General features: G+C 63.0%; 111 protein-coding genes and 3 tRNA genes (2 of these 114 running past the window's edge). 59 read left to right on the top strand and 55 right to left on the bottom strand.

All coding sequences use genetic code 11. The features are described 5' to 3' along the window. Together VB618_RS02455 and VB618_RS02450 are read right to left on the bottom strand one after the other, a co-directional pair. Positions 1 to 1,207 carry the 5' portion of a cadherin domain-containing protein gene (locus tag VB618_RS02455; protein ID WP_329794907.1) on the bottom strand. Its footprint begins 881 nt before the window's first position, so only the first 1,207 of its 2,088 coding nucleotides appear in the window; it begins with the start codon at positions 1,205 to 1,207; its stop codon lies beyond the left edge, outside the window. A gap of 181 nt (positions 1,208 to 1,388) precedes the next feature. Further along, positions 1,389 to 3,197, bottom strand: a complete 1,809-nt coding sequence (locus VB618_RS02450) for an ABC-F family ATP-binding cassette domain-containing protein (RefSeq protein ID WP_329794906.1) — start codon at positions 3,195 to 3,197, stop codon at positions 1,389 to 1,391. Positions 3,198 to 3,309: 112 nt separating this feature from the next. Here VB618_RS02450 and VB618_RS02445 point away from each other — a divergent pair, with 112 nt between their 5' ends. Beyond that, positions 3,310 to 5,373 carry a sensor histidine kinase gene (locus tag VB618_RS02445; protein ID WP_329794905.1) on the top strand — a complete coding sequence of 688 codons (2,064 nt, stop codon included), beginning with the start codon at positions 3,310 to 3,312 and terminating at the stop codon, positions 5,371 to 5,373. Here VB618_RS02445 and VB618_RS02440 read toward each other — a convergent pair. After that, the gene (locus VB618_RS02440) at positions 5,357 to 6,784 is read right to left on the bottom strand and encodes a coniferyl aldehyde dehydrogenase (protein ID WP_329794904.1); all 1,428 of its coding nucleotides are present in this window, start codon (positions 6,782 to 6,784) and stop codon (positions 5,357 to 5,359) included. The genes VB618_RS02445 and VB618_RS02440 overlap by 17 nt on opposite strands. Positions 6,785 to 6,923: 139 nt before the next feature. Between VB618_RS02440 and VB618_RS02435 the strand changes: the two genes are divergently transcribed. The 4 genes from VB618_RS02435 (at position 6,924) to VB618_RS02420 (ending at position 11,397) form a co-directional block, all read left to right on the top strand. After that, entirely contained in the window at positions 6,924 to 8,534 is a 1,611-nt protein-coding gene (locus VB618_RS02435) for an ABC transporter ATP-binding protein (RefSeq protein WP_329794903.1), read from the top strand. A gap of 13 nt (positions 8,535 to 8,547) precedes the next feature. Beyond that, on the top strand, positions 8,548 to 10,020 hold the full coding sequence (locus tag VB618_RS02430) for an aldehyde dehydrogenase family protein (RefSeq protein ID WP_442931616.1): 1,473 nt from the start codon (positions 8,548 to 8,550) through the stop codon (positions 10,018 to 10,020). A 29-nt stretch (positions 10,021 to 10,049) separates the two neighbouring features. Beyond that, a complete protein-coding gene (locus VB618_RS02425; protein WP_329794902.1) occupies positions 10,050 to 10,799 on the top strand; it encodes an SDR family oxidoreductase in 750 nt (249 codons plus the stop codon). A gap of 70 nt (positions 10,800 to 10,869) precedes the next feature. After that, entirely contained in the window at positions 10,870 to 11,397 is a 528-nt protein-coding gene (locus VB618_RS02420) for an ankyrin repeat domain-containing protein (protein WP_329794901.1), read from the top strand. Between the two features lie 20 nt (positions 11,398 to 11,417). Here VB618_RS02420 and VB618_RS02415 read toward each other — a convergent pair whose 3' ends face one another. Further along, positions 11,418 to 11,705, bottom strand: coding sequence for a DUF2218 domain-containing protein (locus VB618_RS02415; protein WP_329794900.1), 288 nt, complete (start codon positions 11,703 to 11,705; stop codon positions 11,418 to 11,420). A gap of 194 nt (positions 11,706 to 11,899) precedes the next feature. Between VB618_RS02415 and VB618_RS02410 the strand changes: the two genes are divergently transcribed. From VB618_RS02410 to VB618_RS02395, 4 genes are all read left to right on the top strand, one after another. Continuing rightward, positions 11,900 to 13,381, top strand: a complete 1,482-nt coding sequence (locus VB618_RS02410; protein ID WP_329794899.1) for an ABC transporter substrate-binding protein — start codon at positions 11,900 to 11,902, stop codon at positions 13,379 to 13,381. 19 nt (positions 13,382 to 13,400) lie between these two features. Next, on the top strand, positions 13,401 to 13,811 hold the full coding sequence (locus VB618_RS02405) for an endonuclease domain-containing protein (protein WP_329794898.1): 411 nt from the start codon (positions 13,401 to 13,403) through the stop codon (positions 13,809 to 13,811). Positions 13,812 to 13,961: 150 nt separating this feature from the next. Then, entirely contained in the window at positions 13,962 to 14,909 is a 948-nt protein-coding gene (locus VB618_RS02400; RefSeq protein WP_329794897.1) for an ABC transporter permease, read from the top strand. Beyond that, positions 14,906 to 15,748 carry an ABC transporter permease gene (locus VB618_RS02395; RefSeq protein WP_329794896.1) on the top strand — a complete coding sequence of 281 codons (843 nt, stop codon included), beginning with the start codon at positions 14,906 to 14,908 and terminating at the stop codon, positions 15,746 to 15,748. Before VB618_RS02400 ends, VB618_RS02395 begins: the two co-directional genes overlap by 4 nt. 136 nt (positions 15,749 to 15,884) lie before the next feature. Here the strand turns inward: VB618_RS02395 and VB618_RS02390 are convergent, their stop codons facing one another. Together VB618_RS02390 and VB618_RS02385 are read right to left on the bottom strand one after the other, a co-directional pair. Continuing rightward, positions 15,885 to 16,883 carry an LLM class flavin-dependent oxidoreductase gene (locus VB618_RS02390; RefSeq protein ID WP_329794895.1) on the bottom strand — a complete coding sequence of 333 codons (999 nt, stop codon included), beginning with the start codon at positions 16,881 to 16,883 and terminating at the stop codon, positions 15,885 to 15,887. 166 nt (positions 16,884 to 17,049) lie between these two features. Then, positions 17,050 to 18,138 (bottom strand): TRAP transporter substrate-binding protein, encoded by a 1,089-nt coding sequence (locus tag VB618_RS02385; RefSeq protein WP_329794894.1) that lies wholly within the window; start codon positions 18,136 to 18,138, stop codon positions 17,050 to 17,052. 556 nt (positions 18,139 to 18,694) lie between these two features. Between VB618_RS02385 and VB618_RS02380 the strand changes: the two genes are divergently transcribed. Then, positions 18,695 to 19,420 carry a hypothetical protein gene (locus tag VB618_RS02380; protein ID WP_329794893.1) on the top strand — a complete coding sequence of 242 codons (726 nt, stop codon included), beginning with the start codon at positions 18,695 to 18,697 and terminating at the stop codon, positions 19,418 to 19,420. Positions 19,421 to 19,434: 14 nt separating this feature from the next. Here the strand turns inward: VB618_RS02380 and VB618_RS02375 are convergent, their stop codons facing one another. Continuing rightward, the gene (locus VB618_RS02375; RefSeq protein ID WP_329794892.1) at positions 19,435 to 20,448 is read right to left on the bottom strand and encodes a S66 family peptidase; all 1,014 of its coding nucleotides are present in this window, start codon (positions 20,446 to 20,448) and stop codon (positions 19,435 to 19,437) included. A gap of 415 nt (positions 20,449 to 20,863) precedes the next feature. Here VB618_RS02375 and VB618_RS02370 point away from each other — a divergent pair, with 415 nt between their 5' ends. Then, complete coding sequence (locus VB618_RS02370) at positions 20,864 to 21,076, top strand: alkylphosphonate utilization protein (RefSeq protein ID WP_329794891.1); 213 nt, start codon at positions 20,864 to 20,866, stop codon at positions 21,074 to 21,076. Between the two features lie 22 nt (positions 21,077 to 21,098). On the opposite strand, the gene VB618_RS02365 is transcribed toward VB618_RS02370, so the two are convergent. From VB618_RS02365 to VB618_RS02350, 4 genes are all read right to left on the bottom strand, one after another. After that, a complete protein-coding gene (locus VB618_RS02365; protein WP_329794890.1) occupies positions 21,099 to 21,317 on the bottom strand; it encodes a SlyX family protein in 219 nt (72 codons plus the stop codon). Then, positions 21,310 to 22,056, bottom strand: coding sequence for an oxygen-dependent tRNA uridine(34) hydroxylase TrhO (trhO, locus tag VB618_RS02360; RefSeq protein WP_329794889.1), 747 nt, complete (start codon positions 22,054 to 22,056; stop codon positions 21,310 to 21,312). The genes VB618_RS02365 and trhO overlap by 8 nt, the downstream gene beginning before the upstream one ends. A gap of 184 nt (positions 22,057 to 22,240) precedes the next feature. Then, complete coding sequence (locus tag VB618_RS02355; RefSeq protein ID WP_329794888.1) at positions 22,241 to 23,704, bottom strand: amidase; 1,464 nt, start codon at positions 23,702 to 23,704, stop codon at positions 22,241 to 22,243. Positions 23,705 to 23,991: 287 nt separating this feature from the next. Further along, the gene (locus tag VB618_RS02350) at positions 23,992 to 24,225 is read right to left on the bottom strand and encodes a hypothetical protein (RefSeq protein WP_329794887.1); all 234 of its coding nucleotides are present in this window, start codon (positions 24,223 to 24,225) and stop codon (positions 23,992 to 23,994) included. Between the two features lie 51 nt (positions 24,226 to 24,276). Here VB618_RS02350 and VB618_RS02345 point away from each other — a divergent pair, with 51 nt between their 5' ends. The 3 genes from VB618_RS02345 to VB618_RS02335 all read left to right on the top strand — a co-directional run bounded on the left by VB618_RS02345 (position 24,277) and on the right by VB618_RS02335 (position 25,822). Continuing rightward, positions 24,277 to 24,789, top strand: coding sequence for a Crp/Fnr family transcriptional regulator (locus VB618_RS02345; RefSeq protein WP_329794886.1), 513 nt, complete (start codon positions 24,277 to 24,279; stop codon positions 24,787 to 24,789). A 153-nt stretch (positions 24,790 to 24,942) separates the two neighbouring features. Then, the gene (locus VB618_RS02340; protein WP_329794885.1) at positions 24,943 to 25,227 is read left to right on the top strand and encodes a hypothetical protein; all 285 of its coding nucleotides are present in this window, start codon (positions 24,943 to 24,945) and stop codon (positions 25,225 to 25,227) included. A gap of 163 nt (positions 25,228 to 25,390) precedes the next feature. Next, on the top strand, positions 25,391 to 25,822 hold the full coding sequence (locus VB618_RS02335) for a hypothetical protein (protein ID WP_329794884.1): 432 nt from the start codon (positions 25,391 to 25,393) through the stop codon (positions 25,820 to 25,822). A 58-nt stretch (positions 25,823 to 25,880) separates the two neighbouring features. On the opposite strand, the gene VB618_RS02330 is transcribed toward VB618_RS02335, so the two are convergent. After that, entirely contained in the window at positions 25,881 to 26,999 is a 1,119-nt protein-coding gene (locus VB618_RS02330; RefSeq protein WP_329794883.1) for a branched-chain amino acid ABC transporter substrate-binding protein, read from the bottom strand. A 31-nt stretch (positions 27,000 to 27,030) separates the two neighbouring features. Beyond that, entirely contained in the window at positions 27,031 to 28,185 is a 1,155-nt protein-coding gene (solA, locus tag VB618_RS02325) for an N-methyl-L-tryptophan oxidase (RefSeq protein ID WP_329794882.1), read from the bottom strand. A 199-nt stretch (positions 28,186 to 28,384) separates the two neighbouring features. On the opposite strand from solA, the gene VB618_RS02320 reads away from it, so the two are divergent. The 7 genes from VB618_RS02320 to VB618_RS02290 all read left to right on the top strand — a co-directional run bounded on the left by VB618_RS02320 (position 28,385) and on the right by VB618_RS02290 (position 31,207). After that, a complete protein-coding gene (locus tag VB618_RS02320; protein WP_329794881.1) occupies positions 28,385 to 28,888 on the top strand; it encodes a YidB family protein in 504 nt (167 codons plus the stop codon). A gap of 275 nt (positions 28,889 to 29,163) precedes the next feature. Continuing rightward, positions 29,164 to 29,397, top strand: a complete 234-nt coding sequence (locus tag VB618_RS02315; protein ID WP_329794880.1) for a hypothetical protein — start codon at positions 29,164 to 29,166, stop codon at positions 29,395 to 29,397. A 163-nt stretch (positions 29,398 to 29,560) separates the two neighbouring features. Continuing rightward, complete coding sequence (locus VB618_RS02310) at positions 29,561 to 29,824, top strand: hypothetical protein (protein ID WP_329794879.1); 264 nt, start codon at positions 29,561 to 29,563, stop codon at positions 29,822 to 29,824. Between the two features lie 109 nt (positions 29,825 to 29,933). After that, positions 29,934 to 30,024 (top strand) — tRNA-Ser (locus tag VB618_RS02305). Between the two features lie 327 nt (positions 30,025 to 30,351). Then, positions 30,352 to 30,627 carry a hypothetical protein gene (locus VB618_RS02300; protein ID WP_329794878.1) on the top strand — a complete coding sequence of 92 codons (276 nt, stop codon included), beginning with the start codon at positions 30,352 to 30,354 and terminating at the stop codon, positions 30,625 to 30,627. After that, positions 30,624 to 30,956, top strand: a complete 333-nt coding sequence (locus VB618_RS02295; protein ID WP_329794877.1) for a hypothetical protein — start codon at positions 30,624 to 30,626, stop codon at positions 30,954 to 30,956. Before VB618_RS02300 ends, VB618_RS02295 begins: the two co-directional genes overlap by 4 nt. A gap of 29 nt (positions 30,957 to 30,985) precedes the next feature. Next, positions 30,986 to 31,207 carry a hypothetical protein gene (locus VB618_RS02290; RefSeq protein ID WP_329794876.1) on the top strand — a complete coding sequence of 74 codons (222 nt, stop codon included), beginning with the start codon at positions 30,986 to 30,988 and terminating at the stop codon, positions 31,205 to 31,207. Here the strand turns inward: VB618_RS02290 and VB618_RS02285 are convergent. Beyond that, a complete protein-coding gene (locus VB618_RS02285) occupies positions 31,192 to 31,809 on the bottom strand; it encodes a DUF2971 domain-containing protein (protein WP_329794875.1) in 618 nt (205 codons plus the stop codon). The two genes, VB618_RS02290 and VB618_RS02285, sit on opposite strands and share 16 nt — an antisense overlap. Positions 31,810 to 32,151: 342 nt before the next feature. After that, the gene (locus VB618_RS02280) at positions 32,152 to 32,571 is read right to left on the bottom strand and encodes a hypothetical protein (RefSeq protein WP_329794874.1); all 420 of its coding nucleotides are present in this window, start codon (positions 32,569 to 32,571) and stop codon (positions 32,152 to 32,154) included. Between the two features lie 137 nt (positions 32,572 to 32,708). On the opposite strand from VB618_RS02280, the gene VB618_RS02275 reads away from it, so the two are divergent. Further along, a complete protein-coding gene (locus VB618_RS02275) occupies positions 32,709 to 33,062 on the top strand; it encodes a RidA family protein (RefSeq protein ID WP_329794873.1) in 354 nt (117 codons plus the stop codon). Between the two features lie 13 nt (positions 33,063 to 33,075). Here the strand turns inward: VB618_RS02275 and VB618_RS02270 are convergent, their stop codons facing one another. The 3 genes from VB618_RS02270 to VB618_RS02260 form a co-directional block, all read right to left on the bottom strand. Beyond that, on the bottom strand, positions 33,076 to 33,873 hold the full coding sequence (locus VB618_RS02270) for a glycosyltransferase family 2 protein (RefSeq protein WP_329794872.1): 798 nt from the start codon (positions 33,871 to 33,873) through the stop codon (positions 33,076 to 33,078). A gap of 78 nt (positions 33,874 to 33,951) precedes the next feature. Then, positions 33,952 to 34,566, bottom strand: coding sequence for a glutathione transferase GstA (gene gstA, locus VB618_RS02265; RefSeq protein ID WP_329794871.1), 615 nt, complete (start codon positions 34,564 to 34,566; stop codon positions 33,952 to 33,954). Between the two features lie 141 nt (positions 34,567 to 34,707). Beyond that, positions 34,708 to 35,517, bottom strand: coding sequence for an endonuclease/exonuclease/phosphatase family protein (locus VB618_RS02260; protein WP_329794870.1), 810 nt, complete (start codon positions 35,515 to 35,517; stop codon positions 34,708 to 34,710). A 231-nt stretch (positions 35,518 to 35,748) separates the two neighbouring features. Here VB618_RS02260 and VB618_RS02255 point away from each other — a divergent pair, with 231 nt between their 5' ends. Together VB618_RS02255 and cueR are read left to right on the top strand one after the other, a co-directional pair. Continuing rightward, positions 35,749 to 38,274 (top strand): heavy metal translocating P-type ATPase, encoded by a 2,526-nt coding sequence (locus VB618_RS02255; protein WP_329794868.1) that lies wholly within the window; start codon positions 35,749 to 35,751, stop codon positions 38,272 to 38,274. Continuing rightward, a complete protein-coding gene (gene cueR, locus VB618_RS02250) occupies positions 38,271 to 38,726 on the top strand; it encodes a Cu(I)-responsive transcriptional regulator (RefSeq protein ID WP_329794867.1) in 456 nt (151 codons plus the stop codon). The genes VB618_RS02255 and cueR overlap by 4 nt, the downstream gene beginning before the upstream one ends. A gap of 23 nt (positions 38,727 to 38,749) precedes the next feature. On the opposite strand, the gene VB618_RS02245 is transcribed toward cueR, so the two are convergent. Beyond that, positions 38,750 to 39,328, bottom strand: a complete 579-nt coding sequence (locus tag VB618_RS02245) for a tyrosine phosphatase family protein (protein WP_329794866.1) — start codon at positions 39,326 to 39,328, stop codon at positions 38,750 to 38,752. Positions 39,329 to 39,586: 258 nt separating this feature from the next. Here VB618_RS02245 and VB618_RS02240 point away from each other — a divergent pair, with 258 nt between their 5' ends. The 4 genes from VB618_RS02240 (at position 39,587) to VB618_RS02225 (ending at position 41,972) form a co-directional block, all read left to right on the top strand. Further along, a complete protein-coding gene (locus VB618_RS02240) occupies positions 39,587 to 40,318 on the top strand; it encodes a L,D-transpeptidase (protein ID WP_329794865.1) in 732 nt (243 codons plus the stop codon). Positions 40,319 to 40,427: 109 nt separating this feature from the next. After that, a complete protein-coding gene (locus VB618_RS02235; protein ID WP_329794864.1) occupies positions 40,428 to 40,631 on the top strand; it encodes a YgaP family membrane protein in 204 nt (67 codons plus the stop codon). Positions 40,632 to 40,698: 67 nt separating this feature from the next. Continuing rightward, positions 40,699 to 41,082, top strand: a complete 384-nt coding sequence (locus VB618_RS02230; RefSeq protein ID WP_329794863.1) for a DUF1622 domain-containing protein — start codon at positions 40,699 to 40,701, stop codon at positions 41,080 to 41,082. A gap of 197 nt (positions 41,083 to 41,279) precedes the next feature. Continuing rightward, positions 41,280 to 41,972 carry an EAL domain-containing protein gene (locus tag VB618_RS02225; protein WP_329794862.1) on the top strand — a complete coding sequence of 231 codons (693 nt, stop codon included), beginning with the start codon at positions 41,280 to 41,282 and terminating at the stop codon, positions 41,970 to 41,972. Between the two features lie 63 nt (positions 41,973 to 42,035). Here VB618_RS02225 and tyrS read toward each other — a convergent pair whose 3' ends face one another. The 5 genes from tyrS to galE form a co-directional block, all read right to left on the bottom strand. Beyond that, the gene (tyrS, locus tag VB618_RS02220; RefSeq protein WP_329794860.1) at positions 42,036 to 43,289 is read right to left on the bottom strand and encodes a tyrosine--tRNA ligase; all 1,254 of its coding nucleotides are present in this window, start codon (positions 43,287 to 43,289) and stop codon (positions 42,036 to 42,038) included. Positions 43,290 to 43,494: 205 nt separating this feature from the next. Beyond that, the gene (locus VB618_RS02215; RefSeq protein ID WP_329794859.1) at positions 43,495 to 44,469 is read right to left on the bottom strand and encodes a phosphoribosylaminoimidazolesuccinocarboxamide synthase; all 975 of its coding nucleotides are present in this window, start codon (positions 44,467 to 44,469) and stop codon (positions 43,495 to 43,497) included. 120 nt (positions 44,470 to 44,589) lie between these two features. Then, positions 44,590 to 45,588, bottom strand: coding sequence for a LolA family protein (locus VB618_RS02210; protein WP_329794858.1), 999 nt, complete (start codon positions 45,586 to 45,588; stop codon positions 44,590 to 44,592). Between the two features lie 224 nt (positions 45,589 to 45,812). Beyond that, positions 45,813 to 46,349: a DoxX family protein gene (locus tag VB618_RS02205; protein WP_329794857.1), complete on the bottom strand. Its 537-nt coding sequence runs from the start codon at positions 46,347 to 46,349 to the stop codon at positions 45,813 to 45,815. Positions 46,350 to 46,454: 105 nt separating this feature from the next. After that, positions 46,455 to 47,447, bottom strand: coding sequence for a UDP-glucose 4-epimerase GalE (galE, locus tag VB618_RS02200; RefSeq protein WP_329794856.1), 993 nt, complete (start codon positions 47,445 to 47,447; stop codon positions 46,455 to 46,457). A gap of 121 nt (positions 47,448 to 47,568) precedes the next feature. On the opposite strand from galE, the gene VB618_RS02195 reads away from it, so the two are divergent. The 4 genes from VB618_RS02195 to VB618_RS02180 all read left to right on the top strand — a co-directional run bounded on the left by VB618_RS02195 (position 47,569) and on the right by VB618_RS02180 (position 54,162). Next, entirely contained in the window at positions 47,569 to 47,880 is a 312-nt protein-coding gene (locus VB618_RS02195; protein ID WP_329794855.1) for a hypothetical protein, read from the top strand. 457 nt (positions 47,881 to 48,337) lie between these two features. Further along, positions 48,338 to 51,412 (top strand): right-handed parallel beta-helix repeat-containing protein, encoded by a 3,075-nt coding sequence (locus tag VB618_RS02190; protein WP_329794854.1) that lies wholly within the window; start codon positions 48,338 to 48,340, stop codon positions 51,410 to 51,412. Positions 51,413 to 51,628: 216 nt separating this feature from the next. Further along, a complete protein-coding gene (locus VB618_RS02185; protein WP_329794853.1) occupies positions 51,629 to 53,005 on the top strand; it encodes a cystathionine beta-synthase in 1,377 nt (458 codons plus the stop codon). Beyond that, positions 53,002 to 54,162 (top strand): cystathionine gamma-synthase, encoded by a 1,161-nt coding sequence (locus VB618_RS02180; protein WP_329794852.1) that lies wholly within the window; start codon positions 53,002 to 53,004, stop codon positions 54,160 to 54,162. The genes VB618_RS02185 and VB618_RS02180 overlap by 4 nt, the downstream gene beginning before the upstream one ends. Positions 54,163 to 54,165: 3 nt before the next feature. Here VB618_RS02180 and hutC read toward each other — a convergent pair whose 3' ends face one another. Further along, positions 54,166 to 54,870, bottom strand: coding sequence for a histidine utilization repressor (gene hutC, locus VB618_RS02175; RefSeq protein ID WP_329794851.1), 705 nt, complete (start codon positions 54,868 to 54,870; stop codon positions 54,166 to 54,168). Positions 54,871 to 54,887: 17 nt separating this feature from the next. Then, the gene (locus VB618_RS02170; protein ID WP_329794850.1) at positions 54,888 to 56,246 is read right to left on the bottom strand and encodes a formimidoylglutamate deiminase; all 1,359 of its coding nucleotides are present in this window, start codon (positions 56,244 to 56,246) and stop codon (positions 54,888 to 54,890) included. A 155-nt stretch (positions 56,247 to 56,401) separates the two neighbouring features. On the opposite strand from VB618_RS02170, the gene hutI reads away from it, so the two are divergent. The 9 genes from hutI to VB618_RS02125 all read left to right on the top strand — a co-directional run bounded on the left by hutI (position 56,402) and on the right by VB618_RS02125 (position 66,229). After that, positions 56,402 to 57,604, top strand: coding sequence for an imidazolonepropionase (gene hutI / locus VB618_RS02165; protein WP_329794849.1), 1,203 nt, complete (start codon positions 56,402 to 56,404; stop codon positions 57,602 to 57,604). Positions 57,605 to 57,615: 11 nt separating this feature from the next. After that, complete coding sequence (gene hutH, locus VB618_RS02160; protein ID WP_329795110.1) at positions 57,616 to 59,148, top strand: histidine ammonia-lyase; 1,533 nt, start codon at positions 57,616 to 57,618, stop codon at positions 59,146 to 59,148. Then, positions 59,148 to 59,981, top strand: a complete 834-nt coding sequence (gene hutG / locus VB618_RS02155; protein ID WP_329794848.1) for an N-formylglutamate deformylase — start codon at positions 59,148 to 59,150, stop codon at positions 59,979 to 59,981. The genes hutH and hutG overlap by 1 nt, the downstream gene beginning before the upstream one ends. Before the next feature lie 15 nt (positions 59,982 to 59,996). Beyond that, positions 59,997 to 61,661, top strand: a complete 1,665-nt coding sequence (gene hutU, locus VB618_RS02150; protein ID WP_329794847.1) for a urocanate hydratase — start codon at positions 59,997 to 59,999, stop codon at positions 61,659 to 61,661. After that, positions 61,661 to 62,242 (top strand): HutD/Ves family protein, encoded by a 582-nt coding sequence (locus VB618_RS02145; RefSeq protein ID WP_329794846.1) that lies wholly within the window; start codon positions 61,661 to 61,663, stop codon positions 62,240 to 62,242. Before hutU ends, VB618_RS02145 begins: the two co-directional genes overlap by 1 nt. A 177-nt stretch (positions 62,243 to 62,419) precedes the next feature. After that, positions 62,420 to 63,361 carry an ABC transporter substrate-binding protein gene (locus VB618_RS02140; protein ID WP_329794845.1) on the top strand — a complete coding sequence of 314 codons (942 nt, stop codon included), beginning with the start codon at positions 62,420 to 62,422 and terminating at the stop codon, positions 63,359 to 63,361. Positions 63,362 to 63,465: 104 nt separating this feature from the next. Then, on the top strand, positions 63,466 to 64,242 hold the full coding sequence (locus VB618_RS02135) for an ABC transporter permease (RefSeq protein ID WP_329794844.1): 777 nt from the start codon (positions 63,466 to 63,468) through the stop codon (positions 64,240 to 64,242). After that, positions 64,239 to 65,030: an ABC transporter ATP-binding protein gene (locus tag VB618_RS02130; RefSeq protein WP_329794843.1), complete on the top strand. Its 792-nt coding sequence runs from the start codon at positions 64,239 to 64,241 to the stop codon at positions 65,028 to 65,030. The genes VB618_RS02135 and VB618_RS02130 overlap by 4 nt, the downstream gene beginning before the upstream one ends. Positions 65,031 to 65,131: 101 nt before the next feature. Beyond that, entirely contained in the window at positions 65,132 to 66,229 is a 1,098-nt protein-coding gene (locus VB618_RS02125; RefSeq protein ID WP_329794842.1) for a hypothetical protein, read from the top strand. A 59-nt stretch (positions 66,230 to 66,288) separates the two neighbouring features. Here the strand turns inward: VB618_RS02125 and VB618_RS02120 are convergent, their stop codons facing one another. Beyond that, positions 66,289 to 66,708 (bottom strand): hypothetical protein, encoded by a 420-nt coding sequence (locus tag VB618_RS02120; protein WP_329794841.1) that lies wholly within the window; start codon positions 66,706 to 66,708, stop codon positions 66,289 to 66,291. Positions 66,709 to 66,929: 221 nt separating this feature from the next. Between VB618_RS02120 and VB618_RS02115 the strand changes: the two genes are divergently transcribed. Then, a complete protein-coding gene (locus VB618_RS02115) occupies positions 66,930 to 67,085 on the top strand; it encodes a hypothetical protein (RefSeq protein WP_329794839.1) in 156 nt (51 codons plus the stop codon). 102 nt (positions 67,086 to 67,187) lie between these two features. Here VB618_RS02115 and VB618_RS02110 read toward each other — a convergent pair. The 7 genes from VB618_RS02110 to VB618_RS02080 form a co-directional block, all read right to left on the bottom strand. Next, positions 67,188 to 67,263: transfer RNA gene (locus VB618_RS02110), tRNA-Phe, on the bottom strand. A gap of 102 nt (positions 67,264 to 67,365) precedes the next feature. After that, positions 67,366 to 67,569 (bottom strand): DNA gyrase inhibitor YacG, encoded by a 204-nt coding sequence (gene yacG / locus VB618_RS02105; RefSeq protein ID WP_329794838.1) that lies wholly within the window; start codon positions 67,567 to 67,569, stop codon positions 67,366 to 67,368. 84 nt (positions 67,570 to 67,653) lie between these two features. Further along, on the bottom strand, positions 67,654 to 68,304 hold the full coding sequence (locus VB618_RS02100; RefSeq protein WP_329794836.1) for a Maf-like protein: 651 nt from the start codon (positions 68,302 to 68,304) through the stop codon (positions 67,654 to 67,656). 75 nt (positions 68,305 to 68,379) lie between these two features. Continuing rightward, positions 68,380 to 69,228, bottom strand: a complete 849-nt coding sequence (gene pssA, locus VB618_RS02095; RefSeq protein WP_329794835.1) for a CDP-diacylglycerol--serine O-phosphatidyltransferase — start codon at positions 69,226 to 69,228, stop codon at positions 68,380 to 68,382. 110 nt (positions 69,229 to 69,338) lie between these two features. Continuing rightward, a complete protein-coding gene (locus VB618_RS02090; RefSeq protein WP_329794834.1) occupies positions 69,339 to 70,040 on the bottom strand; it encodes a phosphatidylserine decarboxylase in 702 nt (233 codons plus the stop codon). Between the two features lie 166 nt (positions 70,041 to 70,206). Further along, positions 70,207 to 72,120 carry an ABCB family ABC transporter ATP-binding protein/permease gene (locus VB618_RS02085; protein ID WP_329794833.1) on the bottom strand — a complete coding sequence of 638 codons (1,914 nt, stop codon included), beginning with the start codon at positions 72,118 to 72,120 and terminating at the stop codon, positions 70,207 to 70,209. Between the two features lie 113 nt (positions 72,121 to 72,233). Next, complete coding sequence (locus tag VB618_RS02080) at positions 72,234 to 73,550, bottom strand: LysM peptidoglycan-binding domain-containing protein (RefSeq protein WP_329794832.1); 1,317 nt, start codon at positions 73,548 to 73,550, stop codon at positions 72,234 to 72,236. Between the two features lie 129 nt (positions 73,551 to 73,679). Between VB618_RS02080 and VB618_RS02075 the strand changes: the two genes are divergently transcribed. After that, positions 73,680 to 74,288 (top strand): TIGR00730 family Rossman fold protein, encoded by a 609-nt coding sequence (locus VB618_RS02075; protein ID WP_329794831.1) that lies wholly within the window; start codon positions 73,680 to 73,682, stop codon positions 74,286 to 74,288. Here VB618_RS02075 and VB618_RS02070 read toward each other — a convergent pair. The 4 genes from VB618_RS02070 to cysS all read right to left on the bottom strand — a co-directional run bounded on the left by VB618_RS02070 (position 74,285) and on the right by cysS (position 78,957). After that, complete coding sequence (locus VB618_RS02070) at positions 74,285 to 75,052, bottom strand: hypothetical protein (RefSeq protein WP_329794830.1); 768 nt, start codon at positions 75,050 to 75,052, stop codon at positions 74,285 to 74,287. The genes VB618_RS02075 and VB618_RS02070 overlap by 4 nt on opposite strands. Positions 75,053 to 75,240: 188 nt before the next feature. Continuing rightward, on the bottom strand, positions 75,241 to 76,836 hold the full coding sequence (gene cimA, locus VB618_RS02065) for a citramalate synthase (protein ID WP_329794829.1): 1,596 nt from the start codon (positions 76,834 to 76,836) through the stop codon (positions 75,241 to 75,243). Then, on the bottom strand, positions 76,833 to 77,342 hold the full coding sequence (locus VB618_RS02060) for a GNAT family N-acetyltransferase (protein ID WP_329795109.1): 510 nt from the start codon (positions 77,340 to 77,342) through the stop codon (positions 76,833 to 76,835). The genes cimA and VB618_RS02060 overlap by 4 nt, the downstream gene beginning before the upstream one ends. Before the next feature lie 145 nt (positions 77,343 to 77,487). Beyond that, the gene (gene cysS / locus VB618_RS02055; RefSeq protein ID WP_329794828.1) at positions 77,488 to 78,957 is read right to left on the bottom strand and encodes a cysteine--tRNA ligase; all 1,470 of its coding nucleotides are present in this window, start codon (positions 78,955 to 78,957) and stop codon (positions 77,488 to 77,490) included. A 293-nt stretch (positions 78,958 to 79,250) separates the two neighbouring features. Between cysS and VB618_RS02050 the strand changes: the two genes are divergently transcribed. Then, positions 79,251 to 79,574 carry a hypothetical protein gene (locus VB618_RS02050; RefSeq protein WP_329794827.1) on the top strand — a complete coding sequence of 108 codons (324 nt, stop codon included), beginning with the start codon at positions 79,251 to 79,253 and terminating at the stop codon, positions 79,572 to 79,574. Positions 79,575 to 79,580: 6 nt separating this feature from the next. On the opposite strand, the gene VB618_RS02045 is transcribed toward VB618_RS02050, so the two are convergent. Beyond that, positions 79,581 to 80,477 carry a LysR family transcriptional regulator ArgP gene (locus tag VB618_RS02045; protein WP_329794826.1) on the bottom strand — a complete coding sequence of 299 codons (897 nt, stop codon included), beginning with the start codon at positions 80,475 to 80,477 and terminating at the stop codon, positions 79,581 to 79,583. 94 nt (positions 80,478 to 80,571) lie between these two features. Between VB618_RS02045 and VB618_RS02040 the strand changes: the two genes are divergently transcribed. Then, positions 80,572 to 81,183: a LysE/ArgO family amino acid transporter gene (locus VB618_RS02040; protein ID WP_329794825.1), complete on the top strand. Its 612-nt coding sequence runs from the start codon at positions 80,572 to 80,574 to the stop codon at positions 81,181 to 81,183. Between the two features lie 5 nt (positions 81,184 to 81,188). Here the strand turns inward: VB618_RS02040 and VB618_RS02035 are convergent, their stop codons facing one another. Together VB618_RS02035 and VB618_RS02030 are read right to left on the bottom strand one after the other, a co-directional pair. Then, positions 81,189 to 81,695 carry a CreA family protein gene (locus VB618_RS02035; protein ID WP_329794824.1) on the bottom strand — a complete coding sequence of 169 codons (507 nt, stop codon included), beginning with the start codon at positions 81,693 to 81,695 and terminating at the stop codon, positions 81,189 to 81,191. Positions 81,696 to 81,757: 62 nt separating this feature from the next. Further along, positions 81,758 to 82,141, bottom strand: coding sequence for a VOC family protein (locus tag VB618_RS02030; RefSeq protein ID WP_329794823.1), 384 nt, complete (start codon positions 82,139 to 82,141; stop codon positions 81,758 to 81,760). Positions 82,142 to 82,295: 154 nt separating this feature from the next. On the opposite strand from VB618_RS02030, the gene VB618_RS02025 reads away from it, so the two are divergent. The 3 genes from VB618_RS02025 (at position 82,296) to VB618_RS02015 (ending at position 85,307) form a co-directional block, all read left to right on the top strand. Then, the gene (locus tag VB618_RS02025) at positions 82,296 to 83,417 is read left to right on the top strand and encodes a DUF2865 domain-containing protein (RefSeq protein WP_329794822.1); all 1,122 of its coding nucleotides are present in this window, start codon (positions 82,296 to 82,298) and stop codon (positions 83,415 to 83,417) included. Positions 83,418 to 83,577: 160 nt separating this feature from the next. Next, entirely contained in the window at positions 83,578 to 84,549 is a 972-nt protein-coding gene (locus VB618_RS02020; protein ID WP_329794821.1) for an ABC transporter ATP-binding protein, read from the top strand. Continuing rightward, the gene (locus tag VB618_RS02015) at positions 84,546 to 85,307 is read left to right on the top strand and encodes an ABC transporter permease (RefSeq protein ID WP_329794820.1); all 762 of its coding nucleotides are present in this window, start codon (positions 84,546 to 84,548) and stop codon (positions 85,305 to 85,307) included. Before VB618_RS02020 ends, VB618_RS02015 begins: the two co-directional genes overlap by 4 nt. Before the next feature lie 148 nt (positions 85,308 to 85,455). Here VB618_RS02015 and gltX read toward each other — a convergent pair whose 3' ends face one another. The 4 genes from gltX to gor all read right to left on the bottom strand — a co-directional run bounded on the left by gltX (position 85,456) and on the right by gor (position 92,016). Continuing rightward, positions 85,456 to 86,796, bottom strand: coding sequence for a glutamate--tRNA ligase (gene gltX / locus VB618_RS02010; RefSeq protein ID WP_329794819.1), 1,341 nt, complete (start codon positions 86,794 to 86,796; stop codon positions 85,456 to 85,458). 197 nt (positions 86,797 to 86,993) lie between these two features. Beyond that, positions 86,994 to 88,727: an NAD+ synthase gene (locus VB618_RS02005; RefSeq protein ID WP_329794818.1), complete on the bottom strand. Its 1,734-nt coding sequence runs from the start codon at positions 88,725 to 88,727 to the stop codon at positions 86,994 to 86,996. A gap of 388 nt (positions 88,728 to 89,115) precedes the next feature. Beyond that, positions 89,116 to 90,501 carry a class II 3-deoxy-7-phosphoheptulonate synthase gene (locus tag VB618_RS02000; RefSeq protein WP_329794817.1) on the bottom strand — a complete coding sequence of 462 codons (1,386 nt, stop codon included), beginning with the start codon at positions 90,499 to 90,501 and terminating at the stop codon, positions 89,116 to 89,118. Between the two features lie 129 nt (positions 90,502 to 90,630). Beyond that, positions 90,631 to 92,016 carry a glutathione-disulfide reductase gene (gene gor / locus VB618_RS01995; protein ID WP_329794816.1) on the bottom strand — a complete coding sequence of 462 codons (1,386 nt, stop codon included), beginning with the start codon at positions 92,014 to 92,016 and terminating at the stop codon, positions 90,631 to 90,633. Between the two features lie 229 nt (positions 92,017 to 92,245). Between gor and VB618_RS01990 the strand changes: the two genes are divergently transcribed. The 6 genes from VB618_RS01990 to VB618_RS01965 all read left to right on the top strand — a co-directional run bounded on the left by VB618_RS01990 (position 92,246) and on the right by VB618_RS01965 (position 97,536). Continuing rightward, entirely contained in the window at positions 92,246 to 93,217 is a 972-nt protein-coding gene (locus VB618_RS01990; protein WP_329794815.1) for a Bug family tripartite tricarboxylate transporter substrate binding protein, read from the top strand. Positions 93,218 to 93,288: 71 nt separating this feature from the next. Then, positions 93,289 to 93,762 carry a tripartite tricarboxylate transporter TctB family protein gene (locus VB618_RS01985; protein ID WP_329794814.1) on the top strand — a complete coding sequence of 158 codons (474 nt, stop codon included), beginning with the start codon at positions 93,289 to 93,291 and terminating at the stop codon, positions 93,760 to 93,762. A gap of 7 nt (positions 93,763 to 93,769) precedes the next feature. Then, entirely contained in the window at positions 93,770 to 95,269 is a 1,500-nt protein-coding gene (locus tag VB618_RS01980; RefSeq protein WP_329794813.1) for a tripartite tricarboxylate transporter permease, read from the top strand. Positions 95,270 to 95,446: 177 nt separating this feature from the next. Continuing rightward, positions 95,447 to 95,767 carry an ArsR/SmtB family transcription factor gene (locus VB618_RS01975; RefSeq protein WP_329794812.1) on the top strand — a complete coding sequence of 107 codons (321 nt, stop codon included), beginning with the start codon at positions 95,447 to 95,449 and terminating at the stop codon, positions 95,765 to 95,767. A gap of 52 nt (positions 95,768 to 95,819) precedes the next feature. Beyond that, a complete protein-coding gene (locus VB618_RS01970; protein WP_329794811.1) occupies positions 95,820 to 96,074 on the top strand; it encodes a DUF1127 domain-containing protein in 255 nt (84 codons plus the stop codon). Between the two features lie 22 nt (positions 96,075 to 96,096). Continuing rightward, positions 96,097 to 97,536 carry an FAD-dependent oxidoreductase gene (locus VB618_RS01965; RefSeq protein ID WP_329794810.1) on the top strand — a complete coding sequence of 480 codons (1,440 nt, stop codon included), beginning with the start codon at positions 96,097 to 96,099 and terminating at the stop codon, positions 97,534 to 97,536. Here the strand turns inward: VB618_RS01965 and VB618_RS01960 are convergent, their stop codons facing one another. The 3 genes from VB618_RS01960 to VB618_RS01950 all read right to left on the bottom strand — a co-directional run bounded on the left by VB618_RS01960 (position 97,537) and on the right by VB618_RS01950 (position 99,344). Then, positions 97,537 to 98,037, bottom strand: a complete 501-nt coding sequence (locus tag VB618_RS01960) for a DUF2059 domain-containing protein (protein ID WP_329794809.1) — start codon at positions 98,035 to 98,037, stop codon at positions 97,537 to 97,539. A gap of 29 nt (positions 98,038 to 98,066) precedes the next feature. After that, entirely contained in the window at positions 98,067 to 98,762 is a 696-nt protein-coding gene (gene rpiA / locus VB618_RS01955) for a ribose-5-phosphate isomerase RpiA (RefSeq protein ID WP_329794808.1), read from the bottom strand. A 126-nt stretch (positions 98,763 to 98,888) separates the two neighbouring features. Further along, the gene (locus VB618_RS01950) at positions 98,889 to 99,344 is read right to left on the bottom strand and encodes a hypothetical protein (protein WP_329794807.1); all 456 of its coding nucleotides are present in this window, start codon (positions 99,342 to 99,344) and stop codon (positions 98,889 to 98,891) included. Positions 99,345 to 99,434: 90 nt separating this feature from the next. On the opposite strand from VB618_RS01950, the gene VB618_RS01945 reads away from it, so the two are divergent. Further along, positions 99,435 to 100,136, top strand: a complete 702-nt coding sequence (locus VB618_RS01945) for an HAD family hydrolase (RefSeq protein WP_329794806.1) — start codon at positions 99,435 to 99,437, stop codon at positions 100,134 to 100,136. Positions 100,137 to 100,205: 69 nt separating this feature from the next. Here the strand turns inward: VB618_RS01945 and VB618_RS01940 are convergent. After that, positions 100,206 to 100,280: transfer RNA gene (locus VB618_RS01940), tRNA-Val, on the bottom strand. A 245-nt stretch (positions 100,281 to 100,525) separates the two neighbouring features. Here VB618_RS01940 and VB618_RS01935 point away from each other — a divergent pair. After that, the gene (locus VB618_RS01935; RefSeq protein ID WP_329794805.1) at positions 100,526 to 101,110 is read left to right on the top strand and encodes a L,D-transpeptidase; all 585 of its coding nucleotides are present in this window, start codon (positions 100,526 to 100,528) and stop codon (positions 101,108 to 101,110) included. Positions 101,111 to 101,327: 217 nt separating this feature from the next. On the opposite strand, the gene VB618_RS01930 is transcribed toward VB618_RS01935, so the two are convergent. Continuing rightward, the gene (locus tag VB618_RS01930; RefSeq protein ID WP_329794804.1) at positions 101,328 to 101,696 is read right to left on the bottom strand and encodes a DUF971 domain-containing protein; all 369 of its coding nucleotides are present in this window, start codon (positions 101,694 to 101,696) and stop codon (positions 101,328 to 101,330) included. An 89-nt stretch (positions 101,697 to 101,785) separates the two neighbouring features. Here VB618_RS01930 and moaA point away from each other — a divergent pair, with 89 nt between their 5' ends. From moaA to VB618_RS01915, 3 genes are all read left to right on the top strand, one after another. Continuing rightward, positions 101,786 to 102,823 (top strand): GTP 3',8-cyclase MoaA, encoded by a 1,038-nt coding sequence (gene moaA, locus VB618_RS01925; RefSeq protein WP_329794803.1) that lies wholly within the window; start codon positions 101,786 to 101,788, stop codon positions 102,821 to 102,823. 109 nt (positions 102,824 to 102,932) lie between these two features. Then, entirely contained in the window at positions 102,933 to 103,724 is a 792-nt protein-coding gene (locus VB618_RS01920; RefSeq protein ID WP_329794802.1) for a transporter substrate-binding domain-containing protein, read from the top strand. 60 nt (positions 103,725 to 103,784) lie between these two features. Then, positions 103,785 to 104,651, top strand: coding sequence for an NAD(P)-dependent oxidoreductase (locus VB618_RS01915; RefSeq protein WP_329794801.1), 867 nt, complete (start codon positions 103,785 to 103,787; stop codon positions 104,649 to 104,651). Positions 104,652 to 104,715: 64 nt separating this feature from the next. Here VB618_RS01915 and VB618_RS01910 read toward each other — a convergent pair whose 3' ends face one another. The 5 genes from VB618_RS01910 to VB618_RS01890 form a co-directional block, all read right to left on the bottom strand. Then, positions 104,716 to 107,163 carry a caspase family protein gene (locus tag VB618_RS01910; protein WP_329794800.1) on the bottom strand — a complete coding sequence of 816 codons (2,448 nt, stop codon included), beginning with the start codon at positions 107,161 to 107,163 and terminating at the stop codon, positions 104,716 to 104,718. 102 nt (positions 107,164 to 107,265) lie between these two features. Next, entirely contained in the window at positions 107,266 to 107,472 is a 207-nt protein-coding gene (locus VB618_RS01905) for a hypothetical protein (protein WP_329794799.1), read from the bottom strand. 10 nt (positions 107,473 to 107,482) lie between these two features. Beyond that, positions 107,483 to 108,274, bottom strand: a complete 792-nt coding sequence (locus VB618_RS01900) for an enoyl-CoA hydratase-related protein (RefSeq protein WP_329794798.1) — start codon at positions 108,272 to 108,274, stop codon at positions 107,483 to 107,485. 99 nt (positions 108,275 to 108,373) lie between these two features. Then, positions 108,374 to 108,595, bottom strand: a complete 222-nt coding sequence (locus VB618_RS01895; protein ID WP_329794797.1) for a hypothetical protein — start codon at positions 108,593 to 108,595, stop codon at positions 108,374 to 108,376. A gap of 463 nt (positions 108,596 to 109,058) precedes the next feature. Beyond that, a protein-coding gene (locus VB618_RS01890; protein ID WP_329794796.1) for a uracil-DNA glycosylase family protein crosses the window boundary here: on the bottom strand, positions 109,059 to 109,270 show its 3' end. Its footprint extends 412 nt past the window's final position; the window shows 212 of its 624 coding nt (coding positions 413-624); its start codon lies beyond the right edge, outside the window; the stop codon is at positions 109,059 to 109,061.

Below are 109,270 nucleotides of genomic sequence, written 5' to 3'. Positions count from 1 at the left end.
CGACACCGGCACCGCCGTCCAGGGTGTCGTCGCCGCCACCGCCCTGCAGGATATCGTTGCCGCCGGAGCCGGAGAGGAGATTGGCCGCCCCGTCACCCGTGAAGACATCATCGCCCGCTCCGCCGACAAGGGTCTCGATACCGGAGAGCCGATCGAATCCATAGCCCGTGTTCTGGGAACCCGTGAGCCGCAGGTCGACTGTCGCGCCTGCTGCGCCGAAAAAGAGCGCCGTGTCATTGCCTGAGCCTCCCCTGAGGATGTCATGCCCAAGCCCTCCATCAAGAGTATCGTTGCCCAAGCCCGCGGAGAGATCATTATCTTCCGCGTTGCCGGTCAGCCGATCATTCCCGCTGGCAGTGCCAAGGTTCTCGACATTTCGAAGTGTCAGGCCACCGACACCCGTGTCCTGCCAAAGCGTGAGCCTTAGATCGATGCTGACATCCATTGCGCCGTCAAAGAGGACAAGAGAATCAATTCCCTCTCCCCCATCGACAAAATCCTCAAGTCGGTCGCCATCTTGGATAAGCTCGAAGGTTTCTCGTCCGATGCCGCCATAGGCGATGTTCTGGCCGGTCCCAAGGGAGATGCTTCCGAATTCGGAGAATCCTTCCTGGCCATAATAGCGATCATTGCCTGCGCCCAAGACAATTTTGCCGCGGATCAAGCCTGCATTGGAGACGATGTCGTTTCCGAGACCTCCAACGATTGCCGAGTGATTGCCACTGGGCCCTGCAATGATACTGCCGGTGTTAACTAGATTAGAGGTGCCGCCAGTGGACGCCAGTGTCACGGCCGCGATGGGAATATCAACCGCCCCTGCCGGGACGGAAATGGTTCCGGCATTGACAAGATCGAGCCCAAGCCCTTCCAGCCTCACGCCGCCAATGTAGCCCGTGATCGTGCCCTCATTCCGGAGGCTGATATCGAATGCAGCGTTCGAGCCGATCAGCACCCCAAACCTGCCTCCCGTGACGTTGCCGGACCGACCCACGAACGCCCTGCTCTCGGTCCCTTCAAGGCGGATGCCATCCGTGTCGGCAGCGACACCACCGAACACGGTGGCGCTTGCGCCCAAGCCTGTGCTGACAATCCCGCTGCCCCCTGCCGTGGCGACCGTGATGGCTCCACCTGTCAACACAGTGAGAGAGTCATTCTCCCCCAAAATTTCGCCATCCGTGTCGATGCCCGTGACAAACCTGTGAGCCATGATGCCTTCTCCCGATTCTACGCGATGGGAGTTGACTAAAGGGAAATGAATTTTGCCGCCCCCTCCATACAGAGAGGGCAGGCACTCGGTCACAAAACTCTGCGCTCAATTGCTAAGCAGAAGAATGTCATCTGCAGCTTGCCGAAGATGATACAGTTCGAAGGCGTGAGCCCTCAATGCGTCAGCCTTCTAACTCTTCCCGCAGCATTTCCAGTTCCAACCAGCGCTCCTCAGCGGCGTGCAACTCCGTCTGAAGCTGCGTGAGCGCATCCATGGCTTTCTGGAAGCGGGTGGGATCGCGGGCATAGAGATCCGCGTCGGCCAGGATCTCCTGCACCTTGGCGATCTTGGCCTCGGTCTCGCTCATGCGCTTCGGCAACGTCTTGAGATCGTGCTGCTCGTTGAAGGAGAGCTTGCGCTTGTTCTGTGCGGGAGCCGCAGCGGCGGGCTTGTCGGCGTTCTTGGGCTTGGCTTCCTTCTCGACGACGCGCGCCTGAACGCCGCGGCCCCGCTGGGCCACCATGTCGGTGTAGCCGCCGGCATATTCGAGCCAGCGCCCCTCGCCTTCCGACACGAGAACAGAACTCACCGTACGGTCGAGGAAGTCACGGTCGTGGCTCACCAGGATCACGGTGCCGGAATAGTCCTGGATCATCTCTTCGAGGAGATCGAGGGTCTCGAGATCGAGGTCGTTGGTGGGCTCGTCGAGCACCAGGAGGTTGGAAGGCTGCGCCAGGGCGCGGGCCAGCATCAGGCGGTTGCGCTCGCCGCCCGAGAGCACGCCCACAGGCGTGCGGGCCTGCTCGGGCGCGAACAGGAAGTCCTTCATGTAGCCGATCACATGCTTGGTCTGGCCGCCGATGGTGACGGTGTCGCCGCGCCCGCCGGTGAGCGTCTCTGCTACGGTTGCATCCGGGTCGAGACTCGCGCGGCGCTGGTCGAGGGTGACCATCTGCAGGTTGGAGCCCATGCGCACCCGGCCCTCATCCGGCGTGAGGACACCGGTGAGCATGTTGATCAGGGTGGTCTTGCCGGCGCCATTCGGCCCGATGATGCCGAGCCGGTCTCCGCGCAGAACCCTTAAGGACAGGTTGGACACGATGGGCCGGTCGTAAGATTTCGAGATGCCTTCCGCCTCGACCACGAGGGTGCCGGACTGCTCGGCCTCGGCGAGGCTCATGTTCACCGTGCCGACGGCGCGGTTGCGCTCGCGGAATTGCTGGCGCATGGCGTGGAGGTTGCCGAGCCGGCGCACGTTGCGCTTGCGCCGGGCGGTCACGCCGTAGCGCAGCCAGTCGGCCTCGGCCACGAGCTTGCGCCCCAGCTTGTGATGCTCGGCCTCTTCCTGCTCCAGCACCTGATCGCGCCATTCCTCGAAATGGGCAAAGCCCCGCTCCATGCGCCGGGTGCGGCCGCGATCGAGCCAGACGGTCGCCTCGGAGAGACTCTCGAGGAAGCGCCGGTCGTGGCTGATGAGCACCATGGCGGAGCGCAGGCTCTTCAGTTCGCCTTCCAGCCATTCGATGACAGGCAGGTCCAGGTGATTGGTCGGCTCGTCGAGGAGCAGGATATCGGGCTCGGGCGCCAGCACATGGGCGAGCGCCGCGCGGCGGGCCTCGCCGCCGGACAGATCTGTGGTCCTCTCCTGGCCGGTCAGCCCCAGCTGCTCCAGCAGATAGCGCGCCCGATAAGGCTCATCGCCCGGCCCGAGACCCGCCTCCACATAGGCGAGCGTGGTGGGATAGGCGGTGAGGTCCGGCTCTTGGGCCAGATAGCGCACGGTCGCCCCCGGCTGGACGAACCGTTTGCCGCGATCGGCCTCGATCTGCCCCGCGGCGATCTTGAGCAGGGTGGATTTGCCCGAGCCGTTGCGGCCCACGAGACAGGCCCGTTCGCCCGGGGAAACGGAGAGTTCCGCACTCTCGATCAAAGGCGTGCCGCCGAAGGTGAGAGCGATATCTTGAAGAGACAGAAGAGGAGGAAGTGCCATTCCCGGTCACCTGACACCTCTTGGTCGCAGATGCAAGACGCGTCAGTTCTGTTACGGGGTGGACGGTCTCCCATCTTTGTGCTCCCCTGCTGAGGATAAGCTGAGCGTTTGAATGACACTGACGAAGCGTCTGCTCCTTTTGGCGTTGATCTCGGTTCTGCCGGCGATCGTCATCTGGACGTATACCGAGGTGTCCCTTCGCCGCGCCCGGGAAGCGGAGGTGAACGACCTCGCCATCCGGCAGGCTCAGCTGGTGGGCGCGGAAATCGAGCGGATCTTCGACGGTGTCCAGGGCCTTCTGCTCGCCATCGATGAGACCCGATCCATCCGCGGCTTCGACACGGAAATCTGCAGCCCCTATTTGAAGGCCGTTCAGGAGAAGGTGCCCTACATCCTGTCCATCGTCGCCATGGACATCAGCGGGCACATCCGCTGTCGACCGGCGGGCACCATCGACACCAGCTACTATTATGCGGACAGGCCATACTTCCATAACGCCTTGGGTCAGAAGGGATTTGTAGTCGGCGAGTATACTCCGGCCTTCGAGGAAGGCGGATTGGGGCAGCATCCGGTTCTGCCCCTCGCCCTGCCGATCTGGAACGACAGGGGCGATGTGGTCGGCGTGCTGGCCGCGGCCCTCGACCTGCGATGGCTCAGTCAGAAGCTGAAGGAGCGCACCGTGCCGGAGAACGGCTCGGTCACCGTCGCCGACAGGAATGGCATCGTTCTTGTGCAGGAGCCCCAGTCCGAGCGGTTCCTGGGCAGGCTGCTGCCGCAGGAGTTTTTGATCCAGGCGAGGGCCGGAGAAGCCAGAACCGCTCAAAGCACACTTCCCGATGGAATGAGGCGCGTCCTCGCACACGTGCCGCTGCAACTCCCGCCGAGGGACATCTACGTCAATGTCGGATTGTCGACAAAAGCCGCCTTCGACGGCATCAATCAGGCTGCCCGACGAGGCTTCATGCTGATCACGGCGGCGCTCATTATGGCGCTGTCCCTGTCGGCCCTGCTCAGCCGCGCCTTCATCACCAAGCCCTTCGAGACGGTGACCGGCGGAATCCAGGCCTGGCGGCGAGGCGATTACGGAGCGCGGATCCAGCTGCCGCGTAAATCCGGCGAGTTCAGCATCCTGGCCAAGGCCTTCAACGACCTCATGGATGATGTGGCCGAGCGTCAGCAGGCCCTCCAGGTGAGCGAGGAACGGGCTCGTCTGGCCCTGGAAGCCGGCCATATGGGGACCTGGTGGTACGATCCCGAGAAGAATGCCGGCGGCTGGTCCCCTCAGGCGGCTTCCATGATCGGGCTTCCCGAGACCATGTCGTCGATGAACCCAGAGGACTGGCTCGACATCCTTCATCCCGAGGATTTGGACCGCGCGATCGAGAAATGGCGAACGGCAGTCAAGAACCGAGGCGACTACGAGGACGAGTACCGCATCCGGAAGTCCAACGGGGATATCCGCTGGATCAACTCCAAGGGCCGCGTCTTCCTCGACACCCGGAAGAACCCCGTCTACTTCGTGGGCATCCTGTATGACATCACGGAGCAGAAGCATGCGGAGGAGCAGCAGCGCTTCTTCCTGAACGAGCTGAACCACCGGGTGAAGAACACGCTGGCGACGGTGCAGTCCATCGCCTCGCAGACCCTGAGGACGACGGAATCGTCGGCCCAGTTCAAGGAGGCTTTCGAGGGCCGCCTGCTGGCGCTGTCGAAGACACACAACCTGCTGACGCGGCAATCCTGGCGCGAGGCCGAGCTGCGCGATGTGGCGGAGCAGGAACTGGCCCCTTATCGCAAGGCCGGCGACGAGCGGGTCGTGCTGGAAGGCCCGGACGTGAAGCTTCCGGCGCGCTATGCCATCAATCTCGGACTCGTCCTGCATGAGCTGGTGACGAACGCCGCCAAGTACGGGGCGCTCTCGACCAGCGCAGGTCATCTCGAAGTGGCCTGGTCAGTCATGGAGAGCGAAGATCGCTCGAAACAGCTTCGCATTCGTTGGATCGAAAGTGGTGGACCGCCCGTCGCGCCGCCCAAGCGTCAGGGCTTCGGTTCGCGCCTCATTCGCCGCAGCATCGAGGGCGAGCTGGGAGGCAACATGGCGCTGAACTTTGCCGAGAGCGGTGTGGCCTACGACATTTCCGTGCCATTGGCCCAGCCGACTAGCGCAGCAGCATAGACAACAGGCGGTTCATGCGGCTGCCATAGGGCGCTTTCGTCATGCCGGCACCATTGAAGCGCGCCTGCCGAAACACCGAGCGGGCATGGCTGAAGGTGCGGAAGCCTGCCTCACCGTGATAGGCACCCATACCGCTCGGTCCCACGCCGCCGAAGGGCAGCTCTTCCTGCACGCAATGCAGCAGCGTGTCGTTGATCGCAACGCCGCCGGAACGAGTGCCTGCGAGGACGCGCTCAGTGAGCGCCTTGTCGTGGCTGAACAGATAGAGCGCCAGTGGATGCGGACGTGCGTTGATGAAGCGGCAAGCGCTCTCGACATTGTCGTAGGAAATAACAGGGAGGATGGGGCCGAAGATCTCCTCCTGCATCACCTGAGCATGGTCAGACACATCGGTCAGCACGACAGGTGCGAGCTTGCGATGCGCCGCATTCAGCGTCTCGCCGCCCGGATTGATGTCGTGTACGTGTGCGCCGCGTTCTTGTGCGTCGGCGATCAGGTGGCGAAGGCGCGCATGATGCCGCTCGCTGATGATCGCCGTGTAGTCGGGATTGGCAGCAAGGGTTGGATACAGTTCTGAGACTGCATCTCTATAGGCTGTGACGAATGCTTCCTGCTTATCACTCGGCACCAGCACGTAGTCGGGCGCGATGCAGGTCTGGCCTGAATTGAACAGCTTGCCGACGGCGATCCGCTCCGCCGCCTTCTCGACGGGGTAATCCGAGGCGATCAGCGCAGGCGATTTTCCGCCAAGCTCCAGCGTCACCGGCACGAGATTGCCGGCCGCCGCCTGCATGACCTGGCGCCCGACCTGCGTTGAGCCGGTGAAGAGCAGGTGATCGAAAGGAAGATGCGTAAACGCCTTCGCAATGTCTGGCCCGCCCTGCACCACGGCCACTTCCGCCGGATCGAAGACCTCAGCGATCACGTCCTCCATCAGCCCGGAGGTGCGTGGCGTCATCTCGGAGGGCTTGATCATCACTCGGTTGCCCGCCGCCAGCGCTCCCGCGAGAGGCGAGAGCGCAAGCTGAACCGGATAATTCCACGGGCTGACGATGCCCACGACACCGAGCGGCTGGTAGAGGATACGCCCGGAGCCGGGCTGGAACATCCACTGGATCGGGCGACGCCGCGGCTTCATCCATCGGCGGAAGTTTTTGCGCGCATGGCGCAGGCTCGCGATCACCGGATAAAGATCGGCGAGCTTCGTCTCGTGCGGCGAGCGATGCCCGAAATCGGCCGCGATGGCCTTGGTGAAGCCGTCCGCATGGCGCAGGAGCGCCTCGGCAAGCGCGCCGAGAACCTCGTCGCGCCGTTCAGGCGACAAAGCCCCCTGCTCCATCCAGGCACGTTTCTGGGCGTCGAAACTGGCCTGCAGCCGGTCTTTCACCGGATTGGGAACGGCATCGTGCACGTGTCGAGGGCTCCTCTGGGTCCTGGCTATGATATGGCTAAGCGAACATCATTCTCAACACGGCATCGGCCGGAATGGATTGACGGGGCGTAAGAGATCGCAAGGATAACCCTTTGATCCGTCCCGCAGGAGAACGACAGTGAACAGCCCCGCCCCCGTGCTGTCGATCGAGAATCTCTCCATCGGCCTGCCGGCCCTGGCCGATCGCCAGCACGCGATCAGGAACCTGTCGCTCTCCATCAATCCGGGAGAGACCCTGTGCGTGGTGGGCGAATCCGGCTCCGGCAAGTCCATGACCGCCATGGCGACCATAGGCCTGCTGCCGGGAGGCGTCGAGGTTCTGTCGGGCAGGATCAGGCTGGGAGGTCGCGATCTCTTAGGCCTCGACGAGGCCGGCTGGTGCGATGTTCGCGGCCGCGAGGTCGGAACGGTGTTTCAAGAGCCCATGACATCCCTGAACCCGGTGATGCGGGTGGCGGACCAGATTTCCGAGACTTTCCGGGCCCATGGGCTGCACACGCCTGCCGAGCGGGACAGGCGTGTGCTCGACCTCCTGACGGAGGTGCACCTGCCCCACCCGGAGCTGATCGCCAAAGCCTATCCGCACGAACTCTCCGGCGGCCAGCGCCAGCGCGTGATGATTGCCATGGCGCTGGCGCTCGAGCCGAAGCTCCTCATCGCCGACGAGCCGACTACTGCTCTCGACGTGACGACGCAGGCCCAGGTTCTGAAGCTCATCGACAACCTGCGCCGCAAGATGGGCACGGCGGTGCTGTTCATCACCCACGATTTCGGCGTGGTGGCCGAGATCGCCGACCGGGTTGCGGTGCTGCAGCACGGCGAACTCGTCGAGGAAGGAACGGTCGAAGAGGTGCTCACCCGCCCGCAGCACGCCTACACCAAGCGGCTCCTAGCCGCCGTTCCCTCGCTTAAGCCTCCGGCTCCCAAGGCGCTGACAGGCGAGCCCATCGCCATCAAGGTCCATGACCTTACGAAGACCTATGGCGGCCGTGGCTTCTTCCGCAAAGGCCGCGAGGTGCATGCGGCCGACGCGGTGAGCTTCGACATCCGCCGAGGCGAGACGCTCGGACTCGTGGGCGAATCTGGCTCCGGCAAGTCCACCGTGGGGCGCTGCGTGCTGCGGCTGATCGAACCCGACGGCGGCGCCATCACCATCGGAGATATCCCGTTCGGCACCCTGTCCCAGCGCGATCTGCGGCCCCACCGGCGAAAGATCCAGATGGTGTTTCAGGACCCCTTCGCATCTCTCAACCCGCGCCGCACCGTCGGGCGCATCATCGCCGAGGGCCCGGTCACGCAAGGAACGGATCCGGCCAAGGCTCTCGACGATGCGCGCATCCTGCTGGAGAAGGTGGGACTTCCGGCCCAAGCCATCGAGCGCTACCCGCACGAGTTCTCCGGCGGCCAGCGCCAGCGCATCGGCATCGCCCGTGCGCTCGCCATGAGGCCGGATGTGCTGGTGGCGGACGAGGCCGTCTCGGCTCTCGACGTGTCCGTTCAGGCCGAGATCCTGAAGCTCTTGAAAGGCCTTCAGGAGGAGTTCGGCCTTGCCATTCTGTTCATCACCCACGACTTACGAGTTGCCGCCCAGATCTGCGACCGCGTGGCTGTCATGCAAAAAGGTCGGATTGTGGAAATGGCCGAAACCGCGCAACTCTTCGCGCATCCGCGGGATGCCTATACCCGCCAGCTCCTGGCCGCCGTGCCGGGCATGCACACGATGATTTAGGGAGACGACACCCGTGAACGATCAGGTCAGCGCGTCGGTCGCGCCCAACATGGTGTTCCAGAATTTCATCGGCGGGCGCGACCGCCCTGCCTCCGACGGCATGACACTGGACGTGTTCTCGCCCGTCGACGGCACGCTCTTCGCCCGCATCGCCTCCGGAACGCCTCAGGACATCAATGATGCCGTGAGGGCTGCCCGTGAAGCGCTCAACGGCGCCTGGGGCAAGCTGACAGCGACCGAGCGCGGCCGTCTGCTCGTGAAATTGGCTACGGTTGTCGAAGCCCATGCTGATGAGCTTGCGCTTCTGGAGAGCCGCGACAACGGCAAGCCGCTGCGCCAGTCGCGTGCCGATGCCATTGCGCTCGCCCGCTATTTCGAATTCTACGGAAGCGCCGCCGACAAGCTGCATGGGGATGTGATCCCCTATCTCAACACCCATTTCATCGGCGTTGAGCGCGTGCCGCACGGAGTCACCGGGCATATCGTGCCCTGGAACTACCCGATGCAGATTTTTGGGCGCTCGGTGGGCGCGGCGCTCGCCGCTGGCAACGCCACCGTGGTGAAGCCCGCGGAGGATGCCTCGCTGACGATCCTGCGCGTATCGGCGCTCGCGCGCGAGGTTGGGTTCCCGGATGGAGCACTCAACGTGGTGACGGGCCTCGGCCGCACGGCAGGCGCGGCCCTCGCGGGCCATCCCGGCATCGATTTTTTGTCCTTCACCGGCAGCCCTGAGACCGGCACGGCCGTTCAGGTTGCGGCAGCGCAGAACCATGTGGGCGTGACCCTCGAACTCGGCGGCAAGTCGGCCCAGGTGGTGTTCGACGACGCGGATCTTGAGCGAGCTCTGCCCACCCTCGTCAACGCCATCATCCAGAACGGCGGCCAGACCTGCTCGGCCGGCAGCCGCCTGCTGATCCAGCGCGGCATCTTCCAGGATGTGGTCGATGCCATTTCCGAGCGCTTCCGCACCTTGCGCGCCGGGCATCCCGAGAGCGAGCCCGATCTCGGCCCCATGATCAACCAAGCGCAGCAGCGCCGCGTCCTCGGCTATCTCGAGCGCGGCCGTAACGAGGGGCTGACCATCGTGGGCGAAGGCGTGGTGGCGCTCGATGCGCCTCCCGGAGGCTATTACGTGGCGCCCGCCTTCCTCGCCCCCGTTCCGCACGAGAGTATCCTGACCCAGGAAGAGGTCTTCGGCCCGGTCCTGGTGGCGACGCCCTTCGAGGACGAGGCGGAGGCGATCCGGCTCGCCAACGGCACGCAATACGGGCTTGCAGCGGGCATCTGGAGCCGGGATGGAATGCGCTCCACCCGCGTCGGCCGCGCCATGCGCGCCGGCCAAGTGTTCGTGAACTGCTACGGGGCCGGCGGCGGCATCGAGCTGCCCTTCGGCGGCTTCGGCCGCTCGGGCCATGGGCGCGAGAAGGGTTTCGAGGGTCTGATCGAGTTCACCACGACCCGAACGCTCGTCATCGCGCACGGATAATTCAACACGTCTCAATCAGGGGAAGAAACATGAATCGCCTCGAAGGCAAGGTGGCGCTGGTCACGGGCGCCGGCTCCGGCTTCGGCTTAGGTATCGCCGAGACATTCGCCCGTGAGGGCGCCAAGGTTGCCATCATCGACATCAACGAGGCGGCGGCCAAGAGCGCCGCGGAGAAGATCGGTTCTTCCGCCATCGGATTGGCCGCGGATGTGTCGAAGGCCGCAGATGTGAATGCGGCGGTCGAGAAAACCGTCTCCGCCTTCGGCAAGCTCGACATTGTGGTCAACAATGCGGGCATCAGCCACCGCAACCGGCCGATGCTGGAAGTCGATGAGGAGGACTTCGACCGGGTTTTCGCGGTGAACGTGAAGTCGATCTACCTCTTCGCCAAGGCGGCCGTTCCGCTGATGCAGAATCAGGGCAGCGGCGTAATCATCAATGTGGGCTCCACGGCTGGCCTGCGTCCGCGTCCCGGTCTCACTTGGTACAACAGCACCAAGGGCGCCGTGCACACCATGACCAAGTCCATGGCCGTGGAACTCGCCCCCAGCCGGATCCGCGTCTGCGCCTTGGCCCCCGTGGCCGGCGAGACGCCGCTGCTTGCCACCTTCATGGGCGAGGATACGCCCCAGAAGCGCGAGCAATTCGTCAACTCAATCCCGCTCGGTCGCTTCTCCACCCCGCAGGATATCGCCAACGCCGCCCTCTACCTCGCCTCCGACGAGGCCAGCATGATCACCGGCGTGGTGCTGGAGGTCGACGGGGGACGGTGCATCTAGGCGGAATCCCTGCTACTCTATCACAGGAGTTCGGGGCCTCGACGGCGACCCGCAAATGAGGGGTTGCCTAATGAACCTGGAACTGTCGCTGGCATTCCATAAGGCCATTGAGGCCGGGGATCTCAAGGCCATCAAGACCGTCCTCGGCGACACTCCCACTTTCCCGAACGGGCCGCTGCCCTGCGACATCTTCATTCACGAGGAGTATTGCCTCGACTATGCGATCTATCACGGCATCATCTCTCTGGTGAAGGAGCTTCTGGAACTCGGCGCTGATCCGAATTACCCATCCAGCGATGGCTTTCCGTCGCTGTTCGCCGCCATGGGATCAGGCAAGGAAGACCGGCATGAACGCTTGAAGCTGCTGCTGGACCATGGGGCGGACATCCAGCAGCGCGGCGTCAACGACTACACGCCCCTGCACCAGGCGGCCTGCATGGACGATGCGGTGGCCATCGAGATCCTGCTGCAGCGTGGCGCCGATCCGAATGCCCGAACCAGAATAGATCATTGCGCAACGCCGCTTGAGGAGGCGGAATACTTCGGCCATCGTCAGGGTGCCGAAGCGCTGCGAAAGCTCGTGGGCCTTGGGTCGTAAGAGCCTCGTTCAGGCTGAAACTACTGCTTCTGCCACTCGAACGGAAGCGGCGCCTCCTTGAAGGCAAATCTGTCGAGGTGAGAGGCGACGACACCCTTCATCCGCTGCAGCGTCTCGTCGTCCTCTGCCTCCACCTTCACTGTGAGGGCTTCGAAATCCGCCGTCATGGTGGCAACGGCAGTCGGGAAGCGGACAATGCCCTCGTTCTCCGACAGCTGGACATCCAGCTTGTGGCTCCAGTGCTTGCAGAGCTGCTGGAGGTATTTGGCGCCGTTCGCGGTCGGCACTCGGGCCGTCTCAAGAGCCATCTCGAAGCCTTTCATTGCCGCCAAAGCCGTTCAGAGGAGCTGGCCCGCGGGTTATTCGACAAAGCTGCTTAGGCTTCTGCCCGGCTGAAGTTAAGTGAAGAATCCGTAATGACGCTCTTCCATCCGGCGCCATCCTGCGTAAGCTGGCGTCACCGCGACCTGTCGCAGCCCACACCGGATGGAGTTCAAGCCTGATGACGAAGCGCCTCCTGACTGCCGCCCTCCTCCTCTCCGTCAGCGCTCTTCCGGCCTTTGCCGCCAAAAATTCCCTTGTGGTGGGCATGCCCATCGAGCCGCCGGGCCTCGATCCGACTGTCGCCGCACCCGTCGCCATCCGCGAGGTCACCTGGGTCAACCTCTACGAGGGCCTCGTGCGGATCGACCGGACCGGCAAGGTTCAGCCGCTCCTGGCGAAAAGCTGGGAGGTTTCGCCCGACGGACTGACCTACACCTTCCGCCTGCAGGAGGGCGTGAAGTTCCATGACGGCTCCACCTTCGACTCGGCGGATGTGAAATTCGCCTTCGACCGTGCCCGCGATCCGAAGTCGACGAACGCACAGAAGCAGATCTTCGCGCCGATCACCTCCATCGAGACGCCCGATCCGGCCACCGTGGTGATCAAGCTGAAGGAGACTTCTGGCAACTTCCTCTACTATCTCGGCTGGGGCGATGCGGTGATCGTGGCTCCGGAAACTGCCGCCAGCAATGCGGCCAACCCCGTCGGCACCGGGCCGTTCAAGTTCAAGTCCTGGACCCGCGGCGACCGGGTGGAGCTGACGAAGAATCCCGATTACTGGCAGAAGGACAAGGTGAAGCTGGAGAGCGTCACCTTCCGCTTCATCAGCGATGCGCAGGCTCAGGTCGCGGCGCTCAAGGCCGGTGACGTGGATGCCTTCCCGAATCTCGGCGCGCCGGAGCTCTTCGCCGAGTTCCAGAAGGATAACCGCTTCAAGGCGGTGGCCGGCAATACGGAAGGCGAGACGGTCGCCGGCCTCAACAGCGCCAAGAAGCCCTTCGACGACGTGCGCGTGCGCCGCGCGCTCATGCATGCAGTCGACCGCAAGGCGCTGATCGAGGGTGCCTATTCCGGCTTCGGCCAGCCCATCGGCAGCTTCTTCTCCCCGAACAATCCAGCCTTCGTGGATACCACGAACGTCATTCCTTACGACGTCGAGAAGGCGAAGGCGCTGCTGAAGGAAGCAGGTCACGGCAATGGCCTGTCGATCACCATCAAGTCGCCCCAGATGGCCTATGCCAGCCGCTCGGCCGAGCTGCTCTCGGCCATGATGGCGGAGGTGGGCGTCGAGCTGAAGATCATCCCGACCGAGTTCCCGGCCAAGTGGATCGAGGAGGTGTTCAAGAACAAGGATTACGACGTCACCATCGTGTCCCACACGGAGCCGCTCGACATCGAGATCTTCGCTCGCGACAGCTACTACTTCAATTACAAGAACGACAAGTTCAAGGCTCTGGTGGCGGAAGCCGCCAAGACCACGGACGAGAAGGCGCGTTTCGCGAAATATGCGGAAGCGCAGAAGATCCTCGCCGAGGACGTGCCCGCCCTCTTCCTGTTCCAGCTGCCGAAGCTCGGCGTGTGGAACGCGAAGGTGCAGGGTCTGTGGGAGAATTCGCCGATTCCGTCCAACGACGTCACGGAAGTCTCCTGGAGCGAGTGAGACAGGTGCAGTCAGGATCATGACGAACGCTTGGATCACGGATATTTCGAACAGACCTTCAGTGAGGCAACGGAACCGCGCGCGGTCGTTACGCCGAAACCTCACTGAATCTGAGAGAAAACTCTGGTGGCACTTGCGATACCGACTCCTTATGGAGCGGGGGCACTTCCGCCGTCAGGTTCCGATTGGTCCTTATATGACAGACTTCTGTTGTCTGGCATCCAAGTTGATCATCGAGGTCGATGGAAATCAGCATGGCTACGACGTCAATGCTGCTCACGATGAGCACAGGACGAGCTATCTTGAGAACCACGGATTTCGGGTAATCCGTTTCACAAACAGAGAAGTGATGACCGCTATCGAGGGTGTTCTGGAGACGATTCTGGCCGCGTTGAACGCAGGCTCCCTCCCCCTTGCGGGGAGGGATTAAGGGTGGGGGTCGGAAAGTCAGAACATCATTCTCGGTTTAGAGAGTACAAAGACGACACAGCACCACTTTCGGTGTGGGGCTCACCCGGTCAAACTACCCCCACCCCTACCCCTCCCCGCAAGGGGGAGGGAAACAGGGGGATGTAAACTCATGCTGCGTCTCGTCATCACCCGTCTGGTCTCACTGGCCGTGACACTCCTGTTCGTGTCGCTGGCGATCTTTCTGATCCTGGAAGTGCTGCCCGGCGATCCGGCCGCCATCATGCTGGGCACGGCGGCGCGGGAGGATACCCTTGCCGCATTGCGGCAGGAGCTCGGGCTCGATCAGCCGGCGCTCCTGCGCTACCTGCAATGGGTCGGCGGGATCCTTCAGGGCGATCTTGGCACGTCGATCACCTACAAGATGCCGGTCTCCACGCTGGTCGCCGAGCGCATGAACGTGACGCTGCCGTTGAGTCTTCTCGCCATCCTGATCTCGACTGCGCTCGCCCTGCCGCTTGGTGTCGCGGCCGCAGCCCGGCGCGACGGACCGGTGGATCGCGCTGTCCTCGTCTTTAGCCAGCTCGGCGTCGCGGTGCCGAATTTCTGGATCGGCCTCCTGTTCATCCTGTTCTTTTCCACGTGGCTCGGATGGTTTCCGGCCGGCGGCTTTCCCGGCTGGGCTGCTGGCATCGGCCCTGCCCTGCAGGCCCTGCTTCTGCCGGCCGTGGCCCTCGCCCTGCCTCAGGCCGCCGTGCTGACCCGCGTCACGCGCTCGGCCACGTTGGAAGTCATCGGCGCCGATTTCGTGCGCACCGCCCGCGCCAAGGGCGTGGACAGAGGCGCAACGCTGCGCCGCCATGTGGTGCCGAACGCACTCATCCCAGTGACCACGATCTTAGGCCTGCAGCTCTCGTTCTTCTTCGGCGGCGCGATCCTTGTGGAGAACGTATTCAACCTGCCGGGCCTCGGGCGGCTTGCCTATCAGGCACTCAACCAACGCGACCTCGTGGTGATCAAGGACATCGTGCTGATCTTCTCCGGCCTCGTGATCGTGGTGAATTTCTTGGTCGACATCGGCTACGCGATCCTCGATCCGCGCCTGAGGAGCCGGGCATGACGAAGCGCCCGCGCATTCCGCTGAATTCCGCTCTCGTGGTCGGCGGCATTCTGACAGTGCTGCTCATCGCAACCGCCCTCCTGTCGCTCGTCTGGACCCCGGAGGTGCCGACCCGCGTGCGCATTGCCCTGCGCCTGAAAGGCCCCGGAGAGGTCGGCCTTCTCGGAACGGATCATTTCGGCCGGGATGTTACCTCGCTTCTCATGGTCGGAGCTTGGAACTCCCTTGCCATCGCATGGCCTGCGGTCCTTTTAGGCGCAGCCATCGGCACAGCCATCGGCTGCGCGGCTGCAGCCTGGAAGGGCATCGCCGACGAGATCGCCATGCGCGTGTCGGACGTGGTGTTCGCCTTCCCGGCGGTGCTCTCCGCCATCATGCTCGGCGCGCTCTTAGGGTCGGGGCCGCTCGCGGCCATCCTGGCGATCGCCGTGTTCAACATTCCCGTCTTCGCCCGCGTCACGCGCGGCGTCGCGCTTCAGGTCTGGACCCTCGACTACATCGCGGCCGCGCGCGCCATCGGCAAGCATCCGCTGCGCATCACATGGGAAGATGTGATGCCCAATATCGCCGGCGCACTGATCGTGCAGGTGACGATCCAGCTCGCGCTCGCGATCCTTACCGAGGCGGGCTTGAGCTATCTGGGCTTGGGCGTGCGTCCGCCGAACCCGAGCTGGGGGCGAATGCTGAGCGATGCGCAAACCTATCTCTCGCAGGCGCCTCACCTCGCCATCGCGCCGGGCATCGCCATTGCGCTCTCGGTGCTCGGCCTAAACCTTCTCGGCGATGGGTTGCGTGATGCGCTCGATCCGACATTGAAGGGACGTGGCGCGACGGCTTAAGGAGCGACATTTCTTCCGTACCCCCTTCGTCATCACCGGCCTTGTGCCGGTGATCTCGATTGGAGAGGTGCCGAGCCTCACAGAATCGAGATGGCCGGGACAAGCCCGGCCATGACGGGGAGGTTCGCGGAATAATTTAAGCCGCCTTGCTCATTTCCTTCTGCAGGTCAGCGAGGATCTCGTATGAACGCAACCGCTTGCCGTGATCGTAAATCGCCGAGGCGACAATGAGTTCGTCGGCTCCGGTCCCGGCAATAAAGCCCTCCAGCCCCTCCCGCACGGTTTTGGCCGAACCAACGAAGGAGCAGGAGAGCATGTTCATGGCCTGCGCCTTTTCGTGGGGCGCCCAATAGCTCTCGATGTTGTCGATAGGCGGCTGGAGCTTGCCGCGCGTGCCGCGAAACAGGTTTGTGAAGGATTGCTGCGCGGAGGTGAAGAGATGCTGCGCTTCCTCGTCCGTCTCGGCAGCGATCACGTTGACGCCGACCATGGCATAGGGCCGGTCGAGCTGGGCGGAGGGCTGGAAGCGCTCGCGGTAGACCTGCAGCGCCTGCATCAGGGTGCCCGGGGCGAAATGCGACGCAAAGGCGTAAGGCAGCCCCAGCATGGCAGCCAATTGCGCGCCGAAGAGACTTGAGCCGAGAATCCAGATCGGCACGTTGGAGTCGGTCCCCGGCACGGCCTGGATCGCCTGATCCGGCTGGAGGGGGCCAAGGAGCGCCTGCAACTCCAGCACGTCCTGCGGGAAGGTGTCGGCAGCACTGGGATCGCGGCGCAGGGCCCGCAGGGTCCGCTGATCCGTGCCCGGCGCCCGGCCGACGCCGAGGTCGATGCGGCCCGGATAGAGGGCATCGAGGGTGCCGAACTGCTCGGCGATCACCAACGGTGAATGGTTTGGCAGCATGATGCCACCCGCGCCCACGCGGATCGTCTTCGTGCCGCCGGCCACATGGCCGATCGCTACGCTCGTTGCAGCGCTGGCGATGCCCACCATGTTGTGGTGCTCGGCGAGCCAGAAGCGGTTGTAGCCCCACTTCTCCGCATGCTGCGCCAGATCGCGGGAATTGCGCAGGGCATCCGACGGCGTGAAGCCTTCGGGAATATGTGCGAGATCGAGGATGGAAAAGGGAGGCATGGACGATCTTTCTGGCACGGTTCAAGGCCGAACGAGGATTGCCATGAGATCATCATTCCAGGCGTCCGATGCAACCCATGAAGCCCCTCGCCCGGGACACACCAGCCCTGCAAACAAAAACCCGGCGATTGGGACGCCGGGTTTCAGATGACTTGGTGGCCAAGATTTAGCCACGGGTGCGGGCGCGGATCATGTAGGTGTCGAAGGCGTATTCGGCCACTTGGAACCAGAGGTATTCCTCGTTGCGGAAGGCGCGGAGCGAGTCGATCAGCTTCTTGAAATCCGCATTCTGGGCGGAGATCTCCGCATAGACTTCGTTGGTCGCCTTGTAGGCGGCGTCCAGGATCTCAGCGGAGAACGGACGCAATTGCGCACCGGCGCCGACAAGGCTGCGGAGAGCGGCCGGGTTCTTGGCGTCGTACTTGGCGAGCATGTCCTGGTTCGCCGCCATGGCGGCGGATTCCACGATGGCCTTGTAGTGCTTCGGCAGGGTTTCCCACTTCTCCTTGTTGAAGAGGAAATGGAGCGTCAGACCGCCTTCCCAGAAGCCCGGGTAGTAGTAGTACGGCGCCACTTTCTGGAAGCCGAGCTTCTCGTCGTCGTAGGGACCGATCCACTCGGCGGCATCGATGGTGCCGCGCTCAAGCGACGGATAGATGTCGCCGCCCGCCACCTGCTGCGGAATCACACCGAGCTTTGCCATCACCTGCCCGGCGATGCCCGCGATGCGCATCTTGAGGCCCTGGAGGTCCGCGACGGTCTTGATCTCCTTGCGGAACCAGCCGCCCATCTGGGTGCCGGTGTTGCCGCCCGGAAGCGCATGGAGGTTGTGCTTGGCCATGAACTCGTTCACGAGGCCGATGCCGCCGCCGTGATACTGCCAGGCATTGAGCTGGCGGGCATTGAGTGTGAACGGCACCGCCGCGGCAGCCGCGAAGGTCGGGTCCTTGCCGACATAGTAATAGGCCGCCGTGTGGGCCATCTCGACCGTGCCGGAGCTGACTGCATCGGCGGCCTGGAAAGTACCGACGATTTCACCCGCCGAGAACGGCTGGATCTGGAACTTACCCTCGGTCGCCTCGGACACGTACTTCGCCAGGAAATCGGCCCCGCCGTAAATCGTGTCGAGCGACTTCGGGAAGCCCGAGGTCAGACGCCAGCGTATCTCCGGGTTGGACTGGGCGATGGCCGGCTTGGCGATGGCGCCGGCAGCGAGGCCTGCTCCGGCCGTTGCGAGAAAGTGGCGGCGTTTCATGATTGCCTACTCCTGTTCAAGGGCATGTCGCGCTGTGAGGGAGGCCCGGTACAAGGGATGGGTGACCTTAAGTAAATCTAGACGAAAGACGAAGGTCGCATCCCTCTATCCTTGGCAACCGGATCCCCCCTTTCCCTGTTCCTCAGGCCACCCACACGTCAAATCATTGATATGCCAAAGGTGTGGCTCACGCAGGGTGAGCGAGGCTCTGTCGATACATCCACCGCAACAGGGTGAGGGGCATGATGTCAGCGCAGCCCGGCCCTACTAAGCTTGCATGGGAAACCAGGAAAACGTTGAATTTATGCCGATTGTCGCCTTTCCAGGGCTAAAAATACAATGATATAAAGTATATGACTTTTATCATTTCAGTGATATAGAGTTCTCATTAGTAATTGACGTGAATCTTGTAGCATTTATTTGAAAAAATCTCATCTTCGCGAAGTCATACCTCTTACGAGTCAGTTAAGTTACTTAACATCGCCACAGATTTGCCATGGTGTACAAATGAGTTCTACCTGAGCAAGGGGAAGAGCCGACGTGCTCTTATAAGCCGATGAAGAAAACGCTTATTTTGCTTGGAGCCTTCATTGTCACGCATGGGATGATGTTCAGCGGGGCCGAAGCCAGGTTGGTCCGGTATGAGATCAACGGGAAGCAGTATTCATACAGCACCAACAACCGCGCCCAGACAGCAGAAGCCCGGAAGCGGATCGCGGCTGCGAAGATGGCCGAGGCCGCAAAGGCAAAGGCCGAGGCGGAGAAAACCCAGAGCCCTCTCACGGCGGCTTTAGGCTCAGCAACGCAGAAGGAAGCCGTAGAGGCAGAGCAGCGGCTTCAGCAGATCCTGTCCGGGTCGGCGGAGTACATGGCGGCCTCCCAACCCATCGGCAATCTCGGCAAGAAGCCTCAGAACAAGCAATCGCGCCCGGCATCCGCCGCCAAGACTCCGGAAAAAGCCATCGTTGCGGTCCGCGCGCCGACTTCGATGACATCCCCCATTATTGCAGGGCCGATCGACCCACAGCGCCGGACGAAGGTGAAGTCGGTTTCCTTCGATATCGAGACCGGGATCAAGACTACGTTCATGCTCGACGGTACGATCGAGGAGGAGCCGTTCGACAGCAGCGCTCTGTCCTTCCTCGCTCCCGAACCGGAGAAGATGAACTCTCTGACGGCTTTCGTGAACCAGTTGCGCAAGATCGCACCTGAGGAAGCGACCGGCTCGATCAGAACCAGCGTGGCCGAACCGGAAGACGTCGCTCTGGTCCGCCATCGGTAAACTTCCGGAACCGCTCAGCCGTGGATATCTGTAACACCGGGTTCTAGGATCGCGAGCCGGGCCAGGCTGCAATCGATCTCAGCCATTGCGCCATAGGGTAATGTGGCAATCGGATCGGTATGGCCGAAATCGCATTCGGCCAAGACCGGCAGGGATTCCAGGCCCGCCTCTGCGAGAGCGCGGATGACGGCTGCCTCCTGGGCCGACCTATATGCTTCGTCCGTCTGCCCGCCCGGCCGCCCAAGAACGATGCCGGACAGGCGGGACAGGATGCCCTGAGCCGCAAAGTTGCGCAGCCAGCGCACGACTTGAGTAGCCGGTGGCGCTTCCTCGGAGGTCTCATAGAAGAGAATGGCCTCATCCCAATATTCTACCGGCGGCCACCACTCGGAGCCTTTGAGCATCTCCAGAACCTCGGCACAGCCGCCGATGAGATGGCCCCGTACCGTGCCGCTTCCCTGTAGGGCTCGCGGACCGGTCGACGGCGTCAGCTTCCGACGCTGGTTCTGGTTGTCCGGATCCTTCCAGGGCAGGTGTTCGACGGTCCACCCCTGCCTGTTCGGTTCGATCTCGCCGATGGGGGACGTTTCGAAGACAGCCTTGCGCAGAGCGTTCTCGGCATAAGCATGCATGCCGCCATTCTCGGCAAAGCCCGCCATGATCGTGGGGCCGTAGAAGGAGCAGAGTCCTGCCTTGAGGCAACCGAAATGCAAAACAGTTGGGTCCGAGTACCCGAGAAACACTTTCGGATTGCGCGCGATCACGTCGAGATCGATATGCGGGATCAGGCGTACAGCATCGTCACCGCCGATGCTCGCGATGACGCCGCGGATCGAAGGATCCGCGAAGGCTGCATGGATGTCCTCCGCCCGCGCCTGGGGGTTCCTGTCGAGCCAGTCGGCCTCGCGCAGGGTGTGAGGCATCTCGACGGGCACGAGCCCGAAGGTGTCCGCCAGATAGCGTTTGCCGGCCTCGTAACGATGAGGGAAAACCGCCGAACCGCCCCAGCTCGTCGACACGATGGCCACGCGATCTCCCGGCCGAAGGGCCTGAGGTTTGACAAGAGATCTCTGCCACCAGCGATCCGCCATGATGTCCTCTGCGAAGTGCGCGCTCTTTTTGGCAGATCGTGCGCATAAAGAAAACGGCGCCGCTTGCACGGCGCCGTCCTGAGGTTTGGATGAAGGCTGAAGACTTAGAAGTCCCGGTCTCGGCCACCTTGCCGACAATAACGGAGCCGTCCTCGCCCGCGTTGATGGCGATCTGGCGGGCTGGAGCCTGAAGGGCGCAGCGAACGATTTCGACGCCGGTCTTCTGGTCGTCGTTGACAGGCTTCACGCCATTGAGTGCGAGCAGGGCCTTCTCAAGGCGGGTTGGACAAGCGGCGCTCCGGGCGGCTATGCCCTCTCCGGCAGAGTGCAAGAGGCATCAAAGGAGCGCACAATGGTTGTGAGGGACAGCAACGGGGCCATCCTCAGCGAAGGGGACACTGTTCAGGTCATCAAGGATCTCAAGGTGAAGGGCTCCTCCACGACCCTGAAACGGGGCACCGTGTTCAAGAACATCCACCTGACGGACGATGAAGGCGAGATCGAATGCCGGTCAGCCCAGATCAAAGGCTTGGTGCTCAAGACCGAGTTCGTGAAGAAGGTTTGACGCGATTGCCTGTCGCGCGGGCTCAATAATGCGGCGGCGGGGGCTCTGGCCCGCGGGGAGCGGAGCTGTCCTCGGCCTCCTGGACCCGGTCCAGCACCTCGGCGAACTGGCGCCTGAGGACATCGATCTGCTTCCACTGGGCGATGACGGTCTGGTTCAGGTCCTCGATCACCTGATCCTGGTAGGCGACGCGCACCTCCAGTGCTTCGATGCGGGCATTGACGGCATCAGGATCACTCATCGCTTAGTTCTCCTGCCTCCACAAGCCCATGGCCCAGAGCGACGCGCTCATCGAACACGAAACACTCGCCCTTCCACCGGCTCTCGGCCTCAGGCACATCCTCCAGATATTTGAGGATGCCGCCCTTCAGGTGGAAGACCTCCTCGAACCCCTGGTTCAGCATGTAGGCGCTGGCCTTCTCGCAGCGGATGCCGCCCGTGCAGAACATGGCGACCTTGCGGTGCTGCTTGGGATCGAGCTCGTTTTCCACGAAGTCCTTGAACTCGCTGAAGCGCTTGATCCGGGGATCGACCGCGCCTTCGAAGGTGCCGATCTCGACCTCGAAGTCGTTGCGGGTGTCGAGGAGCACGATGCCGGGCTCCTCCAGGAGCCGGTTCCACTCGGCCGGTGACACGTAGGTGCCGACCCGGCGCAGAGGATCGGTCTGCGGGTCGCCGAGGGTCACGATCTCTTTCTTGAGCCGAACCTTCATGCGCTTGAAGGGCATCTCGGCGGCTGAGGAGAATTTTAGCTCCAGATTATCGAGGCGACCCCGGAACAGCGGCCCCTCCCGCAACTCGACGATCAGGGCATCGATGCCCTCCTCCGTGCCGGCCACGGTGCCGTTGATGCCTTCATGGGCGAGCAGGAGCGTGCCTCTGATCCCAAGATCGAGGCAGAGCTTATGAAGCGGCTCCTTGATCTCGCGGAAATCCGGCAGCGGAACGAACTGATAGAGAGCGGCAACCTTGTACGTCATGGCGGCTGTTTATCAGGAGCAATGCAAAGGGAAAACCCGCCCGCTTCGTTCTCAGTGTCGCCCTACAACCCGTCATGGCCGGGCTTGTCCCGGCCATCCACGTCTTTGCGACATTGCGGCTCCCAAGACGTGGATCCCTGGAACAAGTCCGGGGATGACGGAGAGGATGTCGATCCCGGCCGCTCTAAACCTTCGGCCAAGGCCGCTTGTCCGGGCACATCTCCTCCCAAGCCTGCGAGAGCCGCAGCACGCCGAGATCGTCGAAGCGGCGGCCGATGATCTGGAGGCCGATGGGCAGGCCCGCTTTCGTGAAGCCTGCATTCACGGACGACGCCGGCTGGTCCGACATGTTGAAGGCGACCGTGTAGCCGATATGCTCGAAGGGCTCCTCCGGGTTGTGGATCGGCGACGCGAGTTCCGCCGGATAGGCGACACAGGGCGCCACGGGGGAGATCACGAAGTCGAACGGGTGCGTGGCGGCGACCGCCGCGTGGCGCATCACCATCATCTGGTTCATGCCACTATAAACCTCAGCGCCTGTCAGGCTCTTACCTCCCTCGGCCCATTGCAGGATGTAGGGCAGAATCCTGCCGCGCTCCTCGTCGCTCAGGGGCGCCATGTCCGTCCAGGCGCGCTGACGCCAGAAATCGTCGAGCCCGTCGAGCATCTCGCGGGTGATGAAGGCAGGTACCTCCTCGATGACGGCGCCAGCATCCGCTAGGAGCTTCGCGGCCCGCTCGACCGTGGCGCGGATATCCGGATCGAGCGGCATGCCGATGCCGGCCTGCATCATGATGCCGATCTTTAGACCCTTGATGTCGATGTTCAGATCGAGCCACGGCAGATCCTGATACGGCAGGCTCATGGCATCGCGCATGTCGGGACGGGTGAGGCTCGTCATCATGAGGGCGGCGTCCCGCACCGATCGCGTCATCGGGCCTGCCACGCGGCCGTAATAGGTCGGGTCGATGGGGATGCGGCCGAAGCTCGGCTTGAGCCCGAAGACACCGCACCAGGCGGCCGGCAGGCGAATCGAGCCGCCGATATCGGTGCCGATGTGAAACGGCCCATAGCCCGCAGCCGCCGCAGCGCCTGCCCCTGCCGAGCTGCCGCCGGGGTTCTTGGATAGGTCCCATGGATTGCGCGTGAGCGGATGAAAGCTGGACAGGCCAGAGGAGAGCATGCCGTAGTCCGGCATGGTGGTCTTGGCCAGAATGACGACGCCATCCTCGCGCAGCCGCGCAGCCGATGGCGCATCGTCAGCGGCAGGCACAAGCGGGCGAGCGGCAGTGCCGAGCGGCACCGGCGTTCCCTTGGTGGCGATGTTCTCCTTGATCGTCGCCGGAATCCCATCGAGCGCCCTCGCCTCGCCACGCATCCAGCGTTGCTCCGACTCCTTTGCGGCGTTCAGAGCGGCCTCAGGGTCAAAGGCGTAGAGAGCCTGAAGCTGCGGCTCGCAGGCCTCGATGCGGGCAATGACGGCCTTCGTCACATCGACAGGCGATGTAGTCCTGCGGGAATAGGCTTCCAGAAGTTGGGAGCCCGACCAATCGGCGAGGTCTGCGGATGAATTCCGAGTTGATTGGTGTGCCGACGATTGCGTGCTCAATGCGAAACTCTCCCGCTCGCGGATTCGACCGGCAGACATGCTGAAGCGATCCTTGCGACCGGTAAACCCGTTTTACCGTATCGCTATGCATAGCCCCATGTAGCCGCTGCAGAGCATGCCGGCAGGGATTGCCCCGAACCGCCCCTCACTACTCTTTAGAGGTATCCAGTTCGGCGCAACGGCACAAAGCTGGGCCGTTGCTGTTTGTCTGTTGAGGAGTTTCCATGTCCATAGCCAAGGTAACGTTTGCGAGAGGTGAGAAGATAACAGGCTCAATCGGCTGTTTATAACCGGGAGGGGCAATTACTCAGCCAACGGTTGTGTTATTATAATCCTGCAGAAATGCTCGACTTCCTATTTTGGAAATCAGCACAACACGGTGACACCTTGCCATGAAGAATGGCTCCAAGGCTGCCCTTCACCGCAGAAACCGGCTCCTCGCCGCTATGGAGCCAGAAGATTTTTCTTGGCTTGAGCCTCACCTTGAAATCGTAGATCTGCCGCGGGGCAAGGTTCTCTTTGAAACCGGAGAGCCAATCAGGCACACCTACTTCCCCCATGACGCCATCGTCTCTCTGGTGACGGTGCTCCGGAGCGGCGGATCCGTCGAAATGGCCGTCTTCGGCCGGGAGGGCGCCCTCGGATTTGTCAGCGCACTCATCGCGCGCCAGTCGTTCGGACGCTACATCACCCAAGTCCCGGGAACGGCCTCACGCGTTTCCTTGGAACGGTTGAATGAGGGTGTGGCAGAGCGGACGAAACTGCGGCACGCCATGTTCCGCTTCACTGAGGCATTTCTGGCCCAGACGCTGCAGACCGTAGCCTGTAATGCGGTTCACAGCGTGGAAGCCCGATGCTGCCGCTCCATCCTGACCACCCGTGATCGGACAGATCGGGACGACGTTCCTTTGACCCATGAGGCGCTGGCCGAGATGTTGGGTGTTCAGCGCTCCACAGTCAGCAGCGTTACGAGCGCTCTCCAGAAGGCCGGACTGATCAACCAGGGCAGAGGCACAATTCGAATCACAAATCGAGAAGGGCTCGAGGCGACTGCCTGCGAATGCTACCGCGCGATCTGCGACAGCTTCAAAAGGCTCCTGCCGGGTGCGCTCAGATGCGACTGACGAGATCCGATTGGTCTGTCATGTGCGTATGGGCACACAAGTTTTCAAATGAAAACGATTTCTTTGGTTTTTGTGTCGACTACCCAACAGACGAGGTAACTCTGGCTTAGTACTTTGAGCCTCTATTAACGCAAAGTTAATACGAGGAAGACAATGGATGATACTAAGTTTCATAAAGATGATTTCAATAATGGGGCCCACCATCTAAGAATCTACTCACCCGCCTTTCAACCTCTGCTGCAATCTCTTCTAGCGACCCTGGCAGATCTCGATTTCGACTACGAGAAGGAGCGCGAGAAACTGAGCAATACGGCACCCGACGCCAGTATCAAGATCCGTGCTCTCGAGAAGCTCAAGAACCGGCATCGCGAGCGCCGTGACCCCTACATTCAGCAACTCGCCGTCTTGCAGAAGCGCATGATGGAACTGAGTGCCTGATCTATTCAATCCAACTTGAATCTGTTCGGTGCACATGGATGCCAAGCGCCGGACTTCAATAACAAAGAACTCTCCTGGGGGCTAACGCACTCGATGAACAGGTCACACGAGTGCCGTCACAAGACCTGAGCACATCACACATGCTCACGCGGGATTGTTGCCAATGACAGAGGAAGAGATTGAGGTCGTTGCAGAAGAACTGGCCAAAATCGGGGGCGTGACCTGGTATCCCGGCCGGGAAAGGGGAACCCTGATGAGGGTGGTCTGCGATCGCTATCGTGACCGCGCCCGGGTCGCCATCGAGGCTCTGGAACGCCACCGGGCTGCCCAGCAGGGGAGCCTGTCTCAGGACAACGAGAAGCCTGCAGCGCTCTCGACGATCAGCGCTCCGGCCTCCCTTGCCAATGACGACATCAGACCGGGAGCGACCGTGATCTACCGTCCCCCTGGAGACCGCAGGGCCTATCCATGCCGCGTGGTCGAGATCAAGGGCAACCGCGCCTATCTTGCCCCTATTCTCAGGGCCTGCACGGACTGGGTCTCCATCGAACACCTCATGCCATCCAGGGCGGATGAAGCGGTAGCACGCGACTGAACGGCAAAGGGGGCGGCTCTTTTCGGAGCCGCCCTTTGCCGATTGACCAAGCAGGCACCTACTGAGGCAGCTTGCTGTAGGTTCCGCCCTTCCAGACGTTGATGTCGTATTTTGGGTCCTTGATGTCGCCCTTCTGATCGAAGGCCACAGGGCCGATCACCGTATCGACGGTCGTACTGCGCAGGGCCTTGGCCACAGCCTTCGGGTCCGCGCTGCCGGCCTTTTTGATTCCCTCAGTGATCGCCTGGACGGTCGCGTAGGAAAACAGGGTGAAGCCCTCGGGCTCGAAGCCGATCTGCTTGAACTGGGACAGCGCTTCCTTGGCCGTCTCGCTACCGCGGGCATCGGGCGGGAAAGTGAACAGGGTTCCCTCAGCCGCAGGCCCCGCCACGGATGCGAATTCCGGAGTCGCGAGACTGTCGCCCATCATGAGCTGGAACTTGTAATTCTGGTCGGCGGCCTGGCGCATGATGAGGCCAGCCTCGGTGTGGTAGCCTCCGAAATAGAGGAACTCGACACCCTGGCTCTTGAGACGGTTGACCACCGCCGTGTAGTCCTTCTCGCCGGCATTGATGCCTTCATACAGGACCTCCTTGATGCCAGCGCCGGTCAGCGAGGCCCTCACCACATCCGCGAGCCCTTTGCCGTATGCGCTCTTGTCGTGAAGGATCGCGATCTTCTTCGTTCCATAGTTCTGCTTGATCCACGGCCCGATGAAGCGGCCCTGTGCGTCGTCGCGCCCGTAGAGGCGCATGATCGTCGTCCAGCCCTGCTCCGCTGCCTTGTCGGTCATGGCCGGATTGCTGGAAGCCGGGCTCATCATCAGCACATCGGCTTCGGCATAGACCTCGGAGGCAGGGATCGAGGAACCGGAGCAGGCATGGCCGTCGACGAACTTGACCCCGTCGGAGATGATGCGGTTGGCAATGGCGACCGCCTGCTTGGGATCGCAGGCATCGTCATGGACGACGATCCTGATCGTGTTGCCGTTGACCCCGCCATTCTTGTTGATGGCCTGCGCGGCCAACTCGGCCCCGTTCTTGAGCTGCTCGCCGATGCTGGCCACCGGTCCCGTCATTGGACCCGCGACCGCGATGGTGATCTCTGCAGCCCGCGCGAAGCCGGCGCTGACCAGCAGGGCCAGAGCAGACAGCTGATAGGCGTATCCTCTCTTCATGGTCGTGCCTCCTTGTTTTAGGCGTTATGTTTTATGCACTGACGGCTGATGTCGATCGTGCCTCGAACCGGCGGATCTGGAAGCGGGAGATGTCGCTCGCCGATGTCTTCCCCTGGGCGAGATCGGCCAGTACCTCGCCGATCACGCTGGCGAACTTGAAGCCATGCCCTGAGCACGGCGACGCCAGGACGATCCGCGGATCGACAGGAGAGAGATCGATCACGAAATCTTCGTCCGGCGTGCGGGTGTACATGCAGGCGCGCATCTGCCGGAGGGGGCCGTTCGCGCCCGGCATCGCCAGCTCAAGCATCCGCCGGATCTGCGCCTCGTCGGCAGGGCCGCCATCCTGGGCAAGGTCCCCTGCCGCCGGCAGAACCGCTCCCTCCCGATGAGAGGCTGTCTTGACGCCGGTGCCGGCGAAATTCGGAAAGCCGTAGCAGGCGTCGTCCTCGGATTCGAGCAGGAAGACCGGGCAGCGATCCGGCGTGAAGAGCGAGGGCTCGAGCGGCGAGAACCAGCCGAGCACCTGACGCGTGATCTTGAGATGCGGCTTCAATTCGGGGGCGAAATCGCCGATCCACGCGCCGGTCGCGACGATCACAGATCCGGCTTCGATCACTTCGGCATCCGTTCGCACCCGGATCGCTGCGCCGAAGGGCTCGATGCCCAGAGCACGCGTGTTCAAGCGCGTTTCCGCGCCATGATGCTCCGCCTGCTGCAGGAAGGACCGGATCGCCAATTCCGGCCGCAGGAACCCGCCCTCGGGTTGGAACAGGCCAGTCCAGTTTGACGGCACCTTGAAGCCGGGGAACCGCCGGGTGATATCGGCTGCGCTCAGCACCTCATGGCTCAAGTCGTGCTGCCTGGCAGCATCGAGGGAGCCGCTCACGATCGGAGATCCCGGATAGCCCGCTTCGAGAACACCCGTCACCGTCAGGATCGTCTCACCGGAAAGATCCTCCAGCTCGCGCCACTTCTCCAGGGCCTGGCGCACCAGAGGCACGTAGGACGGATGCTCAAAGTAGGACAGGCGAATGATTCTGCTCTCGCCGTGCGACGACCCTTTGTCATGGCCCGGCTCGAACTGCTCGATGCCGACGACACGCTGCCCCTGGCGAGACAGGTTGAACAGGGCGGCGCTCCCCATGGCACCAAGTCCAATCACCGCCACATCGAACGTCTTCATCGATTTCCCTTCACCGTCCGCCGCGCAGGGCTGCCGATGCTACAGACTTAGATATCGTCAGGTAACGTAAAGCCTTCTGCACCCCTGCCAACCCGTATTCACTCTCGCACAGCATGTTCCGCAGGAAAAAGCAGCCCGGAGGGAGGGAACTCTTTCGGTGCGCCTGCGATTCCCCGTCCATCGAATGAGGAGGAACGACATGAGCCGCGGCTTTCCATCCATGACAGCACTTCTGGGCCTTCTGGCCGTTGCCGGTTTCCAGAACCGGGACAAACTCGCCGAGATGCTCGGCGGCGCCTCAGGCAACCGGACCGGTTTGCCGGGGGGAGCCGGCCAGCAGCCGGGCGGAATGGGAGGCCTGGGCGGGCTTTTGGGCGGTGGAGGCCTGGGCGGGCTCCTGGGCGGCCTAGGCGGCAATGCGAGCCCCGGCGGCCTGGTGAGCGGTGGCCTGGGTGAATTGATCAACAGCTTCCGCCAGAACGGCCATGGAGACACGGTCGATTCCTGGGTGGGCACCGGCCCCAACAAGGAGGTTGCACCGGACGAGTTGGAGCGCGCCATCGATCCCGACGTGCTCGCGACGCTCACGCAGCAGACCGGTCTTTCCCGCGAAGAGCTTCTGTCCCGTCTATCGAGGGAGCTTCCGAAGGCGGTGGATCAATACACCCCCAACGGACGCGTTCCGAGCGATCAGGAACTCTAGTCGACCTGCAGCAAAGATTTCCTTGTATTAAGGCCATGCGCTCCCGGTTCAACTCGGGGGCGCAGCAACGCGTGGTGGGATGTAAACGCACTTTTGCCCCGTCACTGAAAGCTGCGTTGGCAGCGAAAAGATTATCCCTCTTGAGGTGCGGCCGCTGGAACTTGCGAAACTCTATCCTTTTGTCCCGGCCGCTACCTCCATCGTTTCCTTCTCCATGATCGGCAATAGGGTAGGCTTTCCCAACTTCGTCACAGGACGAAGCCAGGGAGAATCGAATGCATACGGATCGGTTTGTCGTCTTTAAGTTTCAGGGCGAGTGGCTGGTCACTTACGCAGACCGAGAGCAGACGGCGTTTGCAACACGCCAGGACGCGGAGCGCTCCGCGTTCGATGCCGCCGATATTCTCGCCTCCAGTGGCCATGCTGTTTCCGTGCTCATCATTCCGGACGAGGCCGAAGAGGCCACCTTCCCGCCAGACAGGCGCGAACAAAGGACAAGTCTGAACTGACCCGAAGCATTCTACACCGGCCCGGGCATCGACCCTGGGGATAAGAGGGCCTCTAAGGCTCCTGCTTTCCCGCTGGAGACAGCCTGCGGCAAGCTTGGGCATTCAGTTGCCACAATTGGATGTCCAATAGCCAGGATTGTACCAATTATTATTGGAGAGGATTGTGATCGCAACCTACGATCTCGACGAGATGGTTGATCTCCTTGCCTTCAATCGCCCGCTTGAAGGTCCTGCTGGCCAGACCATGGCGCGCAAGGTCGCGACACTGCCTCTTCGGGAAGCGGTTGCCCTGGTTGTGGAGGATTGGGCTGATGACAAGTTCCGGCAACTGAGTGCCGTCATCGTCAGGCCTTCAGGACCGGCTATCCGAGGCTTTGAAGAGATCAGGGATCTCCATGCAAAAGCGGAGGCCGCTCCAGCCTCCTGACCGGCCAGCCTCAACCCCGCCGCCGGCGAATTTGGACCTTGACGAAAGGACCCTGTTCGCGTCTATTGCGCCACCTGCGAAGCAGGATCCCGATCCTGCCTTTTCGCCTGGAGACGTGGCCGAGCGGCTGAAGGCACTCGTTTGCTAAATGAGCATACCCCAAAAGGGTATCGAGGGTTCGAATCCCTCCGTCTCCGCCACTAAGGCATTGAAATCATTGAGCTTTATTTTTCTCAGGGATAATATCGGGGATAATTGCCCTGTTAATCCCGGGGATAGGATTGTGGTAACTGCGGGGATGCCCCGGTTCGTAAGTCCTTGTGCTGGTTGGGAAATCTGACCAGCAGGGGATCATTGTCGTGTGCACCCTAGCTTGCTCGGCGCATGACTCAACCAAGCCCAACCCTCAGTACGAGCTAGACGTCTCGCGCAATCGGCAGCGTGTTCTCGATAGAAATAATCAATCACGCGACCTGCTCGGCAGCGGTACAATTCTCTCCGTCAACAACACCAAACAAAGGAGAGGTATGAAAACGATCAAGAGTGGCGGGCCGGCGTTCCCGGTAAGGACTGAGTCGGGTGTGCAGGGCCGCGCCAGCGGCGAGCAGCCCCAGCAGTTTCCCGGCATGACCCTGCGCGACTACTTCGCGGCACAGGTTATGCCACCCATGATCATGGATGGCGCCGCACTCGATGCGATCCGCTCGATCTCGAAGAGAACTGGGATAGATCCCTTCGCTGCATCAGCGGAGGCGGCTTACGCCTATGCCGACGCCATGCTCGCTGCTCGGGAGGCCGCATGAGCGCCGACCGCGAACTGCTGGAACTGGCGGCGAATGCGGCCGGCATTGAAATCTTCGGATGGGATGCAGAAGGTAACGCCTGCATTGATCCTGTCGAGTACCTGCCTTGGAACCCGCTGAAGCACTACAGTGAGGCAATCAGGCTTTCGAAAATTCTGAACCTTCCGGTTAGCTCGAGCGCCCTTCTGAACGGCGACGGAACTGCCATCAGTGGCTATGTCGATGCCCACTTCGCCCGCGTGAGCTACGCTGGCAATGTGAAGGCCAGGCATGACGCCGCCTGCCACGCCATAGTGCGCGCCGCTGCTGAGATCGGGCGCGCGATGTGATACAGTCCTGGTCAGAAACAGGGGCTGAAATGGACGAAATTCTGCGGGTTAGCACGGACGATATTCTTTACCGCTTGCGCCAGGAGGAGAGCACGCAGGCCGACGAGATCCTGCGCTGGCGCCGTAACGCCTGCGGCGGGAGCATCCAGGGGGCCGATCACTACCACCGTCTGGCGAGCGATGCCGCGTTCGAGATCGCCCGGCTTCGGCTGAAGCTGAAGGAAGCCGGCATCGATTACCAGAGTGACTGATTCAGCTGCGGGACCACCGTGTAGGACTTGAATGCCAAGCGCGCCTTGCAGAGTGATACTTGGCTCGCCAAGTCTCCGAGCGCATCCTTCAGCTCGTCCCTGGTGAGCGTTGAACGGTGCCCGACGATGATCTCCTTCAAGGAGATCTCGTCGGAGAAGTCCGTGAAGTGGTGGCCGTCCTTATCCGGCTCCTCACGCCTTAGATCGACATAGACGCGCTCTTCTTTCTCATATTGCCAGTGAATGTACTTGGTCGAGATGATCTGCTTGAAGTGCTCCCAACGATCATTCCCCGCCTCTTGAAGCAATGCCTCGCTCGGTTCGGTCAACGTCTCGCTATAGATGACCGTATCTAGCTGCTCGCGGGGGATGTCGAATCCGAGGCAGATCCCCCGATGCCGGTCAGCGTAGTGCGCCCACTGGACAGGGTCATTCCAATCCCGGCTGAAGCACAGGATGCCGATGGACTCGTGTAGCCAGTCCTTCACCGCTCTGAATGCTCTGCGCACACCTCTATCAGCGGTTGCGACTTCGAACTCGAAAGGGTCGTTCAGATCGTGGACACGAGCGACTTTAAGGTGCCGCTTCTTGATGTCATCCAAGCCCCATTTTCGATCTATGAAGTGATAGACTCGCAACCCGACCTCCCCCGTTTTGAACCACCCTACCATGCTTGGAAAGAGGCGCGAACGGGGTCCGCTCCGTGGGGTAATTCCAGGGATAATTGAAGTGTATCGGAGGGTAGCCCCGGGTAAGGGTTCATTGAATTCATTATGTATTTTGGCCCTGCGTTACCCTCCAAATACCCTAGAAAGTGTACGGAGGGGGTTCGAATCCCTCCGTCTCCGCCACCCTTTCTCAGCTCTCGACTATTCTGCTGAACAAGGCTTTTGGCTAAGCCTGAAGGTCGTACCTTCTTTAAGAACGGGAATGACAGGGCGCGTTCAGCCCTTCGCGCTCACGACGCCGGTTGCCACACCCGGACAGGCCAGGACGAACTCCGAATGCAGGCGGGTGTGCTCGATTCCGCTCACGACCGTGCAGCCCTTCAGGTGCGGTCTCGTCGCGATGTATTCGACCGCAGCCTCCTCATGCCTGACGCCGGTCGCTGACGCTGGCACGATCCCGCGGCGCTGCTCGCACATGGTCTGCACCGCCTCGGAAATAGCGTAGGCAGCCACTAAAATCGTCGGCTCGCCGGGTCGCTGGAAAACCTGGTACCCGCCACCACATCGCGTTTCGACCTGAGATGCCGGTGTCGCCACATAGTACGAGAGCGATCCGGGAGCCGTGCTCTGGGCACAACCCGAGATGGATGCGGCCAGGGCCGCAGCGAGAACCAAGGGCAGAGTCCGGGTGAGCATCGATTCCTCGGAATGGGAGCAGTTCAGCCCTCCTAGCAGCAATTGCCGCGCTTGTCTTGAGGCGCCCTCCACTCCCCGGAACTGGAGGCTTGTGCTAATCCGGCGTGCGAGATCCAATCTATGAGCAGGATAAAGTCATGACGGACATTCGGCGCATCGGCGTGGCCGCGCGATACAGCGATCTCGTGATCCTCGGCGACACGGCCTATTTCTCGGGCTATGTGCCCGAGACGACGCTCGGCGGGTCCGTCGCGGAGCAGACTCGGGACATTCTCGGGCAGATCGAGCAGTCCCTGACCGAGATCGGCAGCGACAAGTCGAGGCTGCTGCAGGCCACCATCTGGCTCGCCGATATAGGCTTTTGCGATGAGATGAATGCCGTGTGGGATGCCTGGGTTGTTCCGGGGCAGGCACCAGTGCGGGTCTGCGTGGAATCCAGGCTGGCGGATCCCGACTACAAGCTCGAAATCCAGGTCACCGCAGCCCTTTGAGGCCGCAAAACGTTCAAGCCCGCTCGGCCCCTGAATTGGCCTTGGCCAGCGCATTCATGCGCTTGCGCTCGTAGTGCTTCGCCAGACGCAGGTGGCGCCAGGTGGCGTAGTTCATGGCGATCAGGAACCCGTAGGTGCCGCGCAGAACATGCAGCCGTCCGAAATAGGCTTTCAGGAAGGCGGCAGGGAACTCGAAATAGACCCGCCATGTCGGGATCGAGACGCCCCTCACCTCAAGGTCGACGGCCTGCTGATCGGTATAGCTGTTGAGCTTGGCCAGCTGATCGCCCAGGGACCGCACGGATCGGTGGTGCACGAGGCCCTTCAGCTTGCCGGTCTTCGTGCCCGGATTCAGCTCGACCCGGTCGTGAACGAGCGAGGAGGAATAACGGCCGGCATCGCGGCGGTAGAGCCGAACGGGCGAAACCTGGTACGCCACGGGATGCGGAGCTGCCTCGCCCGGAAAGGTCTCGGCGATGCTGATGCCATAGGCCTGGCAGGGAGGCTCCCCATGGGCGAACAGGGCGCGGATCTCGGCCAGAAGTTCCGGGGAGACCACCTCGTCCGCATCGAGGTTCAGGAGCCATTCGTGGCGGCACTGATCCTCGGCGAAGCGCTTCTGAAGTCCATAACCCGGCCACGGATTATGGATGACCCGGGCGCCTTGCTCCTCGGCCACCGCCTGCGTTCCATCGGTCGAGCCTGAATCCACGACAACCAAATCGTCCGTCAGGCCGCGGATGGCGCGGATGGTCGCGCCGATCCGGTCGGCCTCATTCTTGGCGATGATGAAGACGGAAACAGGAACCATGGCAACGGGTGCCTAGCTGCCCTGTTGGTTTGTGGCAAGGGCTTTGAATCATCAGCCGGAATAGGCCAGCCGGATTGTTCAGAGCTGTGTCGCCAATCCCTCAGCCTCCAGGGCGCACTTCACCATCGGACGGGCGGAAACCCGTGTCATGTAGGCCGTGACGGCCGGATGAGCCGAGAGGTCGATCCGGTGAAAACGGCTCCAGCTGAGCACGGTGAAACAATAAGCATCGGCAACGGTGAAATGCTCACCGGCCAAATAGGAGCGCCCTCGCAGGCGCTCGTCGAGATAGGCAAAACGACGCTGGAGATGACTCACGGCCAGCTGCCGCGCTTTCGGCGGCATCGGGGCGGTCCAGAGCGGATCGAAACCCTTGTGAAGCTCCGCGCCCGTGAAGTCGAGCCATTCCTTGACCTGGTAGCGCTCCAGGGATCCCAGCTTCGGCAGGAGACGGGCAGCAGGCGCCTGATCCGCCAGATACTCGAGGATCACCGGCACCTCGGCCAGAATGTCGCCGCTATGAAGAGCGAGCGCCGGAACGTAGCCCTTAGGATTGATCCTGATGAAATCCCGCCCGGAAGCCGTTGTCTGAGTTTTCAGGTCGACCTTGTCGTACTCGATCTGCAGGCCGGCCTCACAGGCAATGATCCGTGGGGCGAGGGAGCAGGCTCCGGGCGTGTAGTACAGCTTCATCGTGACCCTTCTTCCCGCGCCCCACCGGGAAATTAAAATTATAACGTTACACGATGGCTAATTGATACGTCACACAGTGGCACTTTCAAGGCGGATTAGACTATGTGATACATTATTTCACAGGCAATTGTGAAAATAAGTTCAGAGCAGTTCTCCGGCACGTGCATGATCGGAAGCAGCGACCTTGGAGTGCCTGCGAACACGCAGCTGCGCCAGCAAGGGGAAGTGGTCGGATGCGACCCGGGTCAGGAGGGTGCGCACAGGCCCGGCATCGACCACCTCGATCGACTTCGTGACGAAGACGTGATCGAGGCGCAGCACCGGTGCGCGGGTATGGAAGGTCGGCTGCGGTTCGCCGAAAGAGTTCGAAAGCTGGGCATCCCGCAGCCTGTCGGCGATCATCCGGTAGGAACGTGAAAGGGGCGGCGCGTTGAAATCGCCCAGCAGCACCGCCGGCTCGGCGCAATCGGGATGGCCGATCCAATCCGGTCCGACGAGAGCCGCAGCCTGCGTCCGTCTCTCGCCGGAGCGGAGGGAGAGGTGGGCATTGACCACGTGGATCGTCTGCCCGTCGATCTCGATCGCCACCCAGAGCGCACTGCGCTTCTCGAAGGACGGACGCGTCGACTGGGTCGGCAGCCGTCCGGCCTTGACGATCCGCGAGGAATGGCGCGTCAGAACCGCGATGCCGTACTGTTCTCCCAGGATACGGATCGTGGGTTGGAAATGCAGGTCCATGCCGAGGATCGAGGCCACGGTTGCGGCCTGATCCACCTCCCCTGCCCGCACGCGCCCGACGCGAACCTCCTGCAGGGCCACGATATCCGGCTGGCAGGATCCGATCACCTCCGCGATCCGCGTCGGGGAAATCTGCCTGTCCGTGCCGAGCCAGCGATGGACGTTGTAGGTGAGAATTCGAAGGGTTTGCCCCGGGTTTTCGGTGTGCTTCAAAGGTTCGTACCGGCTCAATTATCGTTACAGGTAAAGGCACCGCCCCGCCCGGCACAAGCCGGGAAGCCCAAATGCGCGGCGTATGTGGCAAACGTGTCGGATCAATGACTCTGCTTCGAGACCGGTTCCAGGGCTTGGCAGTATCGTGAAACCCCTTTTTCCAGGGCGCTTGACCTTCCCATCATTGGAAGGACTAGACCTGCTCCCCATATCAGGATCAGGAGATTCCTCATGGCCACCGGCAAGCTTGCCCCTACTGACGTGATCGACATTCCCATCAAGGGCATGACCTGCGCTTCCTGCGTGAACCGGGTCGAGAAGGCGATCCGGTCGGTCGAAGGCGTGAGAGCCGCCAACGTCAACTTGGCGACGGAGCGGGCGCATGTGGAATTTGCGCCAGTGGGAGCCAACCCCGCTGCGGTCGCCGAGGCTATCCGGTCCGTAGGCTATGAACCCTCCGACAGCACGGTGGAGCTGAAGATCCACGGCATGACCTGCGCCTCCTGTGTCGGCCGTGTAGAGAAGGCGCTCAACCGCGTGTCCGGCGTGCTGGAGGCCAGCGTCAATCTCGCTACCGAGCGCGCCTCCATCCGCTATCTGGGCGGAGCGGACATGGTGGCCCGCCTGATCGGCGCCGTCGAGCAGACCGGCTACGAGGCCGAGGCGCCGCGGCAGGGCAGCGAGCAGTCCGACCGGGAGCGGATCGCCCGGGAGGCGGAGATTTCCGGCCTCCAGCGTTCCCTTACCCTTGCCGCCCTCCTGACCCTGCCGGTCTTCGTGCTCGAAATGGGCTCCCACTTCATCCCGGCCGTCCACGACTGGGTGATGGAGACCCTGGGGCATCGCACGAGCTGGTATCTGCAATTCGCGCTCACCACCCTGGTCCTGTTCGGACCGGGCCTGCGCTTCTTCCGCAAGGGCGTGCCGGCCCTGCTCCGCTGGTCGCCGGACATGAACTCCCTCGTGGTGCTCGGCACCAGCGCAGCCTATGCCTATTCGGTGGTGGCCACCTTCCTGCCCGACCTTCTGCCTGCCGGCATGGCCAACGTCTACTATGAAGCCGCAGCCGTGATCGTGACCCTGATCCTGCTCGGGCGCTATCTCGAGGCCAAGGCAAAGGGGCGCACCTCAGAGGCGATCAAGCACCTTATGGGCCTTCAGGCCAAGACCGCCCGCGTGCTGCGCGACGGCCAGGCCCTGGAGATCCCGCTCGATCAGGTGCTCGCCGGCGACGTGGTGCAGGTTCGCCCGGGCGAGAAGATCCCGGTCGATGGCGAGGTCGTGGAAGGCTCCTCCTTCGTGGATGAATCCATGATCACGGGCGAGCCTGTGCCGGTACAGAAGGCTCAAGGCGCCGAGGTTGTGGGCGGGACCATCAACAAGACCGGCAGCTTCACCTTCCGGGCCACCCGCATCGGGGCCAACACGGTGCTGGCCCAGATCATCCGCATGGTCGAGCAGGCGCAAGGCTCCAAGCTGCCGATCCAGGCGCTGGTCGACCGGGTGACGGCCTGGTTCGTGCCGGCCGTGATGGCGGCGGCCGCCCTCACCTTCCTGGTCTGGCTCGTCCTCGGCCCGGAACCGGCGCTCACTTTCGCGCTGGTCAACGCGGTGGCCGTGCTGATCATCGCCTGCCCCTGCGCCATGGGTCTAGCCACGCCCACCTCGATCATGGTCGGCACGGGCCGGGCCGCGGAGCTCGGCGTGCTCTTCCGCCAGGGCGAGGCCCTGCAGAGCCTGAAGGAGGTCGGCGTCGTCGCCCTCGACAAGACCGGCACCCTGACGCAAGGGCGCCCCGAGCTGACCGACTTCGTGACAGTTCCCGACGTATCCGAGGCCGAAGCTCTCAGGCTCATTGCTGCCGTGGAAGGCCGCTCGGAGCACCCGATCGCTCAGGCCATCGTCGAGGCTGCCGAGAAGCGTAATCTTGCCTTGCCCTCGACCGACAGCTTCGAGGCCGTGCCCGGCTTCGGCGTCTCGGCCATCGTGGAAGGCCGGAAGGTCCATGTGGGCGCGGACCGCTTCATGATGAAGCTCGGGCTCCCCATTGCCGACTTCGCCGACACGGCCGCCCGCCTCGGAGCCGAGGGCAAGAGCCCGCTCTATGCAGCCGTCGACGGCAGGCTTGCCGCCATCATCGCGGTCGCCGACCCGATCAAGCCGTCGACGCCTGAGGCCATCGCGGCGCTGCATGCCCTCGGGCTCAAAGTCGCGATGATCACGGGAGACAACCGCAGGACGGCAGAGGCCATAGCCCGGCGCATCGGCATCGACGAAGTGGTGGCGGAGGTGCTGCCCGACGGCAAGGTCGAGGTGGTGAAGCGGCTGCGCGCAGCTCATGGCCAGATCGCCTTCGTTGGCGACGGCATCAACGATGCGCCGGCGCTCGCCGAGGCCGATATCGGCATCGCTATCGGCACCGGCACGGATATTGCCATCGAAAGCGCCGACGTGGTGCTCATGTCCGGCGACGTACGCGGCGTGGTGAACGCCATCGCCTTGTCCAAGGCAACGATCCGCAACATCGGGCAGAACCTGTTCTGGGCCTTCGCCTACAACGTGCTGCTGATCCCGGTCGCGGCGGGCGTGCTGTATCCGTTCAACGGCATCCTGCTCTCGCCGATCTTTGCGGCGGGCGCCATGGCGCTCTCCAGCGTCTTCGTTCTCGGCAATGCCCTGCGGCTGCGCGGCTTCAAGGCTCCCGTCCCATCCGTGCAGGGCAACGCCCCTGCCGCTCACGCTGAAGGTGTCGCATGAATATCGGACAGGCCGCACACGCCTCCGGCGTCTCCGCCAAGATGATCCGCTACTACGAATCCATTGGGCTGATCCCGAAGACCATACGGACCGAAGCCGGCTACCGGGTCTATTCGGATCATGACGTGCACACCCTGCGCTTTATCCGCCGGGCCCGCGATCTCGGCTTCTCAGTCGAGCAGATCGCCGATCTCGTGTCGCTCTGGCAGGATCGTGAGCGTGCGAGCAAGGACGTGAAGGCCATCGCGCTGGAGCATGTGACCGTGCTCGAGCGCAAGATCCGCGAGTTGCAGGAGATGGCCTCGACTCTGACGCATCTCGCCACGAACTGTCACGGCGACACGCGCCCGCATTGTCCGATCCTGGAGGAACTGGCCAACGACGAGGCCGGACAGGTTCATGTCAAGCCCGATGCAAAATTCGGCGTGCTGGGCAAGGCTCCCGCGCGATAGGCCTGATGCGGATGGCGGCCCTGTCAGGCCGCCATCTCCACCTCGCGGGCGCGGCCGAGATCGCGCATGAGCTGCTCATAGCGCGGCATGCGCCGGATCTGGCGTCCGTAATGGCGGCGCAGGGCATCCATGAGTCGTCCGTTGCGCGACAGAAGCCCGTCGGCAAACTCGATCATCAGGGAGTTCGGCCACGCCTGGGGACGGATCTCGGCTAACCGCTCGAAGAGTTTTTCCTCGCTCTCGTCCGGATGCGTCTGGGCCAGCAGGGTCAGCATTGCGGCCGTCGAGCGGGACACGCCCATATGGCAATGTACGAGCAGATGTCCTTCCGCTCCTTCACCGCGTTTCTCGGCAACCTCGTCGCCGAAGCGCAGCACCGCCTCCACATGCGCCGGTTCCGGCAGGATCATCCCCGGAATGGGATTGATGATGTCATGGAAGCGCAGGATCGTCCGGTGATGGGGATCATAAGCCTCGAACGCCTCGGGATCCGGGTGGTCAGGATCGAGGATCGACAACACATGAGTCACGGACCGCTCGCGCTGGTCCGGAAGTTCCGAGATGCCGCAGATCGTGAGCATCTGGATGGAATGGGGCTGCATCGAAGCACTCGCTCTACGGCTGAAGCCGGACAAAAACCTTACCGGATCTTTTCGGGAGGTTAACTCATAGCGGTCGAATTGGATCATCGCGTTCAAAAGACTGTGTCTTGCAAACCACAGGCGCCTTCTGCCACATTCCCGCCACCGAAGATTCACCTTCTCGACACTCCTGGGACTATGTCTCTTGAGGAGTAGCGCCGCCGCCCGCAAGGACCGGCGGATGAAGCCAATAACCAGAAACTGCAGGTTCCCCCACTGATGTTTGCTGCACTGGCCCCGAGCCGATCCCTGTTGCGCAGAGCCGTTCGCTCACTTGTCCTGCTTCTTCCCATAGCCCTGGCGGCGTGCGTCTCCACCCAGTCTCCCCCGCAGCAGGCCGTGCGCCGCATCGACCCCGCCTATGCGGCCATGTATGGGCCACGGCTCGACGAGCCGCATCCGCTCCCAGCGACGGATATTTCAGAAGTCGACCCCCGCTTCCTGCGCCGTGAGGTTGCCTACTACGGCCGCGAGGAACCGGGCACCATCGTGGTCGATACGCAATCCCGTTATCTCTACCTCGTGCGTGAGGGCGGCCGCGCAATCCGCTATGGCATCGGCGTCGGCAAGGAAGGCCTCGCCTGGAGCGGCCGCGCCCGCGTGGGCCGCAAGGCTGCCTGGCCGCGCTGGACCCCAACCGCCTCGATGATCAAGCGCGAGCCGGAACGCAACGCCCGCTGGGCTGGCGGCATGGAAGGCGGATTGAGCAACCCGCTCGGGGCACGCGCGCTCTACCTCTACGATGACGGCCGCGATACCTTGTATCGCATCCACGGCACGACCGAGCCATGGTCCATCGGTCAGTCCGTATCGAGCGGCTGCATCCGCCTGTTCAACCAGGACATCATCGACCTTCACAGCCGCGTGCCAGTCGGCTCGCCCGTGGTCGTGCTGCAGGGCCAACGTCTCTTCGAAGTCGAGGACGAGTTGCGGGTGTCGTCAATCGACTGACCATATATCTGTATCCATACCCGGAAGGGCCGGCAGTGACCGGCCCTTTTTCTTTGGCGCCCTGTCAGGCTTGAGGTAAGGTCATCCCGTCTCTGCTGGAGGCATGGTCATGACAGTCGAACGCGCGATCCTTCTGACCGTCGGCGGGCTCATCATTCTCAGCGTCCTGCTCGCCGTTTATGTCAATATCAACTGGCTCTGGCTCACCGGGATCCTCGGCGCCCATCTGGTGCAGGCTTCCTTCACGGGCATGTGCCCAGTGGTGATGATGTTCAAGCGCATGGGGCTTCCGAGCAAACCCGGCTTTACCTGAGCCCCGACCCCTGGAGGCTTCCGCCTGCTGTCCTATGACTCTGTAGGACAGAGGCACAGGAGCTTCCATGGACGAATGGTTTTCCCCGGCGCTGAAGCTGATGACGCGCGCCATCGAGATCGGCGGGATCGCCATCATCGTCCTTGGGCTTCTCGGCGCCAGCATCGCCGTCCTCTGGCAGGTGCTGCGAGGAACCTCGGGGGCCGAAGCCTTCAGTCTCTACCGCTCCAACCTGGGACGCGCCATCCTGCTCGGCCTCGAGTTTCTGGTGGCGGCCGACATCATCAATACCGTCGCCATCGATCCGACGCTCCAGAGTCTCCTCATCCTCGGCGGCATCGTGCTGATCCGGACCTTCCTGAGCTTCTCCCTCGAAGTCGAAATCGAAGGGCGCTGGCCCTGGGACAGGCACAAAGCCGAGGATGAGCGCTCCTCAAGCCGCGTGGCTTAACGCAGGAACGCAGGCCTTGCAGATCGTTGCAATGAGACGATGGCTCTTCACACTAGTGACGTTAGGTCAATCGCAAGAAATAGCGTCCATAACAGATCGTGCAATTCTTCAACAACCGCACGGAAGCGCCTGTGAGAGATACGACGTCAGGATGTCAGGGATGCCGGAGCGGCGAACCGCTCCCATTCGATTTCACAATGGCCTTCCACCCGATCATCGATGTTGCGCGAGGAATTGTCTGGGGCTACGAGGCGCTCGTGCGCGGCACCAGGGGCGAACCTGCGGGAGCGATCCTGAGTCAAGTTGATGAGGTGCGGCAGTACAAGTTCGACCAAGCCTGCCGGGTGAAGGCCATCGAACTGGCAGGACGCCTCTTTCCGGCAACAGAGGACACCAGGCTCTCCATCAACTTCATGCCGAACGCCGTCTATGAGCCGGCCGCCTGCATCAGGACGTCCCTCGAAACCGCACGGCGCGTCGGCTTCGACATGAAGCGCATCATGTTCGAGTTCACTGAGAACGAGCGCATGGCGGATACGAAGCACGTCGCCAGGATCATTGCGGAATATCGGCGCCTCGGCTTCATCACGGCCATCGATGATTTCGGCGCAGGCCATGCGGGCTTAAATCTTCTCGCCAACTTCCAGACCGACCTCATCAAGATCGACATGGAGCTGATCCGCGGGATCCAGGACTCCGCGGCCCGTCAGGCCATCATTGCCGGCATCCTCGTGATGGCCCGCGCCCTCGACATCACGATCATCGCCGAAGGCATCGAAACCGAGGCGGAGCTTGCGACCTTGAAAAGCGCTGGCATCAACCTGTTCCAGGGCTTCCTGTTTGCCCGTCCTGCTATCGAGAGCCTGCCGCCGGTTTCGTTTAGCGCCTGATCGCAAGTGATGAACGACCCGGTGAGACGCGCATCGATAGATCCGCTCCTCACCGGCTGAGTTTCAATCGTTCACATGCACCAGAACGTGCCGCTTCTTGCCGACGGTCAGTTTCAAGGCTCCCTCACTAAGATCGGCTGCGGTGACATGGGTTTCCGCGTCCTGCACGAGCGCACCGTTGAGCCTAGCCCCGTTGTTGAGCACGAGACGGCGGGCCTCTCCCTTGGAAGCGGACAGACCCGCACGAACGAGAAGCTGCGCGACGGTCACGCCGGAGTCGAGCTCGCTTCGTGAGAGACCGACGCTCGGAAGCCCGGCTGCATGCTCCCCCTCCTCGAAGGTTCTGCGCGCAGTCTCCGCAGCGTCTCGCGCCGCATCTTCGCCGTGGGCGAGCTTCGTCGCTTCCATGGCGAGGATTTGCTTCGCCTCGTTGATCTCCGCGCCTTTGAGCTGCCCGAGCCTCATCACCTCATCGAGCGGCAGCTCCGTGAAGAGGCGCAGGAAGCGCGCAACGTCATCGTCCTCCGTATTGCGCCAGAACTGCCAGAACTCGTAGGGGCTCAGACGCTCGGCATTAAGCCACATCGCACCGCTTGCCGTCTTACCCATCTTCGACCCAGCGGAGGTGGTAATAAGCGGCGTCGTCAGGCCGAAGAGCTGGCGCTGGTCGATGCGGCGGGCGAGCTCGATGCCATTGACGATGTTGCCCCACTGATCCGATCCGCCCATCTGCAGCACGCAGGCCTGATGGCGCGACAGCTCCAGGAAATCGAAAGCCTGGAGCACCATGTAGTTGAACTCGAGGAGCGTGAGCGGCTGCTCGCGCTCCAACCGCTGGCGCACGCTGTCGAAGCTCAGCATCCGGTTGATCGTAAAATGGGTGCCGAAGTCGCGCAGGAACGGCAGGTAGCGCAGCGGGTCGAGCCAGTCGGCATTGTCCACCATCACCGCGTCGGTCGGCCCGTCGCCGAAAGTGAGGTAACGGGAAAAGACCTGCTTCAGGCCGGCGGCGTTCCTAGCGATCTGCTCGCCGTCGAGCAGCGGCCGGCTCGCATCACGAAAGCTCGGATCGCCGATCTGCGAAGTGCCGCCGCCGATGAGGACGACCGGCTTGTGGCCGCACTTCTGCAGCCAGCGCAGGGTCATGATCTGCACGAGGCTTCCTACATGCAGGCTGTTCGCCGTTGCGTCGAAGCCGATATAGGCCGCGACCGGCCCGGCCGAGAGCCGCTCGTCGAGCGCTGCCAGATCGGTGCATTGATGAATGAAGCCGCGTTCGTTAAGCGTCTTCAGGAATTCGGATTTCGGGGTGTTCATCTGTGTCTCCTTGGATTGAGCGGGAGCCGCTACCCGGAGACCTGATCACCAAATGAAGATGCCGCCGGAGAGCGGCGGCATCGAACGTCTGGTCGCAACCGAACGGAGCCGCCCTATGGGGACAGCGTATAATAGTTCACGAAAGAGGTGCGACCGGTGATCATGGGCGCAAGCTACGGTCAGGAGACCAGATCGTCAACCGGTTTCAGAAGTACGCTTTTAGATTTCCGCGCACCCGCTCCAGCACCGGCACATTCGGATCGGGCAGAGCGAAACTCTGCCCGGTGATGCGCTCGAAGGCGTCGATATAGACCCGCGAGGTCTCCAGGACCACGTCCTGCGGAATCTCGGGGATCTCGTCCTTGTAGGGATCGCAGCGTGCAACGACCCAAGTGCGGACGAAATCCTTGTCGAAGCTCTCGGGCCGCTCACCTGCCTCGAAACGCTGCTGGTAGCTTTCCAGGAACCAGTAGCGGCTGCTGTCCGGGGTGTGGATCTCGTCGGCGATCATGATCGTGCCGTTCTCGTCGATGCCGAACTCGTATTTCGTGTCGACGAGGATGAGGCCGCACTCGCGGGCCATCTCTCGGCCCTTAGCGAAGAGCGCGAGGGCATAGCCGGAGACCATACGCCACTGCTCCTCGCTCAGCAGACCCTGCCCGACGATCTCGGCGGGCGTCAGCGGTTCGTCGTGGCCGCCGTGGAAGGCCTTGCTCGTCGGCGTGATGATGGTCTGCGGCAGCTTCTCGTTGTCGCGCATCCCTTCGGGCAGCCGCATGCCGTACATCTCGCGCTGGCCCGCCTTGTAGAGGGAGAGGATCGAGGTGCCCGTGGTTCCGGCGAGATAATCGCGCACCACGATCTCCACGGGCAGGATGGTGAGTTTACGTCCGATCAGCACGTTCGGATCCGGGTATTCGATCACGTGGTTGGGGCAGATGTCGGCGGTCTGCTCGAACCAGAACTTCGCCGTCTGAGTCAGCACCTGGCCTTTGAGCGGAATGGCTGCGAGGTTGCGGTCGAACGCGCTCAGGCGGTCGGATGCGATGATGATCCGGCGCCCGTCGGGCAGGTCGTAATTGTCGCGCACCTTGCCGCGGTAGTGGTTCGGCAGCTCCGGGATGGTGGCGTCCTCAAGGACGTAGCCGGCATAGGCTCCTAGGGCTGCTTTATCGACCATGCTCACCTGCCAAGGATTTTCATCGCCGCCCAGCGGTGGCGGCAGGCGGAGTTCTAGCCGGAAATCGCGCCCGTGCTAGGTCCTGTCGGACAAAAACCTGCCCTGTCCACCAGAACAGGCTTACTGCCCCGCCCGGGCGTCCCTGCGATAGGTCGCATTGAGGCCGGACAAGGTCACCGTGGTCTCGTAGCCCTGGGCGTCGATGATGGTCCACGCTTTAAGCGCATTGGCCCGGGTGTCGAAGCGAAGGGTGATCTTGGATGTGCCGCCGAGGGTCGCGCTGTCGTCGAAGCGCACTGTCACCACGCCGTCGCGGCCCACCTGCACGTCGCGAACCTTGGTGTCCCGCGACAGGTCGATATTGTCCTGCACGAGGAACTTCAGGGGCGTCTGGCCGACCGGATAGACATCGTTGGTGCCGAGCTTCTTGTCGCGGATCGCCACGTTTCGCCCATCCGAGATAACCTCGAGGGTGCTCGGCGGGGCATAGGCAAAATGGAACTGGCCCGGACGCCGCATGGAGAGGTTGCCCTCCGCCTGCTGACCGTTGGGGTTCTTCTGCACGAAGTAGGCCGACAGCTGGTCGATGCTGTTGAAATAGGCATTCACCCGGTCGAGAGCCTCCTCGGGGGATTTCGGTCCGGGCGGTGAGGTGGGCGTCGGGGCCGAAGCGGGTGCCGCTACGGCCGTCGCGGCGGGCACAGCCTGGACCGGCGTCGAGCGCGCGGGCTTGGGCGGCTCGGCAACCTTGACCGGAGGCGGTGCCTCAACGGGCTTGGGCGGTTCTGCCGTCTGGACGGGCGCAGCGGGAGCCGGCTTCTGCGGCTCGGGCACTGGCGGCTGGGGGGCTGGTTTTTCGATGACAGCGGCAGCAGGAGCCTGGGGCTTCGGCTCCGGCTTCGCAACCGTCTGAGGAGCAGGCTGCGGCTTGGGCTTCGGCTGGGCTGCCCTTTGCGGCGCGGGGGCTGCCGGCTTCGGAGCGGCTGCCCTCGGCTGCGGGCGCGGCTGAGCCTGCGGGCGCGCAGCCGCCGGAGCAGCCGGTTCGGCCTGCGGCGCAGCCTGAGGGGCGCTCGCCGGAGGTGCGGGCTTCTTGAAGACGCCGTCCAGGAAACGGGTCAATGGGTCGGAGGGCTGCTGTGCAGCGGCCGGGGAGACGCATGCCAGGGCAAGAACAAGACCGAGAATGCAACGCGAGGACGAATGGAGCATGACGCCACTGCTAATCTGGAAAAGCATGGGGGTCCGTGCGCAAAAGCACGGCCTTACAAGGGTTTATGGCCGGTATAAGAGGCTGAATGAAGGCAGGAACCCTGACGGGGAAAGCGATTCGTGTCCAGGGCGCGTCAAGCCGCATCCGCCAGTTCATCGTCATCCATGACCTGACGAGCCGGTGCTGGCCGGGGCTTCGGCGTGCGTGGGCGGGAGGGCTGCCGCTTCTTGGCCTTGGCCGGCTTGGATGAGCTGCCGATACCCTTCCACCAAGCTTGCCAGCTCCAGGCGCCGGGGCCTGTGAGGATGTAGAAAAGAAGCCCTGCGAGAACGCCGAGGTGAGACAGGAATACAGCCTGCTCGGCCTGCCGGGTCAGGCCGCCATAATCCCAGAAGCGATGCAGGGTCCCGGTTGTCACCACCAGGGCGGCGATCAGGACGGAAGCGCTCAGACGAGGTGCCAAGCCCAGAGCCAGGGCGAGAGGCCCGAAGATTTCCGCCACGACGACGACGGTCGCCACCACATCCCCATAGGGCATGCCCTTCATGGTCAGGGTCGCGGCGAAGCCGGAGATATTGGCCGCGCGGCCGATGGCTGCTGGCAGGAAGCAGCCAGCCAGCAGAAGGCGGTTCAGCAGCAGAACCCCGTTGATTCCTGCACCCCTGCCCATGCCCCTGCCCTCCGCCTTTGCCAGCCGGGAATCGGCTGGCGCTGGGACAGCATTTGACGGAAAGGTTCTTAACCTGTTCTTAGCGCACCGAGCGTTTCCGGGTCCCTACAGCTTGAGGTTTCGTTCCCGAAGCATGCTCTCCCATCGCAGGGAATGATCCACGATGCTGGCGAGGTCATCGTGGCGCGGCTGCCATCCCAGCTGGGAGCGGATGCGGGCAGAATCCGCCACGATGGTCACCGGATCGCCGACGCGGCGGGGGCCAAAGCGTGCGTCGACGGGCTTCCCGGAGACCTTGCGCACCGTCTCGATGACCTCCGACACGGAATAGCCGTGCCCGTAGCCGCAATTCACCACGAGGCTCTCGCCTCCCTGGTCGAGATGGTTCAGGGCGAGCATGTGAGCCGCGATGAGATCGGTCACGTGAATGTAATCACGAATGCAGGTTCCATCCGGCGTCGGATAATCGGCGCCGAAGACCTCCATGTGGGAGCGCATGCCAAGCGCCGTCTGGATCGCCACCTTGATGAGATGCGTGGCATTGGCGGTCGACTGGCCGTGGCGCATGGCGGGATCGGCTCCCGCCACATTGAAGTAGCGCAGGATCACGTAGCGCATGTCGTGGGCTACTGCTACATCGCGCAACATCACCTCGGTCAGCTGTTTGGAGCTGCCGTAGGGAGAGAGGGGCGCTAACGGCGCGTCCTCCCCGAGCGGCTTGTCGGAAGCATTGCCGTAGACGGCTGCGGTCGATGAGAAGACGAACTTCTTGACGCCAGCCGCCACTGCGGCAGCCATGAGGGAGCGGCTCTTGACGGTGTTGTTGAGGTAATAGCCGAGCGGATCGCTTACAGATTCAGGCACGACCAGCTTGGCGGCAAAATGCGCGATGGCATCCACTTGGTAGGTCTGCAGGGTGCGTAGAACGAGCTCGAAATCGCCGACATCGCCCACCACGAGAGGCACGCCCTCCGGCACCGACCACCGGAAGCCGGTCGACAGGTTGTCAAACACGATGGGCTTGTGGCCAGCATCGAGCAGGGCCAAAACCATATGACCGCCGATATATCCAGCCCCGCCGGTGACGAGAACGTTCATGAGGTCTCCTGGAGATGTGCGTTCAACATTTTGTCATGGTGGCTCTATTGCAGCTGGATTTCCAGATCAACCCGAGGCCGCTAAGCGTTAGAATAGCCTCTCAGACATGGACGGATGCAGAATGGACGATCGGAAGGAATATTGGTGGGTTTTCCACGAGGCCGCGATTCAGCCGGCGGAAGTCGGCTTTGTGGGTGGCATTCCTGTGAGCTTTCGGTTCATTGGAACGGCCGGCAGCATTCCCGCCGCATCGGCCGAACTAATCGAGCGCCTGCCCTCACCTCCCTTGCCGGTCATGAACACCTATACCAAGCCGTCCCCGCAGCCACAGGCACAGCCTCAGCGCCGCGGGTCCTGGCTCTGGTTTATCGGGATTCTGCTTTTGATTCTTGTCGCCCAATGCTCAGGGCAGCTGTTCGATATTCTCAAGTGAAGCGGAGCCTATGCTCAAGCTTGAACGTATGTTCCAAGGATCTTCGGGCAAGGCCGCAACCCATTCGGGTTAGACGGATACTTCAACAGCATTAGCCTTCGATGCAGCAGCGAACGCGTTAACCCGGAATTGCACCAGCAATACAAAATTGCTCCATTTCGATTTTGAGAATTTACCTATTTAATCTTGAGCAATACGGCAGTTGCTGCAGAGGAAACAGCTCTATGCTCATGACTTCAAACGAGGCGGGACCGGCTCCGCCCTGAGGATCGAACGGATCGCCGCCCACACGGCAGCGGTACTTCCTCAGACTGACGCCAATGCGGCTGCGAACGACGCCGCAACGATAACGGCGAAACACGACAACTGGCAGTCACTTCAGGCGCTGGACGACGTTCCGGCGATGATGAAGCGCGCCAACATGTTCCTCGATCCATTCAGCAAAGGATATCGAATAATGGCATTTATCACCGTCCTAGGCCCATCGAGCAATCCCAATGAAGAACAGGCCGCAGCGGAGAACGTCGCGAGGATCAAAGACGCCATTGCAAAAGCGAATGCCGAGTACTTGAAGAATCCGTCGCTCGGCCAAGTGGAGGTTCAACTCGGCGCAGGAACCTGGGTCGTCACAGGAGACAAGGCTGATCCCTCGACTGGTGCTATTGAACTCCTGTCCGGCGTCAAGCTGACCGGATCAGGTGACCGTGACACGGTGATCAAGCTCGAAAACGGCTTCGATGCCAAGATCAACGGCATTGTCCGCACGGACATCGCGACTGTAGAGAACGTCACCATCAGCAATCTCGTCATTGACGGCAACCGCGCGAATAACATCGGGGAACAAGCCGGGTTCATATGCGGCGTGAAGGCAGACAGCACTGGCCGCACGCAGACCAATATCACCCTCGACAACGTGGAGGTGATGAACTGCACGGGATATGGGATCAATCCGCACGAGATCACATATAATTTCAAAGTTACAAACTCTGAAGCTCACAACAACGGAAAAGACGGCTTCGTGGCGGACGGGGTCGTGGGCGGCGTTTACGCGAACAACGAATCCTACAACAATGGTCGCCATGGCTTCAACATTCAGAATGCCTCAAGCAATATTGTTCTTGAGAACAACACTGCCTACGGCAATGGCTGGGGCTCGACCGGCGGCGCAGGCATAGTCATTCAACGCGGCGACATCCAGCGCGGCAATGAGGCGGAGATTGCCCATGTCACAAACGTTCAGATCATCGGGGGTGAGTACTATGGCAACACCCGTGAAGGAATTCTCATCAAACTTTCTGACAATGTGACGGTCAGCGGAGCCAATGTTCACGACAATATGCGCTATGGCCTGCGCATTGAGGGCTCTGATAACACAATCGTCAAGGATAGCTTTATCTCGCGCAACTCGCAGGAACTCACAGGCAAGTATGATGAGGTCCAGATCGACGTACGGAACGATTACCCGGACGGCAACCCTGATAATAACCCCTCAACCAACCCGATTAAGTCTTACTACTCAAACGGCACGCAGATTCTGAACAACGTCGTCAACCCGGAGAATGCGCGCTACGCAATCCGTGAGGAGCCGGCAAACACTGCCGGAGGCTCCACAGGAACAGTGGTTGCAGGGAACGCAACCGGCGGCATAGCAACCGATGGTAATGATACTCTCGGAGGCTCTGCTGGCGTCGATACGATGGCCGGCGGCAAGGGTGACGACACCTACATTGTCAACAAGGACGGTGACACTGTCATTGAGAACGCCAATGAAGGCAATGATCACGTTTTCTCCTCGGCCAAACATACCCTTGGGGCCAATGTCGAGAATCTGACATTGACCGGATCTGCCAACATCAACGGCTATGGCAACGGGCTTGATAACGTCCTGATCGGCAACGCTGGTGCCAATAATCTCGAAAGCCATGGTGGTGCAGATACGCTCTATGGCGGCGGCGGAGTTGACACCCTGCAGGGTGGCGATGGCAACGACGTCTATGTCATCGACGATGCGGCTGATCTGATCGTCGAGAAGGACAATCTCGGCGCGGGCGGCTACGACCACGTCTTCTCCAGCGTCAGTTACACCCTCTCAACTCAAGTCGAAGAGATCACGCTGACTGGAACAGCCAACCTGACGGCGGTCGGAAATACCGGCACCAATACGTTGAACGGCAATGCCGGACACAACGTCCTGAACGGCGGCGGCGGAGCCGACAGAATGAAGGGTGGGTTGGGGAACGACATATACTATGTCGATCATACGCAAGACGTCGTAATGGAAGGGGCTGGAGAAGGGATCGACACCATCGTCAGCTCCATCTCTGTCTCCGCTGCCAGCCCCCTGGCGGCAAACGTGGAGAACCTCTACCTGATCGATCCGGCCAACCCTGGTGACCCGCTGACCAAGTGGGCAGAAGTCGGCGCTGGAAATCAGCTCAACAATCTCATTGTCGGCAACAGCACAGACAACAAGCTGTACGGCTATGGTGGTAGCGACACCCTGATAGGCGGCGCTGGCAACGACACGTTGGACGGCGGCGAAGGAAATGATCTGGTTCAGCTCTCTGGCAACCGTGCGAACTACACGATTACCGGGACCGGCGCGAATAGGACCATAGCCGGCGGCACCGAGGGTACGGACACCCTGCTGAACATTGATGTTCTTCAGTTCAAAGATGGACAGCTTGTCGGAGATACTTGGGTTCCGAGCCCGATCCCCCTCCCGCCCCCTCCGGTCAACACGGGCAATCAGGTCGTCGCCCGCACCGGCGGCTCCCGGTCAGAGACCCTCAACGGCAGGGACAACATCGACGATATCATCAAGGGTCAGGGCGGGAACGACACGGTCAGAGGCCGCGGAGGCAACGACAGCCTCAATGGCGGCTCCGGCAACGACAAGGTCTACGGCGACGGAGGTGACGACCGTGTCAACGGCGACAGCGGCAATGACTATGTCCATGGCGGCTCCGGCAATGACTATGCCAATGGCGGCTCCGGCAATGACAAGGTGTATGGCAGCACAGGCAACGACCGGGTGTACGGCAGTTCCGGACACGACACCGTCGATGGCGGCTCGGGCAATGACTGGGTTTACGGCGACAGCGGCAATGATCGGGTCTATGGCGGCTCCGGCGATGACGTGGTCAATGGCGGCTCGGGCAACGACCGGCTCTACGGCGGTGCCGGCAGTGATGCTTTCCTGTTCAACTCGAGGCTCGGGACTGCCACTTCAGACCGCAAGGTGAGCTTCGACACGATCGTCGACTTCAAGGTCAGGGACGACAGCTTCCTGCTCGACAATGCCGTGTTCAAGAAGCTCGGCAGCGGAACGGCGGCGAACCCGACGGAGCTGGATGCGGAGTTCTTCGTCACCGGCAGCAGGGCCCGGGAGCGGGACGACTACCTGATCTACAACAAGAAGACAGGCGTGCTCAGCTACGATGCGGACGGCTCCGGCTCGAAGCAGGCGGTGGAGTTCGCCCAACTGTCGAAGAACCTCTCCCTGACCTACAAGGACTTCTTCATCATCTGACGACATCTCATCCGAGGAGCCCCGGCCGAAAGGTCCGGGGCTTTTTTGCTCCGCCTGCTAAACGCCACTCGCTGCACTCCCCTTGGACCCAGTCCTGTGGATCGCAGTTGATTGATCGGAAGGCAGGTGACAATTTACGGTGACATCTATAAGGATTGGAGAGTTTCACATCGAAAAATAACAAATAGTATATTTTACATCTGAAAGACGCTTAATATGGTTGCCCATGGAGCACTGGATCTCATCGGCCGGACCCCTCTCGTTGAGGTGACGAGCCTCGACACGGGTCCCTGCAAGCTCTTCCTGAAACTGGAGAGCGCCAACCCCAGCGGCTCCATCAAGGATCGGCCGGCGCGCGCCATGATCGAAGCGGCCGAAGCCGATGGCCGCCTGAAGCCCGGGGGCACCATCATCGAGGCCACGGCCGGCAACACCGGCGTCGGCTTGGCGCTGGTCGGTGCCAGCAAGGGCTACCGCACCCTCCTTGTGGTGCCGGACAAGATGTCCCGGGAGAAGGTCCTGCATGCCAAGGCCCTTGGGGCCGAAGTGGTCATCACCCGCTCTGACGTCGGCAAGGGCCACCCGGATTATTATCAAGACCTCGCCCAGGCGATCGCCGTTAAGACGCCTGGAGCCGTCTACATCAACCAGTTCGAGAACCCGGCCAATCCGGCCTCCCACGAGGCGAGCACCGGCCCCGAGATCCTTGAAGGCATGGACGGCGATGTGGATGCCGTCGTGGTCGGTGTCGGCTCCGGCGGCACCCTCACCGGCGTCGGGCGGTTCCTGAAGCAGGCCTCGCCCAAGACCGCCATGGTGTTGGCCGATCCGGCAGGCTCGATCCTCGCGCCGCTGGTCCAGACCGGACAGATGACCGAAGCTGGCTCATGGGCCGTCGAGGGCATCGGCGAGGATTTCGTGCCGCCGAACTGCGACCTCTCCCTGGTGAAAAAGGCTTATTCCATCTCCGACAAGGAGAGCTTCTCGGCCGCCCGCGAGTTGCTGCGCAAGGAAGGCATCCTGGCCGGATCCTCCTCCGGCACGCTGCTCGCCGCGGCGCTCCGCTATTGCCGCGAGCAGACGGAGCCGAAGCGCGTCGTCACCCTGGTCTGCGACACGGGCGCCAAATACCTGTCGAAGGTGTTCAACGATGCCTTCATCGCCCAGGAAGGCTGGCTCGACCGAAAGGTGACCGGCACCGCACGCGACGTGGTGATCAACCCGTTTGGTGAAGGCGCGACCATCTTCGTCTCGCCCAGCGAGACCCTGCGCTCCGCTTTCGCCCGCATGCGCTCTTCCGACGTCTCGCAGCTGCCGGTGATCGAGGACGGCCGAGTGGTCGGGCTCATCGACGAGAGTGACATTCTCGATGCACTCGTCGCCAACGAGGGCGCTCCCCAGAGCGTTTTCGACAAGCCGGTGCGCGACGTAATGGTCACGCGCCTTCAGACGATTTCCGCCGATGCTCCGGTCAAGGAGCTTCTGCCTCTCTTCGCCGGCGGCCTCGTGCCGGTGATCATGGAGGGCGACGCCTTCGTGGGCCTCGCCACCCGCATCGACCTCATCAATTTCTTTCGGATCCAGGCATCATGACCGCCCGCAACCAGCTCGATTTCGCCACCCGCTGCATTCATGCGGGCCAGTCGCCGGATCCCACCACGGGTGCGGTGATGATGCCGATCTACGCCACCTCGACCTTCGCGCAGGAGAGCCCGGGCGTTCATAAGGGCTTCGAGTATGCCCGCTCGCAGAACCCGACCCGCATGGCCTTCGAACGATGCATCGCGGATCTGGAGGGCGGCTCGGCGGCCTTCGCGTTCTCCTCCGGTCTTGCCGCGAGCGCGACGGTGCTCGACATGCTGGAACACGGCTCACATATCGTCGCCTCGGACGACCTCTATGGCGGTACGCGCCGTCTGTTCGAGCGCGTGCGCCGGAAGTCGGCCGGGCTCGATATCACGTATGTCGATCTCGGCGATGCTGAAGCGGTGAAGGCGGCGCTTCGCCCCAACACCAAGCTGGTCTGGGTCGAGACGCCGACGAACCCGCTCCTCAAGCTCGCCGACCTCGAAGCCATTGCGGCCGCAGCGCGCGGGCATGGCACGTGGCTCGTCGCGGACAACACTTTTGCCAGTCCTTACGTGCAGCGTCCGCTCGAGTTCGGCTTCGACATCGTGGTGCATTCCACCACGAAATACCTCAACGGTCATTCCGACATGGTGGGCGGCGTGGTGATCGTAGGCCAGAACCAGGAGATCCGCGAGAAGATCGCTTTTCTGCAGAACGCCGTCGGTTCCGTATCCGGTCCCTTCGACAGCTTCCTGGCCCTGCGCGGCCTGAAGACCCTGTCGCTGCGCATGGAGCGGCACTGCACCTCGGCTCTCAAGATCGCCCAGTTTCTGGCATCTCACTCAGGCATCGACAGCGTGATCTATCCGGGTCTCGCCTCTCATCCGCAGCATGAGCTCGCCAAGCGCCAGATGCGCGGCTTCGGCGGCATCATCACGGCCCGGATCAAAGGCGGGCTCGACGGCGCGACGCGCTTCCTGGAGCGTTGCCAGCTCTTCACGCTGGCGGAGAGCCTCGGCGGCGTAGAAAGCCTGATCGAACACCCGGCGATCATGACCCATGCCTCCGTGCCGCCGGAAGTGCGAGCGGAACTCGGCATCGACGACGGCCTCGTGCGACTGTCGGTCGGCATCGAGGATGCGGACGACCTGATCCAGGATCTGCGTTCCGCGCTGTCGTAACACTCAGGCTGTGGGCGAGAAGCGCCCGACGAGCTGATGCCGGTCGCCCGGATAGGTGATGCGTGCTTCGGTCACGAAGGCTCCCGCCTGCCAGGTCCGCCGCTCCAGTATGAGACAGGCTGTTCCGGATTGGATCTTAAGCCGCTTGGCCATTGCACTGTCCGCGTTGATGGCGCGAACGATGTGCTCTGCATCCGTCCATGGCACGCGGCGCAGCAACCAGGTGCCCGGCGGATCGTCCTTGAACGCTTCCTTGTCGGCCTCCGGCACAGTGGCCAGATTGATCAGGCGCTGCTCAAAAGCGAGCGGCACGTCATCCATCACATGGAGAGTCGACAGGCAAAGCATTTGCGTACCCGCCGGCAGCCCGGTGCGCTGCGCCGCAGCGGCATCGATGGGCTCGATGGAGCGGTGCAGGACCTTGAAGCGATACTCGGTGCCGGCACGTGCCGCCTCAAGGGCGAAATCCTGGATCTGCAGCACGGCCTGCTGGTTGCTCGGCTCGGCCACGACAGTGCCTGCACGGCGTCTTCGCGTGATGAGACCATTGGCGGCGAGCGTCGAGAGAACCTTGTTCACGGTCATGCGCGAGCAGCCGTACTCCGCCATCAGCTCATGCTCGAATGGAATGCGGTGTCCAGGCGCCCACTCGCCGGACATGATCCTGGCCTCGATGTCGTCGCGGATGCGTTGGTGCAGGTGTTTCATGCCGGTGGGGCCTACTCTCATGCCAGGACGCGGGCCATGGCCTTGGCATAGCGGGCACGGATCGCGTCACGGCTCACATGCCGGCCGCTCTTGACCATGGGCTTGCCCGCAACGAAGACCGTATCGATAGCGGCCTTGCCGGCGACGAACACGTAAGAATCGATCCAGCGATCATCCGAGACGCAGGCGAGATCGGGATGGTCGGCATCGAGCACCACAAAGTCGGCGCGATGCCCCTCGGCGATGGCACCGATGCGCCGCCCGAGCGCCTTTGCCCCGCCCGCCAGTGCTTTCTCGTAGAGGCTGCGCCCCGTGGACTGACCTTCGCTCTCGGCCAGAACGTTGCGGGCGCGATGCTTGAGACGCTGACTGTACTCGAACTGCTTCAGTTCGCCCGGAACCGAAATCTCGATGTTGGAATCGGACCCGACGCCGAAGCAACCTCCTGCGGCAAGGTAGTTGACGCCTTCAAAAATGCCGTCCCCGAGATTAGCCTCGGTGATCGGACACAGGCCCACCACGGCGCCGCTCGCAGCAATGCCCTTCACCTCCTGTAGGTCGAGATGCGTGGCGTGAATCAGGCACCAGCGTTGATCCACAGGTACATGGTCGAGCAGCCACGCCACCGGGCGCTGCCCCGACCATGCAAGGCAATCCTCCACCTCCTTCACCTGCTCGGCGATGTGGATGTGGATCGGCCCCTTGCCTGCCATCGCGACCACCTCGCTCAGGCTCTCAGGCGTCACCGCACGAAGGCTGTGCGGCGCGATGCCCACAACCGCATCGTCGAGCCCGGCAATGGCTTTGCGAGCGCCTTCGAGCAGCCGGGCATAGCTTTCCACATCGTTGATGAACCGCCGCTGCCCTTCTGCCGGTGCAGCACCACCGAAGCCGCCTTGAGCGTAGAAGACCGGCAGAAGCGTCAGGCCCATGCCCGTCTCCTGCGCCGCGGCTGCGATGCGGCCGGAGAGTTCCGCGATGTCGCCATAGGGGCGGCCCTCCGCATCGTGATGCAGGTAGTGAAACTCGGCGAGCGTCGTGAAGCCGCCCTCCAGCATTTCCATCATGGCAAAAGCCGCGATGGCTTCCACATCGTCCGGCGTAAGCGATCCGAGGAAGCGGTACATCACCTGCCGCCAGGTCCAGAAGCTATCGCCTTCCGGGCCACGGGTTTCCGCAAGCCCCGCCATGCCGCGCTGGAAGGTGTGGCTGTGCAGGTTGGGCAAGCCCGGAAGCGCAATTCCGGCGACGCGCTCGCGCCCCTCGGCCGAGGCGTCCGGGTGCACAGCGGCAATCGCCCCGCCCTCGATGTCGAGACCGACATTCCTGGCCCAGCCGCCGGGAAGAAGGGCATGGTCGAGAATGAGCCTTCGCATCGCTGTCACCTTTGCTGCAAAACGGTCTCGGGCACCGGCAGCCGCCAAAAAGCCATGCCGCCGCCCGACCATCAGAGCCGATCGAATACGTCTAGACAATATCGATTGTTCGCGATTATGTATAGACATTATCGCGAATGCACCGGAGCAGGAACATGCGCTTCGACCGGATCTGGCTCAATGCTCGCCTCGCCACGCTTGCCGGCGAGGGCCTCGGGATTGTCGAGAATGGAGCCGTTGCCGCCAAGGATGGTCGCATCGCCTTTGCCGGCCCGGCGCAGGACCTCCCTGCCGGCTGGGATGCAGCCGAGCGGATCGACTGCGAAGGCCGCTGGATCACCCCGGGCCTCGTCGACTGCCACACCCATCTGGTCTATGGCGGCGACCGCGCGCACGAGTTCGAGCTGCGCCTGAAGGGTGCGAGCTACGAGGAGATCGCCCGCGCGGGCGGCGGCATCGTGTCCACCGTGAAGGCGACTCGCGCGGCAAGCGAAGACAACCTTGTGGCGAGCGCCCTGCCCCGCCTCGATCATCTGATTGCCGAGGGCTGCACCTCTATCGAGATCAAGTCGGGCTACGGGCTCGATCTGGAGACGGAGGCGCGGTGCTTGCGCGCCGCACGGCGCCTTGGTCACGAACGCCCCGTCTCCGTCACCACCACCTTCCTCGGCGCCCATGCCCTGCCGCCCGAGGCGAACGGCGACAAGGATGCCTTCATCGACAAGGTCTGCCGCGAGATGCTGCCGGCTCTGGCTCGTGAGGGGCTGGCCGATGCGGTCGATGCCTTCTGCGAGGGCATCGCGTTTTCTCCCGACCAGACCGCGCGCGTATTCGACGCTGCGAAGGAGCTGGGCCTCAAGATCAAGCTCCATGCCGACCAGCTTTCCAACCTGCACGGCGCGAAGCTCGCGGCCGATTATGGTGCTCTCTCCGCTGATCATCTCGAATACACGGACGAGGACGGCGCTGCTGCCATGGCAAAGGCCGGCACAGTGGCCGTTCTGTTGCCCGGCGCCTTCTACATGCTGCGCGAAACGAAGGTTCCGCCCGCTTCCGCTTTCCGCAACGCCGGCACCCGCATGGCGCTCGCCACCGACTGCAACCCCGGCACCTCGCCGCTGACCTCGCTGCTGCTCACCATGAACATGGGCGCGACGCTGTTTCGCCTGACCGTCGAGGAATGCATCGCAGGCGTTACGCGCGAAGCCGCGCGTGCGCTCGGTCAACTCGACGAGATCGGCACGCTGGAGCCCGGCAAGAGCTGCGATCTGGCCATATGGAACATCGAACGGCCGGCGGAGCTCGTCTACCGCATCGGCTTCAACCCGCTTCACGCCCGTGTCTGGAGGGGACAGTGACACAAACCATCATGCTTCATCCCGGGTCTGTTGCGCTCGCCGATTGGCGCCGCGTCTATTTCGGCGCCGACATTGCGCTGGATCAGGATTGCCGCCGGGCTGTCGAGGCCAGTGCAAAAACTGTTGATGCCATCGTCACAAAGGGCGATCCGGTCTACGGCATCAATACCGGCTTCGGAAAGCTTGCCAGCGTACGCATCGGCGCTGCCGATCTCGCGACGCTCCAGCGCAACATCGTGCTCTCCCATGCGGCCGGCGTCGGCGAGCCTCTGCCGGTCTCCGTCGTGCGGCTTGTGATGGCTCTCAAGCTGGCGAGTCTCGCGCAAGGCGCATCGGGCGTCCGCTGGTCCACCATCGAACAATTGACGGCCTGCCTGAAAGCCGGGCTCGTTCCCGTCATTCCGGGCCAAGGCTCGGTGGGCGCCTCGGGCGATCTTGCCCCGCTGGCCCATATGACGGCGGCCCTCATGGGCGTCGGCGAGTTCTTCGTGGATGGTGTGCGGGTGAAGGCAGAGGCGGCTCTTGCCCGCGCAGGCCTCTCGCCGTTGGTTCTCGGCCCCAAGGAAGGCTTGGCGCTTCTCAACGGCACGCAGGTGTCGACAGCTCTCGCACTCGCAGGGCTGTTCGAAGCCGAGTGCGTGTTCCGCGCCGCTCTCGTGACGGGAGCGCTCGCGACCGATGCCGCTAAGGGCTCCGATGGACCGTTCGACGAGCGCATCCAAAAGCTGCGGCGGCACCACGGGCAGATCGAGGTCGCGGCGTCCCTGCGTGCCCTGATGCAGGGCAGCGCCATCCGTGCCTCGCACCTCACCAACGACGACCGCGTGCAGGACCCGTACTGCCTGCGCTGTCAGCCGCAGGTGATGGGCGCCGTGCTCGACCTGCTGCGTCAGGCGGCAGAAACGCTCGGCACCGAGGCGAACGGTGTCTCCGACAACCCACTCGTTTTCTCCGACACGGGTGAGGTCATATCAGGCGGCAACTTCCATGCTGAACCCGTGGCCTTTGCAGCCGACATGATCGCGATGGCGCTCTGCGAGATCGGTTCGCTGGCCGAGCGGCGCCTCGCCATGCTGGTCGACCCGACGCTCTCAGGGCTGCCGGCTTTCCTCACGCCGAAGCCGGGTCTCAATTCCGGCTTTATGATCCCGCAGGTGACAGCCGCGGCCCTCGTGTCCGAGAACAAGCAGCGCGCCTATCCGGCGAGCGTCGACTCGATCCCGACTTCCGCCAACCAGGAAGATCATGTGTCCATGGCCACTCACGGCGCCCGCAGGCTTTTGCCGATGGCGGTGAACACCGCGAACGTCATCGGCATTGAGCTTCTCGCCGCAGTGCAGGGCTGCGATTTCCATGCACCGATGCAATCGAGCGAGCGCCTGGAGCGCGCCCGCACCTTGCTCCGTGCGCAGATTCCTCACCTCGACGACGACCGACACATGGCGCCTGAAATGGAAGTGGCCACGGCTCTTGTCGCCTCCGGTGCCCTCGTTGATGCAGTCGGCGGTGATTTGCTGCCGCTTGTGACGGATGAGGCGGAGTGATGAGCACGGAGCATCCGGACTGGCTCACCGTCATCCGCGGCGACGCGCCGCTTGTAGTGAGCCTGCCGCATACCGGCACGGACATTCCGGTCGAGTACGAGCGCAGCCTCGTCTCACCCTGGCTGGCGCGCAAGGATGCGGATTGGTGGATCGAACGGCTATACGATTTCGCCGCCGGACTCGACGTCACGGTCATCCGCACGGCCGTCTCCCGCACGGTGATCGACGTGAACCGCGATCCCTCCGGCGTTTCGCTCTATCCGGGACAGGCAACAACTGAGCTGTGCCCAACCACCACCTTCGACGGCGAACCGCTCTACGAACTGGGCGCGGAGCTCACGACGGCGGGGATCACCGAGCGCCGCGTCCGCTTCTTCGATCCCTATCACACGACGCTCCGCGCCGAGATCGAACGGCTGCGAGCCCGGCACGCCAATGTGGTGGTCTATGACTGCCACTCGATCCGCTCGGTCATTCCGCGCCTGTTCGACGGCACCCTGCCCCACTTCAATATCGGCACGAATAGCGGCACAACCTGCGCTCAACCCTTAAGTGATGCCATCGAAAAGATCTGCGTCAGCAGCGGCTTCAGCCATGTGGTCAACGGACGCTTCAAGGGCGGCTACATCACGCGCAGCCTTGGGCGTCCCGAGGCCGGCATCCATGCCGTCCAGATGGAGCTCGCCTGTCGCGGCTACATGCGGGAACCGCTCGGTCCCGTCACCGATGGCCAGTGGCCGACACCTTACGACGAGGCCTATGCGGCGCCCATACGTGCGGCGCTCACGCTCATCCTCCAGACCTGTCTCACTTTCGCCCAATCCAAAGCCTGACCCGAGGATCATTCCATGACCCGTATCGACAATGCCCGCGTGATCCGCGCTCCTCACGGAACCGACCTGTCGGCCAAGAGCTGGCTGACGGAAGCGCCGCTACGCATGCTGATGAACAACCTCGATCCGATGGTCGCTGAAAAGCCCGGTGAGCTCGTCGTCTATGGCGGCATCGGTCGCGCGGCACGCGACTGGGACAGCTTCGACCGCATCGTGGCGGCGTTGAGAGATCTGGAAGCGGACGAGACGCTGCTCGTGCAGTCGGGCAAGCCGGTCGGCGTCTTTCGCACCCATGCCGATGCGCCGCGCGTCTTGATCGCCAATTCCAACCTCGTGCCGCACTGGGCCACCTGGGACAAGTTCCATGAACTCGACCGCAAGGGGCTCATGATGTACGGCCAGATGACGGCCGGCTCCTGGATCTATATCGGCACCCAGGGCATCGTGCAGGGCACCTACGAGACTTTCGTAGAGGTCGGCCGTCAGCACTACAACGGCGATCTCTCCGGCCGCTGGATCCTCACCGGCGGCCTCGGCGGCATGGGTGGCGCACAGCCGCTCGCCGCCACCATGGCTGGCGCCTCCTGCCTTGCAGTGGAATGCCAGCCAAGCCGCATCGAGATGCGGCTGCGCACGGGCTATGTCGACCAGCGCGCCGACACGCTCGACGAAGCGCTTGCCATCATCGAGCAATCCTGCCGCGACAAGAAGCCGGTCTCCGTCGGCCTTCTTGGCAACGCGGCCGAGATTTTCCCGGAGATCTACCGACGCGGCATCCGCCCCGATGCGGTGACGGACCAGACATCCGCGCACGACCCCATCAACGGCTACCTGCCGAAGGGCTGGACGCTGAGCGAGTGGGAGTCAAGGCGCGAGAGCGATCCCAAGGCTGTGGAGCATGCCGCTAAGCAATCCATGGCAGAGCACGTGCGCGCCATGCTCGATTTTCACAAGGCCGGCGTGCCAACCCTCGATTACGGCAACAACATCCGCCAGATGGCGAAGGAAGAAGGTGTCGACAACGCCTTCGACTTCCCGGGCTTCGTGCCGGCCTATATCCGCCCGCTCTTCTGCCGCGGCATCGGGCCGTTCCGCTGGTGCGCGCTCTCGGGCGATCCTGAGGACATCTACAAGACGGACGCCAAGGTGAAGGAGCTGCTGCCGGACAACAAGCACCTGCACAACTGGCTCGACATGGCGAAGGAACGCATCAAGTTCCAGGGACTGCCTGCGCGCATCTGCTGGGTGGGCTTGGGCGACCGTCATCGCCTCGGCCTCGCCTTCAACGAGATGGTGGCCAAGGGCGAGTTGAAAGCGCCCATCGTGATTGGCCGCGACCATCTCGATTCCGGCTCGGTGGCAAGCCCGAACCGCGAGACGGAAGCCATGAAGGACGGTTCCGACGCAGTCTCCGACTGGCCGCTCCTCAATGCGCTACTCAACTGCGCCTCTGGCGCCACCTGGGTATCGCTGCATCATGGTGGCGGCGTCGGCATGGGCTTCTCGCAGCACTCCGGCATGGTGATCGTGTGCGATGGCACGCCGGAAGCGGCCAAGCGCGTCGAGCGCGTGCTCTGGAACGATCCGGCGACCGGCGTGATGCGCCACGCGGATGCGGGCTACGACATCGCGGTCGATTGCGCTCGCGAGTTCGACCTCAACCTGCCGAGCCTGGGCTGATGACGGCACACGTCATCCGCAACGAAGATCTCGTCCGCGTTCCGTGGAAGAACGGCCACGGTACCACCGCGGAGGTTGCCGCCTTTCCGGAAGGCTCCGGCTTCGACACCTTCGGATGGCGCATCAGCATGGCGGATGTGGCCTCCGACGGACCGTTCTCGCTCTTCCCAGGCATCGACCGCACGTTGATCGTAGTCGAGGGCGAAGGCATCGAACTCGACGTGGAGGGCATCGCCTACCCACTCGACCGGACCTCTCCCAAGCTCTCCTTTTCCGGCGACGACATCACCACCGGGCGGCTCCTCTCAGGCCCAATCCGCGATCTGAACGTCATGACCCGGCGAGGGCAGTTCCGGCACCGGACGCGGTTCGTAGAATCGGGCGTGGCGCTGCTGGCGGAGGAGACCTGCGCGGCCTTTCTCGTACCGCTCGACGGTACGTTCGACGTGACGCTCGGCTCAACGATCCATTCGCTCCAGGCGCTCGACACGTTGATGCTGGACGCAACGCAGGATCTCATCCTGCTCTCCGGGTTTGGCCGGGCGATTCTTGTCGAGGTCGCGCCCGAGACATCGGCATAAGAGTGCACGTTCGGCTGATAGTGCCCAAAACAGCGGCAGGTTCAAATGTCTATACATTTGACATTGACGCTCCGTCATGGTGCCATTCGCGCGCTCATCAGAACGTCCGGCAAAAAGCCTTCCAGAGGGTGCGGTCGGCAGAACGAGCCAGGGAACTTGGATAGAACGGAGGCTGCAATGAAGGCGGTATTGAGTGGTTTGGCCGCGTTGGCGCTGGCGGTCGGGCCGGCTTCAGCGCAGGAAACGAAGGTGACTGTCGGCATCTCAGGCTGGACGGGCTTCGCACCCCTGACGCTCGCGAAGGAGGCCGGCATCTTCAAGAAGAACGGCCTCGACGTGACGATCAAGAAGGTCCCGCAGGCGAGCCGCCACCTCGCCATCCAGTCCGGCGACATCCAGTGCGCCGCCACAACGGTGGAGACCTGGATCGTATGGAATGCCAACGGCGTTCCCACCAAGCAGATCTTCCAGCTCGACAAGAGTTTTGGTGCCGACGGCATGGTAGTGAAGAACGACATCGCTTCGATCAAGGACATCAAGGGCAAGCAGGTGGCGGCTTCCGCGCCCGGCACGTCGCCTTACTTCGTGCTGTCCTGGATGCTGAAGAAGAACGGGCTTTCCGTGAAGGATGTGACCGTGGTCAACATGGAGCCGGGCCCGGCCGCGCAGGCCTTCATCGCCGGCCAGAACGATGCGGCCATGACCTACGAGCCCTATCTCTCCTCCGTGCGCGTCGCGCCTCAGTCTGGCAAGATCATCGCCACCACACTCGACTACCCGGCCGTGATGGACACCTTCGGCTGCACGCCAAAATTTCTCGCTGACAATCCGAAGGCCGCGAAGGCTCTGGCCGACAGCTATTTCGAGGCGCTCGACATGATCGCCAAGGAGCAGGCCAAGGCCTACGAGATCATGGGCGCAGACGTGAAGCAGACCGGCGAAGCCTTCGGCAAGTCGGCCCAGTACCTGCGCTGGCAGGACCGCGAGGCCAACAAGAAGTTCTTCGCGGGCGAGTTCAAGACCTTCTCGGCCGAGGCCGCCGACCTGCTGCTCGAGACCGGCATCATCAAGCAGAAGCCGGACATGGAAGCGCTGGCCGACACGAGCTTCATCCAGTAACGCAGTCTTCAGGCGGCGGCCCGATTTCATACGGGCCACCGCCTGATCCATTCTTCACGAGCGTCGTCCGGGACAATGCGTCCGGACCGCAGAGCGGATCCTTCATGCCTCGTCCTCTCGAACCGGTCAGCCAGGGCACGCGCGTTACGCTCGGCATCTCCTTCTTTGTCCTCTTCGTAGCGGCCTGGGCCTTCGCGACGCTGGGCGGTTTCGTGTCGCGTACCTTCCTGGCCGATCCCATCACCATGCTGCAGGACGGCTGGCTGCTGCTCACGCGCTTCGGTTTCCTCGGCGATATCGGCATCACCGTATGGCGCGTCGTCGGCGGGTTCATTCTCGCAGCGGCCATCGCCGTGCCGCTCGGCATCCTGATGGGCGCCTACAAAACCTTCGAGGCCTTTCTCGAGCCTTTCGTGTCCTTCGCGCGCTACCTGCCGGCTTCTGCCTTCATTCCGCTGCTCATCCTCTGGGCCGGCATCGGCGAGATGCAGAAGCTCCTCGTCATCTTCATCGGCTCAGTCTTCCAGATCATCCTCATGGTGGCCGTGGCCGTGGGCAACACGCGGCGGGACCTCGTCGAGGCTGCCTATACGCTGGGCTCCAGCGATCAAGGCGTGGTCAAGCGCGTTCTCATTCCCGCCAATGCGCCAGAGATTGCCGAAATCCTGCGCCTCGTGCTCGGCTGGGCCTGGACCTATGTGATCGTCGCCGAACTCATCGGCTCGTCGTCGGGCATCGGCCACATGATCATCGACAGCCAGGCGCTTCTCGCCACGGGCCAGATGATCTTCGGCATCATCATCATCGGCATCATCGGCCTGATCTCGGACTTCCTGTTCAAGGCCGTCAACCGCAAGCTCTTCCCGTGGAGGCTCGCATGAGCAAGACGATCCTCCAGATCGACAATGTCTCGCGCGTGTTTCCCGGCGTGCGCGGCAGCGCGCCCGTGCGGGCGCTCGAGCCCACGAACCTGCAGGTGGCGCAGAACGACTTCATCACCATTCTCGGGCCGTCCGGCTGCGGGAAGTCGACGCTCCTGCGCATCGTGGCGGGCCTCGACCGGCCGAGCGGCGGACGCGTGCTGCTCAACGGGCGCGAGATCAAAGGTCCCGGTGCCGATCGCGGCATGGTGTTTCAGTCCTACACCCTGTTCCCGTGGCTCACGATTGCCGAGAACATCGCCTACGGCTTGCGCGAAAAGGATGTGCCGAAAACGCAGCGCCAGGAGATCGTCGCCTCCTACACGGAAAAGGTTGGGCTGCGCGGCTTCGAGAACCACTACCCCAAGCAGCTCTCCGGCGGCATGCAGCAGCGCACCGCCATTGCCCGCGCGCTTGCCAACGATCCGGAGATCCTGCTGCTGGACGAGCCTTTCGGCGCCCTAGACAACCAGACCCGCGGGTTGATGCAGGAATTGCTGCTCGGCATATGGGAACGCGAGCGCAAGACCGTGCTCTTCGTCACCCACGACATCGAGGAAGCGATCTTTCTCGCGTCCCGCGTCATCGTCATGTCGGCCCGACCCGGCCGCATCAAGGCCGACATCCCCGTCGAGCTGCCGCATCCGCGGCACTACAGGATGAAGACGACACCGGAATTCTCACATTTGAAGGCTCAGCTGACGGAAGAAATCCGAGTCGAGGCCATGCAGGCGGAAGGCGTCCATTGATATTGTATGTGGGTGCTACGCGCTTCCGAGATATCCCTTCCGGATGAATTGACCCGTTGCCCCCTTCAGGAGACGCTTCGTCTCTCTGAAGGGAAGGCACGATGTTCAAGCGCCTGTTGGCCGGATCCATCTTCATCACAAGCATATCTCCTGCCATGGCCGACATCCTGATCGACCAGGCGATGATCATGGGTGGGGAGTTGCGTGTCGTTGGCCGATTGAGCAAGCCGCGCCAGACATCGCTCACGCTCGACGAGCAGCATCAGACGAGAACGGATGCCAACGGGCGCTTCACCTTCCGTCTCGCCTATCATCCCACCACCTGCATCGTGAACATCCAGGCCGAGGACGAGCAGCGTCAGGTGGTGATCGGCTTCTGCGGACAACGAGGTGCTGCCGCTTCAACTGCCGCTGCCAACGCAGCAGCCATTACCCCCGCCCAGCCTGGCCCGATGGGACCGCAAGGCGAGCCCGGACGCGGCGGGGCCCCAGGTCCGCAAGGTCCCGCCGGACCTGAGGGGCCTCCTGGCCCGCAGGGTGCCGCCGGTCTCGCCGGGCCCCAGGGAGAATCCAGGCGTGACGGTCCTCAGGGTCCAGCCGGACCGCCTGGACCTCCCGGCAGCCCGGAGGCACGCACGCTGGCCGAGGGACAACCGGGCCCCACAGGTCCAATTGGACCCGAAGGACCCCTGGGGCCTCCCGGTCCCCAAGGTCCGCAAGGGTTGGCAGGACATCAGGGTCCTCAAGGACCTCAAGGCGTTCCGGGACCGAGAGGAGAGCCGGGCCCGGCCGGTCCTTTGGGCCCTGCGGGACCGCTTGGACCTGTTGGCGCCATCGGCCCGCTAGGACCTGCCGGGCTGCAAGGTGTTGCCGGTGAGATCGGGCCCATCGGACCTCCTGGCCCCATGGGTCCGATCGGTCCTGCCGGTCTGACGGGTCCTGCTGGTCCGCCCGGTCCTGAGGGAAAACCGGGTCCAGAGGGTAAGACTGGTCTGGCGGGAACGGTTCTGCGGGTCTTCGTGCAGGAATGCGCCTCTCAAGCGCGTTGCACGGCCCGCTGTAGCGAGGATGAGTACCCGGTCAACGGCACCTGCAATCGCGGCGACCGTTTCGATATGGACGAGGCAGGGGTGTATTGCTTCTCCACGACCGAAAGCCCCAAGGGCATGATCGCCCGGGCAATCTGCGCGAGGAAGTAGGCTGGACCGGAAATCAGATCCGGTTCGGGATCATCAAGGCAGAGCCGATCCGAGATGCGTCAGCGCAAAGCGCGTTGAGCGTTGCGAGCCTGCAGGGCTGGCTCTTCGTGAGGAGCCGGAGCAAAGGAGCTGTTGTGCGGATGCGGGTTCCAAGCCTCGCCCGAAGAGGGCACCGCCTTCAGCACACCAGACCAGCGCAGCTTGAAATGGCTTGCCGCTTTCGGGTTCTTAAAGCCAACAAGGCCCCAGGCGCTAAGCAGGTGGTAAAAGTCGCACGGGTAACCGTGCTGTTTCAGCCAAGCGACAACCTCGGGCTTAAGGCCTGTCTGCCGGTCGTCCCACACGTCCCAGTCATTGACCGCATAAACGAAGGGCCAGCGTTTCGCATAGGCGTCGATGCCGTAGCAGGCTGCCGAGGCCATTTCCTCGTCCCGCCACGTCTGAGCGATGACTTCCTTCAATGAGTTCAGATCCGTCATCGGCTTCATCCGCTTCGGCATCGCCCATAAGGGCTAGGAAACCTGCCCACCTTGGTGCGCGCCTCAGGATTGGTGTACCTCCTTTGAGGTAAATGAAAAACCAAACTTTTCGTTTCAGCCGTGTGGTAGCTTGGCGCACGAGCACGAGAGCCCCTTCACACAGCGAAGGAAACACGCGATCTGCTTGGCTGTCGCTCAAATGCGTTCATGGAGGTTGGACTGTGAGTAGGCTCCTACCGGGACGAAGGGTCGACTGGCGGCAGTTGACGCTGATCATCATCAGCGGGCTTATGATCGGCGCCATCTTCGGCGAGGCGATCAAGGTTTTCGGTCCGGAGCGGACAACCGTGGTGGCGCGCATTAAGCCGCGTCCCTGAGCCCGCAAGCCTCTTCGTCAGGCCCGACACCATGCCTTGCTCCATGAGCAGACATCGTCAGAGGCGTCGACCTTCAAACCTTTAAAATATCAGGGAGATAAATGGTGCCCAGGGACGGAATTGAACCGCCGACACTGCGATTTTCAGTCGCATGCTCTACCAACTGAGCTACCTGGGCATTCGATGCGCGGCAAGGCCGTGCGCGTCGTGGAGGGGTGTATAGTCAGACTAGGACCCTCTGTCCAGCGGGTCGGAGGAGAAAAATTCGAAAGGATCCGGGTCACGTCTCCCGACGGTCTTCGTCCGGATCGTCAGGCTCGCTTTCGACAACTGGAATGGCATAGCTGCCGGTCAGCCAGCGGTTCAGGTCCACGTCGGCGCAACGCCTTGAGCAGAACGGGCGGTATTGCAGCTCTGACGGCTTGCCGCAAATCGGGCATTTGCCGGTCGAGGCCAAGGGCTCGTTTTCGTTTGCGGCGTTCATCCCTCGCCTCCTTTCCTTTATGATCGGCAACGTGGTTGCTGTAGTCGCCAGATGCAAGATCGGGCCGTGCTCTCAGGAGCAGGCTCAAGCCGCATCGAGCCAGGAGAAGCGGACGGGATATCCTTCCCCGTCGAGCAGGGCGACGGCCTCGTAAAGGGGCAGACCGACCACGTTGGAGTATGAGCCGACGAGCTTGACCACAAAGGTGCCGGCAAACCCCTGGATGGCATAGCCGCCGGCCTTGCCGCGCCATTCCCCCGAGGCGAGATAGCGTTCGAACTCGTCCCGCGACAAGCGCTTGAAGCGCACTCGCGTCTCCACGAGGCGTTCGCGAATTGTGTCCTTGGGGGTGATCAGGCAGATGGACGTGTAGACCCGATGCTGACGGCCCGAGAGCAGGCGCAGGCAGCCTGCCGCCTCGTCCGACACCTCGGCCTTTGGCAGAACCCGCTTGCCGACCACCACGACCGTATCGGCGGAAAGGATATAGGAATTCTTCAGGTCCTCACGGGTGCGGGCCACCTTTCGGGCAACCTCAGCCTTCGAGCGAGCCAGGCGCTTGGCCAGTTCCTTGGCGCTCTCGTTCTTCAGGGGCGTCTCGTCCACGTCAGCCGGAAGAAGCGCGTCGGGCTCGATGCCCGCCTGCTCCAGGAGAGCGAGCCTGCGGGGCGAGGCGGACGCGAGAACGAGCTTCGGACGCGTGCTGGGATTCGACACCTCGGAAGACGACGCCACTTTTCTCTCCACGCTCCGGGATTTCACTAAGGCTAGATTAGGTCCGGTGACAACATGGCACCGGCAGGACTTGAATCAAGCGGCAGGCGGCTCCGGCTCGGAGGACGTCGGCTGTGGCTGCACTGCCTGCGCAGGATGAGCGCGGTCGAGCTGTCGGTAGCGCATGACGCTGAAGGGAATCGAGCCGAGGAACAGCACCGTGATGGCGGTGAGCATTTCCCAGGGGAAGTTCGCCAGAAGCCCGAAGACGGCCGCCGACAGGACGAAGATCGGCAGAACCCAATGGCGCGGCACCTTCAGCCCGATGGTCTTGCCCGAATAGACCGGGATGGTGGACACCATCAGGAAGGCGAGCCCCAGCAGGTAGACCAGCGCGATGGGGGCGGCAGCGGTCCCCATTGGGACGCCCAGGAACGAGAGGTAGAGAGGCAGCATGGAGGTCAGCGCGCCTGCGGGCGCCGGCATGCCAGTGAAGAAGTTTTTCTTCCACTCGGGCCGGTGGGGATCGTCCAGCATCACGTTGAAGCGGGCGAGGCGCAGGACCATCGCGATGGCAAAGACCAGCACGGCGATCCAGCCGATCGCCTTCAGCTCGTTCAGCAGGAAGCTGTAGAGGATGAGAGCCGGTGTCACGCCGAAATTGACGAAATCCGCCAGCGAGTCGAGTTCCGCCCCGAACCGGGACGTGCCCTTGAGCATGCGGGCCACCCGGCCGTCGATCCCGTCCAGCAGGGCTGCCACCACGATGGCGACGACCGCCGGCTCGTAACGGCCCTCGAAGGCCAGCCTGATCGCCGTGAGCCCGAGGCACAGGGCGATCAGGGTGATGATGTTCGGGATGATGACCCGAACCGGAACCGGCTTGAAGAGCCGCTTGCGCGGCTCATTCGGATCAGGCGCGAAGGGAGGAAAAAGATCGCTCATGCCATGACATCTAGGGGTTGCCAGCTTAACCGGCAACCAAGATCGGAGGTGTTTCCCCTGTCACGGGAGCAACTCCGATCCTTCATAGAGCCCACTTTCCCGAAAACTGCCTACCCGACCCGGTACTCCCGCGCGGGCTCGTTGGCCGTCAGATCCGCCAGCACCGTCTCGCCCGCGACCGCCGTCTGGCCCAGGCCAACGAGAACCTGGGTACCCAGCGGCACGAAGATGTCGAGGCGGGAGCCGAAGCGGATCAGGCCGAAGCGCTCGCCGGTGCTCAGGTGGTTGCCCACCTTCACGAAGGAGACGATGCGGCGCGCCACGAGGCCGGCGATCTGGACCACGCCGATCTTGGTGTTCGCCGTCTCGATGACGAGGGCATTGCGCTCGTTGTCCTCGCTCGCCTTGTCGAGCTCGGCATTGAGGAAGAGACCCGGGGTGTAGAGGATCTGGGTGATGCGCCCGGTGACCGGCGCGCGGTTCACGTGGCAGTCGAACACGTTCATGAACACCGAGATGCGTGTCATGGGCTCGGGCGGCAGGTCGAGCTCGGCCGGGGGCACCGCGGTGGTGATGAGGTTCACCCGGCCGTCCGCCGGGGAGACCACGAGGCCCTCGCGAAGCGGCGTCACCCGGGGCGGGTCGCGGAAGAAGTAGCAGACCCACACGGTCAGGATCGTGCCGATCCAGCCGAGCGGCGACCACAGCCAGGCCAGGACGATCGTCGCAAACAGCGCGATCAGGATGAAGGGATAGCCCTCCTTGTGGATCGGCACGAAGATGCGGCGCATCGATTCCAGGACGTCGGTCATTTTTTCACAGCCTCAGAGCGCCAGCGCATCGTGCGGAAAAGTGGATCCGGTTTTCCGCGCTCAACGATGCGCTAGTTAAACAATGAGCATCGGATGGGTCCCAAAAGTGCAAATCCACTTTTGGGTCCGATGCTATAGTGGGGATGGCAGGCGGGAGCGCTTGTTGTCAACCTGCCACGCTCTCGGGGCTGCGTTCCTCTTCCTCGACCCGCTTGAGGGCTTCGCGGGCCTGATCGGCCTCGCGCTGGCGGTTCCACATGGCGGCATAGACCCCGCCGTGGGCCAGAAGAGTCGCATGGTTGCCGCGTTCGACGATCCGCCCATGATCGAGGACGATGATCTCGTCGGCGCCAATGACTGTGGACAACCGATGGGCAATCACCAGGGTGGTGCGGCCGCGGCTGACCCGGTCGAGAGCATCCTGGATCTCCTTCTCGGTGAAGGTGTCCAGCGCCGAAGTCGCCTCGTCCAGCACCAGGATCGGCGGGGCCTTGAGGATAGTCCGGGCAATCGCCACGCGCTGCTTCTCTCCCCCTGAGAGCTTCAGGCCGCGCTCACCGACCGGTGTGTCGTAGCCCTCCGGCAGGAGGCCGATGAAGCGGTCGATCTGGGCGAGGTTTGCAGCCTCCGTCACCTCTTCCGGGGTCGCGTCCCATCGGCCGTACTGGATGTTGTAGCCGATGGTGTCGTTGAACAGCACCGTGTCCTGCGGGACCATGCCGATGACCTTGCGCAGGGATGCCTGCTGCACCTCGGCGATGTTCTGCCCGTCGATGAGAATACGGCCGCTGGCGGGCTCATAGAAGCGGAACAGCAGGCGCGAAATCGTAGACTTGCCGGCCCCAGATGGGCCGACGATGGCCACCGTGTGCCCGGCCGGCACTTCGAAGCTCACGCCCTTCAGGATCGGCCTCTCGGGATTATAGGCGAAATGCACGTCCTCGAAGCGCACGACGCCCTCGTTGACCTGGAGCGGCTTGGCGCCCGGCCTGTCCTGAATCTCGGGGTTGCGGTCGATGATCTGGAACATGTCGTCGATGTCGATCATCGCCTGCTTGATCTCGCGATAGAGCATGCCCATAAAGTTCAGCGGGATGTAGAGCTGCACCAGCATGGCGTTGACCAGCACGAAGCTGCCGATGGAGGCGCGTCCTTCCATGATGTCCCGCGCGGCCAGCACCATCACGATGGCCATGCCGATGGAGAAGATCACCGCCTGGCCGGCATTGAGCACGGCCAGCGACGTGTAGGTCTGGGTCGAGGCCTTCTCGTAGCCCGCCATGGAGCGGTCATAGCGAGCGGTCTCCCGCTGCTCGGCACCGAAATACTTCACCGTCTCGTAGTTCAGGAGCGAGTCCACCGCCTTGGTGTTCGCGTCCGTATCCGAGTCGTTCATCTGTTTGCGGATGGTGATCCGCCACTGGGTCGCCTTGTAGGTATAGGCGAGATAGACGACCACCATGACGAAGACGACCGCCGAATAGACCCAGTTGAATTCCCAGGCGAGCAGGCCGAGCACGAGGATGAACTCGAGGATCGTCGGCAGCAGCGTGAGCACCACGAGGCGCGACAATTCCTCGATGCCTTCGCGGCCGCGCTCGAGCACGCGGGTCAGGCCGCCGGTCTTGCGCTCCAGGTGGAAGCGCAAGGACAGGCGGTGCATGTGCTCGAAGGTCTGCAGGGCGAGCTGCCTCACCGCATGCATGGCCACCTTGGCGAAGATGCCGTCGCGGACCTGCGTCAGAACCGCCATCAGGATGCGGGTCAGGCCGTAGATCGCTGTGAGCAGGATCGGCGCCTTCCAGATCCAGGACCCGGCCGTGGCCGCCGCCTCGGTCGCCTGGTTGCCGCTGCTCGTCACGGCCACGAGCGCGTCCGTCGCCCATTTGAAGGCAAACGGCGTGACCATCGTGACGCCCTTGGCAATCAGTAGCAGGCCGAAAGCCAGGAAGACCCGCCGCTGGAGATCCGGCCGGCCATGGGGCCAGATATAGGGCCAGAGCTTTTTCCAGGTGGCGGCCAAGCCGCTCGGCTCGGGCCGGGCTGCGCCTGTCGTCGGGACGGCGGTGGAGGGAGGCATAGGTTGAGGATCCAATCGAAATCTTGGACCTCGATATAGGCGATCAGCAGGGTGAATTCACCCTGCTCCGGCAATTGTCCTGTGCAGCCCTTCAGGAGCGGTCAGCTGCTGGGTCAGTTGCTCTTGGGCTCCTGCTCGCCCGGCAGAACGAAGATCTGGCCCGGATAGATCAGGTCCGGGTTGCGGATCTGCTCCTGGTTCGCGCCAAAAATCACCGTGTAGCGAAGACCCTTGCCATAGACCCGCTGGCTGATGCGCCAGAGATTGTCGCCGCGGGACACGATGGCCGTGTTGATGTTGGGGATCACGATGGTGCCGGCGTCCGCAACCTGCCCCTGCGGCAGGGCTGAGGCCACGTCGCGCGAGGTCGGCGGCTGGGAGGCTGCCGGGGCGCCGGATGCCTGCGGCTGAACCGACGCGGGAACCTGTGGCTGAGCCGAGGCGACCTGGGCCGGCACGTTGAAGCCGACCTCGGCCCGGGATCTCACCTGGCCGGAGACCGGATCCACATCGTCGAGACGGATGCGATAGTCGCCGGGCTTCACGCCGCTGGCGATTGAGAAGGAGACCCGGCCGTCACCTCCGGCTCCACCGGGGGCGATGAAGCTCTCGTTGAGGTAGAGCCGAACGGTGGCTCCCGGCGAGGATTGCCCGGACACATAGAGCTTCCCCTCCTCCGCCTCGACCGTCACGATCTTGATCTCAGGCCGGGCAGCGGGTGCTGGTGCAGCTGGCGCCGGCGGGGAGACCGTCGGAGCGGCACCGGCCTGCTGCTGTTGCGCAGAAGGAGCGGCAGGCTCGGTGGGCTTGGCTTCAGGCTTCGGCGCCTCGGCCACCCTGGCCGCAGGCGGCTCGGGGTTGGACAGGACCACCGTGGGCGCATCCGGAGAGGTCAGGGTCACGAGCGGCCGGGTCTTGCCGTCCGTGATGACGACCGTCACAGCCTGGGCGGAGCGCTGGCGCGTTCCATCGGGTGCAATGGATTGCAGCACCACCTGATGAGACCCCGGCGGCAGGGGCGGCGGCACGATGGCGAAGAGGCCGGACGCATCGGCCGCGGCGCGGGCATGGACCTGATCGCCCCGGAGGAGTTCGATGGTGGCCCCAGGGGCTGCGCGACCGGCAATGACGCTCTCCCCGTCCGGCTCGATGCGCACGACATCGAAAGACGGAACGACAGGGGCTTCCTTGGCCTGTGCCGGAGGCGCCTCGCCGGGAGCGGGTGGCTTGGCGACGGCCTGCTGCTGGCCCGGCGCCGGCTGGGTCGGAGGGGCGGACGGCTGCGCTGTCTGGGCGGGTGCAGCATTCTGGGAGGTTTCAGGCTTTCCTGACCAAGTCCAGTAAAACACGCCGAGAAGCACCGCGACGACAGCTGCGGCGGCAGCGCCGAGGAGCGCGATGGTGCCCTTTAACTCTTTCGGATGCGCCATGATGCTTTTTCTCAAACGCGGCACTTTCCGCCATTTAATCCGTTTATCTTTCAAAAGGCTACGGCCATAAAGGACAAATTAATGCTCTACGACTCAGCCAGGGAGGCTCCCCGCCTCCCCGAAATGCCCATGTCATCTGTCAAACCGATCAAATCCATCTGTGTCTATTGCGGCTCCGGATTTGGAGACGACCCCGTTTTCACCGAGAATGCGGCGGCTTTGGGCCGCTTCATGGCCGAGCAGGGGATCAATCTCGTCTATGGCGGCGGCAATGTGGGCCTGATGGGCACCGTAGCCCAGTCCGTCCTCGACCATGGCGGTTATGTCACAGGAATTATTCCGGAATTTCTGAAGTCCCGCGAGAAGCTTCTCGACGACGTGCAGGAAACCCTTGTGGTACCGGACATGCATACCCGCAAGCGGCTGATGTTCGAGAAGGCCGACGCCTTCGTGGCCATGCCCGGCGGCATCGGCACCCTGGAAGAGCTTGTCGAGCAGATGACCTGGTCCCAGCTCGGCCGCCATACCAAGCCGATCCTGATGCTGAGCACCAAGGGCTTCTGGAGGCCCCTGCTGACGCTCATCGCCCATATGCGCGAGCAGGGGTTCATTCGCCACGGGCTGGAACTCAATTACCTTGTCGCAGAGCGAGTGGAAGAGGTCATTCCGATGATCGAGAACGCCGCCCGGCGCGTCGGAATCGTGGGCAACGAAGAGACCATCGAGAGCCGGTTTTAGGGCCGGCTTTCCTCCATCTCGATGGCCAATTTGGCCCCGGAGGTCAGAATGAGGTCATCTCCCTTGAGTTTGTAGGTCACGGTCCCGTCGATCTTGGTTCGATCTTCGCGGACACCAGAGTAGCGGATCTTCAGGCGATCACCCTCGACTCGCCATTCACCCGTAACATCCCGACAGGGCCCCTCATCCATGACTGCGCCGCAATTGCCGTCGCCTGAAGAAATTCCATTCTCCGGGCCGACCTGCCTCATGCGCCCATTCTCAATCACGAAGAATACCAGAACACCAGTGGAGTAGCCCTGAAAGGTGCCACCACCTTCGACAACAATTCCTTGCTGCGATCCGAGACTGAACGGCTCTAGCGAAATAACGTACCCAAAGGTCCCGACCTCGGTGAAATTTTTGTGCCGACCAACCAGCTTCAGATTCTGCCCAGCTCTTCTCAGGAAGGCGGCGCTGAGTTGAGCCGGGCAACCATGGCAAGCCTCGCCAGGCTCCCCGGCGAGCGTGATCAGAACCTCGAACTTGTCATAGCGCAGCAGTTTATAGGGAAAGAGGCATGACAGACGAGAAGGCTCCTCGTCTTCGGTATTCACTCTTGCAGACGGATAGGCTGCCTCAAGCGCTTGCCAAAATTCGATGTCGGTCTCGACATTCTGCGACCAGTCCGGACATAGCGGCAGCTGCAAGGGTGGGTCAGCGGCCTGAGCGACTCGATTACAGCCAAAGAGGAAAAGTGCTGAGAAAACGAGTGTCTTGAGCATCGAACATTCTTTCAAATCCGCGCTCAGACAGCTTTTCGTGCGCAGAGAAGCAGCCAAGCTCGGCAATAAGACGCTCGATAGATTATCGCATTCTCCACGCTAGCCTGTGCGGGGCAACACGAGCCCGCTCAGCCCCATACCCACCGTTAGGCCATGGCCTGAAAGCAGAAGAGAAGCAACGCGGTGAACTAAAGCACCGCCCCGCCCTTCAGTAGCTTGTAGATCATGGAATCCGTCAGCGCCTGGAACGATGCGTCGATGATGTTGGGCGACACGCCGATGGTGGTCCAGCGCTCGCCTGTGCCGTCGGCGAACTCGATCAGTACGCGGGTGACCGCATCCGAGCCACCCTGATAGATGCGCACCTTATAGTCGACGAGCTCCAGGTCTTGGATCAGGTGCTGGTACTTGCCGAGATCCTTGCGCAGGGCAACATCGAGCGCATTGACCGGGCCATTGCCTTCGGCCGCCGAGATCAGCACCTCGTCGCCAACGCGCACCTTCACGATGGCCTCGGATGCCGTGACAAGTTCGCCGACCGCGTTGAAGCGGCGCTCCACGTTGACCGAGAAGCGCTCCACATCGAAGAACGCCGGCACCTCGCCGAGCATGCGCTTGACCAGCACGTAGAAGGAGGCGTCCGCACCCTCGAAGGCGAAACCCTCGGACTCCTTGCGCTTGACCTCGTCGAGCACGCGTCCGATGCGCGGATCGCCCTTCTCGAGTTTGAAGCCACAACGCTTCAACTCGGCTAGGATGTTCGATTGTCCGCCCTGGTCCGACACCAGCACTTTCCGCACATTGCCGACGATTTCCGGCTCCACATGCTCATAGGTGCGCGGATCCTTCAGTACCGCTGAGGCATGGATGCCGGCCTTCGTGGCGAAGGCGCTCGAACCCACGAAAGGCGCGTGGCGGTTGGGCTGGCGGTTGAGGATTTCGTCCACCTGTCGCGACACGTGGGTGAGTTCGCTTAAAGACTCATCGGTGACGCCGAGATCGAAGCGGGCGGCATAGCCATCCTTCAGCTTCAGGGCGCCGATCAGCGTGATGAGATTGGCGTTGCCGCAGCGCTCGCCGAGGCCGTTGAGCGTGCCCTGGATCTGGCGCGCGCCTGCCTCGACGGCTGCGAGCGAATTCGCGACCGCGCAGCCGCAATCGTCATGGGCATGGATGCCGAGATGCGCACCCGGCACCACCTTCGTGACCGTCGTGACGATCTCCGTCACCTCATGGGGCAGCGTGCCACCATTGGTGTCGCAGAGCACGACCCAGCGCGCGCCCGCCTCATAGGCGGTCTTCACGCAAGCGAGCGCGTAGTCGGGATTGGCCTTGTAGCCGTCGAAGAAATGCTCGCAATCGACGAGCACCTCGCGCCCCTTGGCGCGCGCAGCCTCGACGCTTTCATGGATCCCGGCGATGTTCTCTTCCGGCGTCGTCTCGAGCGCCACGCGCACATGGTAGTCCCAGGCCTTGGCGACGAAGCATATGGCGTCGGCCTGCGCTTCGAGGAGAGCAGCCACACCGGGATCGTTCGAGACGGAACGCCCCGCCCGCTTCGTCATGCCGAAGGCCGTGAACTTGGCGTTCTTCGTGCGCTTTTCAGCAAAAAAAGCGGTATCCAACGGGTTCGCCCCCGGATAGCCGCCTTCCACGTAATCGATGCCCAGCTGATCGAGGAGCGTGGCGATTGCCTTCTTGTCCTCAAGGGAGAAATCGACCCCTGTCGTCTGCGCCCCGTCGCGCAGGGTGGTGTCGAAGAGGGTGACGCGGTCTCGGCTCATGATGACAACTTCCTGTCTTCGAGCGGCGTCAGGCGCTTTTCCATGGTGGTGGTGCCGAGCCATTCGTCGCCGAGCGGCACCGTGTTGCGCTGCTGCGGCTGGAAACCCTGTTTCTGGAAGAATGGCAGCGCATTGTCGCTCACTTCCGCCGCGAGACGCGGAGCACCGCGCGCGCCGGCGAGCTTCTCCACCGCATGGTAAAGCATTGTGCCGATCCCTTGACCTGCCACGGCCGGATGGACGTAGAAGAGTTCGATCAGCTCGTTGTCCTTCAGCGCAATGAAGCCGACGGGCGAGCCCTCGACGGTGGCCACCAGCGTGAGGCTCTTCGTGAGCTTCTCGGTGAAGGCGTTGTCCTCAGCGAGAGCCATCCAGGCCTCCTGCTGGCTCGCGCTGTAATCCTCGCCCGTCAGTTCCGCGATGCTCTCCTCGTAGATGTCGACGAGCAGCGGCAGATCGGCGGGCAGGAAGGGGCGAAGCCCCGGCTTCGGCAAGGCCTGTCCCATCAGCGCGCCCTTCCTTCGTTGCATGTACGGCAGATTCCACGCACGTCATGGCCGCACTCGTTGCGGCCATCCACGTCTTCAACCGCGGCAAAAACGTGGATCCCCGGGACAAGCCCGGGGATGACCGTGGAGGGTACGATACTGGTCATCGCGCGACCTCCCAGGTGGTGGTGCCGTCCTTGTTGTCCTTCACCACAACGTTCAGCGCGGAAAGCTCATCGCGGATGCGGTCGGACTCAGGCCAGTTCTTCGACGCGCGTGCTTCCTTCCGGGCGGCGATCAATGCCTCGACCTGCGCAGGATCGACGCTCAACGCAGATTGCCTGCGCGCTTTCCAGACCTCTGCCCCCTCGAGGAGAAAGCCGAGCGCACGAAGGTTCGCGCCGAGTTCCTCGTGAGCCCCCTGCCCGTCCAGGACATGAAGCTCCGCCAGCATCTTCGGCGTGTTGAGATCGTCCGCGAGCGCGGCGATGATGTGGTCCGAGAGGAAAGCAGCATCTCCCCTGCCCGCCAGTTCATACCAGCGGTCGAGGGTCTTCTCGCTTTCCTCAAGCCCCTTCACCGTCCAATCGATCGGCTGGCGATAGTGGGTGCGCAGCATGTTGAAGCGCAGCACCTCGCCCGGCCACTCCTGCAGCAGCTCGTTGATGGTGACGAAGTTGCCGAGGGACTTCGACATCTTGTCGCCTTCCACCTGCAGGAAGCCGTTGTGCATCCACACATTGGCCATGCGCGGCGTCTCGAAGGCGCAGCAGCTCTGAGCGATCTCGTTCTCGTGGTGCGGAAACACGAGATCGATCCCGCCACCGTGGATGTCGAAGATCTCGCGCTCCGTCGGATCGCTGCAGGTAAGCCTGGTCTCGAAAGCCTGGACGAGGTGCCGCCATGCCATGGCCGAGCACTCGATGTGCCAGCCTGGACGGCCCGGCGTCGCGATCCCGGCGGGCGAGGCCCAAGCCGGATCCTGCGGTCCCGAGGGCTTCCAGAGCACGAAGTCCATGGCATCGCGCTTGTAGGGCGCCACGTCCACACGGGCGCCGGAGAGCAGCTCGTCGAGGGAGCGTTTGGAAAAGGCGCCGTATTTCGGGACGCCGGACAGGTTCTGCATGGCCGAGACCGAGAAGAGCACGTGATCCTCGGCCACATAGGCCGCTCCGCGGGCGATCAGCCGCTCGATGATCATGCGCATCTCGTCGATGTGCTCGGTCGCCCTGGGCTCGACGAAGCGCGGGGGCTGGCCTTCCTCGTTCACGTCCTCGGGCATGAGCACGCCGAGCGCGCGGATGTCGGCGTGAAACTGCTCCTCGGTCTTCCCCGTGACGACGCGGATGGCCTCGTTGTGAGTCAAATCAGGGTAATCCCGGGCCGCGCGGGCGTTAATCTTGTCGTCCACATCGGTGATATTGCGCACATACGTCACGGCTTCCTTGCCGTACACATGTCTCAAGAGACGGAAGAGAAGGTCGAAGACGATGATCGGGCGGGCGTTGCCGATGTGGGCGTAGTCGTAAACGGTGGGTCCGCAGACGTAGAGGCGCACGTTCTCAGGGTCGATCGGGACGAATTCGTCCTTCGACCGGGTCAGCGTGTTGTAGAGGCGAAGCTTGGCCGCCATGAAACCATACCCCTGTCAGGCCGCAGGCCGGAGAATGGTTTCGATCTTGGAATGAGAACGAGACGGCTCCAGCCAGCGAAGTGCGCTAGCCGCAAATAATCCCGGAAATGAGGATCGTTGCCGTGTTCATGAAGCCATCAATGCCTTTTCAGGCTGAAGTCGTCAAGATTTCCGAATTGGTAATCATGTTGAATTTGCACGATCGCATGAAACGGGTTCAGCTTGAGCGCGTTAGAGCTTTGTTCACGCACACTCGTGACATAATGGCACGAGTTCAAACAAAGAGGTCTACGATGCGCCGCGCATTTACCATGCTCGGAATGGGTACTGTCGTGTTTTTTGCCGCCGCGTCCCTGACGCTGCTTCCCAATGGTACCCAGGCCTCTTCCACCGAAGCGACCTTCATGATCCCCGCCGCCGATGGCTATGGCGTTGCGGAATGCCTCATAACAAACCAGGCTTGTGGCCAAGTTGTGGCAAACGCCTGGTGCGAGGCTCACGGATACGCCAAGGCCGTTTCCTTCCGGCAGGTTTCGCCCGACGAGATTACCGGAACCATCCAGAAGGCCTCCTTCGGCCCCAAGGATCCCCCGGTTTCGGTGACCTGCTCGAACTAGGGCCTATCAGCCCCGAACGGGCATCGGCGCCAGCATGGCCCGGGCAGTTGTCAGAACGGCTCGGGTCAGATCGGCCAGCAGAGGCCCGACGATCCGGCTCTGCTGCCAGTAAAGCGGCACTTCCAGAGGCTCCGAGGGCTCCAACGCCACAAGGCGGCCCGCGCGGATATGCTCCTGAACCATCGTTTCCAGGTTCATCCCCCATCCTAGTCCCGCGAGAGCCGCATCAACGAAGGCCTGGGATGAAGGCAGCCAATGGACCGGTGGCCTGATATCCACCCCGAGAGCCTGCCGCAGCCAGAGGGCCTGGAGCTGGTCCTTCCGGTTGAAGACGAGGCATGGCGCCCGAGCGGCCGATTGCTCGCTCAATCCGTCCGGCAGCCAACGGTCCACGAAACCCGGACTGGCTGTTGCGAGATAGCGCAGGGTTCCTAAAGGGTAACAGTTGCAGCCCTGGATCGGCTTGCCATGCGAGGTCACCGCAGCCACGACCTCGCCGCGCTGCAGCCACTCGGCGCTGTGGTCCTGGTCATCCACCACGAGATCGAACAGAAACCCTTCCGTCTCCGCCATCGCCGGGATGAACCAGGTGGCGAGGCTGTCCGCGTTGACGGCGATGCGCAGGGTCACCGGGCGAGACTCGGGCTGAAGCCCTGGCAGATTTTGGCGCAGGGCGCTTTCGAGAAGGGAGACCTGCTCCACGTGCTGGCACAGGCGCTGGCCGGCTTCGGTCGCCAAGCACGGTTGCCCCCGGATGACGAGAACGGCGCCGATCCGCTCCTCCAGCAGTTTGATCCGCTGGGAAACCGCAGAAGGCGTCACGTTCAGTTGCTGCGCCGCCCGCTCGAAGCTGCCGGTGCGCACCACGGCGGCGAGCGCGGACAGGAGGGCGTAATCCAGCATGAGATTAGTTTTTCTAAACCAAGAGCAGGGACTTTAACTGTCTTAATCCTAGGGCCCGGCGTAGGAGACGTCGACTCCTCTTACGGTATTCGACATGACCGCTCCTCTCCTCGCCGGCTTCCTGCTCGGCCTCAGCCTCATCCTCCCCATCGGGGCTCAGAACGCCTTCGTGCTGCGCATTGGTCTGCGTGGAGAGCATGTGCTTGCCGTGTGCCTTACGTGCGCGGTCTCGGATGCCGTGCTCATCCTGGCCGGCGTGTCCGGCTTCGCGCAGCTCAGCGCGCAGGTGCCCTGGGCCGAGACGGTTCTACGCTATGGCGGCGCCGCCTTCCTTCTCGTTTACGGAGCGCGTAGCTTCATGGCGGCCTTCGGGTCGGCTTCCTTGCGGCCGTCCGAGGCGGCACCGGAAACCTTAAGCCGGGTGGTCCTCACCTGCCTCGCCCTCACTTGGCTCAACCCGCATGTCTATCTCGACACGGTGGTCCTGATCGGCTCGATCTCGACTCAGTTCGATGAGGGCAAGGGCTTGTTCGCTGCTGGTGCCATGCTGAGCTCCTTCGTGTTCTTCTTTTCCCTCGGGTTCGGCGCTCGCTTCTTGAAACCCCTGTTCGCCCGGCCGGTCACATGGCGCATTCTCGACACCGCCATCGGCATCATCATGTGGGCGACGGCCGCGAGGCTGCTGCTGAACGACAGCGCAGGCTGAACCCTTTACGAGTTCATCCATTCCCCGCATTTCGGAGGCACCTCGGTGCCCCAGGGCATAAGGGGCACGGTCGAGGTGGAGTTCTTGGGCGAGCCCTCGATAGGCCGGTCCGAGTAGACCATGTAGACCAGGGTGTTGCGCTTCGCATCGCAGCCGCGGACGATCTGCATCTTCTTGAAGATGAGCGAACGGCGCTCGCTGAACACCACGTCGCCCTGGCCGAATTTTTGCTTGAACTTCACCGGGCCGACCTGCCGGCAGGCGAGCGAGATGTCGGACACTTCCTCGGCCACCCCGAAGGTGCCGGCGATGCCGCCGCGCTCCGGGGTCGTGTAGTGGCAGGCCACGCCCTCGACCACGGGATCGTCGATCCCGTAGACGGCGAGCTTGTCGTCAGGGGTGAGCGCCCGCCAGACAGTCGACTTCTTGAAGATCAAGTCGGGGTCCTGAGCCGCAGCGCCGGTGGCGGCAGCCAGGGTAAGGATTAAGCCTAAGGCAATTCGGGCAAGCATCGTCGGTTCGTCTCCCACAGTTACGCTGTCATGTGGGGATGCTTTCGGCTTTTGGCGAGGGGCTATTCCGGTTGATGACAGACGATGCAGATCTTGTTGCCGTCACGATCACGGAAATAGGCCCCGTAGTAGTTCGGATGATAATGCGGGCGCAGGCCCGGCCTGCCCTCGTCCGCCCCGCCCTGCTCCAGGGCTGCCGCATGGCAGGCGTCGACGACACTGCGGCGGGGTGCCAGCAATGCGATCATGGCTCCGTTGCCGATGCTCGGCGCCTCTCCGTTGAAAGGTCGCGCCACCAGGAACTGCGGCGGCCCGCCCGGTGCTCCCCACCCGACGAGCATGTCGTCCGCGTAGCGCACCTCATGCCCGAGCGGGGCGAAGACGGCATCGTAGAAGGTCCGGGCTTGAGCAAGGTCATTTGCCCCGATGGTCGTATGGGAGTACATGCTGGATCTCATCTCGGACTAGCCATTACAGGAAAGCTAGACAGCTTCCCCTGGAGCGGGCAAGGCGTTAACCACAATAGGGTCAAATTCAGGCGTCACATGACGGGCTCACCCGGCATAGGATGCCCAACGGACCGGCTCTGCGATCAGCTTTATGACAAAGACATCTTTTCTCCGCTCCCTCATCGCCCTGACGGCCTTCCTGGCCGCCGGACAGGCGGCACTCGCCCAATCCGCGCAGTGCCAGCGTTTCCAGGCCGAACTGGCGTCCCTCGGGCGCAGCGGCGGCAGCGCGCCGACCGACCAGATGCGCGCCCAGCGGGCGGAGATCAACCGGCTTGTCACCTATTACCGCAATATCGGCTGTGAGCGTGGCCCTCTCGGCTTCCTGTCCGGTCCCGCTCCTGCCGAATGCGGCTCCATCGCCACGCAGATCCGCCAGCTCGAGGCCGGCTATGCCCGCCTCGCCGCCCAAGGGGGTGACCAAGGGGAGATTGAAGCCCGGCGCCGGCAGCTCCAGGCTGCGGTCCAGCAGACCTGCTCCACGGAGCCCCGGGGCTTCTTCGAGTCGATCTTCGGTGCCCCGCGCCAGCCGCAGCAGCAGCAGATCATGCCCGAGGGCCAGCCCATTATCGCTGATGACGGACCTCGGCCCCTCGGCGGCGGACGCCTGATCTGCGTGAAGACCTGCGACGGCTCCTTCTTCCCGCTGACCACCCCGCCGGGCGGCGGCCAGAGCGCCAACGAGATGTGCCAGTCCCTCTGCCCCGGCACGGAGACCGTTGCCTATTCCTATCCGGGTGGCGACAACGGTCTCAACCGCGCTGCGTCGCTCTCCAGCGACCAGCCCTATACGTCACTGGCGAATGCCTTCAAATTTCGTAAGAGCTTCGACGAGAGCTGCGCCTGCAAGAAGCCCAACGAGAGCTGGGCGGTGGTGTTGCGCAAGGCCGAGAGCATGCTCACGCAGCGCAAGGGCGACCTGATCGTCACCGCCGAGCAGGCAGAGGAGCTGTCGCGTCCGAAGGTGCAGGCCGCCCGCAAGGCCGCCGACAAGAAGGCCGAGGACGAGGCCAAAGAGGCCGCCGAGATCGCCGCCGCCGCGCCGACCGCGAGCAAGGAATCGGCCGGCATCGGCCCGCAATCGATCGAGAACAGCACCGTCGTCCGCCAGGGTGAGGGCGCGAAGCGCGAGGTCGCCGCCGGCGACGGCCAGAAGAAGACCGTGCGCGTGATCGCGCCTGACGTGATCCCGGTTCCCAACGTTCAGAACTGACAGCCCTCCTGATGTCATGGCCGGGGCAGGCCCGGCCATCTCGATTGGAAAAGCGCGATGTCTCACCCATCGGGATCACCGGCACAGGGCCGGTGATGACGCCGGAGGTTATGAGAGCGCCTCCATTCCGCACCGCTTCTCGCCATGCTATCACCCCGGCATGAAACCACTCGATTCCCTGCGCATGCCCCTATCTGCTGGCGCGTCTGATCCGATCATTGCCGTATCGGGGCTGACCAAGACCTATGCCTCCGGCTTCCAGGCCCTGAAGAAGGTCGATCTGGAAATCCGCAAAGGCGAGATCTTCGCCCTTCTAGGCCCGAACGGAGCCGGCAAGACGACGCTCATCAGCATCATCTGCGGCATCGTCAATCCGAGCACCGGGAGCGTCATCGCGGACGGCCATGACATCATCCGGGACTTCCGGGCTGCCCGCATGAAGATCGGGCTCGTGCCGCAGGAACTCACCACCGACGCCTTCGAGAGCGTCTGGGCGACGGTGACGTTCAGCCGGGGCCTCTTCGGCAAGCCGCCGAACCCGGCCTATCTCGAGAAGATCCTGAAGGACCTCTCCCTGTGGGAGAAGCGCGACAGCAAGATCATGACGCTCTCCGGCGGCATGAAGCGCCGGGTGATGATCGCCAAGGCCCTGTCGCACGAGCCCACGATCCTCTTCCTCGACGAGCCCACCGCCGGCGTCGATGTGGAGCTGCGTCGGGACATGTGGAACATGGTCCGCTCCTTACGCGAGAACGGCGTCACTATCATTCTGACCACCCATTACATCGAGGAGGCCGAGGAGATGGCCGACCGGATCGGGGTGATCAACAAGGGCGAGATCATCCTGGTCGAGGATAAGAATGTTCTGATGCAGAAGTTGGGCAAGAAGCAGCTCACCCTGCACCTCCAGAACCCGCTCTCGAGCCTCCCTCCCGGGCTGCAATCGGAGAACCTCCAGCTCTCCGCCGATGGCACTGAGCTCGTCTACACCTTCGACACGCAAAGTCAGGAGACGGGCATCGCGGGCCTCCTGCGCCGATTGAACGAGCACGGCATCGACTTCAAGGACCTGCAGACCTCCGAGTCTTCGCTGGAAGAAATCTTCGTCAGCCTGGTGCGGGGGCGCTCATGAACTTTTATGCAATCAAGGCGATCTATCTCTTCGAGATGGCGCGCACGTGGCGCACGATCATGCAGAGCATCGCCTCGCCGGTGCTCTCGACCTCGCTCTACTTCATCGTGTTCGGCTCGGCCATCGGCTCACGCATGGCCAGCATCGAGGGCGTGAGCTACGCCGCCTTCATCGTGCCGGGCCTGATCATGCTCTCCATCCTGACCGAGAGCATCTCCAACGCCTCCTTCGGCATCTACATGCCGAAATTCGCCGGCACCATCTACGAGGTCCTCTCTGCGCCGATCTCCGCGGTGGAGACCGTGATCGGCTATGTGGGTGCGGCCGCCACCAAGTCGATCATCATCGGCACGATCATCCTGATCACGGCACGGCTCTTCGTGGATTTCTCCATCGAGCATCCCCTGTGGATGATCGCCTTCCTGGTGCTGACCTCAGTCACCTTCAGCCTCTTCGGATTCATCATCGGCATCTGGGCCGATAGTTTCCAGAAGCTGCAGATCGTGCCCCTGATGATCGTGACGCCACTCGCCTTCCTTGGCGGCAGCTTCTATTCCATCAACATGCTGCCGCCCTTCTGGCAGACAATCGCCCTGTTCAACCCGGTGGTCTATCTGGTGAGCGGCTTCCGCTGGAGCTTCTACGGCGTCGCCGATGTGGGCGTGGGCATCAGCCTCGGCATGACGCTGGTGTTCATGCTGATCTGCCTTGCCGCCATCGGGTGGATCTTCAGGACGGGCTACAGGATCAAGGCGTAAGGCCTCGAATTCCATACACTCAACCTCATCCTGAGGAGGCGCATTAGCGCCGTCTCGAAGGAGGATCCAGTGCTCTCTGGAATCTCCTTCGAGATGCCCACTGCGTGGGCTCCTCAGGATGAGGGCAGTGGAATTCTGTAGGTTGGCTTTAAGCCGCCTGCCCTGCCAACCGCGCCCTCGCCCGCTCTGGCCCGATCAGCGGCAGGAGCGCTGCCAGCTCAGGCCCATGGTCCAGCCCGGTCAGCGCGAGGCGAAGCGGCATGAACAGCGCCTTGCCCTTCACGCCCGTGGCGGCCTTCACGGCCTCCGTCCAGGCCTTCCAGGTGGTGGCATCCCAAGGAACCTCCGGCAGAACGCCGGTTGCAGCCTCGATGAAGGCCTTGTCCTCGATGACAGGCGTTACGGGACCACGCACGACCTTGGCCCACTCGGCCGCATTTTGAACCTTCGTCAGGTTGCCGCGCACCGCATTCCAGAACGTCTCGCCTTCATCCGCGCGAAGCTGCGCCAGGCGCTCGCGAGCGACCTCGTAAGGCATCTCGTGAATGAGGCGGGCATTCAGATGCTCCAGCTCGCTCTCGTCGAACTTCGCCGGCGCGCGGGAGATATGCGAGAAGTCGATAAGGTTGGCGAGTTCGTTGAGATCGGCAATGGGTCGCACGGCCTCGGCCGAACCGACCAGCACCGCCAGTGACGAGACCGCCTGCGGCTCAAGACCGGCATCGCGCAGGCCCTTCACCGACAGATGGCCGAGGCGCTTCGACAGCCCCTCGCCGCTCGCCGTGATCAGCAGGCTGTGATGGGCGAAGGTGGGAGAGCCGGCGCCCAGAGCCTCGAAAATCTGGATCTGCACCGCCGTGTTGGTCACGTGGTCCTCACCCCGAATCACATGGGTGATCTTGAGGTCGATATCGTCCACTACCGACGGCAGGGTGTAGAGATAAGTCCCGTCCTCGCGCACCAAGACCGGATCCGACAGCGAGCTGCAATCCACGTGGCAATGGCCGCGCACGAGGTCTTCCCAGGCAACGTTCGTCGGTTCCAGACGAAAGCGCCAATGGGGCTTACGGCCCTCGCCTTCGAGTTTGACGCGGTCCTCGTCCGTGAGCTTCAGGGCCGCCCGGTCGTAGATCGGCGGCATGCCGCGAGCGAGCTGGCGCTTGCGGCGGAACTCCAGCTCCTCCTGCGTCTCGTAGCAGGGATAAAGGCGACCGGCCGCCTTCAACCTCTCGGCCGCGGAATCATAGAGCGCGAACCGCTCCGACTGCCGCACGATCACGTCAGGCGGGATGCCGAGCCAGTGCAGATCCGTCTCGATTGAATCCGCATATTCCTGCTTCGACCGCGCCAGATCGGTATCGTCGAAGCGCAGGATGAAGGTGCCCCCCTCACGCCGCGCATAGAGGGCGTTGAGCAGGGCGACGCGGGTGTTGCCGATATGGATGTGCCCGGTCGGGGACGGAGCGAAGCGGACGATGGGTTTGGACATGGGCCAACCCTATGGCGAAGGGAGCGAAGGCGCGCAAGGGGTGATGGGCCTTTGATGGCACTCAGGCCTTCATTCCCCTCCCCCTTGTGGGGAGGGGCAGGGGTGGGGGTGCTGGCGCCAGACCTGTATAGGCTATCGCTCACACCCCCACCTCCAACTCCTCCCCACAAGGGGGAGGAGGGCATGCGGAGCGTGTCCTACACGTCCATTGAACCGGTGCGCGGCTTGCCGATGGCGCGCTCCAGGGCTTCGTCCTTCTGGTGGGCCGCCAAGCCCTGATCGCGGTAGCGATTGACGATGGGATAGCGGCGGTCGCGGCCGAAATTCCGGCGCGTCACCTTCACGCCGGGAGCCGCCTGCCGGCGCTTGTACTCGGCGATGTAGAGCAGGCGCTCCACCTTCTTCACCACCTCCAGATCGTAGCCCTTGGCCACGATCTCCGAGACCCGCAGCTCCTGCTCCACGAGCCCGCGCAGGATCTCGTCGAGATCCTCGTAGGGCGGCAGCGAATCCTGGTCCTTCTGGTTCTCGCGCAGCTCCGCGGTGGGCGCCTTGGTGAGGATGTTCTCGGGGATGACGACCCCATCCCGCCCGAGCGCACCCTTCGGCTTCCAGCGGTTGCGCAGGGCCGAGAGGGAAAAGACCTCCATCTTGTAGAGATCCTTGATCGGATTGAAGCCGCCGTTCATGTCGCCATAGATCGTGGCGTAGCCAACCGACATCTCCGACTTGTTGCCGGTAGTCAGCACCATGGATCCGAACTTGTTCGAGATCGCCATCAGGATCGTGCCGCGGGCACGGCTCTGGAGGTTCTCCTCCGTGATATCCCGCTCCCGCCCCGCGAACAGGGGCTGCAGCGCGGCTTCAAAACCCTCCACGGGCTCGGCGATCGGCAGGGCATCGTAGCGCACCCCGAGCGCCTTGGCGCATTCTTCCGCATCCTTCAGGGATTCGTCCGACGTGTAGCGGAAGGGCAGCATCACGCAATGCACACGATCCGCCCCCAGCGCATCCACCGCCATGGCGGCGCAGATGGCGGAATCGATGCCGCCGGACAGCCCCAGCACCACGCCGGGGAAGCGGTTCTTCTCCACGTAGTCGCGCAGGCCCAGAACGCAGGCGGCGTAATCGGCCTCCTCGCCCTCCTCCACGGTCACGACGGGAGCATCCCGGCAGACCCAGCCCTCCTCGCCCTTCTCCCAGGTGGTGAGCGCGATGGTCTCCTCGTAGGCCGGCAGCTGGCACGCCAGCGAGCAATCGGCATTGAGCACGAAGGAGGCCCCGTCGAAGACGAGCTCGTCCTGGCCGCCGATCTGGTTGAGATAGACCAGCGGCAAGCCGCTCTCGGTCACGCGGGCAGCCGCGATGTTGAAGCGCTCCTCCGTCTTGCCGCGCCAATAGGGCGAGCCGTTAGGCACGAGCAGCATCTCGGCCCCGGTCTCGGCCAGGCACTCGACCACGTCCCCGCTCCAGATGTCCTCGCAGATCGGAAGGCCGAGACGGATGCCGCGGAAATTGACCGGCCCCGGCAAGGGCCCGGCCTCGAAATTGCGCTTCTCGTCGAAGACGCCGTAATTCGGCAGGTCGACTTTGAAGCGGACGGAGACCATGCCGCCGTCGAGAAGCGCATAGGCATTGTAGAGGAGCCCTTCCTCCCGCCACGGCAGGCCGATGAGCATGCCAGGGCCGCCGTCCGCCGTCTCGCGGGCGAGCCGTTCGAGAGCGGCGCGGCAGGTATCCTGAAAGGCGGGCTTCAGCACGAGGTCCTCGGCGGGATAGCCCGCGAGGAACTGCTCGGCGAACATCACGATATCGGCTCCCATGCGGGCGGCCTCGGCGCGGGCCCGCCGCGCCATTTCTTCGTTGCCGGCTACATCGCCGACAATGGGGTTGAGCTGCGCGAGCGCGATCTTGAGAATGTTCTGAGCCATGGCACTTGCAGATTTAGCGCGCAGCAGGTTTCGCAGCAATGCGAAGGGCAAGCTTTCTCACGGCGCTCCAACGCCGATGTAACCACTCTGATCCGCCGCCCTGCTCAGGGTGCAAAGGGCATGTGAATGTGACGATCAATCAGCCGTTGCAAAGCTCAAGCTTTGTGGGAACCCGTTACTGTCTAGTTCGTTATTCCAACACGAATTATACGGGAGACTGACATGTTTAAAGGTGGCTTGCTTTGGCTCATCGGCATCCCCCTGCCGATCATCCTCATCCTCTTCTTCATGGGATGGCTGAGCTGAGTTCGAATACCAGTAGAGTAGCGTATGCGTAAAAGAAAAAGGGGCGCCCGAGGCGCCCCTTTTTCTTAAATCATCCAGCTGTTCATTCCGCCGCCAGGGCGGCCGGCTGTTCCCTTGATTGGCGCTCGCGTTTGATGAGCTCCGAGGTCAGGAACGCGATTTCCAGCGCCTGCTCGGCGTTGAGGCGCGGGTCGCAATAGGTGTGGTAGCGGTCGGAGAGGTCAGCATCCGTGAGCGCACGAGCGCCGCCGGTGCATTCCGTCACGTTCTTGCCGGTCATCTCCAGGTGGATGCCGCCGGCATGGGTTCCTTCCGCCTGATGGATGGCGAAGAAGTCCTGCACCTCGCCCATGACGCGCTCGAACGGCCGGGTCTTGTAGCCCGAACCCGCCTTGATGGTGTTGCCGTGCATCGGATCGCAGGACCACACAACCGTGCGCCCTTCCCGCTCGACCGCACGGATGAGGCCCGGCAGGTGATCGGCCACCTTGTCGGCGCCGAAACGGCAGATCAGGGTCAGGCGGCCGGCCTCGTCCTTCGGATTGAGCGTGTCGATGAGCTTGAGCAGCCCATCGGCCGAAAGCGACGGGCCACACTTGAGGCCGATCGGGTTCTGGACGCCGCGCATGTATTCCACGTGGGCATGGTCGAGCTGACGGGTGCGGTCACCGATCCAGAGCATGTGGCCGGAGGTGGCGTACCAGTCGCCGGTCGTGGAATCGACTCGGGTCATGGCCTCCTCGTAGCCGAGCAGCAGCGCCTCGTGGCTGGTGTAGAAATCGGTCGAGCGCATCTCGGGATGGGTCTCGGGATCGATCCCGATGGCCCGCATGAAGTTGATGCTCTCGGTGATGCGCTCGGCGAGTTCGCTGTAGCGCGAGGATTGCGGCGAATCCTTCACGAAGCCGAGCATCCAGCGATGGGCGTTCTCGAGATTGGCATAGCCGCCGGTCGCAAAAGCCCGGATCAGGTTCAGGGTCGCTGCCGACTGGCGGTAGGCCATGAGCTGGCGGCGCGGATCCGGCGTGCGGGCCTCCGGCGTGAAGGCGATATCGCTGATGATGTCGCCACGGTAGCTCGGCAGCTCCACGCCGTCGATGATCTCCGTGCCGGAGGACCGCGGCTTGGCGAACTGGCCGGCCACGCGGCCCACCTTCACCACGGGCGAGCCGCCCGCATAGGTGAGCACCACGGCCATCTGGAGGAAGAGGCGGAAGAAATCGCGGATGTTGTCGGCCGAATGTTCGGCGAAGCTCTCGGCGCAGTCGCCGCCCTGGAGCAGGAAGGCCTCGCCCTTGGCGACCTTGGCCAGGGTCTTCTTCAGCTTGCGGGCCTCACCGGCAAAGACGAGCGGAGGAAAGCCGGCGAGCTGCTGCTCGACGCTCTCAAGCGCCTCAAGGTCCGGATAGGCCGGAACCTGCTGGACCGGCTTGTTTCTCCAGCTGTCGGGCGTCCACCGCTCGGTCATGACACTTACCCCCGTGTCCTTTCTTCAATGCTCATCGTGCGCCGCAACAAGCGGCATGAAAGTGCACCTATACACGACATAAATAAAAACGCGAGTGCGGAGGCACTCTGCCTCGGTGCGACGATTCCGTCATCCCACCGCCACCGGATGCTTGACCACCACAGGCGTGCGCATCGTGACCAGTTCCTCCGCTGCCGTCGGGTGAACCGCGACGGTGCGGTCGAAATCGGCCTTGGTGGCGCCCATAGTGACGGCGATGCCGGCGAGCTGAATCATCTCGCCTGCGTCGTGTCCCATGATGTGGACGCCCACGACCTTGTCGGTGACCTTGTCGACGATCAGCTTCATGAAGACCCGGTCTCTGCCGCCCGAAAGGGTCGCCTTCATGGGTCGGAACGCGGTCTTGTAAACGTCGATCTCTCCGTAGATCGCCCGCGCGGCGGCTTCGCCGCAGCCGATCACGCCGATCTCAGGCGTGGAGAAGACGGCAGTCGGGATCAGGTCGTGATCGACAATCGTGGGCTTGTTGCCGAAAACCGTGTCGGCAAAGGCATGGCCCTCGCGAATGGCGATGGGCGTGAGGTTAGCCCGGTTGGTGACGTCGCCCACCGCGTAGATCGACGGGATCAGGGTCTGGGAATAGGCGTCGACTGGGATAGCCCCGACCTCGTCGACCGTGATCCCGGCACTCTCCAGGCCGAGCCCCTTGGTGTTGGGACGCCGCCCGGTGGCGACGAGCACCTGATCCACCACGAGGGTCGAGCCGTCGGACAGGGTGCCTGCGATGCCCTCGGCCGTTTTCTCCAGGCTTGTGAGGGTCCGGCCCAGGGCCAGGTTGATGCCGCGCTGAGCATAGGCCTCTCCCAAAGCATCTCGGACATCGTCGTCGAAGCCGCGCAGGAGCTTGTCGCCCCGGTGCAGGAGCGTGACCTCGCTGCCGAGCCCGGCGAAAACGCCTGCAAACTCGACGGCGATGTAGCCGCCGCCGACGACCATGATGCGCTTCGGCTGGGTCTCCAGATGGAAGACCTCGTTGGAAGTGATGCCGAGCTCGCCGCCAGGAATCACCGGCTCCAGTGTCGGATGGGCACCCACCGCCACGAGGATATACTGGGCGCGGATCCGGGCTCCGGTCTTGAGCACATGAACCGTGTGCGCATCCTCGATGACGGCACGGCTGTCGACGATCTCGACGCCGGCCTTCTCCAAGTTGGTCCGGTAGATGCCCTCCAGCCGGTTGATCTCCCTGTCCTTGTTTCGGATCAGGGTCGCCCAGTCGAAGCGGGTCTCACCGACGCTCCAGCCGAATCCTTGCGCCTCATGGAACTCCTCGGCGAAGCGGCTCGCATAGACCATCAGCTTCTTGGGCACGCAGCCGCGGATCACGCAGGTTCCGCCGACCCGGTACCCCTCCGCCAGCATCACCTTCGCGCCATAACCGGCTGCGATCCGGGCCGCGCGCACGCCGCCCGACCCGCCTCCGATGACGAAGAGATCAACATCGAATGAGGTCATGGCGCGGTCTCCGCTCAAATTCCGTGTTCAACAATTCATATAGGGAATGTTATCGGCCGACACCGCCCGACAGCCCTGCTCCGGGCACATGGCTGCCCGCCTGATCGTGTAGCTCTTACGCCAAGGTTCAACAGCGATAAAGCAGCAAGCGCTTGCCGCTCCTCACTTCCCTCTTTAGGGTCTGGCCAGGACGCTTTCACCCAACGTCAGCGTCAATGGAGGAAACCACATGACCCAGTTTCGCAAGGGCCTTTGGCGCAGCGCACTCACCGCTGCAGCCGTGGCCGGATTCGTGACATCGGCAGCAGCCCAGATGGAGCTCAAGATCATGGCGCCCGCAGCGCCGGGCGGCGGCTGGGACCAGACGGCCCGCTCCATGCAGCAGGCCCTGACCCAGTCCGGCACCGCCAAGAGCGCGCAGGTCACCAACGTTCCAGGCGCCGGCGGCTCCATCGGCATCGCCCAGCTCGTCAACAACTCCAAGGGCGACGGCAACCAGCTCATGGTCATGGGCTACGTGATGGTGGGTGCGCTGCTGACCAACAAGTCGCCTGTCACTCTCGATCAGACCACGCCCATCGCTCGCCTGACGACGGAATACGAGGCCATCGTGGTGCCGGCCGACTCGCCGATCAAGAACGCCAAAGATCTTGCCGCGGCTATCAAGGCTGATCCGGCCAAGGTGACCTGGGCCGGCGGCTCGGCAGGCGGCGTCGACCACATCGCGGCGGCACTCTTCGCCAAGGCAGCGGGCGCCGACCCGACCAAGATCAACTACATCCCCTTCTCCGGCGGCGGCGAGGCCCTGGCGGCCATCCTCGGCGGCAAGGTGACGGCCGGCATCTCCGGCTACGGCGAGTTCGAAAGCCAGGTGAAGGCCGGCAAGCTGCGCCTCATCGGTCTGACCTCGGCCACCAAGACGGCGAATGTGGATGTGCCCTCGATCAAAGAGCAGGGCATCGATCTCGAGATCGCCAACTGGCGCGCAGTCGTGGCCCCTCCCGGCATCTCCGCCGACCAGAAGAAGGCTCTGACGGACGCCATGGACAAGATGGCGAAATCCAAGGAATGGCAGGACATCCTGAAGGCCAAGGGCTGGGAGGACGCTTACGTCTCCGGCGATGCCTTCACCAAGGTTCTGGCCGAAGAGCAGGCCCGCACTAAGGACGTGCTCACGGCCGTGGGTCTGGTGAAGTCGTAAGCTCAAGCCTAGAATGAAGTCCGGAGCGCCGCGTTCACGAAGCGCGGCGCTTCTTTTTTGCAGGAATAGCCATGGCCACCTCCCCCCAGCGGCGCATCGACGTAGCAGGCCTCGTCATCGCCATCGTTCTTCTCGTCCTGGCCGGCGTGGTCTGGTGGGACATGAGCAAGCTTCAGATCCTGTCTCCTTACGATCTCGGCCCGAAGGTCATGCCCATCATCGTCTCGGGCGGACTCACGCTGCTCGCCATCGGCAATGGCATCTCCGCCTTCAGGGGCGACCTTCCAGTGCGTGACAGTCTGGACTGGAAGCCGATCATCCTGATCCTCGGGGCGCTTGCCTGTCTCATTGCGCTGATCCGTTTCGGCGGCGGCTTCATGATCGGCACTGCTCTGCTCTTCGCGGCGACCTCTACGGCTTTCGGGCGCCGGGCCTTCGTGACGGACTTCATCATCGGCGCGGTGATCGCCCTTATCGTCTACGTGCTCTTCGCCAAGCTCCTGACCCTGTCCCTGCCGGCAGGGCCGCTCGAACGCCTGTTCTGAGGCCACCATGGAAGCCTTCACCTCGCTCGCCGGCGGTCTTGCCGTCGCCATCCAGCCGGCGAACCTGCTTTTCGCGCTTATCGGCGTTCTTCTCGGCACTGCCGTCGGCGTGCTGCCCGGCATTGGTCCAGCGCTCACCGTGGCCCTGCTTCTGCCGATCACTTTCAAGCTCGACCCGGCAGGCTCGATCATCATGTTCGCCGGCATCTATTACGGCGGCATGTATGGCGGCTCGACCACAGCCATCCTCATCAACACGCCGGGCGAGAGCGCCTCCATGGCGACCGCGCTCGAAGGCAACCTGATGGCCAAGGCCGGGCGCGGCGGCCCTGCGCTCGCTACCGCGGCCATCGGCTCCTTCGTGGCGGGCACGATCGCCACCCTCGGCTTGACCCTTCTGGCGCCTTACCTCGTCGATATCGCCGTGAGCTTCGGCCCGGAGGATTACTTCGCCTTGATGGTCGTGGCCTTCGTGACCGTTTCGGCCACCTTCGGCGATTCCCCCGTACGCGGCCTCACCAGCCTGTTCATCGGCCTGATGCTGGGGCTCGTGGGCATTGACCTGCTCTCCGGCCAGTCGCGCCTGAGCTTCGGTGTGCCGGAGCTCTACGACAACATCGAGGTCACGACTCTGGCGGTCGGTCTCTTTGCCGTGGGCGAGGCGCTCTATGTCGCCTCCCGGCGCCATGTGCACGAGGAAAAGCTCGAAGCGGTTCGCGGCTCCCTTTGGATGACCAAGGAGGACTGGAAGCGCTCCTGGAAGCCCTGGCTGCGGGGAACGGCTTTCGGCTTTCCCATCGGCGCCCTGCCGGCAGGAGGCGCGGAAATCCCGACCTTCCTGTCCTATGCTACCGAGCGGCGGCTGACCAAGTATCCGGAAGATTTCGGCAAAGGAGCTATCGAGGGCGTGGCAGGCCCGGAGGCTGCCAACAATGCCTCAGCCGCAGGCACCCTCGTGCCGCTGCTGACTCTGGGCCTTCCCACTTCGGCCACGGCCGCCATGATGCTGGCCGGCTTCCAGCAGTACAACATCAACCCCGGCCCTCTGCTGTTTGCCCAGAACCCGGACCTCGTCTGGGGCCTGATCGCGAGCCTCTTCATCGCCAACGTAATGCTGCTGGTGCTCAACCTACCCCTGGTGGGTCTCTGGGTTCGCCTGCTGACGATCCCCCAGCCCTGGCTCTATGCCGGCATCCTGGTCTTTGCCACCATGGGCACCATCGCGGCCAATCCCTCGCCGGTGGAACTCATGATGCTCACGGTCTTCGGTGTGCTCGGCTTCCTGATGCGGCGCTTCGATTTCCCGATCGCACCGGTCATCGTCGGCATGATTCTTGGCCCCCTGGCGGAGAGCCAGCTGCGACGGGCGCTGTCGATCAGCCTGGGTGATCCGATGACGCTTCTGCAGAGTCCGATCTCGGCAACGCTGCTTACCATCGCCTTGATCGCCCTCGTCCTTCCCTTCTTCCTCAAGGGCCTGGGACGGTTCAAGGCTGTCGAGGACTGACCTCTCAAGAGCAGGGCTGAGAGCAGCCCTGCTCTCCTCCGCCGGAGAGGCAGCCATCTCAAACGTGGCTCCAACTTCCCGGCACCCCAGGGAATGATAGGATCAACGACGAACATATTTCGAATATTCTAGAATTATCGCTTGACGACCATCGCACACTGCTCCAGATTTATTTCCATGAACATCGAACAAGCAGCCAAGCAACTCGAAGCCCTTGGGAACCCGACCCGCCTTCAGGTCTACCGAATGCTCGTTCGGGCGGGCGAAGCAGGTTTGCCTGTCGGGCAGATTCAGGAGCGCCTCGGTGTCCCCGCCTCAACCCTTTCGCATCACCTTCAGCGCCTGCTTCTGACGGAGTTGGTGACGCAGGAGCGGCAGGCGACCACCCTGATCTGCCGGGCCAACTACCCGGTCATGAACGGCCTCATCGGCTACCTGGTCGACGAGTGCTGTGCCGATGCCACCTGTGCAAAGCCGATCAGAACCGCCGCAGCGTAATTTTTTTTGCCGCTAATTTCGATGTTTCTAGTATAAGCAAATGAGACGAGACATGGCAGCCTTCATCCCAGCTCTTCACCGTCTGATCCATGCTGCCCGTACCCGTCGGCAGGTCGCCATGCTGTCTGAACTGGACGATCACCTGCTTGAGGACATTGGACTCCGACGGACCGATGTTCGCACCGCTCTGGCGCAGCCACTTTATCGGAATCCTTCACGTATGCTGAGGGAACTCTGCTGTCAGGGAAATAACCTGTTCAAGCGCCTGCAGGATGCAATCGCCCCTGAACCTGTCGCCTGCTGCTGAACATCATCCGGAGGTAGCCCCTATGACATCATTTGCCGATTATCCTGTAGCCGTCATCGGCGCCGGTCCCATCGGGCTTGCGGCTGCCGCACATCTGATCCGACGCGGACTGCCCGTGAAGGTGTACGAGGCAGGCCTGACCGTGGGGGCGAATGTCAGGGACTGGGCCCATGTACGCCTGTTCTCGCCTTGGGAGTACAACATAGACCCGGTCGCCCGTGCCCTGCTGGAAACTCACGGCTGGAAGGAACCTCCCGGAAAAGCCATGCCGACGGGACGGGATCTGTATGAGGCCTACCTCGAGCCTCTGGCTGCCATCCCGCCCATGGCAGCGGTGATCGAGACGAAAGTCAAAGTCACAACCATCACGCGGCAGGGTGCCGACAAGGTATTGAGCCGGGATAGAGAGGCAAAGCCCTTCGTTCTCGCCATCCGGGATAGCAGCGGCCGCATGAGGCGCGACCTGGCGCGGGCGGTGATCGATGCCTCCGGCACCTGGACCAGTCCGAACCCGCTCGGGGGCGGCGGCATTCCGGCAGAAGGCGAGATCGATCATCAGGATCTCATCACCTATGGAATCCCGGATGTGCTTGGACGCGATCGCAGCGCCTATCAAGGCCGGAAGACGCTTGTCGTTGGCGCCGGACATTCGGCGGCCAATGTGCTCCTCGACTTGGCCCGGTTGGCCGAGCAAGAGCCCCGAACGTCCATTGTCTGGGCGACCCGCAGCGCGAACCTGATGCGGGTCTATGGCGGCGGAAGCGACGACCAGCTCCCAGCTCGGGGCGAACTCGGCTTCAGGCTCAAAGCGCTCGTGGAGAGTGGTCAGATCGCTCTGGTGCCCAACTTTTCTGCGACCCGAATTCGTGCCGCCCACGGTCAGGTCATTGTTTCGGATGAGACGGCTGGGGGCAAACGAGAGATTGGCCCCGTCGACCGGATCGTCGTCGCGACCGGCCAAAGGCCGGACCTGAACCTCACGCGGGAGCTGCGCCTCGACCTGGATCCCTGGTTGGAGAGCGCCAAGGCACTGGGGCCGCTGATCGATCCGAACCTGCACTCATGCGGATCCGTCCCGCCGCACGGACACCGGGAGCTCGCCCATCCGGAACCTGGCTATTACACAGTCGGCATCAAAAGCTATGGACGCGCTCCGACGTTCCTGATGCTGACCGGCTACGAACAGGTGCGCTCCGTCGTGGCAGCCCTTGCGGGTGATATGGAGGCTGCTGATGACACTCATCTCGTCCTGCCGGAAACGGGAGTGTGCTCGACGAACCGCGCCGCTGAGGGAGCGGCGGGCTCGTCTGGCTGCTGCGGCGGCCCTGCTCCTGCAAAGGTCGAGGCCTGCTGTGTAGCCGATGCCGAGGCAAAGGCCGAAGGCAAGACTGGATGTGGATGCGGCTCCGCGGATGCCGTGCTCCGGCAGGAAGCCGGGACTGTCGCGGAGCCGGTGGGTTGATTACTGCAGCTGATGACCGCGCTTGCTCATTTCATCACGGGCACGGGTCATCACGAACTGGGCAGTCTGCTGCGTCCAAGTGGCAAGATCCCGCACGACTTCATCGAGGATGCCCGGCTGGGTCTCCACGTACTTCCTGCCGGCCGGAGACTTGTAGAAGTCGGAGATGGTCTTCAGCTCGGCCTCGGTCATCCGGCTGGCGAAAGCCCGCGCGGCGTTGTCGACCATCTTCTGCTTTTCCTTGTCGAGCTCGGGCCGGAGCTGGGCGACGACCTGATCGAGGTCCTGCTTGATCTCCGGGCGGGTCACGTTCATCTGCTGCAATTGGTCGAGGAACGGCTCGACCATGGCGTCGAACGAGCGAGCCATGCCGGAGCTGATGGCTACATCGCGCGCGAGAGCCATGTGGCTGGCGCTCGGCTGCGCCTGGGCGAAAACCGGGCTGGCGAGCATGAACAGCGCGACGGAGGTCGCGGCCAAGCGTGAGGCGTTACGGATCATAAGTATGGCTCCAATCGTCATGGTTCTGGTCAGAGCTGACCGAGTTCGACGAGCCCGTCAGCGGTGGCGAGGATCGCCCCGGTGGCAAGGCCCAGGAAAAGACCGTGCTCCACGACGCCGGGAATGTTGTTCAGCGTCGAGGCAAGCACGTTCGGCTTGTCGATGCGCTCCAGATGCGCATCGAGAATGAAATGGCCGCCATCCGTCACGTAGGGTGCGCCGTCGGCGGCGCGCCGGAGGCGCAGTTCGCCGGTCATGGAAAGGGAGTCCAACAACCGGGCAATGGCGCGTTCCGTGGCCGTGAGGCCAAAGGGCATCACCTCGATGGGGAGCGGGAAGCGTCCGAGCTTCGTAACGAGCTTCGATCCGTCGGCGATCACGATCATGTGCTGGCTCGCGGAGGCGACGATCTTCTCCCGCAGCAGCGCGCCGCCGCCGCCCTTAATAAGGCGCAGGTCGTTGTCGAGCTCGTCGGCCCCGTCGACCGTCAGGTCGAGGTCCGGCGTCTCGTCGAGGGTGGTCAGCGGAATGCCCTCGCGCTGAGCCTGCTCGCGGGTCGCCTCGGAGGTGGGCACGCCCAAGACCTTCAGGCCACCCCGGACGCGCTCGCCGATGGCTTCAACGAAATGGGCCGCTGTCGAGCCGGTGCCAAGCCCCAGCCTCATCCCGTCGGTGACGACCTGGGCTGCCCTTTCGGCTGCTGCGCGCTTGAGAGTGTCGCTCACGAATATCCTCTGACATTAAGAAGGCGCCCGGCCGGAGGGCCGTAAGACCCGCCTCTAGCATGCCGGACTGCCTGGAAGAAAGAACGTTTCATGGATGAGCAGGCCCCGATAACCCGGCAAAGGGTCTCAAGGGCGCTGCGGCGAGGCTCCTGAGCCTGGGCTGACGCTGGGCGTCGCCAACGGGGCCGCCGCTGAGGAGGTTGCCGGCGACGGCGTCGTCTGCGGCGTGCACACCACCCGCTCGTCGAACACGTAGCAGATGCTCATCTGGCCGGTCCGGAAGTTCACCCGGAACACGCCACCTTCCCGCTCGTGGCGGGAGGCAACCAGCCCGTATTCGCCTGGAGCCTGGGCACCGGCGCCCTCGCCGGCGCTGAAGCACAGCGTCACGCCGATTGTGCCTTCCTGAAGACCATATTGGCAGGAGCTGACCTCGCCAGTGATCCGATCGATCCTATAAATACGGTTCAGGTCGGTCTGGGGGGCGGGAACGAAATCGTAGGACGCAGCCAGGGCGGGACCTACGAGGCCTCCCAACGCCAGGGTTGCGAAAACAAACACCGCGGAACCAGAAGGCCGCATTTATCACTCCATTCGGTAAGAACGAATCAACCTTAGGACCTTATCATCCCCATGCTTGATTCCCTTGCCCGCAGCAGGTAGCCGACCTTCATGGCCATTGATATCCCACACAATGTCTCGCCCATCGCCGTCTTCGATCTTGATGGAACCCTGGCCGACACGGCCGGCGACCTCGTCGGAACCCTGAACGTGATCCTCGACCGCGAGGGGCTGGCCCCCCTGCCCGTCAGGAAGGCGCGCGACATGATCGGCGCGGGCGCCCGCGCGTTGATCCAGCGCGGCTTCGAAGCGGCCGGCAAGGAGCTGACGCCCGATCATCTCGATGAGCTGTTCCGGCAGTTCATGGTCCATTACGGGGAGAACATCTGCGTCCGGACCCGGCTCTATCCCGGCGTGGCCGAGGCGCTCGGCCGGCTGGAGGAGGCAGGGTTCATCCTGGCGGTCTGCACCAACAAGGTCGAGGAGCACTCGATCAAGCTGCTGAAGGAACTCGGAATCGGCCATCGTTTCGCGGCCAATTGCGGCCGTGACACCTTCCGCTACTTCAAGCCGGACCCGCGCCACCTGACCCTGACCATCGAGCGGGCGGGTGGCCATTCGAGCAAGGCCGTCATGATCGGGGATTCACGCACGGACATCGTGACGGCGAAGAATGCCGGCATTCCGGTCGTTGCCGTGCCATTCGGCTACACGGATGTCCCGGTGCGGGAGCTTGGGCCGGATCTCGTTATCAAGCATTTCGACGAGCTGTTTCCCGCTATCCAGCGCCTGATGAGGCCGCTCGCGGCCTGACATGCGAAAGGTACCGTTCCTGCGCTCCTGGCGCACACGGAAATGTGAAGCTTGTCTGTCAGGAAGGAATGGTGGGCGCGACAGGGATTGAACCTGTGACCCTTCGCGTGTGAAGCGAATGCTCTCCCGCTGAGCTACGCGCCCTGACAAGGGCCTTCTAAAGGCGCAGAACCCTCTGCGTCAAGCCAAAGAAGCGGCTCATGGCCGAAGTATTTACTGCGTTGATTGTGGCAGCTTGACCTTAACCTTCTGGTTAGGACGTGGCGAAATCGTGACTGGACGGTACTAGGATTTTATAGCGAAAGCCTGATACTCCATGGATCCGAAGCGGGGCTGTTGCGTTGAGATAGCACGAACCTGCCACCAAACATGTTCAAACAGAGGCAATTATGGGACGCACTCGCGCTGCTCTCACTGGGTTTGCTTGCGCCTTCGTCGCGCTCGCGACGCCGGCTGCGGCATTTACGGCTATCGATCCTCTCACCCGCCAGCCGCTCTACAGCGTTGAAGAGACGTACCGTGCGCAGGCTTCCGCAGTTCCGCGCCAGATCGTTTCCTTCAGCGGCCGCTATGCCCCCGGCACGATCGTTGTCTCCACCAGCGAGCGCCGTCTGTGGTACGTGCTCGGCAACGGCCAGGCCGTCCAATATGGCGTCGGTGTGGGCCGTCCGGGCTTCACCTGGGCTGGCACCCATTCCGTCACCATGAAGCGCGAATGGCCGGACTGGCGCCCGCCGGCGGCCATGCTCCACCGCCGTCCCGACCTGCCCCGCTACATGAAGGGCGGCCCGGACAATCCGCTCGGCGCCCGTGCGATGTATATCGGCAGCACCATCTACCGGATCCACGGTTCGAACGAGCCGGAGACCATTGGCGAGGCGGTCTCCTCAGGCTGCATCCGGATGACCAACGAGGATGTCACCGATCTCTACAACCGCGCCAAGGTCGGCGCGCGGGTCGTGGTTCTTCGGTAAGAGTTCACATTCATCACGTCATGGCCGGCCTCGTGCCGGCCATTGTCATTTCTGGAATGCTCCACTGTCATTCTGGGGCCGCGCAGCGGAGCCCGGAATCCATAATCGCTGACGGTGCAGGATGGGGCTAAGCGCTGCTCATCCTCTCTTGAGCCGTCGTGTTTATGGTTTCCGGGCTCGCCTTCGGCGCCCCGGAATGACAGTGCGGGATCTTCTTTTACCGCACTCGATCCCGCGACAATCCCTTAGCGGCCATTTCGTCCAGATAAGCCTGCCACTTCTCCCCCTGCTCCGCTCCGAGCCGGTAGAGATAATCCCAGCCATAAATCCCGGTGTCGTGCATGTCGTCGAAGACCAGCTTCACGGCATAATTGCCCACCGGCTCCACGCCGAGGATGGCGACCTCGCGCTTGCCCGGCACGGTCTTCCGCTCGGCGGGGCTGTGACCCTGCACCTCGGCCGAGGGGCTGGTCACCCGCAGGTACTCGGCCGGCAGGTCGAAAGCCGCGCCGTCGTCGAAGGCGACATGCAGGCTGCGCTTGTCCTTTGACAGGCGAAGTTCCGTCGGCCAGCGCTCGGATGCCATGATCTCACCCTTTTCCCGGTTGCAATTGACGCTACGTGCTTGATGATGCGGATTGAAGCAAGATTCCTGTGAGCGAGAGCGTTTTTACCATGAGAGCCTCCCCGGCTCAGTTTGAGACATCCAAGGCTTGTCAGTCTCTGATGGACCCCTTTGGCCGGGCCATCACGTATCTGCGCGTCTCGGTGACGGACCGCTGCGACTTCCGCTGCGTCTATTGCATGTCCGAGGACATGGCTTTCCTGCCCAAGCGCGACCTGCTGACCCTCGAGGAGCTCGACCGCATCTGCTCGGCCTTCGTGGCCAAGGGCGTGCGCAAGCTGCGGATCACCGGCGGCGAACCCCTGGTGCGCCGGGACATCATGACCCTGTTCGGCTCCCTGTCCCGCCATCTGGACTCGGGCGCGCTCGACGAGCTCACCGTCACCACCAACGGCTCGCAGCTCGCCCGGCACGCGAAGGATCTCGCCGCCTGCGGCGTCAAGCGCATCAACGTCTCTCTCGACACCCTGGACCCGGACAAGTTCCGCGCCATTACTCGCTGGGGCGATCTCACCAAGGTGATGCACGGGCTCGATGCCGCTCAAGGAGCGGGGCTGCAGGTCAAGATCAACGCCGTCGCACTCAAGGGCGTGAACGAGGACGAGCTGGAAACCCTCCTCGAATGGGCGCATGGCCGCGGCATGGACCTGACGCTGATCGAGGTGATGCCGTTGGGCGAGATCGACGGCCAGCGCATCGACCAGTTCCTCCCTCTCTCCATGGTTCGCGCCCGCCTCTCGGCCCGCTACACGCTGCAGGATCTCGATGACCGCACCGGCGGCCCGGCACGCTATGTGCGGGTGAAGGAGACCAGTGGGCGGCTCGGCTTCATCACGCCGATGACCCACAATTTCTGCGAAAGCTGCAACCGGGTGCGGGTGACCTGCACCGGCCAGCTCTTCATGTGCTTGGGACAAGAAGATGCCGCCGACCTTAGGGCACCGGTGCGCGCCTCCAAGAGCAACGATCTGCTCGACCAAGTCATCGTGGATGCCATCGCCCGAAAGCCCAAGGGGCACGACTTCATCATCGACCGGCGCCATTCCCGCCCCGCGCTCAGCCGCCACATGAGCGTCACGGGCGGATAAGCCGATTTTTACTTTCATAAGGAAGTACTGGGACAGCCTGTCATTTGACTGTTCAGTATTTTCAAGTGATATCGAGCTCAACCATTTGGGCTGGGCTGCCGTGAGCGTAATGAAGTTTGGACGAAGACTGGCAATTGCTGCCGGGCTGCTGCTCGGGCTGGGCATGAGCCCATGCCTGTCGCAGGCACAAGCTCCCGCGCCGCAGCCCGTGATCCGAGTTGCCGTGGAGGGCGCCTATCCGCCCTTCAACTTCATCGATGCCAGCAACGAGCTGCAGGGCTTCGAGGTCGATCTGCTCAAGAGCCTCTGCGAGGCCATGCAGGCCCGGTGCGAACTCGTCCAGCACCCCTGGGACGGCATCATCAAGGGCCTGCTGAACCGGGAATACGATGCCATCATGTCGTCGCTCGAGATCACGGAGCGCCGGCAGAAGAGGATCGCCTTTTCCGACCCTTACTACCGGATCCCGGCGGTGTTCATCGCCTCGAAGGAAGCAGCTCCGGGCGAGGTGACGCCCTTGACGATGGCGGGCAAGAAGATCGGCACCATCGAGCGCACCGACCACGAGGCCTATCTCAAAACCTTCTACAAGGAATCCGAGATCGTTCTCTACGCCAAGGCGGAAGAGGCCAATCTCGACCTTCTGGTGGGGCGCATCGACGCCGTCTTTGCAGACGAGCTGCTCCTGTCGAAGTTCCTCGCGACCCGGGAGGGAGGCTGCTGCCACATTCTCGGCGATGCGCCGGCGGAGCCTGCCTATAAGCGCGAGGCCTACGGCATCGGCCTGCGTCAGGAGGACGAGGCGTTGCGCGAGCAGCTCAACCGCGCCATCGCGCAGGTAAAGGCCGACGGCACCTACGACCGCATCCGGGCCAAATATTTTTCCTTCGATATCAAGTAGTGCCGTTTGACCCTGGCGCCCTCTCTTCCTAGAACCGGAGGAGCATTCAGGGAGCGGACGATGGCGAAGGTTGCATTCCTCGGACTTGGCGTGATGGGCTATCCCATGGCGCGACACCTCAAGGACAAGGGCCACGAGGTGACGGTCTACAACCGCACCGGCGCCAAGGCGGACAAGTGGGTGTCGGAGAACGGCGGACGCGCCGCCAAGACCCCGCGCGAGGCGGCCGAGGGCCAGGAGATCGTCTTCGCCTGCGTCGGCAACGACGACGACCTGCGCCAAGTGACGCTCGGCCCCGATGGCGCTTTCCAAGGCATGGGCACAGGCACCATCTTCGTCGACCACACCACCGCCTCGGCGGAGGTGGCGCGCGAGCTCTACGCCGCTGCCAAGGAGGAGGGCTTCGCCTTCATCGACGCCCCGGTCTCCGGCGGACAGGCCGGCGCGGAGAACGGCATCCTCACCGTGATGTGCGGCGGCGACATTGATGCCTACGGGACGGCCGAGCCGGTGATCATGAGCTTTGCCCGTGCCTGCCGGCTTCTCGGCCCCACCGGCTCCGGCCAGCTTACCAAGATGATCAACCAGATCTGCATCGCCGGCCTCGTGCAGGGGCTCGCCGAGGGCATCCATTTCGGCAAGAAGGCCGGCCTCGACATCGAGGCGGTGCTCGAGGTGATCTCGAAGGGCGCCGCCGGCTCCTGGCAGATGGAGAACCGCGGCAAGACCATGAACCAGGGCAAGTTCGACTTCGGCTTCGCGGTCGACTGGATGCGCAAGGACCTGTCCATCGTGCTGGGCGAGGCGCGCAAGAATGGCGCCAGCCTGCCGGTCACAGCCATCGTCGACCAGTTCTATGCGGAGATCCAGAAAATGGGCGGCAACCGCTGGGACACGTCGAGCCTGATCGCCCGGCTGGACAAGTAAGTCCAAATCCACCCTTCCTAAGCAAAACGCCGGAGCTTTCGGGCTCCGGCGGTTTATCATGACTTCAGCGCTCCTGCGGACAGGGCCGTCCCGGCTGGCAGCGTCGGGCTCGGCCGTCGTCAACCTGCCGCCTTGGTGGCCCATCGAAGGATGGCCGGTCGCGGGACGGCCTTTCCATGTCCCGCCCGGGACGGGGCTGATCGAAGGCTCTTGGCGGCTCGCGCATAGCCCGCTCGGCCCGCGCAGGGGCCTCCATGCGGGGCATGGGCCTTGCCTGGAACGCGGGCATGTCCGGCCTTTCGACACGACGCGATGCAGGACGTTCCTCGAAGATCGGGCGGGCACGCCTTTCGCCTCGGTCGATCTCACGAGGCGCGACGTCACGGGATGGTCGATCCGGGCGCAGCTCCTCGCGCAGCGCAGGACGCTGTGGGCGGGCGGGTCTCTCGTCCCGGTCCGACCGCTCGATGAATGCAGGCCGGTCGATGCGCCGACGAGGACCCTCATCATCGTCACGGCGGGGACGGCGATCCTCGATCTGCGGCAGGCCGATGACTGGCGCCCGCTCGGCCCTCTCCGGATCAGGCCTCCTGTCCTGTTGGTTGCGCGGATCCCGGCGCTCGGGCTCTCGTCCGGCCCTGTCCCGATCCGGACGCTCGATCTCGATCCGAGGCCGGTCCGGCCTGGGCTGGCGCGGCAGGATCTCATCCGCATCGAGCCTCGGATCGCGCGGGCGCGCCGCGCCGCGAACCGGAGCCTCAGGCTGGATCTCGTCCTGATCACGCTCGCGCCTGTCAGGACGCTGACCCCTCGGCCTGTCGGGACGCTCCCCCGGCTCTGCGGTTTCGGGCCTGATCGAGCGCGGACGCTCCTGGTCCTCGCCAATCAGCGGGATCCGGCGCGAGGGGAGACGGTCCGGCCGCATGCGCGGACGCTCGCCGGGACGAACATCCCTGCCCTCGCGAGGGCCTCGCGGATTGACTGAAACAGGGATCGGCTCGAGGGGCGCGGCCAAGCCAGGCTGCCTCGGCACGCGAGGCTGCTCGTCGCGCAGGTTGCGGCGCGGCCCCGGGGGGCGCTCATCGGCGCGATCGAAGACATACGGAGCCCGCACGGGAATGGCGACCGGCCCCCTGGGGGTCCTAGGAGCGATCGGCTGGTAGAAGGAGCGAGGCGGGCGCGCCCAATACGGCACGGGCATTGAAATCGGAATCGGCAGGATGCCGGCCATGATCGGCGGCGGCGGGGGCTCGCGGATGATGGTGATGAAATCCTCATCATCCTCGTCCCATCGCGGCAGGAGATAGGCCGGCAGACGCGGCACCGGCACTTCGCGGATGATGGTCACCACCTCGACGACCTCGATCCGCTCCATCTCTGGCAGCAGCGGAGGCAGGTCGTCGTAGATCACCTCCTCGAACACAGCCGGCGGAGAATAGGACGCGGAGAGACGCGTGAGCCTGCGCCGGCAATCCGCTGCGTGCGGGCCCCTCGGATAAGCTCGAAGATACGTCCAGTAGGCCTCGCGCGTGTTGCGCGCGACGGTCCGGCGCCAGACGACGGCCTCGCGGCGGGCGGCCACAAGGGCCTTCACCCGGCGGGAGAGGCGATGATCGGGGTGGCGGCGCAGGAAGGTTTGATAATCCTGGATCGTGTCGCGCTCGACCGCGATGGCATAGGCCTCCTCGGCCGGCACCTCCTCGATGCGGCGCACCTCGCGCACCAGCGGTGCGGCGGCGGTTTCCGCCGGCTCGAAGAACACGAAGGAGGCATTGCCGAGATTGGCCGCGTGCCAGGGGATCTGCAGGCCGTTGGTGGTCTCGTGCGTCCGCAGGCGGGTACGGGCGAAAACCTCGTCCAGGGACAGGCCCGGCTGGCGGATCATCTCGGCCAGCGCAGTGGCATAAGTGCCGTAGGGACCCGGCCCGTCCGTGGCGACGATGTTGGGCGCGGACGAGAAAGCCATCAGGAAACCGGAGGGCGGCTCGATCAGGGCCAAACCCCTGGCGATAGGCTCGCCCGTCGAACTGAGCGAGAACTCACGGGCCATGTCGGCCACCACCACCTTTACCCGGACCGGGCTCTGCTCGAGGGAACGGACGAGGTCGGAGAGGCGGAACCCCTCGATGGCGATGTCCGCATCACGCTGGATGCGGGCATCGACGGGCAGCAGATAATTGTCGCCTTCGAGCTGAACCCCGTGCCCGGCCAGATAGACCATGACCGTGGAGCCGGGCTCCAGATTTTCGACCTTGTCGAGAAAGTCGCGGACGAGGCTGCGCAGATCGTTGGCGTTGAGATCGCGGCCCTGGACGACCTCGAACCCGGCGCTGGTCAGGGTCTGGGCGATCAGGCCCGCATCGTTCGCGGCGGTGGCAAGCGTGCGCCCCTCATAGGCGCCCTGCCCGACCACGAGAGCCAGCCGATCCTGAGCCAAGGCGGATGAGGCCTGGCCGAGGACGGCCGTCAGCGCGAAGGCCGTAAAAACGATAGCACGTTTCAGGGAAAACACGGTTCATGCCCCTCTTCGACCCGCTTCTGCGGGATGGTGCCGAGAGAATAAGGCCAAGGCAGTTGAATGCACCGTGAACAAAACGGGACGATCGGCGGAGGGTCAGCGCCGCGTCATCGTGAGATAGACCACAAACGCTCCGATGGCGACCGCGAGGCCCATGAGCGCCATCTGCCGGGCCTCGCCAGTGAGAGCCGCATCCCGGTACATCTGCGAGAGCCGCCCGGCGCGCTCGGGATCCTGCGACACGAACAGGCCGATCACGATGCTCAACGTTGCGAGGCCTATGATCCAGTAGGTGGGGCGCATGATTCGTTCCTCAGCGTCCCTGGAAGCGCGGTGCACGCTTTTCGCGGAAGGCCGCAACGCCCTCCATGAAGTCGTCGCTCGATCCCGCCTCGCTCTGCAGCTTCGCCTCGAGCTTGAGCTGCGCTTCCAGATCGTTCGAGAGGCTCTGCGCCACCGCCTGCTTCGTGAGGCGGTAGGAGAGTCCCGGCCCGGCTGCGAGCTTGGACGCGAAGGCCGCCACATCGACCGCGAAGGAGGCGTCCTCGAACACCTTGTAGACGAGGCCCATGCGCTGTGCCTCCTCGGCCGGAACGGATTCGGCACTGAGCATGAGGGCAAGCGCAAGCTTCGGGCCGATAAGGCGCGGCAGGATCCACGTGCCGCCGGCATCGGGAATCAGGCCGATCTTGGCGAAGGCCTCCTGCAGATAAGCCGAGCGGGCCGCCACGACGATGTCGCAGGCGAGCGCAATGTTCATGGAAGCCCCGACGGCCGGGCCGTTGAGGGCGGCGATGACGGGCTTCAGGTAATTGGAAAGCCTCAGGATCAGCGGGTTGTAGTCCCGCTCAAGGGCCGGTCCGAGGTCGAGGCGCCCCTGCTCATCGCGCTTGAGATCGACTGTCAGGTCCTGGCCTGACGAGAAGGCTCGTCCTTCCCCGGTCAGCACCACCACGCGAACGTTGTCGTCAGCCTCGCACTGATCGAGCACGTCGCGCAGCTCTGCATGCATCACGGCGTTGAACGCGTTCATCTTGTCGGGTCGCGCGAGGGTGATCGTCGCGACCGGTCCGTCGACGGTGCAGCGCAGGGTCGTCGGGCTCATGCTGTCAAAGCTCCTTATCGTCGAGCTCGAACATAGAGCATCGGACCCAAAAGTGGACACCACTTTTGAGACCCACGCCGGTTCAGGTTGTGGAGTGGTTTAGAAAGCAGATGACTGCAGGGCCTCGGACCGAGCCGTCAGGTCGCTCTCCAGGGCTGCACGGCTGTAGGTCTCCCCGGTTCTCCTGATCTCGTAGCGAGGCTCTTCGCCACCTGATGGAAGCAGCTTGGTGATGACGAAGTCTCCGGTCCATGAGGGACTCATGAGGCGTTTGCCCGTGAAGGTCACATGCTGGCCACGGGCATAAAGATAATCGGACAAGGAGGGTCTCCTTCAGACAGAGGATGGTACCAGGCGGGATGCCGCGGAAGGCGGAGAGGCCCTTACTGCCTGAACAAGGGAGTTTGCTCGTTCCTATGCCACGCCCTGCGTGGCAGATTCATCCAGGGAACAAGATTGAGGTCTGCAGGATCGTTCACGTGGGAGAAGTCGATCAGACCGCAAGCCTCCGACTCCCGAATTGCCCCGATGGGCGATGCAACCTGGCTGAGCTCATCCTCACCGGCCGCGCAATCATTGGGATGGAGCGTCGCGTGGACGAGGCGTCCGTCGAAGCCATGGGCGCTTTGATAATGAGGAACATATGTCATGAAATTACCTGATCTCCATCAAGTAAACACTTCGCAAGACTTATCGTTCCAAATGTTGTTTGGGATAAGCTTATTCTTCTTTACAAGCCCGATGTATATTCAGGCCCTTTTATTGAACTTTATTAGCTGCCGATTTAAAGCAATTCACGAACTTCGCCCCGCAGCGTCGGCAGCAGTTCGGCCTCGAACCATGGGCTCTTCTTGAGCCAGCCATTGTTGCGCCAAGAGGGATGCGGCAGAGGCAGGATGCGCGGCCTCTGCTGATGACTCAGGATGTCGCGCCAGCGCCTCACCGTCTCGGTGAGGCCGTCCTTGAAATTCCTGCCTAAGTGCCAGGCCTGAGAAT

The organism is Microvirga sp. CF3062 (assembly GCF_036314045.1).
Classification (GTDB): Bacteria; Pseudomonadota; Alphaproteobacteria; order Rhizobiales; family Beijerinckiaceae; genus Microvirga.
This window is presented reverse-complemented; position numbering and strand designations above follow the sequence as displayed.

What these genes read in the sequence shown, in the direction of transcription:
- VB618_RS02450 (WP_329794906.1), bottom strand. Translation starts at nt 3,197, where the DNA reads ATGGCACTTCCTCCTCTTCTGTCTCTTCAAGATATCGCTCTCACCTTC.
- VB618_RS02445 (WP_329794905.1), top strand. Translation starts at nt 3,310, where the DNA reads ATGACACTGACGAAGCGTCTGCTCCTTTTGGCGTTGATCTCGGTTCTG.
- VB618_RS02425 (WP_329794902.1), top strand. Translation starts at nt 10,050, where the DNA reads ATGAATCGCCTCGAAGGCAAGGTGGCGCTGGTCACGGGCGCCGGCTCC.
- VB618_RS02420 (WP_329794901.1), top strand. Translation starts at nt 10,870, where the DNA reads ATGAACCTGGAACTGTCGCTGGCATTCCATAAGGCCATTGAGGCCGGG.
- VB618_RS02415 (WP_329794900.1), bottom strand. Translation starts at nt 11,705, where the DNA reads ATGGCTCTTGAGACGGCCCGAGTGCCGACCGCGAACGGCGCCAAATAC.
- VB618_RS02410 (WP_329794899.1), top strand. Translation starts at nt 11,900, where the DNA reads ATGACGAAGCGCCTCCTGACTGCCGCCCTCCTCCTCTCCGTCAGCGCT.
- VB618_RS02405 (WP_329794898.1), top strand. Translation starts at nt 13,401, where the DNA reads ATGACGAACGCTTGGATCACGGATATTTCGAACAGACCTTCAGTGAGG.
- VB618_RS02400 (WP_329794897.1), top strand. Translation starts at nt 13,962, where the DNA reads ATGCTGCGTCTCGTCATCACCCGTCTGGTCTCACTGGCCGTGACACTC.
- VB618_RS02395 (WP_329794896.1), top strand. Translation starts at nt 14,906, where the DNA reads ATGACGAAGCGCCCGCGCATTCCGCTGAATTCCGCTCTCGTGGTCGGC.
- VB618_RS02390 (WP_329794895.1), bottom strand. Translation starts at nt 16,883, where the DNA reads ATGCCTCCCTTTTCCATCCTCGATCTCGCACATATTCCCGAAGGCTTC.
- VB618_RS02385 (WP_329794894.1), bottom strand. Translation starts at nt 18,138, where the DNA reads ATGAAACGCCGCCACTTTCTCGCAACGGCCGGAGCAGGCCTCGCTGCC.
- VB618_RS02380 (WP_329794893.1), top strand. Translation starts at nt 18,695, where the DNA reads ATGAAGAAAACGCTTATTTTGCTTGGAGCCTTCATTGTCACGCATGGG.
- VB618_RS02370 (WP_329794891.1), top strand. Translation starts at nt 20,864, where the DNA reads ATGGTTGTGAGGGACAGCAACGGGGCCATCCTCAGCGAAGGGGACACT.
- VB618_RS02365 (WP_329794890.1), bottom strand. Translation starts at nt 21,317, where the DNA reads ATGAGTGATCCTGATGCCGTCAATGCCCGCATCGAAGCACTGGAGGTG.
- trhO (WP_329794889.1), bottom strand. Translation starts at nt 22,056, where the DNA reads ATGACGTACAAGGTTGCCGCTCTCTATCAGTTCGTTCCGCTGCCGGAT.
- VB618_RS02355 (WP_329794888.1), bottom strand. Translation starts at nt 23,704, where the DNA reads ATGTCTGCCGGTCGAATCCGCGAGCGGGAGAGTTTCGCATTGAGCACG.
- VB618_RS02350 (WP_329794887.1), bottom strand. Translation starts at nt 24,225, where the DNA reads ATGGGGGAAGTAGGTGTGCCTGATTGGCTCTCCGGTTTCAAAGAGAAC.
- VB618_RS02345 (WP_329794886.1), top strand. Translation starts at nt 24,277, where the DNA reads ATGGCCGTCTTCGGCCGGGAGGGCGCCCTCGGATTTGTCAGCGCACTC.
- VB618_RS02340 (WP_329794885.1), top strand. Translation starts at nt 24,943, where the DNA reads ATGGATGATACTAAGTTTCATAAAGATGATTTCAATAATGGGGCCCAC.
- VB618_RS02335 (WP_329794884.1), top strand. Translation starts at nt 25,391, where the DNA reads ATGACAGAGGAAGAGATTGAGGTCGTTGCAGAAGAACTGGCCAAAATC.
- VB618_RS02330 (WP_329794883.1), bottom strand. Translation starts at nt 26,999, where the DNA reads ATGAAGAGAGGATACGCCTATCAGCTGTCTGCTCTGGCCCTGCTGGTC.
- solA (WP_329794882.1), bottom strand. Translation starts at nt 28,185, where the DNA reads ATGAAGACGTTCGATGTGGCGGTGATTGGACTTGGTGCCATGGGGAGC.
- VB618_RS02320 (WP_329794881.1), top strand. Translation starts at nt 28,385, where the DNA reads ATGAGCCGCGGCTTTCCATCCATGACAGCACTTCTGGGCCTTCTGGCC.
- VB618_RS02315 (WP_329794880.1), top strand. Translation starts at nt 29,164, where the DNA reads ATGCATACGGATCGGTTTGTCGTCTTTAAGTTTCAGGGCGAGTGGCTG.
- VB618_RS02300 (WP_329794878.1), top strand. Translation starts at nt 30,352, where the DNA reads ATGAAAACGATCAAGAGTGGCGGGCCGGCGTTCCCGGTAAGGACTGAG.
- VB618_RS02295 (WP_329794877.1), top strand. Translation starts at nt 30,624, where the DNA reads ATGAGCGCCGACCGCGAACTGCTGGAACTGGCGGCGAATGCGGCCGGC.
- VB618_RS02290 (WP_329794876.1), top strand. Translation starts at nt 30,986, where the DNA reads ATGGACGAAATTCTGCGGGTTAGCACGGACGATATTCTTTACCGCTTG.
- VB618_RS02280 (WP_329794874.1), bottom strand. Translation starts at nt 32,571, where the DNA reads ATGCTCACCCGGACTCTGCCCTTGGTTCTCGCTGCGGCCCTGGCCGCA.
- VB618_RS02275 (WP_329794873.1), top strand. Translation starts at nt 32,709, where the DNA reads ATGACGGACATTCGGCGCATCGGCGTGGCCGCGCGATACAGCGATCTC.
- VB618_RS02270 (WP_329794872.1), bottom strand. Translation starts at nt 33,873, where the DNA reads ATGGTTCCTGTTTCCGTCTTCATCATCGCCAAGAATGAGGCCGACCGG.
- gstA (WP_329794871.1), bottom strand. Translation starts at nt 34,566, where the DNA reads ATGAAGCTGTACTACACGCCCGGAGCCTGCTCCCTCGCCCCACGGATC.
- VB618_RS02255 (WP_329794868.1), top strand. Translation starts at nt 35,749, where the DNA reads ATGGCCACCGGCAAGCTTGCCCCTACTGACGTGATCGACATTCCCATC.
- cueR (WP_329794867.1), top strand. Translation starts at nt 38,271, where the DNA reads ATGAATATCGGACAGGCCGCACACGCCTCCGGCGTCTCCGCCAAGATG.
- VB618_RS02245 (WP_329794866.1), bottom strand. Translation starts at nt 39,328, where the DNA reads ATGCAGCCCCATTCCATCCAGATGCTCACGATCTGCGGCATCTCGGAA.
- VB618_RS02240 (WP_329794865.1), top strand. Translation starts at nt 39,587, where the DNA reads ATGTTTGCTGCACTGGCCCCGAGCCGATCCCTGTTGCGCAGAGCCGTT.
- VB618_RS02235 (WP_329794864.1), top strand. Translation starts at nt 40,428, where the DNA reads ATGACAGTCGAACGCGCGATCCTTCTGACCGTCGGCGGGCTCATCATT.
- VB618_RS02230 (WP_329794863.1), top strand. Translation starts at nt 40,699, where the DNA reads ATGGACGAATGGTTTTCCCCGGCGCTGAAGCTGATGACGCGCGCCATC.
- VB618_RS02225 (WP_329794862.1), top strand. Translation starts at nt 41,280, where the DNA reads ATGGCCTTCCACCCGATCATCGATGTTGCGCGAGGAATTGTCTGGGGC.
- tyrS (WP_329794860.1), bottom strand. Translation starts at nt 43,289, where the DNA reads ATGAACACCCCGAAATCCGAATTCCTGAAGACGCTTAACGAACGCGGC.
- VB618_RS02215 (WP_329794859.1), bottom strand. Translation starts at nt 44,469, where the DNA reads ATGGTCGATAAAGCAGCCCTAGGAGCCTATGCCGGCTACGTCCTTGAG.
- VB618_RS02205 (WP_329794857.1), bottom strand. Translation starts at nt 46,349, where the DNA reads ATGGGCAGGGGTGCAGGAATCAACGGGGTTCTGCTGCTGAACCGCCTT.
- galE (WP_329794856.1), bottom strand. Translation starts at nt 47,447, where the DNA reads ATGAACGTTCTCGTCACCGGCGGGGCTGGATATATCGGCGGTCATATG.
- VB618_RS02195 (WP_329794855.1), top strand. Translation starts at nt 47,569, where the DNA reads ATGGACGATCGGAAGGAATATTGGTGGGTTTTCCACGAGGCCGCGATT.
- VB618_RS02190 (WP_329794854.1), top strand. Translation starts at nt 48,338, where the DNA reads ATGGCATTTATCACCGTCCTAGGCCCATCGAGCAATCCCAATGAAGAA.
- VB618_RS02185 (WP_329794853.1), top strand. Translation starts at nt 51,629, where the DNA reads ATGGTTGCCCATGGAGCACTGGATCTCATCGGCCGGACCCCTCTCGTT.
- VB618_RS02180 (WP_329794852.1), top strand. Translation starts at nt 53,002, where the DNA reads ATGACCGCCCGCAACCAGCTCGATTTCGCCACCCGCTGCATTCATGCG.
- hutC (WP_329794851.1), bottom strand. Translation starts at nt 54,870, where the DNA reads ATGAAACACCTGCACCAACGCATCCGCGACGACATCGAGGCCAGGATC.
- VB618_RS02170 (WP_329794850.1), bottom strand. Translation starts at nt 56,246, where the DNA reads ATGCGAAGGCTCATTCTCGACCATGCCCTTCTTCCCGGCGGCTGGGCC.
- hutI (WP_329794849.1), top strand. Translation starts at nt 56,402, where the DNA reads ATGCGCTTCGACCGGATCTGGCTCAATGCTCGCCTCGCCACGCTTGCC.
- hutH (WP_329795110.1), top strand. Translation starts at nt 57,616, where the DNA reads ATGCTTCATCCCGGGTCTGTTGCGCTCGCCGATTGGCGCCGCGTCTAT.
- hutG (WP_329794848.1), top strand. Translation starts at nt 59,148, where the DNA reads ATGAGCACGGAGCATCCGGACTGGCTCACCGTCATCCGCGGCGACGCG.
- hutU (WP_329794847.1), top strand. Translation starts at nt 59,997, where the DNA reads ATGACCCGTATCGACAATGCCCGCGTGATCCGCGCTCCTCACGGAACC.
- VB618_RS02145 (WP_329794846.1), top strand. Translation starts at nt 61,661, where the DNA reads ATGACGGCACACGTCATCCGCAACGAAGATCTCGTCCGCGTTCCGTGG.
- VB618_RS02140 (WP_329794845.1), top strand. Translation starts at nt 62,420, where the DNA reads ATGAAGGCGGTATTGAGTGGTTTGGCCGCGTTGGCGCTGGCGGTCGGG.
- VB618_RS02135 (WP_329794844.1), top strand. Translation starts at nt 63,466, where the DNA reads ATGCCTCGTCCTCTCGAACCGGTCAGCCAGGGCACGCGCGTTACGCTC.
- VB618_RS02130 (WP_329794843.1), top strand. Translation starts at nt 64,239, where the DNA reads ATGAGCAAGACGATCCTCCAGATCGACAATGTCTCGCGCGTGTTTCCC.
- VB618_RS02125 (WP_329794842.1), top strand. Translation starts at nt 65,132, where the DNA reads ATGTTCAAGCGCCTGTTGGCCGGATCCATCTTCATCACAAGCATATCT.
- VB618_RS02120 (WP_329794841.1), bottom strand. Translation starts at nt 66,708, where the DNA reads ATGACGGATCTGAACTCATTGAAGGAAGTCATCGCTCAGACGTGGCGG.
- yacG (WP_329794838.1), bottom strand. Translation starts at nt 67,569, where the DNA reads ATGAACGCCGCAAACGAAAACGAGCCCTTGGCCTCGACCGGCAAATGC.
- pssA (WP_329794835.1), bottom strand. Translation starts at nt 69,228, where the DNA reads ATGAGCGATCTTTTTCCTCCCTTCGCGCCTGATCCGAATGAGCCGCGC.
- VB618_RS02090 (WP_329794834.1), bottom strand. Translation starts at nt 70,040, where the DNA reads ATGACCGACGTCCTGGAATCGATGCGCCGCATCTTCGTGCCGATCCAC.
- VB618_RS02085 (WP_329794833.1), bottom strand. Translation starts at nt 72,120, where the DNA reads ATGCCTCCCTCCACCGCCGTCCCGACGACAGGCGCAGCCCGGCCCGAG.
- VB618_RS02080 (WP_329794832.1), bottom strand. Translation starts at nt 73,550, where the DNA reads ATGGCGCATCCGAAAGAGTTAAAGGGCACCATCGCGCTCCTCGGCGCT.
- VB618_RS02075 (WP_329794831.1), top strand. Translation starts at nt 73,680, where the DNA reads ATGTCATCTGTCAAACCGATCAAATCCATCTGTGTCTATTGCGGCTCC.
- VB618_RS02070 (WP_329794830.1), bottom strand. Translation starts at nt 75,052, where the DNA reads ATGCTCAAGACACTCGTTTTCTCAGCACTTTTCCTCTTTGGCTGTAAT.
- cimA (WP_329794829.1), bottom strand. Translation starts at nt 76,836, where the DNA reads ATGAGCCGAGACCGCGTCACCCTCTTCGACACCACCCTGCGCGACGGG.
- VB618_RS02060 (WP_329795109.1), bottom strand. Translation starts at nt 77,342, where the DNA reads ATGGGACAGGCCTTGCCGAAGCCGGGGCTTCGCCCCTTCCTGCCCGCC.
- cysS (WP_329794828.1), bottom strand. Translation starts at nt 78,957, where the DNA reads ATGGCGGCCAAGCTTCGCCTCTACAACACGCTGACCCGGTCGAAGGAC.
- VB618_RS02050 (WP_329794827.1), top strand. Translation starts at nt 79,251, where the DNA reads ATGCGCCGCGCATTTACCATGCTCGGAATGGGTACTGTCGTGTTTTTT.
- VB618_RS02045 (WP_329794826.1), bottom strand. Translation starts at nt 80,477, where the DNA reads ATGCTGGATTACGCCCTCCTGTCCGCGCTCGCCGCCGTGGTGCGCACC.
- VB618_RS02040 (WP_329794825.1), top strand. Translation starts at nt 80,572, where the DNA reads ATGACCGCTCCTCTCCTCGCCGGCTTCCTGCTCGGCCTCAGCCTCATC.
- VB618_RS02035 (WP_329794824.1), bottom strand. Translation starts at nt 81,695, where the DNA reads ATGCTTGCCCGAATTGCCTTAGGCTTAATCCTTACCCTGGCTGCCGCC.
- VB618_RS02030 (WP_329794823.1), bottom strand. Translation starts at nt 82,141, where the DNA reads ATGTACTCCCATACGACCATCGGGGCAAATGACCTTGCTCAAGCCCGG.
- VB618_RS02025 (WP_329794822.1), top strand. Translation starts at nt 82,296, where the DNA reads ATGACAAAGACATCTTTTCTCCGCTCCCTCATCGCCCTGACGGCCTTC.
- VB618_RS02020 (WP_329794821.1), top strand. Translation starts at nt 83,578, where the DNA reads ATGAAACCACTCGATTCCCTGCGCATGCCCCTATCTGCTGGCGCGTCT.
- VB618_RS02015 (WP_329794820.1), top strand. Translation starts at nt 84,546, where the DNA reads ATGAACTTTTATGCAATCAAGGCGATCTATCTCTTCGAGATGGCGCGC.
- gltX (WP_329794819.1), bottom strand. Translation starts at nt 86,796, where the DNA reads ATGTCCAAACCCATCGTCCGCTTCGCTCCGTCCCCGACCGGGCACATC.
- VB618_RS02005 (WP_329794818.1), bottom strand. Translation starts at nt 88,727, where the DNA reads ATGGCTCAGAACATTCTCAAGATCGCGCTCGCGCAGCTCAACCCCATT.
- VB618_RS02000 (WP_329794817.1), bottom strand. Translation starts at nt 90,501, where the DNA reads ATGACCGAGCGGTGGACGCCCGACAGCTGGAGAAACAAGCCGGTCCAG.
- gor (WP_329794816.1), bottom strand. Translation starts at nt 92,016, where the DNA reads ATGACCTCATTCGATGTTGATCTCTTCGTCATCGGAGGCGGGTCGGGC.
- VB618_RS01990 (WP_329794815.1), top strand. Translation starts at nt 92,246, where the DNA reads ATGACCCAGTTTCGCAAGGGCCTTTGGCGCAGCGCACTCACCGCTGCA.
- VB618_RS01985 (WP_329794814.1), top strand. Translation starts at nt 93,289, where the DNA reads ATGGCCACCTCCCCCCAGCGGCGCATCGACGTAGCAGGCCTCGTCATC.
- VB618_RS01980 (WP_329794813.1), top strand. Translation starts at nt 93,770, where the DNA reads ATGGAAGCCTTCACCTCGCTCGCCGGCGGTCTTGCCGTCGCCATCCAG.
- VB618_RS01975 (WP_329794812.1), top strand. Translation starts at nt 95,447, where the DNA reads ATGAACATCGAACAAGCAGCCAAGCAACTCGAAGCCCTTGGGAACCCG.
- VB618_RS01970 (WP_329794811.1), top strand. Translation starts at nt 95,820, where the DNA reads ATGGCAGCCTTCATCCCAGCTCTTCACCGTCTGATCCATGCTGCCCGT.
- VB618_RS01965 (WP_329794810.1), top strand. Translation starts at nt 96,097, where the DNA reads ATGACATCATTTGCCGATTATCCTGTAGCCGTCATCGGCGCCGGTCCC.
- VB618_RS01960 (WP_329794809.1), bottom strand. Translation starts at nt 98,037, where the DNA reads ATGATCCGTAACGCCTCACGCTTGGCCGCGACCTCCGTCGCGCTGTTC.
- VB618_RS01950 (WP_329794807.1), bottom strand. Translation starts at nt 99,344, where the DNA reads ATGCGGCCTTCTGGTTCCGCGGTGTTTGTTTTCGCAACCCTGGCGTTG.
- VB618_RS01945 (WP_329794806.1), top strand. Translation starts at nt 99,435, where the DNA reads ATGGCCATTGATATCCCACACAATGTCTCGCCCATCGCCGTCTTCGAT.
- VB618_RS01935 (WP_329794805.1), top strand. Translation starts at nt 100,526, where the DNA reads ATGGGACGCACTCGCGCTGCTCTCACTGGGTTTGCTTGCGCCTTCGTC.
- VB618_RS01930 (WP_329794804.1), bottom strand. Translation starts at nt 101,696, where the DNA reads ATGGCATCCGAGCGCTGGCCGACGGAACTTCGCCTGTCAAAGGACAAG.
- moaA (WP_329794803.1), top strand. Translation starts at nt 101,786, where the DNA reads ATGAGAGCCTCCCCGGCTCAGTTTGAGACATCCAAGGCTTGTCAGTCT.
- VB618_RS01920 (WP_329794802.1), top strand. Translation starts at nt 102,933, where the DNA reads ATGAAGTTTGGACGAAGACTGGCAATTGCTGCCGGGCTGCTGCTCGGG.
- VB618_RS01915 (WP_329794801.1), top strand. Translation starts at nt 103,785, where the DNA reads ATGGCGAAGGTTGCATTCCTCGGACTTGGCGTGATGGGCTATCCCATG.
- VB618_RS01905 (WP_329794799.1), bottom strand. Translation starts at nt 107,472, where the DNA reads ATGCGCCCCACCTACTGGATCATAGGCCTCGCAACGTTGAGCATCGTG.
- VB618_RS01900 (WP_329794798.1), bottom strand. Translation starts at nt 108,274, where the DNA reads ATGAGCCCGACGACCCTGCGCTGCACCGTCGACGGACCGGTCGCGACG.